Origin of the sequence: Kitasatospora sp. NPDC052868, from assembly GCF_044547105.1 — a bacterium.
Taxonomy (GTDB): domain Bacteria; phylum Actinomycetota; class Actinomycetes; order Streptomycetales; family Streptomycetaceae; genus Kitasatospora.
On sequence record NZ_JBITZW010000002.1, the window covers coordinates 249,808 to 362,439 of the forward strand.

The following is a 112,632-nucleotide window of genomic DNA, read 5'->3' on the forward strand; positions in this document are numbered from 1 at the left end:
CGGCCCCGCCGTGCCAGCGGTCGGCGGTCGAGGGGACGGACCGGACCGCCCGCAGGTGCGGGGTCGCGGCGGGGAGGGGAAGGGTGGCCGTGGAGGAGGACATGATGCCGCTCATTTCGCGCGTGACGGACGGGGTGGAGTCGTCTGCGCGTCGACCGGGCGTGCTGCCGGGGGCTGATCCGAAGTCAGCGGGCGGAGAGCCGGGACGCGCTGGGCGAACCCGGACACGTCTGGTCGAACAGGTGCGGCTGCCGGGACGGCCAGAACGGCTCGAGGTCGAAGCGACCTCGGCTGCTGTCCACGACGTTGTTCATGCGCCTATTCAACCATGTGAACGGACCGTTGCACCGCACCGGTTGTGTCGCCCCCGTCACGCAGACGGTAACGGCGGCGGCAGGGATGGAACGTACGGGGTTCACTGGTGCTCTCCGCGAAGCGGGCCTGGGATTTCCGGCCGACAAGCCGGAATACGCGTCCGGGTCGACGAGTTGGCGGAATGCCGGAGGGTTACCGACAGACCGGGAGGGGTCGCTCGGTCACCGACAGCAGGCGCTGCAGATCAACGCGTGGTCGATGTACCGGCGGATCGTCAGCGCCGGAGTGACCGGTGCGAGCGGCCGGACCGGGGCGGGCGTGACGGCGGGCGACCGACGGTCAGTGGTCGTCATGGTGCCCTCCCCCCCTTGCTGCTCCCGGTGCGCCCCGACGGTACGGCCGGGCGGCTTCGACCCAGAGCCTTCCACGCCGGGCCGGGCAAGGCAACCTCCATGTCGCCGAATGTCCGGGATGCGGACGGCCCGGTGAGACGGCGGGGGTCGGCTCAGACCCTCGCCGGGGCTCCCCGGTGCCGCGCGGCCGCGTGCTCGACCAGCGCGACCAGCAGTTCCTTGCCGTCCTCGCGGCGCCTGGCGTCACACAGCAGCACCGGGACCCCGGGGTCGAGGTCGAGCGCGTCGCGGACCTCCTCAGGGGTGAACACCTCGGTGCCCTCGAAGCAGTTCACCGCCACCACGAAGGGGATGCCGCGCTGCTCGAAGAAGTCCACCGAGGGGAAGCAGTCGGCCAGCCGCCGGGTGTCGGCGAGTACCAGCGCGCCGAGCGAGCCGCGCGCCAACTCGTCCCAGACGAACCAGAACCGGTCCTGGCCGGGGGTGCCGAACAGGTAGAGCGCGAGCCCGGGCCGCAGGTCGATCCGGCCGAAGTCCATGGCGACGGTGGTGGTGCGCTTGGCCTCGACACCCGAGGTGTCGTCCAGCGGGCGGCCGAGTTCGCTCAGCTCCTCCTCGGTGCGCAGCGGGCGGATCTCGCTGACCGAGCCGACCAGGGTGGTCTTGCCCGCGCCGAAGCCGCCGGCTACCAGGATCTTCACCGCGACGGCCGGGCCGCCGCGCCAGTGCGGGTCGTTGCCGCCGACGCGGTCGTTGCCGCCGGAGGGGTCGGCGGTGGCGGCGGTCGCGGGGGTCATGGCGGTCCCGGGGTGGTCAGAGCGCACGGAGTCCATTGATCACGTCTCGCAGCAGGCGCTCGTCCGGGAGCTCGGCGAGCGGAACGGGTCGGGTGACGCTGATCAGTTCGGCGTCGTAGAGGTCGCCGAGCAGCACCCGGACCACGCTGACCGGCAGGTCGGTGTAGGAGCCGAGTTCGGCGACGGAGAGCGGCTCCCGGCGGCACCAGGCCAGGATGGTCTGGTGCTCCGGGTCGAGCACGTGCGCGGGCACGGCCCCCGCGGCCGGCCCGGGCTCGGCCGCGGTGACCAGGGAGATCAGGTCGAACAGGCCGTCCTCGACCGGCCGGGTGCGGCCCCGGGTCATCGAGTACAGCCGCACCACCGGTCCGGCGTCGTCGTCGAACCAGCGGTCGTCGACCGGGGTGCGCGGCCGGAACAGGTCGAGGTCGGGCTCGTCCTGCTCCGGGCCGTCGTGGTCCTGGCCGTCGCGCCCTTTCGGGCCCTGGTCGCCCGCGTCCCGGCCGTCCGGCCCGTCCTGGTCCGGGCCGTCCTGCGCCGGGCCCCGGCCGGGGTCGTCCGGCCCCGGTGTCGGTTCCTGCTCCGCCATCAGGCCGCTCATCTCCCCGGCGGGGCCGTCGCCGTTCGCGGCTCGGCGGCCAGGTGCTCGCCGACCCGCTTGACCAGCAGGGCCATCTCGTAGGCGATCTGGCCGATGTCCGCCTCGGCCTCGCTCAGCACCGCCAGGCAGCTGCCGTCACCGGCGGCGGTGATGAACAGGAACGCCTCGTCCAGCTCGACCATGGTCTGCCGGACGCCGCCGACCTTGAAGTGTCCGCCGGCCCCCTTGGCCAGGCTGTGGAAGCCGGCCGCGACGGCGGCCAGGTGCTCGGCGTCCTCGCGCTCGAGGCCGCCGGAGGCGCCGGTGGCCAGCCCGTCGCTGGACAGGATCACCGCGTGCCGCAGGGCCGCGACCCGGCCCACCAGGTCGTCCAGGAGCCAGTTGAGGTCCCCGGACGGCTGCGTCGAAGTGGTCATGAATCTGTTCCTTCCGCTGGAGCGCGTGGTGCAGGTGGTGCGGGTGGAGCGAAGGGTGCGGGTCGCACCCGTGGTGTGGGTGGCGCGGCGGGGATCCTCCGGACGAGCGGCGCGGTGGCTCCGGGGGGCGGCGCGGGCAGCGCCGCGGGGGCGGGCGCCGGGGCGATCGCGCGGCGGGACGGGTCCGGGGGCTCCCAGGCGGGCACCGCGACGGGACGGGCGGGTGCCGGCGGTGCCGGGACGCTCGCGCCACGGCCCCGGGTGAAGCCGCGCTGGAAGGAGGCGAAGGTGGCCCGGGCCTCCTCCGGGGAGCGCTCGCGGGCGGGGTCGGGGGCCGCCGCCGGGGCGGCCTCCTGGACGGCGCGCTCCTTGAGCTGCGGGGCGAGGTTCGCCTGCCGGACGCGGCGCGGCAGCGCTCCCGTGGCCGCACCGGTACCGGGTCTGACGTCCTCGACGGGTCTCGCGCCCGCGGCCGTGCCATCCGCACCGGCCGTACCGTCCGCGACCGCCAGGCCGTCCACGGCCGGGGCGTCCTGTGCCGCCAGGTCCTCGCGGCGGTGCCGTCCGGTCCCCGGCGACTCGCCGTCCCCGGCGGGCGCCGAGACCAGGACCGGTCCGCCCTTGGTCCGGGCCCGGCGCGGCAGACCGCCCGGAGTCCGGGCCGGCTCGGGCGCCGACGGGCGCGGCCCGCTGCTCCCCCGGTGCCGCCCGCTCTGCGGGGTCTGCGGCGCACGGGCGTCGGCGAGCGCCGGCACCGCCACCAGGTCCCGCTGCCCGCGCCTCGCGGAACCGGCACCGGTCGGGGCGGACCGCGGGGCGGCCGCGGCGGCGGGCGGTTCGGGCAGCCCGTCCGGGGCCTCCGCCAGGAGCTCGCGCGGTATCAGCACCACGGCCGTCGTCCCGCCGTACGGCGAGGGCCGCAGGTGCACCCGGATGCCGTGCCGCCGGGCCAGCCGGCTGACCACGAAGAGGCCCAGCCGGTCGGTGTCGGCGAGGTCGAACTCCTGCTCCACTGCGAGCCGCTCGTTGATCTCGGCGAGCGCCGACTCGCTCAGCCCGAGGCCCCGGTCGTCGATCTCCAGCGCGAAGCCGTGCGCCACCACCTCGCCCTGGACGGCGACCTGGGTGTTCGGCGGGGAGAACACCGCGGCGTTCTCGACCAGTTCGGCCACCAGGTGGGTGATGTCCGCGACCGCGCTGCCGAGCAGCCCGGTACCGGGGAACGGCCGGACGCTCACCCGGGCGTAGTCCTCCACCTCGCCGACCGCCGCGCGCACCACGTCGACCATCCGCACCGGCTTGCGCCAGGCCCGCCCCGGCGAACCGCCGGCCAGGATGATCAGGCCCTCGGCGTGCCGGCGCATACGGGTGGTGAGGTGGTCGACCTTGAAGAGGTCCTCCAGCTCCGCCGGGTCCTCGGTGCGGCGCTCCATGGTGTCCAGCAGGGTCAGCTGGCGGTGCAGCAGCACCTGGCTGCGCCGGGCCAGGTTGACGAAGACCGCCGAGACCCCGCGCCGCAGTTCGGCCTGTTCGACGGCGGCCTCGACGGCGGCCCGCTGCACCGCGTTGATCGCCCGCCCGACCTGGCCCACCTCGGCCGGACCGAACTGCAGCTCCGGCGCCTCGACCGCGACGTCCACCGCCTCGCCCCGGCGCAGCCGCAGCATCACCGAGGGCAGCCGGGTGCCGGCCAGCTCGTTCGCCGCGTTGCGCAGGCCGATCAGCTCGCGGGCCAGGCCGCGGCCGATCCGGTAGGAGATCACCACCGACAGCACCACCGCGACCAGGCCGATCGCACCGGCGATACCGCCGCGCCAGAGCAGGTTGATCGCGTACGAGCGCTCGCGGTCGGCGATCGCCGCGGCCAGGCGGGTGTTGATCGCGGCGAGGTCGCCCAGCGCCCGGTCGGCGGTGTCCCGCCAGGCGTCGCCGTTGATCGCCTGGACCACCCGCTCCGGACCGCCGGCGCCCACGAAGTCCGCCTCGGCCCGGGCCAGCGCGGCCCAGGCCTCACCTCCGCGCAGCGCGATGTAGTCGGCCTGGTCCGCCGGGTCCAACTCGATGACGTAGACGGTGAACAGCGCCTGCTGGTTGTGCAGCGCGTCCAGCGCGACCTGGAACTGTTCGGCGGTCGGGCGGCTCTTGGCGCTGCGCAGGCCCTCCATCGCCGAGTCCTCCTGCGCGAGGTACTCGCGGGCGCGTGCCAGCTCGATCAGGATGGTCCCCTGGCGGGGCAGTTGGCCGCTCTGGCGGGCGACGAAGGCGGAGCGGAAGCCGAAGATCGGCTTGACCAGGTCGCTGTACTGGCCGAGGGCGAACTCCCAGTTCAGCGCGGAGCGGTTGATCTGGCCGCGCAGCGGGGTGAGTTGGTCGGCGGCGGCGAGGATCTGCAGGAAGCGGCCGCGCTGCGCGGCGTCCAGCTTGCCGCCCGCGCTGTTCTTGCGCTCGCGCAGGACGGCGAGGTCCCGGTCGGTGGCCGCCTGGGCGCGCTCGAAGGCGTCCCGCGCGGCTCCCGACGCCGGGTCGGCCAGCCGCTGGACGGCGGCCCGGCGCTCGTTCTGCAGGTCCCCGGCGTACCGGTCGAGCGGAGTCCCGAACTCCTTGTACGTACTGGTGACCTCCAGCTGGCCCCAGACGTCTCCCGTGGTGGCGAGCGTCGCGTACGCCCACAGGGCGGTGAGCGCGACGATGGGCACCAGGAGCAGCGCGATGATCTTCGCGCGGATCGAGCTGCTGCGCAGACGCATGGAGTCCTCGGTCGGGAAGTGCCAGGCGCGGACGGGGAGGGTGGGGTCGGGTGGCGGTCGGCCTTCGACGATCGTCGGTGGTCAGGGTCGGTCCTCGCCGGGAGCCTCCGGCCGCAGGTCTGCGAGAGCCTACTACGCCCCGACCACTCGTTCGAGGGTCGAATCCGTCGTCTCCGCACCCTCGCCCCGATCGTGTCCGGATCATCCCGGACCTCCCTGATTCGCCCGCCTCCACAGCCTGCCCGAAGCCTCCCCCGAACCTCCCCGACCGGCCCCCACCACGGCACTCTCCATACGGACAGGTGCCGATCTCGTCGCGTCACGGTCACAACCCTGGGCAGTGACAGAGCTATCCGATAGTTTCGCTCCACCTGCCCGACCTGTTCGGCGCGCCGCCGATCCGGACGCCCGCACGGGTCCGACCGGCAGGACGCAGACGGATACGGGGGCACAGTGCGCGAGTTCACCACCCCTGCCCTGGCCGGTCCGCCGGCCACCGGCGGACTGGCCGACTCGCTGTACGACACCGCCGAACGCACCCCCGAGCTGGTCCAGCTGGCGCGGCCCGCGCCCGGCGGCGGCGCGTGGCAGGACGTCACCGCACGCGCCTTCCGGGACGAGGTGCTGGCGCTCGCCAAGGGCCTGCTGACCCGCGGCGTGCGGTACGGCGACCGGGTCGCCCTGATGTCCCGGACCAGGTACGAGTGGACCTTGTTCGACTACGCGCTCTGGTCGATCGGCGCCATCCCGGTGCCGATCTACCCCACCTCCTCGGCCGAGCAGGTCCGCTGGATCCTCGCCGAGACCCAGGCGGTGGCCTGCGTGGTCGAGGAGGAGGACCACGCGATGACGGTCGGCGCGGTCTGCGACGCGCTGCCCGACCTCACCGGCATCTGGCAGCTGGACCGCGACTGCATCACCGCGATCATGGAGGACGGCAGCGGCGTACCGGACTCCCTGGTCCACCGGCAGCGGCTCGGGGTGGCCGCCGGGAACATCGCCACCGTGGTGTACACCTCCGGCACGACCGGCCGCCCCAAGGGCTGCCTGATCACCCACGCCAACCTGGCCGCCGAGGCCGACAGCCTGCTCGGCGGCTGGGGCGGGGTCTTCCACGACACCGGCGGCCACCAGCCGTCCACCCTGCTGTTCCTCCCGCTGGCGCACGTCTACGGCCGGGCGGTGCAGGTGGCGGCGATCCGCGGCGGCTTCCGGATCGCGCACATCCCGGAGGTCTCCACCGAGACCCTGTTACCCGCCCTGGCCGTCCTGCGGCCGACCTTCCTGCACGCCGTCCCGTACATCTTCGACAAGATCTTCCAGGCGGCCCGGCGGGGCGCCGAGGAGGCCGGACGCGGCGAGCTCTTCGAACAGGCCCGCCAGGTGGCCGTCGACTGGGCGGCCGCCCGCGAGCGGCGCGCCTTCGGCCGCGGCCCCGGCCCGAGCGCCAAGCTGCGCCTGCAGCACGCGGCGTACGACCGGGCCGCCTACCAGCGGCTGCGCGCGGCCCTGGGCGGCCGGGTGCGCGCCATCATGTGCGGCGGCTCCACGCTCGGCCGGGAGCTCGGCCTCTTCTTCACCGGCGCCGGCTTCCAGCTGTACGCGGGCTACGGACTGACCGAGACCTCCGCCGCGATCACCGCGAACCCGCCGGGGCGGCAGAAGATGGGCACGGTCGGCCGCCCGCTGCCGGGCGCCACCGTCGCCATCGCCGACGACGGCGAGGTGTGGGTGCGCGGCGACACCGTCTTCAGCGGGTACCTCAACCACCCGCAGTGCACCGCCGAGTCGCTGTACGACGGCTGGTTCGGCACCGGCGACCTGGGCAGCCTGGACGAGGACGGCTACCTCACCATCACCGGCCGCAAGAAGGACCTGATCGTCACCAGCAGCGGCAAGAACCTCGCCCCCGCGGCGCTGGAGGAGCGGGTCCAGGCCCATCCGCTGATCTCCCAGTGCATGGTGGTGGGCGACGACCGCCCCTACGTCGCCGCGCTGATCACCCTGGACCAGGCGGCCCTCGCGCACTGGCTGAAGAGCCACGGACGCGAGCAGCTGGACGAATGGGCGGTACTCGCCGACGAGGAGCTGCACACCGAGGTCCAGCGGGCGGTGGCCGCGGCCAACACCGCCGTCTCGCGCGCCGAGTCGATCCGCGCGTTCCGCCTGCTGCCCCGGGAGTTCAGCCTGGAGCAGGGGCTGCTGTCCCCCTCGCTGAAGCTGCGGCGGACGGCTATCACCGAGCGCTACGAACAGGACATCGAGGAGCTGTACGCGCCCTGACGGTCCGTCTTGTCCCTTTTGCCGGAAGGGACATGGAGGCGCTTCACCTTCCGTTCCCTTGACGGACCGACTGGTCCAGTCCATTGTTTTGCCTCGGTCTGAGTGCGGCACGCCGACGGCTCCCGCCCCTCGGGGAGCGCCCCCAACTCGATACCGCACCCTCCCCAACGGGTGCGGTCCCCCACGCAGGAGTCCTCACTTGTCCATGTCCTCGCGCCTTTCCGCGCTCGCCGCGTGCGCGGCCCTCACGGTGTTCGCGCTCGCCGCGCCCGCCTCCGCCGACGCCGCCCCCACCGCGGCCCCGGCCCCGGCGGTCGACCCGGGCCAGGTCGACCTGGCGACCAACCCCGGTTTCGAGATCCCCGCCTCCTCGCTCGCCGACTGGGGCTCCGTCCCCGGCTGGCGCTGCGCCGGCGGCCCCGCGGAGGCGGCGCTCAGCACCACCGCCCCGCACTCCGGCGGCTCGGCCCTGACCGTCACGCCGGTGAGCGGCGACTCCACCGGCGAGTGCGTCCAGACCGTCTCCGTCCAGCCCAACACCACCTACACCGCCTCGGCCTGGGTGCGCGGCTCCTACGTGTTCCTCGGCGCCACCGGCACCGGCCGGGACGTCGCCCCCGCGTGGGCGGAGACCACCGGCGGCGGCTGGAAGCAGCTGACCACCCGCTTCACCACCGGCCCCACCGCCTCCACCGTCCGGCTGTACGTGCACGGCTGGTACCAGCAGGGCCCGTTCTCCGTGGACGACGTCCACGTGTCCGGCCCCGCCCCGGCCCCGGCAACCCTGGCCGGCAGCGTCGCCACCACCGACAAGGTCGTCTTCTTCACCGTGGACGACGGCTGGCAGCGGACCCCCGAGGCCGAGCGGTTCATCGCCGACCACAAGCTGCCGATCACCGCCTTCCCGCTGCCGATGCCGGCCGGGACCGACCCGGACTTCTTCAAGCGCGTCACCGCCGTGGCCGGCTCGTCCATCCAGGACCACAGCGTCTCCCACACGGACCTCACCACGCTCTCGGCCGCCGAGCAGCAGGTCGAGATCTGCGACGCCCGGGACTCGCTGACCCGCGTCTTCGGCACCGCCCCGACGGTCTTCCGCCCGCCGTTCTTCGCCTGGAACGCCGACACCCTCCAGGCCGCCGCCAACTGCGGCATCCGGACCGTCCTCACCGCCGACGCCGACTTCAGCTGGGGCGCCTCCAACGTCTGGCACCCGGGCACCCTCCAGCCCGGCGACGTCGTCCTCCTCCACTGGACCGACACCCTCGCCACCGACCTCCAGCGCGCGCTGGCCGCCGCCGACGCCGCCGGCCTCAAGCCGGCCGGCCTGGCGTCCTACCTGCGCTAGGACTTGGCTCAACACGGTCTGACGACCCGTGCGGCGCGCAGTCGATCCCAGGAGGACCGGCAGCGCGCCGCACGCCTCGGCGCCGCGTTGGCCCGCCCTAGGCTGGGCCCATGAAGAACTCCGACCTCACCGTCGTCACCACCACCCACGAGGACGAGGCCAAGGCGCGGGCGCTGGCCGCGGCCGTGGTCCGCGAGCGACTGGCCGCCTGCGCCCAGGTCTACCCGGTCCGGTCGGTGTACTGGTGGGACGGCGAGGTGCGGGACGGCGCCGAGTGGCGCATCGACTTCAAGACCCGCGCCGGGCTGTTCGACCGGCTGGCCGCGTTCGTCGCCGCGCAGCACGAGTACGAGACGCCCGAGCTCATCGCCGTCCCGGTGACCGCCGGATCGACGGGCTACCTCGGCTGGGTGGCCGCCGAGACCGCCGGCTGAGCCCGCACACCAGGACGGAGCGCCTCCGGTGGCCTCCCCCTTTTCTCTGGAGACCCACACAAGCGCATGCCCATGTCCTCCCATCCGTGCGCAGCTGCGACACGCGCACCTGGACTACGAGGAGGAGTCCCTGCTGCCCGTCCTGGCCGCGATCCCCTTCCCGCCGACCGGCGCCGGGGGCCCGCCCGGCAACGGGACCGGGAACCGAAGCGGGGCCTGTCCGGCCGGACATGGCCGGACAGGCCCCTGGGTGCCGGGTCGGCGTCCGCCCTTCGGCTGCCACCGACCCGGCGCCGGGCGCTACGCCTGCGCCGTGAAGACCGGGAGGTAGCCGCCCGAGTGGCCGGCGGCCTTCGGGTGGTAGCTCTCGTCGACGGGCAGGGTGGTGCTGTTCAGCCAGGTGGTGCTGCTGCCGCAGATCTCGTGGTTGGTGAAGACGCTGCGGACGTCGCCGAAGGCGAAGCCCGCGTTGGCCGCACGCTTGGCGAGGACGTCGTCGAGCACGTCCGCCGCACTGTTGATGGCGGCCCGCTTGGTGTCGCCGATGCCGAAGATGCAGCTGCCTCCGACCTTGTAGAGGTGCGGGTAACCCAGCACCACCACGCGGGCGTTGGGCGCCTTGGCGTGGATGGCCGCGTACACCTGGTCGAGCTGGCCGGGCAGGGTGGTGGTGGCGTACTGCTTTCCGGCGGCGACGGCGTTGAGACAGGCGCTCTCGGAGTCCAGCACACAGGTCTGCATGGTGCTGGCGAAGCCGGCGTCGTTGCCGCCGATGCTGATGCTGACCAGGGTGGTGCCGGAGTTCAGCACCGAGAGCTGGTTGTTGAGCACATCACCGGTTCTGGCGCCCGAGCAGGCGACGAAGGAGAAGGACGACGGCGCGTGCGCGTTCTTCCAGAGGTACGGGTAGGCGTTGGTGCTCCGCTTGCAGCTGCCGCTCTCGCTGGTGTAGCTGCCGGCGCCGACGCCGGACGCGTACGAGTCGCCCAGCGCGGCGTAGTTGACGGTTGCGGCGCTGGCCGACGAGGCGGTGAAGAGGGTGGTGAGGGTAAGGAGTACCGCCAGGGCGGCCACGGACATGGCACGGGTGGGGCGTAGCATGACACCTCCAGGGAGTGACCTGAGTCACAGATGTTGATACCAGGCGGTAGCTTCCCCGGGAAGTGGTCATGCCAAGGATATTGACGGTCGGTCTGCGGACGGCGGAGTGAACTCGACCACGTGGACGGACGTTTGCGCTGCTCAGGCCCCGGCGGCGCCCCCCGCCTCGCGCACGCCTCTGCACACGATCGCCTGTTCGAATTCTTGACCGTCCATCAAGCGCCCGGCCTCACCGGTGCCGGGCACGGGACCGTCGGGACCGTCCGGCCCGCCGTCGGCGCGACGACCCGCGCCTCAGACCGCCCGTGCATGGCACGGGCGGCCTCCCCCGCTGCCGGCCCGGCTCAACCCCCGGTGGCCGGGTAGACGGAGCCCGAGTGGGCGGGGCCGGGGAAGACCACGCAGCCCTCGACCGGAAGTTCCTCGATCGCCTCGTTGGCGGTCGCGGGCACGCCCAGCCGGCGCACGGCGGCCGACACCGCCGCCCGGGCCTGGCGCAGGCCGGGCTCCCCCCAGCCGAGCAGCTCGACCGCGAGACCGGGGGCGACCAGCAGCCGCCGGTAGTGCCGCCCCGAGGCCGGGTCCGGCGCGCTGGGACCGACCGCCCGCAGCGCGGCGGCCATCCGGACCCGGGCGCACTCGTGACCGCCGTTGGCCGAACCCACCCGGTCGTAGAGGTAGCCGAGGTAGTACGGCGTACCGATCACCGCCTGGGCCTCCTCGGCCGCCTCCCGGGCCAGGGCCGAGCCCGGATCCCCGGCGTCCTCCGGCTCCAGTGAGCCGCCGGGGAGCGAGACGATGCCGTCCCTGGGGTTGACCAGGGTCAGCACCCGGCCGTCGGGGGCGAACAGCCACCCCCACGACTGCTTCACCGGCAGCCCGCCGGGCACCTGCTCGCCCGGTCGCCACGGCCAGCCCGCAGTGGGGCGCCGACGCACCCTGCCGAGCAGCTCGGCGATCTCCGCGCTGAACTCGATCCGGCCCATGCGTCCCCCCTTTCGGTGTCGGGCTCGCCGGACCGGCGGTGCGCGGGGAGGACCAGCGGTGCGCGGTTCGGGGCGGAGCGGCGGGAACGGCGGCGTGGGGTACCACCCGCTCCTGCTGTTGATCTTCCCCGAAATCTTCCCCGAACAGGCGGTCGATGAACAGTCCCCAGCGCCGCTTGGTGGACGCGGGGGGCTGGAGCCGCTGGTCAGGCCATCGGCCCACCTCCGCCGCCGGCCTCGGAGCGACCCCGCCCGCCACCGCCGGATGGCGGGAACGGGGGCAGCGCGAAGGCCGGGACCGCCGCCGACCCGGGCGGGAGCGGCAGGCCCCGGTCGGCCCCCTCGGCGAGCGCGTCGAGCACCTCCCGGACGGACATCGGCCGCAGCCGCCCCTCCGCCAGCGCCCAGCCGCACACCTGCGGGCCGTCGGGCGCCGCCGGATCCCGGTGCAGCAGCAGCGCGCCGGCGCCGCGCGCGGCCGTGCCCGCCGCCAGGGTGACGCAGAACGCCTCGGCGTCCCGACCGCCGGCGAACAGCCGGCCGCCCTCGATGCAGAGCTCCGCCGCCGTGGCGAGCTCCTCCCCGTCCTCCGGGCCGTGGCAGCTCAGCGTCAGCAGGTGGCAGCCCTCCCCCGCCCCCTCGGCCAGTGCCAGGTACACCGCGGAGACGTGGCGCATCACCGCCCCCATCAGCGACCTCCCCCGCGGGCCCTCGCCGACCGCCGCGAGCAGCACCGCGCAGCCGATGGAGATGCGCACCCTGGCCCGGTGGTCGTCGACCAGCACCGGCAGCAGCCCGGCCAGCCGCTCCCCCGCGTAGACGAAGGGCTCCCCGGCCAGCTCCGGGTCGGCCGCGTACGCGACCCGGGCCGCCGCGGCACCCGGGTCGAGGCCGAACGCCTCGCAGTAGTCCTCGTAGTCGGCCGGTTCGAGCACCCGCAGGTGCACCTCCAGCCCCTGCCCGTGCAGGGCCCTGAGCCCGGCGTCCGTCCGACTCAGGTAGGCCGGGAAGGCCGCGCCGCCGAACAGGCCGTGCCGCGCCAGCCGGGCGAAGTCGACCGCCCGGGCGGCCACGGCGAGCGCCACCGGCTGCGGCGGGGGCGCACCGCGGGCCCGGCCCCGGCTCCGGGAGCGGCCGCCGGGACCGCCTCCGCCCACCCCGGACGGCGCCCGCCCCGACGCACCCCCGCCGCCGGGCGCCCGGGCCGCGCCCCCGCCCCCACGCCCGGCGCCGGCTCCGGCCCCGGGACGCCCGGCGGGCGGGCGGCTCCCCGACCGGGCCCGCACCCGGCGCGCCACGGGCCCGGTGGCGGCGAAGAACGTGGACGGCTGGTACATGGCTCCTCCTCGGTGTCGCACCGGTCCCGGAGCCCCTGGAGGGCCCCGGCGGTGACGATCGGGAACATACACACCGTCACTGACAATCGACCGGGAGCGACCATTCGGGCCCGCGCGGAACCCCGGGCCGGGCCGGCCGGTGGGGCTGTTTCGCCCGGGTTGTCAGTGGCGGACGTTAGGGTCGGGGACCATGCGACTGCTGCATACCTCCGACTGGCATCTCGGGCGCTCCTTCCACCGGGAGAGCCTGCACGACGCCCAGCGCGCCTACCTGGACCACCTCGTCGAGGTCGTCCGGGCCAGACGCGTGGACGCCGTGCTGGTCGCCGGCGACGTGTACGACCGGGCGCTGCCGGGGCTGGAGGCGGTCGCCCTGTTCGACGACGTGCTGCACCGGCTGGCCGGGCTGGGCGTGCCCACGGTGTTCATCAGCGGCAACCACGACTCGGCCCGCCGGCTGGGCGTCGGCGCGGGCCTGATCGGCAGGGCCGGCGTCCACCTGCGGACCGACCCGGGCGAGTGCGCGGAGCCCGTGCTGCTCGCCGACGAGCACGGGCCGGTGGCCGTCTACGGGCTGCCGTACCTGGAGCCGACGCTGGTCCGCGAGCGCTTCGGGCTGGAGCGCGGCGGCCACGCCGCGGTGCTCGGCGCGGCGATGGACCTGGTCCGGGCCGACCTCGCGGCCCGCCCCGGGGGCACCCGCGCAGTGGTACTGGCGCACGCCTTCGTCACCGGCGGCGAGACCAGCGACAGCGAGCGGGACATCGCGGTCGGCGGTGTCGCCTCCGTGCCCGCCTCCGTCTTCGACGGCGTGCACTACGCCGCGCTCGGCCACCTGCACGGCTGCCAGACCCTCGCCCCGCACCTGCGCTACAGCGGCTCCCCGCTCGCCTACTCGTTCTCCGAGGTGAACCAGCGCAAGACGATGTGGCTGGTCGACCTCGCGGCGGACGGCTCGGTCGCCGCCGAGCGGGTCGACTGCCCGCAGCCGCGCCCGCTCGCCTGTCTGCGCGACACCCTCGACCGGCTGCTGGACGACGAGCGGTACGCCCCGTTCGAGCAGTCCTGGGTGCAGGCCACGCTCACCGACGCCGCCCGCCCCACCGAGCCGATGGAGCGGCTGAGGCGGCGCTTCCCGCACACCCTGCAGCTGCTCTTCGACCCGGACCAGGCCGAGGAGGGCGCCACCGGGTCCTACGCGGCCCGGGTGAGCGGGCGGGCCGACCTGGAGATCGCCGAGGGCTTCCTGCGGCACGTGCGCCCGGGCGCCGCACCGGACCGGGACGAGCTCGACTGGCTGCGCGAGGGCTTCGAGAGCGTCCGGGAGACCACCGACCGGAAGGCCGAGCAGCCCCGATGAGACTCCACCGGCTGACCGTCGCCGCCTTCGGCCCGTTCGCGGGCACCGAGGCCGTCGACTTCGACGCGCTCGCCGCCGGCGGCCTCTTCCTGCTGCGCGGCGCCACCGGCGCGGGCAAGAGCAGTGTGCTGGACGCCGTCTGCTTCGCCCTCTACGGGGACGTGCCCGGCGCCCGGCGGGCCAACCGGCTGCGCAGCGACCACGCCGACCCGCTGCGGCTGACCGAGGTCCGGCTGGAGCTGACGCTCGGCGGGCGGCGGCTGGAGATCATCCGGCTCCCCGAGCAGCAGCGGCCCAAGAAGAAGGGCACCGGCTGGACGACCGAGCGGGCCCAGACGCTGCTGCGCGAGTGGGCCGCCGACACCGGGGACGGCACTCCCGGCTGGCGGCCGGTCAGCAAGTCCCACCAGGAGGCCGGGGAGGAGATCCAGCGGCTGATCGGGATGAGCCGCGAGCAGTTCTGCCAGGTGGTGCTGCTGCCGCAGGGCGACTTCGCGCGGTTCCTGCGGGCGGACTCGGAGGAGCGCGGCAAGCTGCTGCGCCGGCTGTTCGACACCGAGCGGTTCCAGCAGGTGGAGTCCTGGCTCGCCGAGCGCCGCCGCGCCCAGGAGGCCGCCGTCCAGAGCGATCAGCGGCGGCTGCGGGCGCTGGCCGACAAGGCCGAGCAGGCCGCCGGACCAGCGGCCGAGCCCGCCGCCGACTGGGTGCCCGGTGAGGACGAGACCGCGCACCCGGCGGCCGCCGACCTCACCGGCGCGGTGCTCGGCTGGGCCGCGATCCTGCGCAGCGGCGCCGCCGAACAGCTCGCGGTCGCCGACGCCGCCCTGGCCGGCGCGGAGTCCGCCCACGAGGAGGCCGGGCGGGCCCGGGCCGCCGCCGAGGAGCTGTCCGGCCGCCAGCGGCGGCACCGCGACTCGGCGCTCCAGGCGGCCCGGCTCGCCGAGGACGAGCCCGCGATGGAGCGGGACGGCCGCCGGCTGGCGGCCGCACAGGCCGCGCTCGGGGTGGAGTCGGTGCTGCGGCTGCGCGAGTCCGCCGACGGCGCCCACCGGGCCGCCCGCGAGGAGGAGCACCGCCACCGCGACGCGCTCACCCGGGCGGGGCACCCGGACGGCCCCGGGCTGGCCCGGGCCGAGGAGCCGGAGCTGGCGCGGGCCGAGCGCGGGCTGCGGGCCGAGGTGGTCCGGCTGGAGGCGGCCCAGGAGGACGAGCGGCGCTGCACCGCGCTCGCCCGCGAGCAGCGGACGGCGGACGCCGAGCGCCGCAGGGCCGAGGAGCTCGCCGAGGAGGCCCGCGACTGGCTGGACGACTTCGAGGAGCGGCTGGCCGCGCTGCAGGAGGAACAGGCGGACACCCGGGCGGCCGGCGCCCGGGTCGAGCAGTTGGACGCCCGGCGCGCAGAGGTGACGCAGCGGCTGGCCGCCGCCCGCCGCCGGGACGCCCTGCGTGCGGAGATCGCGGACGCCGGACCGCGGGTGCTCGGGCTGCGCGCCGAGGCACTGGACGCCCGTGAGCACAGCCAGGACCTGCGCGAGCGCCGGCTCGCCGGCATGGCCGCCGAGCTGGCGGAACGGCTGCGCGAGGGCGAGCCCTGCCGGGTCTGCGGATCGCCGGAGCACCCGGCACCGGCCAGGCCCACCGGCGGCCAGGTCGGCGCGGCGGACGAGGACCGCGCCCGGGAGGCGCAGACGGCGGCCGAGCAGGCGGCGGACAACGCCGAGCGGGCGCTGGCGGACCTCCGGGTCCACGAGGCGGCCGCCGCCGGTGCGGCCGGGCCCGACGGCACCGAGGCGCTCGCGGAGGCGCTCGCCGTACTGGAGCGCGAGCACCGCGAGGCCTCGCGGGTGGCCGAGCGCCTCGGCCCGCTGACCCAGCGGATCGAGCGCCTCACCCAGGAGCAGACCGCCCGGCTCGCCGCACTCCGGGACGCGGGCGAGCACAGCGCGGCGCTCACCGCCCGGATCCAGACCCTGCACGGGGAGCAGGAGGAGCTGGCCGCGAGGGTCGCGGCGGCCCGGGGCGACGCTCCGTCGGTGGCCGACCGCTCGGCGGCGCTGTCCCGGCTCGCCGACCAGGTCACGGCCCTGGCGGGTGCCGCGCGGGCCCGCACGGAGGCGGCGGCCCGGCTGAAGGACGCGGACGGCGAGCTGGCCGCGGCCGCGGTGTCGGCCGGGTTCGGGAGCGCCGAGGAGGCCCGGGCGGTCCTCCTTCCGGCCTCCGAGCGGGAGCGGCTGGAGGCCCGGCTGGAGCGGCACCGCTCGGCGCGGGCCGCGGTGGAGCGGCTGCTCGCCGAGCCCGAGCTGGTGGCGGCCGCGGCCTGCCCGGCGGCGGACCTTCCGGGCACCCAGGCCCGGCTCCAGGGCGCCACCGACCGGCTGCGCCGGGCGCACGCGGCGCAGGACGCGGCCCGCCGGCGGTGCGAGGAGCTGGCCGGGATCGGACGGCAGCTGGCCGCACTGGCCGCCTCGCTGGCCCCGGCGCTGGTCCGGTTCGCCCGGATCAACCGGCTCGCCTCGCTCGCGGCGGGCACCTCCACGGAGAACCGGCTGCGGATGCGCCTGGAGTCGTATGTGCTGGCGGCCCGGCTGGAGCAGGTGGCCGCCGCGGCGAGCGACCGGCTGGTACGGATGTCCGGCGGCCGCTACACGCTCGTCCACAGCGACGACCGGGGCACCGGCAACCGGCGCTCCGGCCTGGCCCTACGGGTGGTGGACGCCTGGACGGGCACCGAGCGGGACACCGCGACGCTCTCCGGCGGCGAGAGCTTCTTCGCCTCGCTCGCCCTGGCCCTCGGCCTGGCCGACGTGGTCACGGACGAGGCGGGCGGGATGCCGCTGGACACCCTGTTCATCGACGAGGGCTTCGGCACCCTGGACGAACAGGCGCTGGAGGAGGTGATGGACGTCCTGGACGGTCTGCGGGAGCGGGACCGCGCGGTGGGCATCGTCAGCCACGTCGCGGACCTGCGCACCCGGATCCCGGCCCAGCTGCTGGTCCGCAAGGGGCGCAGCGGCTCCACCCTCGCGCTGGCCCGCCGCGAGGACGTCTGACGGCGGAGTGCCGGGGCGCCCGGCCGTTCGCCCGGCCGTTCGCCCGGCCGCGTCAGCCGGAGCAGGCGATCCGCTGTGCCTGCTGCCAGGTGCAGACGGGGCAGAGCGTCGTCCCCGGGTGGTCCGCGGGCAGTTCGGTCGGCTCGCCGCACATCACGCAGTCGGCGCGCGGCCCGGTCAGCCCCGGGTCGTGCGTCAGCGCCGCCACCGTGTCGGCCGGGGCCACGGCACAGACCGGGCCCGCGTCGTCCGCGACACCGCCGTCCACGGCGCTGCTGTCCACCGCGCTGCTGTCCACCGCGCTGACGCCGTTCGCTGCTTCACTCATGTCGCCTTCCTACTCCGCCGCCCCACCGGGTCGCAAGGCCGGTCCACGTACAGCAGGCCGGATACCGCAGGCCGGTCCGGATACCGCAGGCCGGGCACGGACCGACCGGGCGGGGCACCGGGCGACCACCCGCGCCCGCCACCCGGCCCGCCGCCGGTCCGGGCGGCACGCCCCAGTACGGTGGCGCCATGCCCACCACCCTCGACCAGCGCCTGCTCGCCGCCCGGGCCGCCTCGCCCAGCTACCCGGAGGTCGGCGCCACCCGGGACGCCCGGCTCCCGGCCGGCTACGCGCACCTTCGGCGGCGGATCCACCTCGGGCACGGGCCGGAGGTACTGGAACGGGCCGGGCGCCACGTCCTCGGGTGGGGCAGCCAGCTCGGCACCGGCTTCGCGGTCCATCCGCACGCCCCGGCCGAGCCCGGCGCGACGGTGCTGATCCGGCTGAGCCTGCCCGGCATGCGCCGCCCGAGGCTGGTGATCCCCTGCCGGGTGGTGTGGACGGTGGACGAGCCGGACCGGATCGGTTTCGCCTACGGGACCCTGCCGGGGCACCCGGAGTGCGGCGAGGAGGCGTTCCTGGTGAGCATGGACGGCGACGGCGAGGTCTGGTTCGAGGTCACCGCGTTCTCCCGGCTCGCCGCCTGGTACGCCCGGCTCGGCCGCCCGGTGGCGGTGCTCTGCCAGTACCTGGCGATCGAGCGCTACCTCACCGCGGTGGCGGCCGCGGTCCGGTAGCAGCGGCGCCGGTAGCAGCGGGCCGGTAGCAGCGGGGCCGGGGCGGCCCGCCGGGCGCCCGGAGCGCCCCGCCGAAGTCGCCTCCCCCGGAGCGCCTCAGCCCAGGAAGGACAGCCGGACCGTCCGCCGCGGGTTGTCCCCGTTGGTGTCGACCAGGACCACGGACTGCCAGATGCCGAGCGCCAGTTGGCCGCCGATCACCGGGAGCGTGGCATGCGGCGCGACCAGGCCCGGCAGCACGTGGTCGCGGCCGTGGCCGGGGCTGCCGTGCCGGTGCCGCCAGCGGTCGTCGGCCGGGAGCAGCTCACGCAGCGTGGCCAGGAGGTCGTCGTCGCTGCCCGAGCCGGTCTCCAACACCGCGATGCCGGCCGTGGCATGGGGAACGAAGACGTTGAGCAGGCCGTCGCGCCCGGCGGCGCGCTCGTCGAGGAACGCGGCGCAGCGGCCGGTGATGTCGAGCGCGACCTCGCGGCTGCCGGTGGTGATCTCGAAGGTGGTGGTCTGGAAGGAGGAGGCCGGAGAGGAGGGGGCCCGGGAGGAAGTGGTCTGGGAGCTGCTGGAACTGGAGTGGTTGCTGTCCGCCATGGCGCCATCCTCACCCACGTCAGGGGGTGCGCCGGACCGCCTCGCCGCCTCACCGTCTCCCCGTACCGCCGGACCGCACCGGCCCGGCGGCGCAGGCCGGGAGCCCCGCCCCCGCGCGAGGAATGCCCCGGGTACGCCAAAGACCCGATGGGCCCTTGGGTCCATCGGGTCGGTGCCGGTGTGCGCGGGGAACCTGGACGGCCTGGAGGGACCGCGAGGGCCCCGGGGCCGGACAGGGCCCAGAGCGACGCCCTGGAGCAACCGCCCTAGCCGCGACTGCCGAAGAGGCTTCGCTTCAGCCGTCGCAGCGGCGCCAGCAGCGACACCCGCACGTGGCGACGCGGCGCGGTGGGGGCGCTGACACCACGCGGCGTCAGCTCCCTTATCAACCCGAGCGCCTCGGCGGTGTCCACCGCCGGGAGCGCGGGCGCGCCGAGCACAGCCAGGTGCCGTTCGATCCTGCGGCCGGTCGTACCGACACCGCACTGGATAGCCGGCACGCGGGCCCGAGTCCGCGCTTGCATGTGTTCCATCAGTTTTCCCACCCCTACGAGGCGCCAGGGCCGTGAGGCGAAGACTATCCGTGACAGACGGCCTTCGCGCAACCGTCCTGGTGTTCTGCCACCGTACCGTGCGACGTCAACTGACGGTGCACCAGGGGCAGAGCGACCGGTCACGACTAGGCATCAATGATGGTGCACGACCGGCCGGAGGTCAGCGGGGGCCGGAGGCACGGACCCGGCGCTCGCCCAGGAGGTACACGCCGGGCGCACAGGGTCGCCACAGGGAGCCGCCGGCGTACACAGGCGGGTGCGAACGTCCACAGGACGGCGAACTGCGGGGGCTGCCGACCGGCACCGACCGCAGCGGACCTTATAGGGGACAGTCCCCTCAGCTGCGACGCTCCTCACCGTGACAATCCGTTCAGGAAGTGAACACATTCGAGGGATTGACTCAAGGGAAACCTCCAAGCAATATCTCTTTCGGCGACATCAGTGCGAGTCACGCTCAGGAGTGTGTTCGACTGATGAAGAGCGATGTAAGGATTCCGGCTCACCCGAGCCACTGCCCGGCCGCCTCGACGCTGCGGCGGCCAGGCTCGGGGGGTGCCCGGACCGGCGGCCGGCCGTAGAGGGTCGGCCGGGCCGCCACCCGGCTGCCGGTGCCGCCCTCCACAGGGCGCGGCACCGGCGGTTCCGGATCACCGCGCGCTCGGTAGACTCGGCCAGCGTGCCAGTCCTCCTCAGCATCGTGCTCCCCGTCCACGGCGTAGAGCGCTTCCTGCCCCGCTGCCTCGACTCGATCCTCGAATCCGGTCCGGCCGGTGGGCCCCGCGAAGCCTCCGCCGCCGAGGAGCCGCGCTTCGAGGTGATCGCGGTCGACGACCTCTCCCCCGACCGCTGCGGCGAGATCCTCGACGAGTACGCGGCCCGCGACCCCCGGCTGCGGGTGCTGCACCTCGGCGAGAACCAGGGCCTGGGCGGCGCCCGCACCGCAGCGCTGCCCGAGGTGCGCGGCGAGTACATCTGGTTCGTGGACAGCGACGACTGGCTGCCGGAGGGCACCGTCGCGGCCGTCCTCGACGAACTGGAGCGGGAGCGGGCCCGGGAGAAGGAGGGGGACGCCCCCGCCGACGTCCTGCTGACCGGCTTCACCCACGTCTATCCGGACGGCGGGACCGAGCCCAACCCGTGGCGCCGGGTACTGGCCGGCTCCCCCCTGGAGCAGGGCTGCACCCTCGCCGAGCACCCCGCGCTGTTCCGGACCGTGATGTCGGTCTGGAACAAGGTGTTCCGCCGCGAGTTCCTGCTCGGCCTCGGCGTCTCCTTCGGCCGCGGCTTCTACGAGGACATCTCCGTCACCTACCCGGCCCTGCTGGCCGCCGGGCGGCTGCGCTACCTGGACCGCCCCTGCTACTTCTACCGGCGCGGCCGGGCCGGCGCGATCACCAGCACCGCCTCCCCCAAGCACGCCGACGCCTTCGCCCAGTACGACGCGATCTTCGCCTTCCTGGACCGCACCGAGCACCCCGTCCCCGACGCCCTGCGCACCCTCGTCTTCGAGCGCACCGTGCAGCAGGCCCTGGGCGTCCACGACACCCCGGGGCTGGTCCCCCCCGAACTGCGCAAGGACTTCTTCCGCCGGATCGCCGAGCACTTCGCCCGCCACCGCCCGGCCGGCTACCGGTTCCCCGGCGGTCTGCGCGGCGTGCAGTACCGGCTGGCCGCGCGCGGTTCGCGGATCGCCTACGCGGAGCTGCGCCGCACCGGGCGGCTCCCGCGCGAGCTGAAGCGCGGGGCGCGGGCGGTCGCACCGGCGGTGAAGCGCGGGGTGCGCAGCAGCGCCCGCTTCACCGCGTACAACGCCTTCCGCCGACTGCCGCTGGACGAGCACCTGGCGGTCTACGCGGCGTACTGGCACCGGGGTTACGCCTGCAGCCCGGCCGCGATCTACGAGAAGGCCCGGGAGCTGGCACCCGCCGTCCGGGGCGTCTGGGTGGTGGAGAACCGCACCCAGGCGGCCACGCTGCCGGCCGGGGTGCCGTACGTGATCGTCAACACGCCCGCGTACCTGAAGGCGATGGCGACCGCCAAGTACTTCGTCAACAACGTCAACTTCCCGCGGACCATGGTGAAGCGGCCCGGCACGGTGCACGTCCAGACCCAGCACGGCACGCCGTTGAAGGCGATGGGCATGGACCTCAGGGACCACCCGGTCGCGGCCGACGGGATGGACTTCGCGCGCCTCCAGGAGGCCGTCGACCGCTGGGACTTCCTGGTCTCCTCCAACCCGCACACCAGCGAGCACTTCGCCCGGGCCTTCCCCGGCCGGTACGAGATGCTGGACACCGGCTACCCGCGCAACGACCGGCTGGCGAACACCACGCCCGCCGAGGTGGCCGCGATGCGCGAGCGGTTCGGGCTGGCGCCGGGCCGCACGGCGGTGCTGTACGCGCCGACGCACCGCGAGGGCCAGGGCGGGTACGTGCCGCTGGTGGACGTCCGCGAGCTGGCGCGGCGGCTCGGGCCGGGGTTCACCCTCCTGGTGCGCACGCACTACTTCCACACCGGCGGCCCGGGCGACCTGGTGGCGGGCGAGGGGGCCGCGGAGATCGTGGACGTCTCGGCGCACCCGACCGTGGAGGACCTCTACCTGGCGGCGGACGTGCTGGTCACGGACTACTCGTCGATGATGTTCGACTACGCGGTGCTGGACCGGCCGGTGGTGGTCTTCGCGCCGGACTGGGAGGAATACCAGCGGGTGCGCGGGGTCTACTTCGACCTGTTCGCGCAGCCTCCGGGTGCGGTCACGGTGGACGCCGACGGGCTGGCGGCGGCGCTGCTGGCCGGGGATCCGGAGCCGGCCGCGCGGGCGGCCTTCCGGGAGCGGTTCTGCCCGTGGGACGACGGCGGGGCGGCGGAGCGGGTGGTCCGCCGGGTGTTCCCGGTGCCCCCGGCCACGGCCTGAGCGGGCTGCCGCGACCGCGCGGGCTCCGGGGCGGCGATGCCGAAACGGCCGGGAACGCCGCTGCGGGGCCCCCGCCGTCGGCAGGGGCCCCGCAGCGGTGGACCGGGTCAGCTCTGGCGCGCGGCCAGGAACTCGTCGAAGGTCAGCTCGCCGTCGTGGTTGGTGTCCATCTGGTTGATGATGGCCTCGGCCACGGCGATCGACGTGGTCAGGTCGCCGAGCTCACGCGCGACCTTGGCGTACTCGGCGGCGGTGATCCGGCCGTTGCCGTTCACGTCGTACTTGTCGAAGGCCGCGCGGATCGTGTCGACGTCTGCCATGGGTTGCCCCTCCTGAGGAACTGAAGACCTGCTGATGTGCGTTTCCGACGGCCGTACCCTACCCGGCCGTGGCGAGCACCACGGCTGGCGGGAGTGGACGGCCTCCCGGGTGGGTGTCGTAGTCTGCGGGTCTGACCTCGGCCCGGCCGGGAACCGACCACCGATTGTCGTATGTTCAGGCCCGGGCGCCTCCCGGGCGCGCTCGTCCAGGGAGGGACCGTGCTCGACCTTTTCACCAAGCTGGTGCTGAAACCCGTCTCGCGGGGCATCTGGCGGCCGGACATCCAGGGCCTGGAGAACGTGCCGCGCAAGGGCGGGGTGATCCTGGCCAGCAACCACCTCTCCTTCATCGACAGCGTGGTGATCCCGCTGACGGCGCCGCGCCGGGTGCACTTCCTGGCCAAGGCCGAGTACTTCACCGGCACCGGGCTCAAGGGCGCGCTCTCCAAGGGCTTCTTCGAGTCGATCGGCGCGGTGCCGGTCGAGCGCGGCACCTACCGTTCCGCTCAGGCCTCGCTGGAGTCGGCGCTGGAGATCCTGGAGGACGGGAAGGCCTTCGGCATCTACCCGGAGGGCACCCGCTCGCTCGACGGGCGGCTCTACCGCGGCAAGACCGGCGTGGCCTGGCTGGCGCTGACCGCCGGCGTCCCGGTGGTCCCGGTGGCGCTGGAGGGGCCCGAGCAGATCCTGCCGATCGGCAAGCGCGTGCCGCGGATCCGCAAGGTGACGGTCCGCTTCGGCGAGCCGCTGCACTTCGACGAGCTGCACGGACAGGCCCGCTCGCTCAAGGCCCGGCGGCAGGTCACCGACGAGGTGATGCGGGCGATTCAGCAGCTCTCCGGCCAGGAGTTCGTGGAGAGCTACAACGAGCTCCCCAAGGCCGCCTGATCCGCGCCTGCTGATCGCGCACCGTCCGATCGCGCACCGTCCGATCCCGCGCCGCGTCCCCGGCTGCCGCGCCCTACGCGGGCGCGGCGGCGACCGGCGCCTCCCGGCGCAGCAGCGCCGCGTAGCGGCCGTCCGCCTCGACCAGCCCGTCGTGGGTGCCCAGCTCGGCCACCTCGCCGCGGTCCAGGACCACGATCTGGTCGGCGGAGCGGATGGTCGACAGCCGGTGGGCGATGGTGATGGTGGTCCGGCCGGCCGCCAGGGTGTCGATCGCCTGCTGGACGGCGAGCTCGGTGCGGTTGTCCAGCGCGCTGGTGGCCTCGTCCAGGATCAGCACCGGCGGGTTGCGCAGGATGGTCCGGGCGAGTGCGAGCCGTTGCTTCTCCCCTCCCGAGAAGCGGTAGCCGCGCTCGCCGACCAGGGTGTCGTAGCCGTCGGGCAGTCCGGCGATGGTCTCGTGGATCTGCGCGGCCTCGGCGGCGGCGACCAGTTCCGCGTCGGTGGCGTCCGGCTTGGCGAAGCGCAGGTTGTCGGCCACCGAGGCGTGGAAGAGGTAGGTCTCCTGGGAGACCACGCCGACCGCCCGGGCGAGCGTGTCGAAGGAGAGCTCCCGGACGTCGACGCCGTCGATGGTGACCCGGCCCCCGGTCACGTCGTACAGGCGGGGGACGAGGTAGCTGAGGGTGGTCTTGCCGGATCCGGTCTCGCCGACCACGGCGAGCGAGCCGCCGGCCGGGACCTTCAGCTCCACCCCGGACAGGGTGGGCCGCTCCTGCTCCGGGTCGTAGCGGAAGTCGACGCCCTCGAAGCGGACCTCGCCCCGGATCGTGTCCAGGGTGACCGGCCGCTCGGGCTCGGCGATCTCCACCGGCAGGTCGAGGTACTCGAAGATGCGCTGGAAGAGCGCCAGCGAGGTCTGCACCTGGACGCCGGTGGAGAGCAGGCTGATGGTCGGGCGGAACAGTCCCTGCTGGAGCGAGACGAAGGCGACCAGAGTGCCGATCGAGACGATCGGCGAGCCGCCGGCCGCCGCGAGGCCGGCCGCCCAGTAGATCACCGCGGGCATCGCGGCCATCACGATCTGGATGGTGTTCATCCGCCAGCGCCCCGCCATGCTGGCGCGCACCTCCAGCTCGGCGAGCTGGTCGGACTGCTCGGTGAAGTCCTTGGAGAGCGATCCGGAGCGGCCCATCGTGCGGCCGAGCAGGATGCCGCTGACCGAGAGCGACTCCTGGACGGCCGAGCTCATCGCGGCCAGCTGCTTCTGTCGCTCGGTGGTGATCTTCTTGCGCTCGCTGCCGACCCGGCGGCTGATCCAGACGAACAGCGGCAGGAGGAGCAGCGAGACCACGGTGAGGCGCCAGTCCAGCGCGACCATGGCGACCACCGAGGCGACCACGCTGGTGAAGTTGGAGACCAGCGAGGTGGCGGTGGAGGTCACGGTGGACTGCATGCCGCCGATGTCGTTGGCGATCCGGGACTGCACCTCGCCGGTGCGGGTGCGGGTGAAGAACGCCAGGGACATCCGCTGGAGGTGGGTGTAGACGGCCGTGCGCAGGTCGTGCATGACGCGCTGGCCGACGGTGGTGGATATCAGGGTCTGCACCACGCTGAAGACGCTGTTGACCACGGCGGTGGCGATCATGCCGAGCACGAGGAGGGTCAGCAGCCCGGTCCGGCCCTGCGGGATGGCGGTGTCCAGGACGGCCCGCAGCAGGAACGGCGACACCACCGAGACCACGGCGGAGGCCGCCACCAGCAGCCCGACGGTGGTGAGGCGGCCCGTGTAGGGGCGGAACAGCGCGAGGATGCGCCGCCACTGGGCGGGCGGGCGGGGCTCGCCCTCGGCGCGGGCGGGCGGGGTCCATCGGATGCCGTCGGGCCTCAAGGGCGGGCCTCCCTCGGTCGGGCGCGCGGTGGCGCGGCGGGTGCGTCTGCTGCGGTGGGCGTAACAGGTGCGGCGGGCATGGCAGGTGCGGCGGGCATGGCAGGTGCGGCGGGCATGGCAGGTGCGGCGCGCACTGGGCCTGGGGCAGGCACGCCGGGCACCGCGGTCGGGCCGCCGCCAGCATAGCGAGAATAGCTCATAGTTAGCGAAGCTAATAGTGAGGCTCACTCTATTCCCGCGCCGCCGGACCCCCGGCGAGAGTGCGGCACGCACAGGGCGCCGCGTCGCACCCCCCGGCGAGAGTGCGGCACGCACAGGGCGCCGCGTCGCACCCCCCGGCGGGAGTGCGACGCGGCGCCCTGGGTGTGGGTGCGGTCAGTTCGTCCGGTAGGTGCGCGCCGCCTTGGCGGAGACCCCGCCGAGCTTGCCCGAGGGGAGCAGCCGGGCGATCGCGACGGCGATCTTGTAGCGCCGGCCCGGGACGGACACCGAGCGGCCGCGGGCCAGGTCCCGCATCGCCTCGCCGACCACCCGCTCCGCGGACAGCCAGCCCCAGGACGGGATGTTGCCGGTGCCCATGCCCGCCCGCGCATGGAACTCGGTACGGGTGAACCCCGGGCAGAGCGCCATCAGCCGCACCCCGCCGCCGCCGAGGTCCCGCTGCACGCCCTGGGTGAAGCTCACCACCCAGGCCTTGCTGGCGCCGTACGTACCGCGCGGCAGGAAGGCCGCCACCGAGGCCACGTTGACGATCGCGCCCCGCTCGCGCTCGCGCATCCCCGGCAGGGCGGCCGTGGTCAGCCGCAGGATCGCCTCCACGTGCACCTTGAGCATGTCCAGCTCGTCCTGGAGCGGGACGGTCAGGAAGGCGCCCTTGTTGCCGAAGCCGGCGTTGTTCACCAGCAGGTCCACCGGGCGGGCGCCGTCGGCCAGCCGGGCCTCGACGGCGGCGATGCCGTCCTCCGTGGCGAGGTCGGCGGTCAACACCTCGGTGTCGACGCCGAACTCGGCCTGCAGGTCGGCGGCCGAACGCTCCAGCCGCTCGGTGTCCCGGGCCACCAGGACGAGCCGGTAGCCGCTCCGGGCGAGCCGCCTGGCGAAGGCGGCTCCGATGCCGGCGGTCGCGCCGGTGATCAAGGCAGTGGTCATGCCCCTGACCGTACCGACTCATCGCCCCCCTACCCAACGCGTCGGTAACTTCGCAGATCAGAGCCTTGCGGATGCAATCGATGGTTCGTGCTCGTATGGTCGATCGGGGGCATCGCCTGACCAGGCGATGAAGATTCTATTGAGGAGGCACATCTGATGCTTGCTCAGCACCTGACCGGAAGGGCCCCGGCGCCGCTCGCGACCCGGGCCGAACTCGATGCGCTCGGCGCGCTGATGGTGGAGGACGAGGCCGCCGTGAGCGACGCGCCCACGTACCGCCCCGAAGCCGCCGCGCTGCTGCTGGTGGGGCTCGCCCTGCTGCTGTCCCCGAAGCAGCCCAAGGAGAAGACCCGGTAGCCGGTGACGGCGCCAGGCCCGCACGAAGCCTCCGCCGCGGGGCCCCGGTCTCCGAGGCCTCCCCGTGAGACGCCGTGAAGCCTTCCTCAAGGAGGACCACACAACCATGCCATTCGCCGATACCTCGCTCCGCGACGAATACGCCGCAGCGGTCGAGCGGGTGGCGGGCCGGACCCTCGACGCCCTCCGGGGCGCCGGGGGTGCGGTCACGCTCGCCGAACCCGGCTCCGACCCGGCCACCGCCCACCCGCTCCGACCGCTGCTGGCCGCCGTCCGAGTGCTCGGACCCGACATGTTCGCACCGCAGCTGTTCGGCGGGGCCGCGCCGGACGAGCAGACGGCCTGGCTGGTGGCCGAGGCGCACGAGGTGTTCCCCTCACCCGCTCCCCCGCCCCCGCCGTGGTCCTCCGGCGTCGGCGATCCGGACGGAGACCCGGACAGAGACCCGGACGGGCCCGCGCTGATCGCCGCCTGGCGGGACTGGGCCACCGGAATCCTGCTGACCCGGTCCGTACACTCCGTCACCGCGGGCGGCCTGCCCGCTCCCGGCGTCACCGCCCCACAGCCCGACCACGCTCCGCAACCTCAGCCCCACGCCTGGCAGGCCTGGTCCGTCCGGATGGCCCAGCTCTCCGCGCTGGCCCTGCCGGGCCTCCACGGCCCGGTCCAGGAGACCGCCCTCGCGCACCCGACGGAGCTCGCCAGGGGCGTCGTCCGCTCGATGCTGCGCCGCGACCACCGGGTGGCCGCCCGGCTCGCCCGCTGGCTCGCCTGGGCCCAGGCCCAGGGACAGACACTGCCACTGGAGATCGAACCGGTGTTGGAACGGATCCACGTCGTCGGCGATGGAAGCGCCCGCACCGCACTCGAACTCGCCATCGCCGAGGCCCTGCTGGGGACCGCCGTGGACGGAGGACAGTCATGACGGACAACCGGATGCTCGCCACCGCCCAGGAACTGGGCTCGCGTGCGATGGCCTGGCTGCACGGCTCGCACGAGCTCGGCTTCGGCCGGCTCTCCGACAACATCACCATCGACCTCGCCGACCCCAACAACGCCTACAAACCCCTCGGCGAGTGCGCGCTGGCGGCCTCGCTGGTCCTGCGCGACGGAGTCACCGGCCCCCACGACGCCCGCATCGCCCGCGAGCTGCTGGACTTCGGATGGACCCAGCTCCGGGACGGAAACCTGCTGTATGAACGGCAGTTGCGCCACCTGGTGATGACCGACCCACTGGAGACGTACGTCCACTTCGCACGGGCCGGCTACCGGCACCCCGCGATGGAGGAGCTGCTGGAGTCGCTCGGCAGACTGCGCGCCGTCCAGGCCGCGGAGATCCTGCCCAGCCGACGCCTCGCCGTCGCCAACGCCCGCCGGGTGGTGGGCCTGCGCAACCAGCCGGACGACTGGACCGCACTCGCCGCCGGCACCTGGCTCGGCGCCACTCCGGAACCGTGGGCGGTGGACTGGATGACCGGCTACGACATCACCCACGCCGTCTTCCACCTCACCGACTGGGGCGCCCGGCCCGAGGGCCTGCCCGAGCCGATGCGCGACTACGTCCGGACCTGGCTGCCGGCCTGGATCGACATCTGGCTGGAGGTCGGCCAGTGGGACCTGGTCGGCGAGCTGCTGGTGGTGGACTCCTGCATCGGCGAGCCGGTGGGCGGCATGCAGGGCTGGGAGGCGCTGGCCGCCGTCCAGCGCGAGGACGGGCTGATCCCGCGCGACAACTCCGAACCCGTGGCGGAGGATCCGGCCCAGGCGTTCCAGGACCACGAACACACCGCCGTGGTCGCCGTGGTGGCCGGCACCGTCACCCTGTCGCGGGCGCTCGGCGGCGCGGCCGTGGCGGCGTGAGAACCTCCGAGGAAGCGGAGCCTTCGGCGTGAACGACTACGGCGAACGGGAGTTGGCGGAGCTCGTCCGGGCCGCCGAACCGCACGCCACCGCCGTCACCCTGGCGGTGGCGCGCGGCGACCGGCAGGCCGTGCGCTGCCACGGCCGGCTGACCCACGGGGGCGATCCGTGCACCCCCGACACCGTCTTCGAACTCGGCTCGGTCACCAAGACGTTCACCGCCCTGCTGCTCGCCGCGCTGGTCGCCCGCGGCGAACTCGCCCTGGACGACCCGGTGGAACGCCACCTCCCCGACAGCTGGCACCCCGCCACCGTCCGGCACGGCGGCCCGATCCGGCTGCTGCACCTGGCCACCCACACCTCCGGGCTCCCCCGGCTGCCGCCCGGGCTGCTCGCCGGCGCCGTGCCGACCTGGTTCAGCAACCCGTACGCCGCCTACCGGGACGAGCAGTTGCGGGACGGCCTGGCGCGAACCACCGTACGGAGGAGGCCAGGCAGCCTGGTCCGGTACTCCAACTACGGGGTCGCGCTGCTCGGCCGGCTGCTCGCGGAGGCGGGCGGGGCGCCGTACCCCGAGCTGCTCGCCGAACGGATCTGCCGCCCGCTCGGACTCCGATCGACCAGCTGCCACCCCGATGCGGCCGACCGCGCCGTCGGGCACCGGCTCGGCCGGCCGCTGCCGCCCTGGCACATCCCCGGCCTGCCGGGCGCCGGCGCCGTCCGGGCCGGCGGCGCCGATCTGCTGCGCTACCTGATGGCCCACCTCTCCACCGAAGAGGGTGAGTTGGGCCGGGCGACGGCAGACGTCCAGCGACCCCGGCTGCGGCTGCCGCACTCGACCGACCAGCTCTGCCTGGTCTGGAACCACCGCCGACTGGCCGACCGGGACATCTTCTTCCACTCCGGTGCGACCCGAGGCTTCACCTCGTTCGTCGGCTTCTGCCCGCAGACCGCCACCGCCGTGGCCGCCCTGGCCAACTGCGGCCCCGCGCTGGACGGACGCTTCGTCCAGCGCGGGTACGAGGTGCTGAAGCGGACGGCCGCCTGAGCTGCGGGGCCGCTACACCGTCGGCTCCTGTTCGGTGCGGGCCGCGGTGTCGGCAGCGCCGCCGGCGCCCACCGGTCGCAGCCGGGTCGCGGCGGTGGCCCTGATCTCGGGGGCCAGCCTGGCGACGTCACGGGCACCGGCCTTGGCGATCAGGGTCGGCAGCAGCCAGCGCATCGGCTGCATGCCGCGCAGCCAGGCCTGGGCGTAGACGTGCGCCGAGCGGCGTGCGATGCCCGCGACCAGGCGGTCCACCGCCGGCTCCAGCGGGTACGTCTTGCTGGCCGGCCAGGGCAGCCGCGCCCGCATCTGCTTGAGGACGGCATCCTGGTCGGCGCCGCGCACCATGTCGGTGTCGGTCCAACTCAGGTATCCGACACCGACCTTGACCCCCTGGTAGGCGACCTCGGCGCGCAGCGAGTGGGCGAAGGCCTCGACGCCCGACTTGCTGGCGCAGTACGCGCTCATCAGTGGCGCGGGCGTCATCGCGGCCAGCGAGGCGATCTGGAGCAGATAGCCGCCGCTCTCGGTGAGGGCCGGGAGGAAGGCCCGGGCGGTGGCGACGCTGCCGAGCAGGTTCACCTCGATCACCCGGGTGAACGCGCGGTGGTCGCTCTCCAGCAGCGGGCCGCCGAGCGCGATGCCCGCGTTGGCGATCACGGTGTCGATCCGGCCGTAGTGCTCCTGGATCTGCCGGGCGGCCTCGCCGAGTGCGTCGATGTCGGTGACATCGACCTCCCAGGCGGTGGCGGCCGGCCCGCAGAGTGCGGCCACGACCTTGAGCTCGGCCGGTTCCAGGCCGACCAGGGCGACCTTGGCGCCGCGCAGGGTGAGCTTGCGGGCCAGCGCGGCACCGACGCCGCGGGCGGCACCGGTGATGACGACGACCTGCTCGGACAGCGGCGGGGTGGCGTTCATGCGGTGACACTCCTCTGGCTGTGGCTGTGGCTGTGGCTCTGGCCGGTGCGAAGGTGGACCTCAGGCACGTGGGCGACCGCGAGGCGGTGGATCTCGGCGGCGACCTCGGCGGGCCGCTCGAGCGGCGCCATGTGGCCGACCCCGGGCAGCAGGAGCAGCCCCTGCGGGTCGGGCAGCGCCGCGACGATCCGGTGGGCGTGCACCGGCGGCGTCAGCCGGTCATCGGTACCGACGATCACGGCGGTCGGCGCGGCCAGCCGCCGGAGCCCCGCAGTGACGTCCAGGGTGTCCAGTACACCGGCCCACTCGGCCCGGACCGCGGTCGGGCAGGCGTGCACGACCCTGGCCGCCGCCTGGACCAGGCCCGCCGGTGAACCGGCGCCCATGGTGGCGTACTTGAGCGCGGCCCGGCTGCCCGGCCCGACCGGTCCGAGCGGCAGCCGGGAGCGCAGCACCCGCCGGTGCAGCAGGCGGCGCAACCCCGGGTGGCGCAACACGTCCGGGAGGACCCGCAGTTCGGCGAGCAGGCGGTCCGGTCCGGTGGAGACCAGCAGAGCGGCGGCGGTGCGGTCGGCGACGGCGGGGCGGTCTGCGCCGGCCATGATGGTCATGCCGCCCATGCTGTGGCCTGCGAGGACGGCCCGCTCTCCCGCCGGGACGGTCCGGACGACCACGGCCTCGAGGTCCTCGGCGAGCGCCCGGGTGGAGTAGCGCGCCCGGCTCGGCGGCACCTCGCTGCGGCCGTGGCCGCGCTGGTCGTATGCCACCACCCGGTAGCGGTCGGCGAGTTGGCGGATCACCGGGGCCCAGAAGGCGGTCGAGCAGGTCCAGCCGTGGGCGAGGACGACGGTCGGGGCGTCCGACTGCCCGTGTATCTCGACGTGCAGCCGCAAGCCGTCGGCCGAGCGGATCCACGACTCCTCGGCCGGGGCGGGCGGTACGCAGTCGGCGGGGACGACGGGGCTCACGCCAGGGCCTCCTCGGGCGTACCGGGGTGGGCGGGCGTGCCGTGTGCGGGCTGGGGACGCATGATCAGCTCGTACTCGGCGAGGTCCACCCGGCGGGTGGCGCGGCGGAACGCGGTGGTGGAGGCAGGCCAGAGCACGGTGTTCTTGCCGTTGCCGTCCAGGTACCAGCTGCGGCAGCCACCGGTGGTCCAGACCGTGCGGTCCATCCGGTGCTGGAGTTCGAGGTTCCAGCGCCGCTGCGCCCGGGCGGTGGGCTGCATCGCCGTCGCGCCCACGGAGCCGAGCGTGGTGAGCGCGTCGACCAGGTAGTTCAGCTGGGACTCGATCATCAGGATCATCGAGCTGTTGCCGAGGCCGGTGTTGGGCCCGATGACGAAGAAGAGGTTGGGGAAGCCGTGCACGGTGGAGCCGCGCAGCGCCTCCATGCCGTCCTTCCACTCCTCGGCGAGGCTTCGGCCGTCGACGCCGAACACCCGCGACCCGATGGGCATGTCGGTGACGTGGAAGCCCGTCCCGAAGACGATCGCGTCCACCTCGTGCTCACTGCCGTCGGCCGCGACCAGGGTGGAGCCGCGTACCTCGGAGAGGCCGGCGGCGACCACCTCGGTGTTGGCGGCGGCGAGCGCCGGGTAGTAGGTGTTGCTGAGCAGGATGCGCTTGCAGCCGATCCGGTAGTCGGGGGTGAGCCTGGCCCGCAGCGCCGGGTCGGCGACGGCCTGTGCGATGTGCCGCTCGGCGAGCTGCTGGACCAGCCGCAGCGCACCGGGCCGACGGACGAAGGCGTCCACCTGGAGCTCGCGCAGCGCGAAGAGCGCCCCGCGGCGGATCTTGGTGGTGACGGGCAGCCGCCCGTGCAGCCACTTCTCGGCGGCGGTGATCTCCCGGTCGCGGCGCGGCAGGACCCAGGCCGGGGTGCGCTGGAAGACGGTCAGCCTACCCACCCGGGGCTGGATGGACGGGATGATCTGGGCGGCCGAGGCGCCGGTGCCGACCATCGCCACCCGCTTGCCCGCGAGGTCGAACTCGTGGTCCCAGCGGGAGGAGTGGAACACCTTGCCGGGGAAGGCGTCCAGGCCGGGCAGGTCGGGGACCTGCGGGTCCGCGAGCGGCCCGGCGGCGGAGACGATCGCGTCGGCGGTCCACTGGCCGGCCGTGGTGGTGATCCGCCAGCGGGTCTGCTCGGCCTCCCAGCGGGCCTCGGTGACCTCGGTGTTGAAGCGCAGGTGGGGGCGGAGGCCGAAGACGTCGGCGACCTTCTCCAGGTAGGCGCGGATGTCGGGCTGGCCGGAGAAGCTGCGCGGCCAGTCGGGGTTGGGCGCGAAGGAGAAGGAGTAGAGGTGCGAGGGCACGTCGCAGGCGCAGCCGGGGTAGCTGTTGTCACGCCAGGTGCCGCCGACCGAGTCGGCGCGCTCCAGGACGACGAAGTCGGTGATCCCGGCGCGGCGCAGCCGGACGCCGGCGCCGAGGCCGCCGAAGCCGGAGCCGATGACCGCCACCCGGACGTGCGGGACGTCGGCCGGCGAACCCTCGCCGGGGGCGGCGGGCCGTGGGCGCTTGGTGCTGGATGCCATGCGGCGTCCTCCTGGGGGTGGGGGCGTGAGGTACGCACTGCGGTGTTTGGTGTGCCGTGCGCGGTGTGCCGTGCGCGGTGTGCTGTCGCGGTGTGCAGTCGCGGCAGGCGGTCCGCGTGTGCACCCCGGGCGTCCTGTTCGGGGAACTACCCCGCCAATCGCGCCAGCAATCACTGGCACGATTGGCAGGGTAGTCCTTGCTGACAGCCGATGGAAGAAGCAAGGGCGCTTCGTTTCGGTGACGCCCGTGCTGCCGTGGCCGCCCCGTTGCCGTGGTGGCCGCGCTTCGACGGCCGCCTCGTTTCTGCGGTGGCCGCGCACCGGTGGCCACCGCGTTGCCGTGATCGCAGCACCTCGACGACCGCCAGTCCTATGCTGAGCGCCGTGGACAAGGTCAGAGCAGCTGCGGGCGACAGACAACGCGAGTACCGGGTGGAGGAACTGGCCAAAGCGGCCGGTATCACCACCCGTACGCTGCGGTTCTACCGCGAGCGCAAGCTGCTCCAGCCGCCGCGCAGGGACGGCCGGATCGCCTGGTACGGCGAGGCGCACCTGGCCCGGCTGCGGGTCATCGCCGAACTCCTGGAACGCGGCCACACCCTCGGCGGCATCGCCGAACTCATCGGCGCCGGGGAGAGCGGCCGGGACGTCGCCGAGCTGATCGGGCTGGAGGCCGCGATCATCGCCCCCTGGTCGGACGAGTCGCCGGTGCACCTGGACTGGGACGAGCTGAAGGACGCCTTCGGCGACCAGCTCACCGAGGAGAACACCGCCGAGTCCATCGCCCAGGGCTACGTCACCGTCCAGGACGACGGCATCACCCACATCAGTCGGCGACTGATGGACGCCACCAGGGCCCTGGTGGCCGAGGGCGTACCGCTGTCGCTCGTCCTGGATGCGAGCCGCCGCACCCAGGAGCACGCGGACGCGATCGCCGAGATCTTCACCGTGCTGGTCCGCGAGCAGATCCTCGGCGCGCTCGTCGGCGACGCCCCGCTGCCCCCCGGCGAGGCCGCCCGGCTGACCGAGCAGATCCAGCGCGTGCGCCCGCTCGCCCGGACGGTGGCGGACGCCCAGTTCGCGCTCGCCCTGGACCGGCGGGTGCACACCGAGTACGGCGAACTGCTGCGCCAGCGAAGGCCGGAGACCGGCGCGGGCGACCAGGCGTAGCCGCTGCGGCAGCCGGGCAGGAATGCGGTCGGCCCTGTCGCCGGACCTTCTGGAGCCGCCCGATGCCCTATCTGTTCACCCGCCGCGCCGCGCTCTCCGCCCTTGCCGCCGCGGGGTCGGGGCTCGTCCTCGCGGCCTGCGGTTCGAGTGGTTCCGACGCGCCCCGGGCCGACGCGCCCCGTGCCGATTCGAGCGGGGCCGGTTCGGGTGGGGCCTCGTCCGGTGGCACCCGTACCGTCCGGCACGCGCGCGGCGAGAGCACCGTCCCGCAGCGCCCGGCCCGGGTGGTCGTCCTCGACACCGACTCGCTGGACTCGGCCGTGGCGCTGGGCGTCACCCCGGTCGGCGCGACCACCGTGAGCGACGGCGCGCCGTTCTCCGCCTATCTGCCGGCCGCGCGGTTCACCGGGACCAAGCCCGTCGGCGTCATCGGCCAGCCGGGTCTGGAGTCGATCGCCGCCCTGCGGCCCGACCTGATCCTCAGCAACCAGGTCCGCGACGACAAACGCTACGACGAGCTGTCGAAGATCGCGCCGACCGTCCTGACCAAGACCACCGGCCCCGCCTGGAAGGAGAACTTCCGGCTGCACGCCGAGGCGCTGGGCCGCCAGACCGAGGCCGCGGCGGTGGAGGCGGACTACCAGGAGAAGGTGCGGGCGCTGGTCACCGCACTCGGCGGGCCCGAGAAGACGGCCGCCACCAGGGTCGGGATGGCCCGCTTCCTGGCCGGCGCGCCGACCAGGCTCTACCTCAACGACACCTTCATCGGCTCGGTCTTCAAGGACCTCGGCGTCGGCCGACCCGCCAACCAGGACAAGCCCGGCTTCTCGCTGGAGATCAGCCCCGAGCAGGTGGACCAGGCGGCCGCCGACGTCATCTTCTACTCGGTGTACGGCGACGCGGCCAAGTCCGACCAGGGCCGGATCACCGGGGGCGCGCTCTGGCGGAACCTCGACGCGGTGCGAAACGGGCGGGTCTACCAGGTGGACGACAACCTGTGGATGCTCGGCATCGGCTACACCGGCGCCGGGCTGATCCTGGACCAGATCCGCAAGGACCTGGTGGGCTGAGCCCGGCCCGCCCTCCCCGCAGCGCGCCGGGGCTGCCGGGGCGGCCGGGGCTCGAACGTGGGCGGAGGGCTGCCGCGGCTCGAACGTGGGCGGAGGGCGGCCGGGGCTCGAACGTGGGCGGACCCCGAGCCAACCCCGAGCCGGCCGGCCCCGGCTTGGGTGGTCCTCCAACCCCGTCCGCGACGAACGGTCGACTCCACTGGGTGATCGCACGGTTACCCGCGGGTTCGTCCGAACCATACGGTCGAGGCTCACCCGCAGGTCCCCTTTCACCTGGTCGGGCCGGCGTGGGAGGCGGGCGCCCGCGCCGGCTCCGTGTGGGGGCGTCATGGTGTCCGTGGTCGGAGGGTTCCGCGCGGTGGCGCGGGTGACGGGCGGCCGGGTGCTGCTCTGGTCGCTGCTTGGGCGGCTGCCGAACGCGATGTGCCCGATCGGCACGCTACTCCTGGTCACCCGCAACACCGACAGCGTCTGGCTCGGTTCACTGGTGGCCGGGGCGCTGGCCGTCGGCCAGGCGGTCGGCGGACCGCTGATCGGCCGGCTCGCCGACCGGCGCGGGCAGCGCACGGTCGGCCTGGTCGCGGCGGCCGTCAACGCGTTGGCGATCCTCGCGCTGGTCGGCGCCTCGGAGCGCGACCTCCCGCTGGGCTGGCAGATCGCAGCGGCCGCGCTGATCGGGCTCTCCGTCCCGCTGGTCGGACCGCTGTCGCGCAGCCGCTGGGTCCGGTTGGCGCGCGGGGACGGCAAGTTGACGTCCTCGATGCTCTCGCTGGACGGCATCGTGGACGAGGTCAGCTTCACCACCGGCCCCGCGCTGGTCGGCGTGCTCGCCACGCTGGCCTCGCCGGCGGCCGGACTCCTCACGGCGGCGGCGCTGGTCGGCGTCTGCGCGACGCTCTTCGCCCTGCACCCGACGGCCGCTCCGGGCGCGGGTGCCCCCGGGGCGGGTGCTCCGGGGGCGGGCGTGCCGGGGGCAACCGCTCCCGGCACCGGCGCCCCCGCGACGGGCGGGCGCCGGATCCGGTCGGCCGACCGGCTGTTGACCACGCCGTACGTGTTGCTGCTGGCGGGGATGGCGCTGCTGGGCGCCTGCTTCGGCTCCGTACAGGTCGGGGTGACGGCCACCACGGACGCGCTCGGGCAGCCCGGCGCCACCGGACTGCTCTACGGCTTCATGGGTTTCACCAGTGCGTTCGCCGGGATCGCCACGGCCGCCCTGCCCGCGCGTTGGGAGCTGCCGCTGCGGCTGCGGGTCGGGACGGTGCTGCTCTTCAGCACGTCCGTGCTGCTGCTGTTCTCGGGTGGCGGCATCGGCCTCCTGGCCACCGCCATCGGCTGCCTGGGGGTGGCCGTGGCGCCGCAGATGATCACCATGTTCGGCCTGGTGGAGCGGACCGTCCCGCCGACCCGGCTCGGCGAGGCCATGGCCGCGCTGGTCAGCGCCATCATCCTGGCGCAGTCCGCCGGCACCTTCCTCGGCGGCTGGTCCGCGGACCACTTCGCGCCGACCGCCCCGTTCCGGATCACCGTCGCCGCCGCGGCCGCGGCCCTGCTGCTCGCGGGGTGCACCGCCACCGACCGCCGCTACCGCCGCCGGGAGGTGGAGCCTCCTCAGGCTCCGGCGCCCGAGAAGAACTATGTAGACCGGTCGGTAGATTCTGCCAGCAGGTAGACCGGTCTACAGAATCCCGAGGCGAGCGGACGGGCGGGCGGGCGGGCGGGCGGGCGGGCGGGCGGGCGGGCGGGCGGGCGGGCGGGCGGCCAAATATGTAGACCGGTCGGTTGATTGGCAGGTTTCATGTAGACCGGTCTACATATTCTCACCGAGTGCACACACGCAGGTAGACCGGTCTACCTATTTCCGAGAGGGTCCGAGCGGGAGCACAGGTAGACCGGTCTACATATGCGCCAACGCCGGACGCAGGGAGGTCGACCCCGCCACCACCAGCTCCCGACCGTTCGTCACCGGCCCTTCACCAGCGGCCGATGGCGGCCCGGTCCGACCCGCACCCGCCACCGCTGACCGGCCAGCCTCGCCGTCCGGGGTGTCCCCGGCAGGCGTTAGGCTCTTGCCTCCGGTGTCCACGCCTCCAGTTGCGCGGGCACCGGAGTCATTGCGGACAGGACGTACCTGACACAACGGGGGAACCATGAGCGGCGGAGCAGCGCCGGGCGGCAGCGGCGGATCGGACGGATACCGCGTCAACGTGGCGGGCCTGAACGGCGTGACCGAGCAGTTGAACAAGACGGCGACGGACATCGCGGCGGCCAAGACGGCGTTCGCCGGCTCGGTCTGCTACGCGTCGACGGCGTTCGGCGAGTTCGGCATGGACAAGGCCTGGTCGAGCTTCGACGTCGCCTGGTCCAAGGAGATATCGGTCACCCAGCGGGCCCTTGACGAGCTGTCGCAGAAGATGGCGACCACCACGACCAACTACCGCAACGCCGAAAAGGCCGTGACCGCGTCCCTGGTGACGGCGGGTGGCGGCCGGTGAGCAAGGTCAAGGATCTGGAGCACGCTCAGCACAACATCGAGCAGCCGCAGTTCATGCTCCCCAACCTGCACCTGCTGCAGGGGATCAACGAGGCATTGGCGGTGCCCCCGCCGGTCGGTGATCCGGGCGCCGTGCGGGCCCGGGCGAAGGACTACGCGCAGGCGTCCGCCTCCTTCGCGAGCGCCGCACAGGACCTCTCCGGTATCGCCACCAACCAGCTGCCCGCGGTCTGGACCGGTTCGGTGGCCGAGCACGCCACCCAGGCGGTGCACGCGATGTCGGCGGAGACCACCACCTCCAAGGAGACCCTCGCCTCGGCCGCCACGCTGCTGGAGGCCTGGGCCAACGACCTGGAGTGGGCCCAGAAGACCGACTCGGACGGCTGCCGGCAGCTGAAGGCCGCCGGGGACAAGATCAAGGACGACCTGGGCGGCTTCGACCAGGGCGCGATGCAGTCCGCGATGGCCGGCGTCGGCGCCCGGCTGTCCGCGGCCCGACGGGCCGAGAGCTGCGGCACCAGCACCGCCAGCCGGCTGAACCAGCTCGCCTCGATGGCCCGCGCCGAGCGCGCCGGCCAGGGGTCGATCGACCCGCTGGCGGCCGTGGTCCTGGCCACCGAGAAGAACCCGGGCGCGGGCGAGGACGGCGGCTACATCCTCACGCCCAACCAGCTCGACCGGGCCACCCAGACCCTCGGCGTGATGACCGGTGCCGACCAGATGGCGTTCCGCGCCCTGCTGTCCGGCGCCAAGTCGCCCGAGGAGGCCGCGTACCTCTGGAAGGCGCTGGCGGCCGGCCACTCGGTGGCGGACATCCAGAAGTTCGACGCCGCGATCCACCCGCACGGCGACGACCCGGCCTGGCTCGCCCAGCACCTGGTTCCCGCGACCACCACCGGGGACACCGGGCGGGAGTCCTCGGACAACATCGACGTCACGTACCAGGGCCAGCAGGTCAACATCGACGGGTACGGCGTCTACTCCCAGCGCGACGTCAGCGACTGCGTGGCCGCGTCCACCGTGATCGCCCAGGCCAAGCTGGACCCGCTGCTGATGTTCCAGCTCACCACCGGCGGGACGCCGGACGTGCCCGGCTCGGACTCCCCGCAGAACTTCGAGCAGCGGCTGCAGAAGACCTACATCGACGAGTACATCCAGGGGCAGAAGGCCGACGGGAGGAAGACCTACCCGCAGGAGGACAAGGGCCTCGGCAGCACCGCCCAGACCTACCTGGCCGACAAGGACCTCGGCAAGGCCACCGGCGCCGACTACGAGCACGTCGAGCTGAAGAACGACGACGACCGCCGGGCCGCGCTGGCCCGGATCGAGAAGTCGGTCGACGAGGGCCTTCCGGTCCCGATCACCGTGCGCAACAACGACTCCGGGCACCAGATGATGATCATCGGACGCGACGGTGACAAGCTGCAGGTCTACAACCCCTGGGGCTTCACCTCCTGGGTGACCGAGGAGCAGTTCGTCAACAGCCAGCTCGGCGGACTGACCCCCGGTGAACACCCCCTGAACAAGTCGACCGCCCTGGAGCTGCCGAAATGACCACCGTCCGGCCGGACGCCGAACTGGCGGACCTCGATGTCCCCGCGGCCATCACCCGGGGCCTGCTGCTCGCCGGCGGCCCGCGCCAGGCCCTGTTCACCGAGGCCGCGATCGCCGCGACCCACCACGCCGAAGCCGCGGGCGTGGGCCCGTACCCGCTCGGCTTCCTCGCCCAGCACGTCAGGGCCGGCGGGTTCGCCGCCGCCCTCGACCTGCCCGAGCCGGTGATCGGCCAGAGCGGCCGCGCGCTGGTCCGCAGCTGGCTGCAGGCCGCCGCGGCGAGCGGCGCCGACCTCGGGCGCGAGCACCTGTTCGCGCGCTGGCTGGCGGAGGTCTCGGCGATGCTCGCACTGCGGCGCGACATCCGGGAGCTGGGCGTATGACGGGTCGTCCGGCCGTCCGGCGTGCGGTCGCCGGTGCGCTGCTCGCCGTCCTGGTACCGCTGGCGGGTTGCTCGTCCTCGCCGTCCGACCCGGCGGGCAAGGACCCGGACGCCGTCGTCACGCTCCCCGCCGACGGCGACGCGGAGGCGGTCGGCGGCGGCCGGCTGCCCCCCTTCGACCCGTCCGACGTCCAGCTGGTCGTCGGGGGCTCGGTGGGTGTCGGCCTGCGCTCCGCGCCGCTCCCGCACGGCTGGGAGCTGGCGGGTTCGGGCGACACCGCCGTCGTCCGGCGCGGTGCGGACGTCGCGCTGACCACCTGCCCGCCCGACTCCGCCGGGTGCGGCCACACCGTTCGCCAGGTCTGGACCGCCGTGGCGGCCGGATCCACCACGCTCACCTGGAACTACGTCGACCGGGCCACCTGCCGCCAGACGGGCGGCGCGTCGTCCTGCAAGGTGCTGGCGGCGAAGGAGGTCCGGGTCCGGGTGGGCTGACGGACCGGCGACCGACCGCACCGCGCCGCGTCACCGCAGCAGGTGAAGGCGGGCCCTGCCGACGGGCGGCGCTCCTGGGCGCAGCCGCCAACCGTCGGCAGGGTCGTGCCGTTCATGCCCGTTCCACGCCCGGAGGCGGCCGCCCTCAGCGGGCTACGCGGCCGGCGACGCGGCGGCCGACCGGAGCAGGATCCGGGCCAGCTCCTGCGGCTCGGAGAACATCGGCCAGTGACCGGTGCCCAGTTCGGCCAGCTCCCAGTGCTCGCTCTCCAGCAGCTCGGCGACCGCCGCCATCGGCTCCGGGCCGTCGAGCACGCACTTGAGGTACGTCGCCGGGAGCTCGCCGAGCGGGCGGCGCAGGACGGACGGCTCGGTCAGCGTGGCGCCCGGGTGGGGCGTCGAGCCGGCCGTGATCCGGTCGATCTGCTCGTCGGTGAGGCCCTGCCCGGCGAAGTCGGCGGCGCTCAGGGGCGCCCAGAAGCCGCCGTTCGCGGCGATCGAACCCTCCACCATCGACCGGCCCTCCGGCCAGGCCGAGACGAAGGACTCGCCGTCGGCCGGGACGTTGGAGTCCACGAACACCACGCGGCGCAGTCGGTCGCCGATCCGCTCGGCGGCCTGCCCCACCGGGATGCCCGAGTAGCTGTGCCCGACCAGCACGACGTCGCGCAGGTCGAGGCGCGCTATCTCGTCGACGATGTCCTGGACATGGGTCTGCTGGCCGGCCGGCTGGCCCTGCCGCTCCGCGAGGCCCGAGAGCGTCAGCGCATGGGCGCCGTGGCCGGCCGCCCGCAGCTCGGGCACGACCTCGTCCCACGCCCAGGATCCCAGCCACGCACCTGCTACGAGTACGAATTCCGTCATGGCGGCACGGTAGCGGGGAGGTGTGACAACCGGCACCGCATTTCCTCGCCGCAGCCGGTCCGACGGCCCCGCAGGAGTGCGGCACGGCCGCGCCGCTACCGCCCCGACCCGCCGATGAGCGCGGGCAGTTCGCGCATGTCGTGGAAGACCACGGTGGCGGGCCCTTCGAGCCGCTCGGCCGGGGTCAGCCCCCCGGCATAGCCGAAGGCCCGCATCCCGGCGGCCCGGGCGGCCTGCACACCCGGGCGGCTGTCCTCCACCACCGCGCACGCGGCCGGGTCGACGCCCATCCGCTCGGCGGCGTACAGGAACAGGTCGGGCGCCGGCTTGCCCCGGTCGACCTCCGTCGCGCTGTAGATGCGGCCCTCGAAGTGACCGAACAGCCCGGTGCGCCCGAGCGTGTGCCGCATCTTCTCGTGGGATCCGCTGGACGCCACGCAGGTCGGCAGGGCGATCCCGGCGAGCGCCTCCGGCAGGCCCGCCACGGGTCGCAACCCCTCGTCCACCGCTTCACGGTGGAGCTGCTCGAACCGCCTCCCCCAGAGCACCGCCGTCTCGGCCCCCAGCCGGGCGGCGACCTGTTCGGCGATGGAGGCGGTGGACCGCCCGATGAACCGCTCGACCACCTCGCCCTCGGTCAGCGGCCAGCCCAACTCCGCGCCCAGCGCGACCTGGACGCGTGCCGCGATGCGTTCGCTGTCGACCAGCACCCCGTCGCAGTCGAATATCACCAGTTCAATCGGCTTGATCATCACGGCAGCATAGGAGTCCCGCCGTACCACCGGTACCCGCCCCCGCGATCCGCGCCGGCCAACGCGCGGCCAACGCCCGGCCAACGCCCGGCTAGAGCGCGCGCTTCAGCAGCGCCATCAGCGCCTCCCAGTGCCGGTCGGTCGCCGCCTCGTCGTACGGGGCGGTGTCGGTCTGGGTGAAGCCGTGGCGGGCGCCCCCGTAGACCTCGCAGGTGTGGCGCACGCCCGCCTCGGTGAGCGCCTTGTCCAGGCGGTCGATCTGCTCCGGGGGCATCGACCGGTCCTGGTCGGCGTGGCCGAAGTACAGCTCGGCGGTGATCCGGTCCGCGAGCAGGTGCGGGCTGTCCGCCTCCTCGCTCGCCAGGTGGCTGCCGTGGAAGCCGGCCGCGGCGGCGACGCGGTCCGGGTAGGTGCCCGCCGTCCGCAGGGCCAGCCCGGCGCCGAGGCAGTAGCCGGTGATGCCCACCGGGCCCTCGGTGGTCAGCGGCGAGTCGGCCAGCCAGCGGAGGTACGCGCCGGCGTCGCGCATCGCGAGCCCGGGGGTGAGCGCGTCCATCATCGGGCCGAGGCGCTCGAAGATCGTCGGGTCGGCGGCGGGGTTGATGAGCTCGGGCAGCTCGATCAACGGCGCGCGCCCGTGGCGGTACAGCACGTTGGGTGCCAGCACGGTGTACCCGGCCGCCGCGATCCGCCGTGCCGCCGCCTCCAGGGAGGGGCGCAGCCCGAACGCGTTCATGTACAGCAGGATGCCGGGGTACCGGCCGCCGTCGTCCGGGTGGGCCAGGTAGGCGTCGGCGGTGCCGTCCGGCGTGGGGAGGTCCACGGATGTTCCGCGCACGGTGGTCATGGCCGTCTCTCTTCCGCTGTGGTGGTGGCCCGCTCGGAGCAGCCGGGCGCGCACGCCGTCGGCGCGGTGCGCGCGGGCTCAGGGGTTCACGGTGCGGAGGCCACTCCTCGGGGGGCCTGACGCACCGGCAGTGAGTGACAGTACGTCAGGGATGCGCCCATGAGAAGGCCCGTCCGGCCCGTCACACCGGTGAACCGCCTTCTCAGGCGCCCCAGGTGCGGCTGCACAGCACCAGGAGGTACCCGTCCGGGTCGGCGACGGTGACGCCGTGTTCGTCCCAGTACGGGTTGTGCGCCGCCACCCGGGTGCCGCCGGCCGCCACCAGCCGGTCGACCAGGGCGTCGTCGACGGGGGCGCCCAGGTAGACGACGAAGAGGTCGTCGACGGTCGGGGTGGGCTCCAGCGGCTGCTCCGGGTCGTGGGTGAGCTCGAAGTGCCAGGCGCCGCCGGGCGGTCCGACCATGAGCAGGTCGTGCTCACCGGAGACGCGCTCGGTGGTGCGCCAGAGGATGTCCAGCCCGAGTCCCTTGACGTAGAACCGCTCAGCGGCGGCGAGGTCCCGGGAGGGGCGCGCGATCCGCACCCGCATCGTCGAATTGATCATGCCGGGGAGCGTAGCCCGACCGGACCGGCGAGACCAGGCCCGGCTTCAGGGGGCGGGCACGCGGGAGAATACAACCGCCGTCACACCGCGGGCTGTTCCAGGCGGAGCAGCCGCTCCTCGTCGGAGGTCCGCGGGCAGGTGAGGCAGGCGGAGTCCGGGCGGATGGCGTAGTACAGGCAGCAGCCGAGGCGGGTGCGGGTGTGGTGGGCCGTGCCGTCGGAGCCGGTGAGCCGCCGGAAGTCGGCGGAGCCGGGGAGCGGGAGGGTACCGCCGGGGAGGACGGCCTCGGCGGCGGCCACGGAGGCGTCCTCCTCGCCGAGCATCCGGCCGAGGTACCAGATGGCGGAGGCCAGATCGTCCGTCACCATGCCCCACAGCGCCCGTGTGCCGCGCCGGGTGGCGGCGGCGAAGGCGGTGAGCAGCGGTTCGGCGTGGCCGACGACGGCGGCGCGCAGTTCGGCCCGGAGCTCGTCCTCGCCGGACAGCGGGATGTCGCCGGGCAGCGAGACGTGGCCGCGCGGGCGCAGGGCGAAGTCGCCCGTGGGGGCGTGCAGCCAGATGCCCGCGGGGTCGATCACCGGGACCCGGCCGGCCAGGAACCAGGGGCCGGCGAGCAGGGCGCAGGCGGTCCAGAGGTAGTGGTGCAGCAGCCGGGAGGCGGTGACGTGCGGTCGCGGCTCCCTGCCGTGTTCGGCGGCGATCCGGGCGGCCTCGCCGGCGAGGGCGGCCTCCAGCGCCTCCGGAAGACTGCTCAATTCGACGGCCGAGTACCAGCCTTGACGGCTTGACGGGTCGAGGTCGTGATCGCCGAGGAGTCGCACCCGGAGCGCGGGGCAGCGGTCGAGCAGCTGCTCGTAGTCGGCGCGGCCGGACTCCGCGGGGCACGGCGGCGCCGGCGCGGGCAGCACGGGCGGCGCGGGAAGGGGCACTCCCGAGATCATCGGCACTCCCGAGATCGAATAAGGTGAGGCTCACCTTATAGGCCGTCAGTGGGTGGTCCGGACCAGGGACACCCGGACTTGACTAAGTAAGGGTTGCCTAACCTAATATCTCACCCCGTGCTGAGAATCGAACCGCCGGCCTCCACGGCCCCGGCGGCGCTCCTACCCCCGGCGGTACGGCGGCCCGCGCTGCTGGCCGCCGGAGTCTGCGCCCTGGTGCTGTGCGCCGCACTGAGCCTTGCGCTCGGCTCCCGACCCATCCCGCTGTCCACGGTGGTCCACGCCCTGGCCGGGACCGAACACCACGGCGACGCCGACGTGGTGACGGGCCTTAGGGTCCCGCGGACGATCATCGGCCTCGCGGTCGGGGCGGCGCTCGGCGTCGCCGGGGCGGTCGCCCAGGGCGTCACCCGCAACCCGCTGGCCTCGCCGATCACCCTCGGCATCAACGCGGGTGCGAGCTTCGCGGTGGTCGCGGCGATCTACGCCTTCGGGCTCACCCGTCCGGTCGAGTACATCTGGTTCGCCGTGACCGGGGCGGCCGTCACGGCCGTCGCGGCGTACGCCGTGTCCCGGCACGGCGGCGACCTCGACCCCGTCCGGCTCGCGCTCGGCGGCACCGTCCTCACGGTGGTGCTCACCTCCTGGACGTCCGCGCTGATGCTGGCCGGCCACCGCACGCTGGACGAGGCCCGGTTCTGGCTGGCCGGGTCGATCGCCGGGCGCCATCTGGACACCCTCACACCCGTCCTGCCGTTCCTGGTGATCGGGTTGATCGCCGCCTTCGCCGTCTCGCCCTCGCTCAACGCGCTCGCACTGGGCGACGAGGCCGCCCAGTCGCTCGGCGTGCCGGTGGCCCGGATCCGGGTGATCGGCGGCCTGGCCGTCGTGCTGCTGGCGGGCGGCGCCGTCGCGGTCGCCGGACCGGTCGCCTTCATCGGTCTGGCCGCCCCCCACCTGGTCCGTCCGCTGCTCGGCAACGACCACCGCTGGCTGCTGCCGGGCTGTCTGGTCGCCGGTCCGCTGCTGCTGCTCGCCGCCGACGTCCTCGGCCGTGTGGTGGCCCGGCCCTCCGAGGTCGAGGTCGGCATCGTGACGGCCTTCCTCGGCGCGCCGCTGCTCGCGCTGCTGGCCCGGAAGGTGGCCCGATGAGCTCCGCCGGCGCCACCGGCCCGTCCACCGCGGTGAACCCCGTCGGCCCGGGCAGCCCCGGCACCGCCCCGGCCACCGGCACCGCCCGGGCCCGCCGACCGGCCCGCCACCGGGCCCGGACCAGGACCGCGCTCTGGTCGGCGGCCGCCGCCGCCGTGCTCGTGCTGCTGACCGGAGTCGCGCTCGGCACCGGCCAGGTCGAGATGTCCGCCTGGGACGCACTGCGCGCCCTGGCCGGCCTCGGCGACGCCGGGAACGTCCTGGTCGTCCAGGAGTTCCGGGCGCCCCGGGTGGTCTCGGCACTGATCGCGGGCGCGGGCCTGGCGGTGGCCGGCTCGATGCTCCAGCGGCTCTTCCGCAACCCGCTGGCCTCCCCCGACACCGTCGGCGTCACCGGCGGCGCGTCCTTCGGCGCGGTGCTGACGCTCGCCACCGGAGCCTCCCAACAGCTCATCCCGCTCGCCGCACTCGGCGGCGGCCTGCTGGCCGCCCTGCTGCTCGGCGCCTTCGCCTGGCGCTCCCGGATGGCCGTCACCCGCCTGGTGCTGGTCGGCCTGGCGGTGCAGCAGGGCCTGGCGGCCGCCGTGAACCTGATGATCGTCCGGTTCCCGGCCGAGCTGGCCTCCTCCGCGATGCAGTGGACCACCGGCTCGCTGTACGGGCGGAACTGGACCGAGGTCTGGATCGGCGGCACCGCCATCGGGCTCGGCATGCTGGCCGTCCTGCTCTGCCGGCACCGGATCTCCGTGCTCGACCTCGGCGACGACTCGGCCGGCGGGCTCGGGCTGAACCCCGGCCGCGAGCGGCTCCGGCTGCTGCTGCTCACCATCACCCTGGCCTCCCTGGCCGCCGCGCTCACCGGGCCGGTCGCCTTCGTGGCCCTCGCCGTACCGCACCTGGTCCGGCTGCTGGCCGGTCCGCCCACGCTCGGCACGCTCGGCCTCACCGCGCTCACCGGAGCCGTCCTGCTGCTCTCCTCCGACCTGCTCGTCCTCCATGTGATCCCCGTCCACGGGCTGCCGGTCGGTGCCGTCACCGCCACCCTCGGCGCGCCCTGGCTCCTGGTGCTGATGATCCGCCAGAGCCGGCTGCCCCAGAGGAGCAACCGATGACCTCCCCTTCCGCCGCACCGGCGGGCAACCGCCTCGCCGCCCACGGCCTGGACCTGCGCTACGGCAACCGGGTGATCGTGGACGGCCTCGACCTGGAGCTGCCCGGCGGCGCCGTCACCGCGATCGTCGGCCCGAACGCCTGCGGCAAGTCCACCCTGCTGCGCGGCCTGGTCCGGCTGCTCGGCCCGGCCGCCGGCACCGTCACCCTGGACGGCTCCGACATCCACCGGATGCCCGCCCGGGCCCTCGCCAAGCGGATGGGCCTGCTGCCCCAGCAGCCCGTCACGCCCGAGGCGATCACCGTCGAGTCGCTGGTCCGGCTGGGCCGCTTCCCCCACCAGCGGATGCTCAGCCCGTGGTCGAAGGCCGACCAGGCCGCCGTCGAGGACGCGCTGGCCCGCACCGGCACCGCCGAGCTGCGCGACCAGCAGGTGGACCGGCTCTCCGGCGGCCAGCGCCAGCGCGCCTGGATCGCGCTGGCACTCGCCCAGGACACCGAACTGCTGCTGCTCGACGAGCCGACCACCTTCCTCGACCTGCGCCACCAGCTGGACGTCCTGGACCTGGTCGCCGACCTGCACGCCGAGGCCGGGCGCACCGTCGTGATGGTGCTGCACGACCTCGGCCAGGCCGCCCGCTACGCCGACCACCTGGTCGTCCTCCAGGGCGGCCGGCCGGCCGCCGCCGGACCGCCCGCCGAGGTGCTGACGGCCGACCTGGTGGAGGCCGTCTTCCAGGTGCCCTGCCTGGTCGTGCCCGACCCGGAGACCGGTACGCCGCTGGTCGTCCCGAGAGCCCGGGCACGGCGGCACGCCACCGCCTGACCCCGGCGGCCCCGGCCCCTCAGCACGCCTGCCTCACTCACCCCGAGTCCCGCTCACCCGGTAACGGCTCCCCCACCCGAGACAAGGAACCCGTCATGACCCGCTCCGCCCGCACCCGCAGGATCCCCGTCGCCCTGCTCGCCGTCACCCTCTGCGGCACGCTGCTGGCCGCCTGCGGCAGCAGCGGCGGCACCGGGGACGCCGCCAAGCCCGGCGACTCCGCCGCCTCCGCCGGATCCGCCGCCGGGTTCCCGCGCAGCGTCGCCCACGCCGCGGGCACCGCCGAGATCAAGGCCCAGCCCAAGCGCGTCGTCGTCCTGGACAGCGGCGAGCTGGACGATGTCACCCTGCTGGGCATCACCCCCCTCGGCGCGGTGTCCCCGCATATGAAGACCGAGGGCGGGTTCCCGAACTACCTCAAGGACAAGATCAAGGACACCAAGGACGTCGGCCCGATGAACGAGCCGAACCTGGAGCTGATCGCCTCCCTCAAGCCCGATCTGATCCTGTCCTCCAAGGTCCGGCACGCCAAGGTCTACGACAAGCTCAACGCCATCGCGCCGACCGTGCTCGCCGAGACCACCGGGTTCCCGTGGAAGGAGAACCTCGCGCTCTACGCCAAGGCCCTGGGCAAGGAGGCCGAGGCCGGGAAGGCGCTGGCCGACTACGAGGCCCGCGCGGCCAGGCTCGGCGAGGCGATCAGGGCGAAGAGCGGCGGCACCGCGCCGACCGCCTCGGTGGTCCGCTTCGTGGCCGGCCCGACCCGGCTGTACCAGAAGCAGTCGTTCAGCGGTGTCGTGCTGAAGGACGCCGGCCTCGGCCGCCCGGCCTCGCAGGACGTCGACCAGTCGATGCTGGAGGTCGGCGCCGAGCAGATCAACCAGGCGGACGCGGACCTGGTGTTCGTCACCGTCGCCGACGACCCGACCAAGACCAAGCAGAGCGAGGTCCAGGGCACCTCGGTCTGGAAGGGCCTGAACGCCGTCAGGAACAACAAGGTCTTCACCGTGCCGGACGAGACCTGGATGTCCGGCATCGGCGTGCAGGCCGCCGACGCGATGCTCGTCGACATCGCCAAGGCCGCGGGCGTCGACGCGCCCAAGTAGTAGTCGCTGGAGGGGGGTGGGCATCGCGGCGCCGGCCCGCCCCCCCTATCCGGGCCCGCCCCTGTCCCACCTCGCAGAGGACACCACCATGCGGCTGTACCTGCTCGCCCTGAACCCCACCGACTCGGTCACCGACGGCTTCCTGCCCGCGGCCGCCCGGCTCGGCCTCGACGTCACCGTGCTCACCGACTGTCCGGACCTCCACCGACGCGCCTACGCGGGGCGGGAGTTCGCACCCGAGGTGCTGGAGTGCGAGGTGCGGGACTTCCGCGAGGTGGTCAGCCTGGTCTCCCGCCACCACACCCCCGACGCGGTGTTCAGCAACAGCGACCACCTCCAGACCCAGACCGCCCTGGCCGCCGAGTACTTCGGGCTGCCGGCCAAGGACTGGAAGGCCGCACTGCGGGCCAAGGACAAGGGCCAGCTCCGCCGCCACCTCGCCGCGGCCGGGGCGGACGCCGTCTGGTCCGCCGAACTGGCCCCCGGGCAGGACCCGGCCGAACTGGACCCGCCGTTCCCCTGCGTCGTCAAGCCGCGCGAGGGCGTCGCCAGCGAGGACGTCACACTGGTCGCCGACGCCGCGGAACTGGCGCTCCGCTCCCGGGAGATCCAGCACCGCCGGACCGGCGCGTCCCTGGTCGTCGAGGAGTTCCTGGACGGGCGGCTGTACACCCTGGAGACGCTCGGCGACGGCCGCCGCCGCCATGTCCTCGGCGGCTTCCGGACCACGCTCTCCCCACCCCCGCACTTCATCGAGGAGGCCCTGGAGTTCGTCCCCGGCCACCCGCAGGCCGTCCTCGACCAGGTCCTCGGCCAGCTCGACGCGCTCGGCGTCGGACTCGGGGCCTGCCACACCGAGTTCGTGCTCCAGCCGGACGGCCGGGCCCGGCTCATCGAGGTCAACTACCGCGCCATCGGCGACCAGTGCGACCTGATGCTGGCCGAACTCCTCGACATCCCGCTGTTCGAGCACATCCTCGCCGTCCACCTCGGCCGCCCGCTGCCCGAGGACCTCACCGAACGCTGCGCCGCCGCCGGCCGCCGGGCCCGCAACCAGGCCGTCTGCGCCGACCGCGCGGGCACCCTCACCGCCGCCCCCGGCCCGTACGACGAGCAGCGCGACGGTGTCAGACTCGCCTACCGCCCGCTGCGCACGGTCGGCGAACGCCACGAGCACTACCGCACCAACCGGGACTACCTCGGTGTGATCTGGGCCGTCGGCACCGACCAGGCCGCCGTGGACGCCTCCGTCGCCCGCTTCACCGCCGCCAACACCTGGGAGATCACCCCGTGAGCACCGCCGAGCAGTTGACGCTCAGGGTCCTCTCCGCGCTACTGCGCGAGGACGTGCTCGGACTGCGCACCCGCGGCCGCCTCCAGGAGTGCGCGGACGGCCGCTGGATCGTCCTCGACCCGGCCGGCGCCGCCCTCGCGCTGCCCGTCCTGGAGGAGGGCTTCCAGAGCGAGTACGCCGCCCGGCTGCCGCTGGTGGAGCTGTCCGGCCGCCCGGTCACCGGTCTCGACGGCATCCTGGCGGCCCTCGCCGGCCTTGCCGACCCCGAGGACCGGCCCGGCTGGGACGCCTTCACCGAGGAGTGCCGGCAGACCCTCGCCACCATGGAACTGCACGACCGCGTCCGGGGCGAGGTGCACACCGCGCTCACCGACCTGTACGGCGCGGACCCGGCGTACTGGACCGGACCGGCGGCCGCCCTCGGCCACGACACCCTCGCCGCCTACCTGGACCACCCGGTCTATCCCACCGCACGCGGCCGCTCCGGCCTCACCGAGTCGCAACTACGAAGCCACGCACCCGAGTTCCACCCGGCCTTCGAACTGCGCTGGCTCGCCGTCCCGGCCGGCAGCGTCACCCGGCACGGCGAGCCGCCGCCGCCCAGCTGGTGGCCCACCCCGAGCCGGCTCGGCCTCCACCTGGAGGGCGGCGACGCCGCCTGGGCCACCCTGCCGGTCCACCCGCTCACCGTGGCGGCGCCCCCGGGCGAGGCCCCCCGGACCGACTCCCCGCCGACCGGTCGGCCGCCGGCCGGATCACCCCTGACCGAGGCCCTGCGCGCCACCGGGCTGGAGGGGCGCGCCGTCCTCGCCGACCGCCCGTACCTGACCGTCGTCCCCACCCTCTCGATGCGCACCGTCGCGGTCGCCGACGACCCCACCTGCCACCTCAAACTCCCGCTCGCCACCGCCACCCTGGGCCGGCTCAACCGCCGGACCATCAAGCCCGGGACGCTGCGCGACGGCGCGGCCGGACAGCGGCTGGTCGAGGCCGTCCTGGCCCGCGAGCCGCGCTTCGCCGACCGGATCCTGCACGCCGACGAACAGACCTGGGCGCACGCCGGCCACGAGCTGCTCGCCGTCCTGCTCCGCCGCCACCCCACCGGCCTGGACCGGGCGGTGACCGTCCCACTGGCCGCCCTGCTGGCCCCCGCGCCCGGCGGCCGACTCGTCCTCGACCACCTCGCCGACCGGTTCCACGGCGGGGACCCGGTCGCCCTGTACGACGCCCTGCTGGAGCTGCTGCTCGACTGGCAGACCACGCTGTTCGGGTACGGCATCGCCCTGGAGTCCCACCAGCAGAACACCTCGCTCGTCCTGGACGAGGACGGCGGCCTACGGCTGCTCTACAAGGACGACGACGGCCCGCGGGTGCACACCGCCCGGCTCGCCGCCGCCCTGGGTGAACTCGCCCCCGGGCCGGACGCGTTCGACGACGCGCGGATCCTCGGCGAGGACGACCGCCCGCTGACCGACCTCTTCACCACCATCACCGGCCATCTCTGCACCGGCGCCCTGGCGTTCGGCCTCGCCGAGCACGGGCGGGCCGAACTCGCCGACACCCTCGCCCTGTTGCGCAGGCGGCTGACCGAGGCCGTCGAGCGGATCGGCCCGACCGGCGAGCCGCTGCGCACCGGACTGCTGGACGCCGAGCGGCTCCCGGTCAAGGCGATGGTCACCGCCGGCACCCTGCTCAGCAAGCAGCGCTCGGGCGCGGCCGACATCAACAAGCACTACACCAACGGGCCCAACTACCTGCTGGCGGAGGGCCCGGCGGGGCTCGCGCGGTGACGGTGAACGCCCTGGCGCAGCCCTCCGGCCGCGACACCGCCCGCTCCGGCGGGCTCGGCCGCCGCCAGGTGCACGCCGTCGCCGCCTGCTACTTCGTCGCCTCCTTCGCCGCGCTCGGCCTCCCGCCCTACCTGACCGCCGTCCTGCCCGCGCTCGGCGATCCACAGGGCCGCTGGGCGGGCGTGCTCTACATCGTGCCGACGGTGTTCAGCGCCCTCGGCGCCCCGCTCTGGGGTCGCCTCGCCGACCGGTTCGGCCGCAAGCGGCTGCTGCTGCGCGCCCAACTCGGGCTCACCGTCTCCTTCCTGCTGGCCGGCGCCGCCGACAGCCTGTCCGCCTTCACCCTCGCGCTGGTCCTCCAGGGGTTCCTCGGCGGCACCTTCGCCGCCACCAACGGCTATCTCGCGGCCGCGCTCGACGGCTCCCGGCTGTCCCGCGCGCTCACCCTGATGCAGGGCAGCGCCCGGGCCGCGCTGGTGGCGGCGCCGATCCTGGTCGGCGTGCTGTCGCCGTGGATCGACCCGCACCGGCAGTACCTGGTGATGGCCGCGCTGCCGCTGGCCGCCGCCGCCCTGCTGGTACTGCTGCCGGAACCGGGCCGGCCGGCCGCCCCCGGCCCGTCGACGGCCGGGCACACCGAAGCCGGGCACGCCGGTGCCGAACACCCCGAAGCCGGGCGCCCCGAAGCCGTCGAGGCGGTGCCCCTGCGGGCGCTCCTCAGCTACGAGTTCGCCTTCGTCTTCGCCACCGTCATCTCCTTCCCCTATCTGATAGCGCTGGCCGGCCAGCGCCTCCCCGGGGTCTCCGGCACCACCGCGGGCGTGCTGTTCGCCCTGCCGCACCTGTGCTACCTGGCGTTCGCCGCCCGCACCCACTCCGCCCTCCTCGACCGCCCGCACACCGGGATCGCGCTCGGCTTCGGCTTCGTCGCGCTCGGCCTGGCCGGGCACGCCGTCGCGTACTCCCTGCCGGTGTTCGTCCTGGCCCGGCTGCTGCTCGGCGCCGGACTCACCCTCGGACTGGTCGCCCTCTCCGTCCTGGCCGCCAAGGCCGCGCGCGGCCGGGCGCCGGGGCGGATGTTCGGCACCCTCGAATTCACCTCCAAGGGCGGCGCCGTGGCCGCCGGCGCCGTCGCGGCGCTGGCCAACGACCGCTTCGGCGCCGCCGCCCCCGTGCTGGTCGGCACCGCCGCCGCACTCCTGGCCGCACTCGCGGCCACCGCACCAGCCTTCCCGTTCCGCGTCCCGCCAGCGTTGGAGTCGCCGATGACCCGCCAGCCGACCGCCCACGAGCCGACGACCATCGACCCGCCCACCGAAGCGGCCCGCGCCGAGGCGGCACCGGCCGAACCGTCGCCCCCGATGCCGACGGCCGGCCGGGACGCCGAGGGCCCGGACGCCGACGGCCTGCCCTCCGCCGACCGGGCGGTGGCGCACACCCTGCTCAACTGCCTGCTGCGCGAGGTCTCCGGTCCCGAGCACCAGACCGCCGCCACCGACGGCCGGCTGCTGGTCCGACTGCCCCGGCGCGGCGCCCTGCTGCGGGTCGCACTGCGCCGCATCTCGCTGCTGGGCGCCCACCGGTTCACCGGCCCGGTCGAGGAGGAACGCGCCGACGGCTGGGCGGAGTTGACCTGGCGCGAGCTCGCCGGGTACGTCCAGGACGAGCTGGAGCTGCGCACCGGCACGGCGAACGAGGAGTTCCTCGACCAGCTGGCGTCGAGCCATGCGGGAGTGCTGGCCGGGCTGACCTCCCGCCCGGCCCCCGGACCGGACCGCTACCTGGAGTCCGAGCAGGCCCTGCTGTTCGGCCACCGCTTCCACCCCGCACCCAAGTCGCGCTCCGCCGAGCGCGGCGACTGGCGGTCCTACGCACCGGAGTCCAGGGCCGCGTTCCGGCTGCGCCATCTCGCGGTACGCGAGGAGCTGATCGCCGAGGAGTCCCTGGACGCCTCCGCCACCGCGCTGCTGGACGGCCTGGGCGAGGTGCCCGCCGGCTACCGGCTGCTGCCCGCCCACCCCTGGCAGTACCAACTCCTCGACGACCACCCGCGGTTGCGCGACGCACTGGCCGACGGCGACATCCTGGACCTCGGCCCGGGCGGCGAGCCGTTCACCGCCACCGCCTCGGTGCGCACCCTGCACGGCGCCGGCGCCTTCCTGAAGTTCAGCCTCAACGTCCGGATCACCAACTGCCTGCGCAAGAACGCCGCCTACGAGCTGACCGGCGCGGTCGCGCTCACCCGGCTGCTGGCCCCGGCGCTCGCCGACCTGGCCGCCCGCTTCCCCGACGCCGCGATGCTGCGCGAACCGGCCTTCCGCACCCTCGCCCTGCCCGGCGCCGACGGCCGCCCGGACGCCGCGCTGTACGAGGGCTTCGGCCTGATCGTCCGCGAGGGCTTCGCGGGCGTGCTGCGGCCCGGCACCACCCCGCTGCTGGCCGCCGCAGTCGCCGACGAGCACCCGACCAGCTCCGCGCAGATCGGACTACTGCTCGGGCCGGACGCGGACGCCCGGCAGGCCCTCGACTGGTGGACCGCCTATCTGCGGCTGCTCGTCCCGCCCGTACTCGCCGCCTACTTCGACCACGGCGTGGTCCTGGAGCCGCACCTGCAGAACGTGCTGATCGGCGTGGACGCGGCCGGGTGGCCGGCCCAGGTGCTCTTCCGCGACCTGGAGGGCACCAAGCTCGTCCCCGGACAGAACGCCGCCGTGCTGGCCGCGCTGCCGCCCGAGGTGGCCGGCCCGATGGCGTACGACGCGGAGCGCGGCTGGGACCGGGTGGTGTACTGCCTGCTGGTCAACCACGTCGCCGAGCTGCTCGCCGCCCTCGCCGACCACCACCCCGCCGCCGAATGCGCGCTCTGGGCGGCCGTCCGGCACACCCTGGAGGCGTACGCGGACGCCCACGGCCGCCCGCCCCGGCTGCGCGCGCTGCTCGCCGGGGTGCCGCTGCCGGCCAAGGCCAATCTGCTCACCCGCTGGGAGCGCAAGGCCGACCGGGCGGCCGGGTACGTCCGGCTGCCGTCCCCGCTGGCCGGAGCCGTGCTCGCGGAGGCCGCCCGGCTGCCGGCCGGCCCGGCCCGCCCGCTCACCCCGGCCGGGGGCCCGCGATGACCGCCACCGGACCCGTCCGCCGGCACGTGGCCGGCCTCGCCTCGCAGGCGCTGCCCGCGTACGTCTACGACCTCGCCGCCCTGCGCGCGCACGCCGCCGAGGTCCGGGCGGCACTGCCCCGGCAGGTCGAGCTGTACTACGCCGCCAAGGCCAACCCGGAGGCGCCCGTGCTGGCCGCGCTGCGCGGGTCGGTGGACGGGTACGAGGTGTCGAGCGGCGGCGAGTTGGCCCATGTGCGGCACGCCGTGCCGGACGCCCCGCTGGCCTTCGGCGGGCCGGGCAAGACGCCCGCCGAGATCGCGGCCGCGGTCGGCGCCGGAGTGCACCGCTGGCACGTCGAGAGCGAGCAGGAGCTGCACCGGCTGGCCGCCGTGCTGGCCGACCGGCCACCGGCCGTGGTGGACGTGCTGCTGCGGGTGAACCTCCCGGTGGCGGCGGGTGCGCTGGGCTCGGTCGCCCTCGCCATGGGCGGGCGCCCGACGCCGTTCGGACTGGACCCGGACCGCGCCGAGGAGTGCGTCCGGCTGCTGTCCGGGCCGCTCGGGCGCCGGCTGCGGCTGCGCGGGGTGCACGCCCACCTGGCCAGCGGGCTGGCGGCGGCGGAGCAGCTGGCCGTCGCCGGGCAGATCGTCGACTGGTCGGCCGGGCTGGCCGACCGGCACGGCTTCGCGCTGGAGGAGGTCAACGTGGGCGGCGGCATGGCCGTCGACTACGCCGATCCGGCCGCCCGCTTCGACTGGCCGGCCTTCGGCAGGGGGCTGGCCGGGCTGTTGGACCGCCACCCCGGCCTGACCCTGCGGATCGAGCCGGGCCGGGCGCTGACCGCCTACTGCGGCTGGTACGCGACGGAGGTGCTGGACGTGAAGCACAGCCACGGCGAGGACTTCGCCGTGGTCCTCGGCGGCACCCACCACCTGCGCACCCCGGCCACCCGGGGGCACGACCAGCCGTTCTCGGTGCTGGCGGTCGAGGAGTGGCCGCACCCGTGGCCGCGGCCCGCGGTACGCACCGGCCGGGCGAGCCTGGCCGGCCAGCTCTGCACCCCGAAGGACGTCCTGGCGCACGCCGCGCCGGCGGCCGCGGGTCTGCGGACGGCGGACCGGGTGCTGTTCTCGATGGCGGGCGCCTATGCGTGGAACATCTCGCACCACGAGTTCCTGATGCATCCTCGCCCGGGCTTCCACCACCTCGGCGCCGAGGAGCCGCCCGGGGAGGCCTCCCCGGGCCACTGACCTGCGCCGGTGCCCCGGGCGGGGACACCGCCCGGGGCACCGGTCCGGACCGCGGGCGAGCCGGTGCCCCCGCCGGGGTGAACGGCAGCGGGGCTGCGGGCCGAACCCCCACCCCGTGCCAGGTGAACGGCACCGCCTCCGCGCCCCCGGCGAGGGGCTGCCGCAGGTCACCACCGCACAGACGTGCGAGAGTGGTAGCCAGCGAAGGGAGCGGGCACGTGCTGATGGACAAGGTGGCGGAGATCCTCGCCGAGGCGTCGGCCGAGGTGGTCGAGCCGCGGTTCCGGGCGCTGGCCGCGGGCGAGGTGATGGAGAAGGCCCCCGGCGAGGTGGTGACCGTGGCCGACCGCGAGGCCGAGGTGATCATCGAGCGGCGGCTGCGCGAGCTGCTGCCCGTCCCGGTAGTCGGCGAGGAGGCCGTGGCCGCCGACCCGGCGCTCGCCCGGGCGCTGCACTCCGAGCCCGCCGTCTGGCTGGTCGACCCGGTCGACGGCACCTCGAACTTCATCGCCGGCCGCCCCGAGTTCGCCGTGATGGCCTCGCTGGTCCGCGCCGGGCAGACCGTCGCCGCCTGGATCTGGCAGCCGGTCACCGCCACCTGCTACACCGCCGAGTTGGGCGCCGGCGCCTGGCGCGACGGCCGCCGGCTGACCCGCCCGCCGGCCCCCGCCGTACCGGCCAAGTGGCGCGGTTCGATGAAGAGCCGCTTCCTCGCCCCGGCCGACCGCGAGCGGATGCAGCGCAACGCCCACGCGGCGTTCGGCGAGGTCACCCCGGGCCGGCACGCCGCCGGGATCGAGTACCCGGACATCGCCGACGGCGAGCTGGACTTCATCCTCTACTGGCGCACCCTGCCCTGGGACCACGCGCCCGGCTCCCTGCTGGTCACCGAGGCGGGCGGCGTCTCGGCGCGGCTCGACGGCAGCGCCTACCGCCCGGAGGCGCCGGGCGGCGTGGACGGCCTGCTGGTCGCCGCCGACCGGGAGACCTGGGAGCACGTCCGCACCGTCCTGTTCGCCGAATAGCTCCCTGACCCGCCCCGGTACCGGCCCCGCGGGCTACCAGACCACCGGCAGCCGCTCCGGCAGCCGCTTGATGAACCCGGGCCGCCAGGCCAGCTGCTCGGCCGGCAGGGCCAGCCGCAGGCCCGGCAGCCGCTCGACCAGGGCGGTGACGGCGATCTCGGCATGGGTGCGGCCGAGCGCCGAGGCCGGGCAGAAGTGGCGTCCGGCACCGAAGGCGAGGTGCGGGTTGCCGCTCCGGTCGAAGTCGATCCGCTCCGGGTCCGGGAAGACGGCCGGATCGTAGTTGGCTCCCTCGACCAGGACCAGCACCAGCTCGCCCTTGCGCACCGGCACCTCGCCGACCTGCACGTCCGCCAGCGCGATCCGGGGCAGGGCGTCCCCGATCGACAGGTTGACCCGCAGCAGCTCGTCGACCGCGCGGCCGATCAGCGCGGGCTCCCGGCGCAGCCGCTCGGCCAGTTCGGGCTGCCGGGCCAGGTGGATGACGGCGTGCAGCAGGAAGGACGAGGTGGAGACGGCGCCCGCGCCGAACAGCGACAGGGCGACGGTGGCCAGCAGTTCGTCACTGACCCGGTCGGAGACGTCCGGCGAGCGGCGCAGCTCGACGAACCGGCCGAGCAGGCCGTCCTTGGGCTCCGGGTCGGCGTTGAGCCGCTCCACCATGTAGCCGAGGTCCTTGTACCAGTTGGGCGTGGATCCCTCGAACGGCTGGGGGCTGGTGAGGAAGGCGACGTCGATGCCGGCCATCAGCCGTCGCCAGTCGTCGACGGGTATGCCGAGCAGCCGGCAGTGCAGGGCCGCGGAGTAGGGCTCGGTGAACCCGTCCCGGAGTTCGCCCGGGGCGCCCTGCTCGACCAGGGTGTCGATCAGCCGGTGGGCCTCGGCCTGCAGCCAGCCGTCCAACTCCTTGTCGGCACGCGGGGTGAGGGTCTTCATCACGGCGTTGCGCAGACCGGCGCTGTTGATGTTGCCCATGTTGTCGACCACCTCCGGCGGGATGGTCAGCGCGTACTGGCGGGGCACGCCGGGGTTGGCGGTGTCCTTGAGGCTGAACCGCTCGTCCTCCAGGACCTGCTTGGCGAGTGCGTGGCTGCTGACCAGCCAGGCGGGGTCGCCGGTCATGGTGCGGACCGGGGCGACGGGCCGCTCCGCGCACAGCCGCCGCGCCTCCTCGGGCAGGACGTCGCCCCGGCGGGACAGCGGGAAGGTGGGTTCGGTCATGAGGGTGCTCCTGAAGCGTGGGTGAGTGAGCCGGTGGCGGTGGTTCAGGCGGCGTGCGCGGACGCCGCCGGGCGCAGGGGTGCGGCCGGGCGGACCACGGCGTAGGCCTGTCCGGGCTCCGCCCGCAGGCCCTGATCGCGGCCGAACAGGACGGGCGTGAGCGGGAGTTCGAAGTGGTAGCAGCTGACCGAGCTGGGTACGCCGAGCAGCGCCGGGGTGTCCAGGAAGAACGGCAGCTCGGCGGCTATGTACTGCAGCCCGGCGGCCAGTTGGCGTTCGTCCGGGGCGAGCCCCTCGTCCAGCCGGGCGGCCAGGAAGCCGCGTGCCATGCCCTCGGCGGCGGCGCGGAACTCGCGGTCGGATCCCAGCGCGTCCATGACCCGGCGGTGCAGGCGGCGGTAGGCGGGGTGGCCGGTGAACGCGGAGAGCGGGTGCACCCGGACGCCCTCGCGCCGACCGGCCTCCTCAACGCCGCGCTCGATCCGGCGGGCGGTGGCCTTGACCTCCTTGGCGGCCCTGCGGTGGGCGTGTTCGGGGGTGTAGCCGAAGGTCTCGTACTGGGTCCCGACGTGCAGGTCGGCGTAGACGATGTCGATACGGGTGAAGAACTCCCGCCCCCACCCGATGAGTTCGGCGATCCGGCGGTGGCTGAAATAGCTGTTCCCCGGGCTGACGCCGATGAGCAGGTGGTCCCCGAGCCGCCAGATCTCCCGGCAGCGGGCGGAGAACGGCAGCGCCTCGAACACCGCGGGGGCGTTATCCGCCGGGGCGGTTCCGGGGCCCGGCGGGTTGGTACTCAGGGTGGTTTCGCGCATGCGTTTGCCTCCGCGTCACAGGACTGGGCTTCGGGTGGCTTTACCGGGATTCACTGAAATGCAATGCGGGTAGGCAGAGTTCACCGGTTTGTGAGGGTGGGTTCACCGCATTCCGGGTGGCGCGCGCCTGGTCGGGCGGCCTTCCAGCGGAGAGGCGTGTGCGCTTGGTGCAGCGGCGACCACATGAAGTTACCGCCGCGCTTCGGGATCTCCGCAAGCCCTGTCCTGGGGTTGGCGGAATTCGATCACCAGGCGGCCGGAATCAGCCTGTACGAGTGCCCAACGGTATGTCCACGGAGGCTTTCCGGGGGCGGGTGAATATCCCCCGGATACCCTGGCACACCAGTGTGCCTTCCTCCAACATCCCTGCCGGAAAAAGGCGTTGCTTTTGCTTTTCGGGTCACGGGTCACGGTCCGCGATCCGCGAGCCGCGAGCCGCGAGCCGCGAGCAGCAGACGAAGGACCACGGACTACGGACCGCCGACTACGAGGGCTTCGTCTCCCGCCCGGCCCGGACCACCTCGTGGAGCAGCGCGCCGACCTCCGCGGGCGTGGTGTGCGGGTTGAGCAGTGTCAGCTTCAGCCGGACCCGGCCGGGCCCCTCGCCCGGCAGTTCGGTGCGGCCGACCACGGCCCGGCCGGAGCGCAGCAGCAGCCGCCGCAGCGCGCCGTTGACCTCGTCCAGTACGGCCGGGTCGTGGCTGGACCCCGGGGGCCGGTAGCGGAACACCACGGTGGTCAGCACCGGTTCGCAGTACAGCTCCAGTTCGGGCTCGCCCCGGACGGCCTTGGCCGCGCCGAGGGCGAGTTCGTGGCAGGCGTCGACCAGCCGCCCCAGGCCGTCGCGGCCGAGGGTGCGCAGGGTGACGGCGATCTTGAAGGCGTCGGCCCGCCGGGTGGTGCGCAGCGAGCGGCCCAACAGGCTGGGGTATCCGGCGTGTTCGTCGTCGGCCGGGTTGAGGTACTCGGCGCGGCGGGCGAGCGAGACGTAGCTCTCGGCCTGGCGGACCAGGAAGACCCCGGCGGCGGCGGGCTGCCAGCCGAGCTTGTGCCAGTCCAGCGAGACGGAGTCGGCGCGTTCGATGCCGTCCAGCAGCGGGGCCAGCCGCTCGGAGAGCAGCGCCCCGCCCCCGTACGCGGCGTCCACGTGCAGCCAGGCGCCGTAGCGGGCGGCGAGGTCGGCGGCGGCGTGCAGCGGGTCGATGGCGCCGGTGTCGGTGGTGCCGGCGGTGGCGACCAGGGCGATCGGGGTCTGTCCGGCCCAGGTCACCTCGGCCAGGACGCGTTCCAGGGCGGCCGGTTCCATCCGCAGGTGGCGGTCGACCGGGACGGGGACGACGGCGCGTTCGCCGAGGCCGAGCAGGGCGGCGGCGCGCTGGACGGAGAAGTGCGCGGCGTGCGAGGCGATGATCCGCGGGGTGCCGCCGGCCGGGATGCCGTCCAGTTCGACGATGCCGTCGAGCTTCTGGTCGCGCGCCAGCATCAGGCCCATCAGGTTGGACTCGGTGCCGCCGGAGGTGAGCACGCCGGTCGCCTGGGCCGGGTCGTAGCCGACCAGGCCGGCGAGTTCGGCGAGCAGCGCGGTCTCCAGGGCGGTGGCGGCGGGGGCCTGGTCCCAGGAGTCCTGTGAGGGGTTGAGCGCGCTGACCGCGAGGTCGGCGGCGGCCGCGACGGCGAGCGGGGGGCAGTGCAGGTGGGCGGCGCAGGCCGGGTCGGCGGGGTCGGCGGCGCCGTAGGCGAGCAGTTCGGTGAGGCGGGCGAGGGCGCCCCGGCCGCGGGCGCCGCGCAGGCCCTCGGCGACCAGCCCGGCGATCTCGGCGGGGGTGCCGGCCGGGAGCGGGCCGCCGCGCAGGCCGGTACCGGCGTCGAGTGCGTCCAGCACGGTGGCCAGCAGCGGGCCGAGTGCGCCGGGGCCGTCGACGCCGCCGGCGAGGGCGTCGAGCGGGATGGGCTCGTCGGGCATGCCCAGGTCCCCACCCGAGGGGTCGGGGACGGTCACAGCGCCGCCTCCGACCGGGCCGCGCCGGACCGCGCCGCCTGGGCGGGTGCGGTGGCCTTGGACCGCGCCGCCCTGGCGGGTGCGGCGACGGAAGGTGCGGCGACGGAAGGTGTGGCGACGGAAGGTGCGGCGACGGCCGACGCCCCCGTGAGCGCCTCCGCGCCGACCGAGGCGATCGCGTCGGCCAGCCGGTCGAACACGGCCGCGGCCTGTTCGTCGGTGATGGTGAGCGGCGGCAGCAGCCGTAGGACGGCGTCGTGGCGACCGCCGAGTTCGACGATCAGGCCGCGGGCGAGGCAGGCCTCGCGGACCTTCACGGCGAGCGCGGGCGCGGCCGGCCGGGCCCCGCAGGCGTCCGGTTCGGCCCCCGGGTCGACCAGTTCGACGCCGATCATCAGCCCGCGTCCGCGGACGTCGCCGACCACCGGCAGCTCGCCGCGCAGCGCCCGCAGCCGCTCGGTCATCCGGGCCCCGACCAGGGCGGCCCGCTCGGCCAGGCCGTGGGCGGCGACGTACCGCAGGGTGGCCGCGCCGGCCGCCATGGCGAGGGTGTTGCCGCGGAAGGTGCCGGTGTGCGCGCCGGGCCGCCAGCCGTCGTAGTCCTCGCGGTAGACGACGACGGCCAGCGGCAGGCTGCCTCCGATCGCCTTGGAGAGCACCATGGCGTCCGGGACGATCCCGCTGTGCTCGACCGCCCACATCGCGCCGGTGCGGCCGACGCCGGTCTGCACCTCGTCCACGATCAGCGGGATGCCGCGCTCGGCGGTGATCCGGCGCATCTCGCGCAGCCAGCCGTCGGGGGCGGGGACGACGCCGCCCTCGCCCTGGACGGCCTCCAGGATCATCGCGGCCGGTTTGACCACCCCGCCCGAGGGGTCGTCCAGCAGCCGCTCGACGTAGGTGGCGGCGAGGTCGGACCCGGCCTCGCCGCCGATGCCGAACGGGCAGCGGTAGCCGTACGGGTAGGGCAGCCGGACGACCTCGCCGCCGCCGGGCAGCGGCTCCTTGACGGCGACGCTGCCGGTCAGCGCGAGGGCGCCGGCCGTCATGCCGTGGTAGGCGCCGGTGAAGGCGAGCGCGCCGCTGCGGCCGGTGGCGGTCTGCATCAGCTTGAGGGCGGCCTCGACGGCGTCCGTCCCGGCGGGGCCGCAGAAGTGCACCCGGGCGCGTTCGCCGAACTCCCTGGGCAGGCTCTCGAACAGGGCGGTGGTGAAGTCGTCCTTCTCGGCGGTGGCGAGGTCGAGCAGGTGCAGCGGCGCCCCGCTGTCCAGGGTGCGGCGGATCGCCTCCAGCACCACCGGGTGGTTGTGGCCGAGCGCGAGGGTGCCGGCGCCGGAGAGGCAGTCCAGGTAGCGGCGGCCGTCCGCGCCCTCGACGGTCATGCCGTTGGCGCGGACCGGGACGATCGGGAAGGAGCGGGCGTAGGTGCGGGCGGCGGACTCGCGGACGCGCTGGCGGCGCAGGATGGCATCCCCCGGGGCCTGGGCGGGGACGGCGGGCCCGGTGGCGGACTCAGCGGCGAGCGTCAAGGCGAACTCCCAGTAAAGTTAGGTAAGCCTAACTTTACTGGGCTGACCTGCTCGGTCGGCCCCGTGACCGCGAGAACCACCCGAGCGGGTGACGGGGCACCCTCCCGTCCAACGAGCGCCCGGCCGGGAGGTCACGGGCGGGCCCGGCCGCTGATCGCCGCTCACCGCTCACCACTCACCGCTCCCGCCAGCGGTAGCAGAGCTCCGGGCGGCCCACCTGGCCGTACTGCGGCTCGCGCACGGCGCGCCCGGTGTCCACCAGGTGCTCCAGATAGCGGCGGGCGGTGATCCGGGAGACCCCGGCCGCGGCGCCCGCGGCCGCGGCGGAGAGTCCGGCGGCGGACTCCCGCAGCACGGTGGCGACGGTGTCCAGGGTCGGGGCGCTGAGCCCCTTCGGGAGCACGCTGCGCTCGGGCGTGCGGAGCAGGGCGAGGGCCTGGTCGACCTCGTCCTGGCCGGTGGCCTCCCCGGTGCGGCCCAGGGTGTCGCGGTAGCGGGCGTAGCGCTCCAGCCGGTCGTGCAGGGCCGCGCCGCTGAACGGCTTCAGCAGGTACTGCACGACGCCCGCCGAGACGGCCTGGCGGACCATGGCGAGGTCGCGGGCGGAGGTGACGGCGATGACGTCGGTGCCGTGGCCGGCCGCGCGCAGGGTGCGGCAGAGCTGGAGTCCGTGGCCGTCGGGCAGGTAGAGGTCCAGCAGGGTGAGGTCGACGGGGGTGCCGGCCGCGCGGGCGCGCTCCAGGAAGCGCAGGGCGTCGGCGCAGCTGTGCACGGTGCCGACGGCCCGGAAGCCCGGTTCGCGCTCGACGTAGAGGGTGTGGGCGGCGGCGGCCACCGGGTCGTCCTCGACCACCAGGACGGAGATCACCGCGCGACCGCCTCCCGCTGCAGCGGCAGCCGGACGGTGAGCGCCGCGCCGCGCTCGCGCCCGACCTCCACCGTGCCGCCGTTGCGCCGGGCGGCCTGGGCGACCAGGGCGAGCCCGAGGCCGTGCCCGCGGCCGTCCTGCTTGGTGCTCCAGCCGCGCCGGAACACGTCCTCCACCGCGCCCGGTTCGATCCCGGCACCGGTGTCGGCGACCCGCAGCAGGAGGTCCCCGTCGTCGATCCGGGCGGTGACGGTGACCTCGGGCTGGCCGGGCCAGTCGGCGGCGCCGGCGATGGCCGCGTCCACCGCGTTGTCCACCAGGTTGCCGAGCACGGTGATCAGGTCGCGGGCGGGCAGGCCGGGCGGCAGGACGCCGTCGTCGATCCGGCTGTCCTCGGTGAGCGTCAACTCCACGCCCCGCTCGGCCGCCTGGGCGGCCTTGCCGAGCATGAGCGCGGCGAGCACCGGCTCGCCGACCGCGGCGACCACCCGGTCGGTGAGCTGCTGGGCGAGCGCGAGTTCGGCGGTGGCGAACTCCACGGCCTGTTCGTGGCGGCCGAGTTCGATCAGCGACACCACGGCGTGCAGCCGGTTGGCGGCCTCGTGCGCCTGTGCGCCCAGCGCCTCGGTGAAGGACTTCACCGAGTCCAATTCTCCGCTCAGCGCCTGGAGTTCGGTGTGGTCCCGGAGGGTGACGGCGCGACCGAGACCGGTGCCGATGGTCGAGGTGTTGAGCACCACCACCCGCTCGGCGGTGAGGTGGACCTCGTCCCGGACCGGCACCTCGCCGAGCACGGCCGCCACCAGCGCCTCCGGCAGTCCCAGCCCGTCCACCGGTCGGCCCTCCAACTCTCCCTTCAGGCCGAGCAGTTCCCGGGCGGCGTCGTTACAGAGCACCACCCGGTGGGTGCGGTCGAGCAGCACCAGCCCCTCCCGCACCGAGTGCAGCGTGGCCTGGTGGTACTCGTAGAGGTGGCTGAGCTCGGCCGGCCCCATGCCGTGGGTGTGCCGCCGCAGCCGGGAGTTGGCGAGGTAGGTGCCGAGCCCGCCGACCGCCAGTGCGGCGGCCGCGACACCGGCCAGCGCGAGCAGCGGCCCGCGCAGCTGGTCCGTGATGGACCGCACCGTGATGCCCGCGCTGACCAGGGCGACCACCTGCCGCCGCTCGTCCAGCACCGGGGTGACCACCCGCACGGACGGGCCGAGCGTGCCGGTGTACGTCTCGCTGCGGGTCTGCCCGGCGAGCGCCCAGTCGATGTGCCCGAGGAAGGTCTTGCCGATCTGCTCCGGCAGCGGATGGGTCCAGCGCACCCCGGCCGTGTCCATCACGGTGATGAAGGAGACCCCGGTGTCCACCCGGACCTGCTCGGCGTAGGGCTGGAGCACCGCCGACGGGTCGGGCCCGGCGACGGCGGCCCGGACGGACGGCGAGCCGGCGACGGCGCGGGCCACGGCGGTGACCTGGCTGCGGGCCGCGTCCTCGGTGCGGTCGGCGGTGAACAGGTAGGCCAGCACGGCGCCGCCCGCCACCACGGCGGCGACGATCACCACCTGGACGACGAAGAGCTGTCCGGCCAGGCTGCGCACCAGCCGGCGCGGCGGGGGGAGGGTGCGCACGGACATGCCTGACAGTGTGCACCACGCCCGGGCCGGACCCGCCGGAGCCGGCGGGACAGCTCACGCGACACCGCCGGCGGGACCGGTCGTGAACTCTATGAACGCAAACGTGACCTCCGTCACGGCGCGGCCCATAGTCGGAGCGGCCCACCACCCGGGGCCGCCAGGAGTGCAGGGCGAAGGAGCCGCAGATGTCGATCACCGGAGCAGGACCGCAGGCGGGGGCCAGACGCAGGGACCGCACCCACTACCTCTACCTGGCGGTGATCGCCGCGGTCGTCGCCGGGATCGTGGTCGGGCTGGCCGCGCCCGGCTTCGCCGTGGAGCTGAAGCCGATCGGGACGGGCTTCGTCAACCTCATCAAGATGATGATCAGCCCGGTGATCTTCTGCACCATCGTGCTGGGCATCGGCTCGGTGGCCAAGGCCGCGAAGGTCGGCAAGGTCGGCGGACTCGCGCTCGGCTACTTCCTCACCATGTCGACGGTGGCGCTCGGCATCGGCCTGGCCGTCGGCAACCTGCTGGAGCCCGGCTCCGGCCTGCACCTCACCCAGGCCCTGGCCAAGGCCGGGCACGCCCAGGCCACCGCCGGGGCCGCGCAGTCCACCACCGACTTCCTGCTCGGGATGATCCCGACCACCATGCTCTCGGCCCTCACCGAGGGCAAGGTGCTGCAGACCCTGCTGGTCGCGCTGCTGACCGGCTTCGCGCTCCAGGCGATGGGACCGGCGGGCGCACCCGTGCTGCGCGGGATCGGGCACGTGCAGCGGCTGGTGTTCCGGGTGATGTCGATGATCATGTGGCTGGCGCCGGTCGGCGCCTTCGGGGCGATGGCGGCGGTGGTCGGGGCGACCGGCACCTCCGCCCTGAAGAGCCTCGCCGTGATCATGATCGGCTTCTACGTCACCTGCGCGCTGTTCGTGGTCGTGGTGCTCGGCCTGCTGCTGCGACTGGTCGCCGGGGTCAACGTGTTCTCGCTGCTGCGCTACCTCGGTCGCGAGTTCCTGCTGATCCTCTCCACCTCCTCCTCGGAGAGCGCGCTGCCCCGGCTGATCGCCAAGATGGAGCACCTGGGCGTCAGCCGCCCGGTGGTCGGCATCACCGTGCCGACCGGCTACAGCTTCAACCTGGACGGCACCGCGATCTACCTGACCATGGCCTCGATCTTCATCTCCGAGGCGATGGACAAGCCGATGTCGCTCGGCGAGCAGCTGTCGCTGCTGGTCTTCATGGTGATCGCCAGCAAGGGCGCGGCCGGGGTCACCGGCGCCGGGCTGGCCACCCTGGCGGGCGGGCTGCAGTCGCACAAGCCGGCCCTGGTGGACGGGGTCGGCCTGATCGTCGGCATCGACCGCTTCATGTCGGAGGCCCGGGCGCTGACCAACTTCGCGGGCAACGCCGTCGCGACCGTGCTGATCGGCCACTGGACGGGCGAGCTGGACCGCGAGCGGGCCCGGCGGGTGCTGGCCGGCGAGGTGCCCTTCGACGAGCGGACGCTGGTCGACGACCACGCCCAGGCGCCCGAGGCCGCACCCTCGGCGGGCTCCCCCGTGGACGGCGTCCCCGCCCAGAGCGGCGCGCCGAGTGCGGAGTCCGCCGCCGCCTGAGCCGCACCGCAACCCCCTGACTCCCCCGGTCCGGCGCCTCGCCCAACCCCCCGAGCGGCGCCGGGCCGGGGGTCCCGCGTGTTCGGACCCGGACCGGCGCCGGTTGGGCAGCCCGGGGCAGGTCCGCCCGGCCCGGGCCGCTCAGGCCTCCTCGGACCCGCTGATCGCCCAGCTCAGGCCGGTCGCCGGATCCTCCAGGGCGAGGTGCAGATGGCGCAGCTCGTCCGCCGGGTCGCACCAGGTGAAGCAGCGCATCCGGGCCACCAGCGCGTTCACCTCGGCCCGGTCGGGCCGGTCGGCGCCGGACATCGCGGCGAGCGCCCGCCAGAGCGCCAGCCGCCCGAGCGCCGAACCGTGCGCCCGGTCCCCCGCCCCGGCCTGAACCAGCGCCGGATAGGCGGCGGCGAGGGGCAGGTATCCGCCGGTGACCCGCAGGTCGGGTGCCAGCCGCGCGGCCGCCTGCGGCGCCGGGCCGCGGACGCAGGCCACCTCGACCCAGCCCGCCAGGGCGGCCAGCGCCCGGGTGGCCCGCTGGCCGGTCAGCCGCGCCACCGGCTCCGGCAGCAGCACCGGGCCCAGGCCCTCCCGGCTGGCGGGCAGCCCCAGCAGCGCGCTGCGCGAGCCGCCGCCCGGCAGGTACTCCCGCACCCGGGGGCCGTCGCCCCAGCCCGCCGACTCCCAGGGCTCCAGCAGCAGCGGCACGCCCTCCGGATCGGGCTCGGCCCCGTAGGCGAGGTCCTCGCCCATCAGCACCCGGGTGTGCGCGACCAGCCGGCGGACCAGCGCAGGCCCGAGCAGCGGGGCCAGCCGCAGCCAGGAGTGCCGGGTGGCGAGGACCTCCCAGAGCGGACCGGTGTCATGGTCGGCGATCCCGGCGGCGGCGCCCGGACCGCCGTCCGGGTCGAACAGCCGGACGGCCAGCTCGGGCGGCGCGCCGTACGCGATCAGATGGCCGAGCGGCGCCGTCTCGGCCGCCGCCGATCGCTCGCCGCCGCGCGCCGCGGCGGCGGCCCGGGCCTGCCGGTAGGCGCCCAGCAGCTCGGGCCAGCGGCCGTCCTCGGCCAGGGTGCGCAGCCTGCGGTCCTCGTACGTGATCACGATTTTCAGCGTACGGGCCGGGGCGCCGCATCAGCTGACATGGCGTCAGTTCGGTGCGTCGGGGTGGTTCCGATCCGGGCCGTCGGCCTGCTCCGTCCCGCCGGTCCGCTCCGGCCCGCCGCCCCGCTCGTCGGTGCCGTGCCGCTCGCGCCGCCGTTCACATGCGTGCTCGCGTTCGCGCTCGCGTTCGGATGCGCGTTCGCCTTCGAGGATGACCCGCAGTCGGCCGAGCGCGCGGCGGCGCGTGACCGCCAGGGTGCTGCGGTGCACCCCCAGCAGTGCGGCCGCCTCGTCGAGGCTGTACCCGTCGAGGTCGACCAGCAGCACCACCCGGGCCTGCTTGGCGGTCAGGCGGCGCAGCAGCCGGACCACCTCCCAGCAGGACTGCACCTCGCCGATCCGGTCCGCGCCGGCGGGTTCCTCGGCCGCGTCCGGGAGCAGGGCCCGCCGCCGCTCGCGGCGCCACTGGTCGCGCACCAGGTTGACCATCGTCGTGAACGCGTAGGCGTAGGGCTGCGGATGGCGCAGAAACCGCTCCGGGCTCCGCGCGATTCTCAGGTACGCGTCGTGCACGACGTCCTCGGCGCGGCTCGGGCAACCGGTGAGCGAAACCGCGGCGCGCTGGAGCCTGGGCAGGATCTCGGTGAACGCCCGATTGAATTCCCCCGCGCACTCATTCGAACACGGACCGGTGATTCCCATGCCGCCCACCTCGGAACTCGGCACCCGACAATCGCAGTTGTGACCCACGTCACACTCTAGGGCGTCGTTTCACCGGGCGCAGTCGTTCGTGTGCATTACGTCATCGGATGGAGCGGTCCGCGCGAAATCACCGGCCCACCCGTCCGGGCACGGAGCAAGGAGGCATCACCATGTCAGGCTGTATCGCCAGGAACGTCGCCAAGTTCGGGATGGTGGCCGTGGCCGCCCTCGGCGCACTCGGCGCGACCACCCTGCCGGCCGCCGGCGCACCGGCCGCCGACCAGACCATCACCGCCGGCTCGGGCATCGCCTCGCCCGCGGCCGTCACCGCCTCGTACAACTGTGTCATCACCGCCGACTACGGCTGGCGCTGGGAGGGCAACTGCCGGGTCTACTCGGGCGAGTTGCGCACCATCACCTACTGCGCCAACGGCACCTCCACCACCGGCCTGTGGATCGGCCCCCGCTCCCAGCCGTGGGCGGTCTGGGGCAACTGCCCGGGCTCCAGCTGGACCCGCATCGTGTTCCAGACCCGCGGCTGACACCCGTACCCGCACGGCACTACACCGAAGGGGCGTCGCCGATCGGCGGCACCCCTTCGTCCATGCGCCCGCGCCCGCCGGGGCGTTGAGGGCGTCCGGTGCACCGGGGTGTCCGGTGCACCCGTGTTCAGCCCGCCGGGGCCGCGTCGGCCAGCAGGCGGGCGGCGTGGACCCGGCCGGCGTGCTCGACCAGGTTGATCAGCACCTGCTTGCCCGAGGCCCGGCGGCGGGCGTCGCACACCACGACCGGGGTCCCGGCCTCCAGGTCCAGTGCGCGGGCCACCTCCTCCGGCCGGAAGTCCCGGGTACCGGCGAAGTGGTTGACGGCCACCACGAACGGGATGCCCCGGTGCTCGAAGAAGTCGACGGCCGGGAAGCAGTCGGTCAGCCGGCGGGTGTCGGCGAGCACCACGGCGCCGAGCGCGCCCTGCGCCAACTCGTCCCACAGGAACCAGAACCGGTCCTGCCCCGGCGTGCCGAAGAGATAGACCGCCAGGCCCTCGCGGATGGTGATCCGCCCGAAGTCCATCGCGACCGTGGTGGTGGACTTCCGCTCCACCCCGCCGGTGTCGTCCACGCCCCGCCCGGCCTCGGTGAGCAGCTCCTCCGTGCGCAGCGGGCGGATCTCGCTGACCGAGCCGACCAGGGTGGTCTTGCCGACGCCGAAACCGCCCGCCACCAGGATCTTGAGCGCGAGGACGGCGGGGTCGGCGGCGCCGGGCGCCGCGCTGCCGGTGTGGGTTCGGGCGCGGGTGCGGTCAGAGTGCGCGGAGTCCATGGACGACCTCCTGGAGGATGCGCTCGTCGGGGAGCAGGGCGGGCGGGACGGGTCGGCTGACCCGGATGTACCCGGCCGCCAGCAGATCGCCGAGCAGTACCCGGACCACACCGAGCGGCAGGTCGAGGTCCGCGGCGAGCTCGGCCACCGAGAGGGCGCCGGCCCGGCAGCGGCCGAGGATCCGGCCCTGCTCGGGGCCGACCGGCAGGTCGGGGGCGTCGGGACCGTCCGGGACGTCGGCGACCACCAGCGCGATCAGGTCGAACTCCCGCCCGGCGGGGCGGGTCCGTCCCCTGGTCATGGCGTACGGGCGGACCAGCGGGCCGGCCTCGTCGTCGTACCAGCGCGAGCGGTGGGCGGCGGCGAGCGGATTGCGCGACTGCGGCGGGGCCTGCCGGGGAGACGGGGGCGCCGGGTCGGTGCGGCGGTGCGGGTACGGGCGCTGCTCGGGCATCGGGCTCACCCGTCCGACGGTCTGCGCGGGGCGGACCGGAGGTGCTCGCCGACCCGGCGCACCAGGCGGGCCATCTCGTAGGCGATCAGGCCGAGGTCGGCGTCGGCGGTGGAGAACACCGCCAGGCAGGTGCCCTCGCCGGCGGCGGCCACGCAGAGGAAGCCGCGCTCCAGCTCGACCATGGTCTGGCGGACCTCGCCCGCGTCGAAGTGCCGTCCGGCTCCCTTGGCCAGGCTGTGGAAGCCCGAGGCGACGGCCGCCAGGTGCTCGCCGTCCTCGCGGTCCAGGCCGGCCGACGTGCCCATCGCCAGACCGTCGGCGGAGAGCAGCACGGCGAAGCTGACCTCGACGACCCGCGAAACGAGTTCGTCGAGCAGCCAGTTGAGCTCTCCCGCGCGGTGGGTGGTGCCGATCATCGGCGCTCTCCTTCGGGGCCTTGGGGTTGGTGGTTCGACTCGGGCGCCGCCGGGCGCTTTCCGCGCGCCCAGCCCTCCTGGTAGGCGGACATCGCGGCGCGGGCCGCCTCCGGGTGGCGGCCGGGCGCCGAGGCGGTGCGGCGGGTGCCGACGGCCGGGGCGGGCGGTGCCTCGCGCAACTGCGGTACCAGGCTGGCCTGCCGGACCCGGCGGGGCAGCTCGTCCACCGCCGGGCCGTCCGTCCGGGCCCCGGAGGCCCGGAACGGGGTGGGGCGCAGCACCCCGGGGTCGCCGCCCCGGGCACCGAACGGCAGCAGCGCCCCGCCCTGCGGCGGCGGGCCGTCCACCGCGGGCGGCTCCTCGACCGGCTGCACCGGCCCCTCCGGTGCGAACCGGGGCTGCGGTGTCCGGGGCGGCGGTGTCCGGGGCGGCGGTGTCCAGGGCGGCGGTGTCCAGGGCGGGAGGTCGGCGGGCGGGAGGTCGGCGGGCGGCGGGTCGATGTCCAACTCGGGTACGGCATAAGCCGGTTCGCACCCATCGACCGGGCGGCTCCGATCCGACGACAGCCCGTCCGGGCGGTCCTCGGCCAGCAGGGCGGTGGGCAGCAGCACCACGGCGGTCGTCCCGCCGTACGCGGAGGTCTGCAGCGACACCTTGACTCCGTGCCGCCGGGCCAGTCGGCTGACCACGAAGAGGCCGAGCCGGTCGCTGTCGAGGAGGTCGGCCTGCCCGGCGGCGGCGATCCGCCGGTTGGCGTCGGCCAGCGCCTCGCCGCCCAGGCCCAGCCCGCGGTCCTCGATCTCCACCGCGTAGCCGTTGCCGACCAGTTCGCCGCGGATGTGCACCCGGGTGTGCGGCGGCGAGAATCCGGTGGCGTTCTCCACCAGCTCGGCGACCAGGTGGGTGAGGTCCGCGACGGCCTGCCCGGTGACGGCCGCGGGCGGCAACCGGTGCACCTCGACCCGGGCGTACTCCTCGACCTCGGATACGGCGGCGCGGACCACGTCCAGCAGCGGGACGGGCCTGCGCCAGGCCCGCCCGGGGGCCGCGCCGGAGAGGATGATCAGGCCCTCCGCGTGGCGGCGCATCCGGGTGGTGAGGTGGTCCAGCCGGAACAGGTCGGCCAGCTCGGACGGGTCCTCGGTGCGGCGTTCCATCGAGTCCAGCAGCGTGAGTTGGCGGTGGACCAGGACCTGGCTGCGGCGGGCCAGGTTGACGAAGACGCCGGATACCCCGGACAGCACCTCGGCGCGTTCGACGGCCGCGGTGACGGCCGCCCGCTGAACGGTGCCCAGCGCGCCGCGCACCTGACCGATCTCGTCGCTCCCGTGCGCCGGGAGCGGGGCCTCGACCTCGATGTCGACGTCCTCGCCGGATCGCAACCGCCGCATGGTGGCGGGGAGTTTGCGCCCGGCCAGCTCAAGTGCCGCATTGCGCAGGCCGATCAGCTCGGTGACCAGTCCGCGCCCGATCCGCACCGAGATCACCAGTGAGGCGAGCACGGCCACCAGGCCGAGCAGCACGGCGAACCCCGCGGGGGTGAACATGCCGAGCGCGTAAGGGTCTTCGCGCCCGGCGGCGGCGCGTCCGGCCGCGTCCTCGACCGCCCGCAGGTCACGGGCGACGTTTCCGGCGGCCACCGCCCAGCGGTCCGGTGCGACGGCGGCGACGGCCGCCCGGCCGTCGGGGGCGGTGCGGACCCGGTCCTCGTAACCGGTGAGGTCCCGGTGGTCCGGGCCGGCGGTGACGGCGAGCAGCGCGGACCGGTCCTGCGGGCGAAGGTCGGCGGCCGACCCCTGCTCGAACTGGCGACGGGCGAAGGCGGTGCCCGCGAACTCGCGCAGCTGCTCCTCGCCGAGGCCGCCGGACAGCTGGGCCGCGCGCAGCAACGCGTCCTCCCGGGCGAGCAGTTCACGCGAGCGGGCGAACTCCAGCAGCACCCGGGCGTCGGAGGCGACCCGGTGGTCCTGGAGCGGGGTCAGTGCTCCGGCCACCGCCAGCGCCCGGTCGACGGCCGTGCCGTACGCGCCGTACGCCTCGGGCCAGCCGACCGAGCGGGCCAGGATCCGGGCCCGCAGACCGGGCAGCGCGGCGACGGCGGTGCCGAGGGCGTCCAGTCGCGCGGCGGCGTCCGGGCCGAGCCCCTCGGCGTCGGCCCGGTTGTAGCCCGGCCCGCCACCCGCGCCCTGGGCGACCCTGGCCGCGCCGGGCCCCCGGTCGTCGGCGGCTCGATCGGTGGCGGCTCGATCGACCGGCTGCGGGCCGAGGAGCAGCGGGTCGAGTGCCCGGTCGGTGGCGGCGGCGGCCTCGCGCAGGGCGCTCTCCCTGCCTGCGCCCGGTGCGGCCAACAGCTGCCCGGCGGCGGTTCGTTCGGCCTGCAGCCCGGCGACGGTGTCGCCGACCGGGGTGAGCACGGTGGTGTGCGCCTCGCGCAGCCGCAGCAGGTCCCAGACGTCCTGCGCGGTGGTGACGGTGGCGAAGGCCCAGAGCGCCAGTACCGAGACGACCGGGACCATCAGCAGTGCCACGACGCGGGCGCGGACGGTGCGGGGACGCAGTCCGCGCGCGCTGCGGCGGGCGGTGTCACGAGGGGGTCTGGCAGGCGGCCCGGCGTGGGCACCCCGGCGGGGACCGGGCGCGGTACCGCGGCTTTCGCGCATGGGTGAGGAGCCTTTCCGGCGGAAGGTCGGTGCGGAAGGACGGGTGCGTGAGACGGATGCGTGAGACGAGTGCGTGCCTCGGGTGCGGAAGGTCGACGCAGCCCGGGGAAGGCGAGGTCAGGCCGCGCGGCCGTGCAGGTGCGGCTCCCGGTGCCCGGCGCCGCCCTGGTCCGCGGCCGGCGCGAGCTCCTCGATCGCCAGCTCGCCGGCCTCCTGGTAGGCGGCCCGTTCCTGGGCGGTCGGGGAGAGCGCGACGAATGCGGAGGTGAGGAAGAGGAAGGAGCCGAGCCCGACGGCGAGCGGGAAGACGAACTCCATCGGGGCCGCGCCGCCGAGCCCGGTCCTGGCGGGCTCCAACCGGACGTGGACGGCGGCCATGCCGGTGTAGTGCATACAGCTGACGGCGAGGCCCATGACCAGCGAGGCGGCCCCGGCCGCGTACACGTTGCGGATGGTGACGGCGGCCCAGAGCGCGGCGGTGGCGGCGCCGACCGCGACCAGCACGGAGAGCGCGACCGCGGCCGGGTCGTAGCGCAGTCCGCCGTGCAGCCGGACGGCGGCCATCCCGAGGTAGTGCATCGCGGCGACGCCGAGCCCGGTGGTGAGGCCGCCGGCCAGCAGGGCCGGGCCCCGGTGCCGTCCGTATCCGACGGCGAACACCCCGAGCCCGGTCACCAGGACCGCCACCACCAGGCTGAGCACGGTCAGCGGCACGTCGTAGCGCAGTTCGGTGCCGTCGACGGTGAAGCCGAACATCGCCACGAAGTGCATGGTCCAGATGCCGGAGCCGATCGCGGCGGCCGCGGTGAGCAGCCAGTTGCGGCGGGTGGCACCGGTGGCGGAGAGTCCGCGCAGGGTGCAGCGCAGGCCCAGCGCGGCTCCGACGCACGCCATCGCGTACGACAGCACCGGCGTCAGCCAGCCGAGACTGAGGTGGTTCATCGTGCCCATCGGACCTCCGGTCGACCGGTCGGGCCCGGGGCGGTTCACGATGCGCCCGGGCACCCCCGACCGGGCGGACTCCGGCGGGGCGGCGCGTGACGGGTGACCGGTCAACCTCGGTCGATCACCCGTCATATGCCTGCCGCACGTGCGCTTCCGGTCTGGGGTGCGTGGGACGCTATCGAGGGGCCGGAATCGGCCACGCGAAGATGTGAAAAGCTGCCCGCAAGGCACGGGCGCTGTGTTCGAATGGGGCCGTCGTGTGCCGCCACCGGACACCGCTCCCGGGGGCCCTGCGGGCGCGCAGCGCCCACCCGCCCGACGCCCTCCGGATCACTCGTACTCGGTGCCGCCCTTGCGGGTCAGGTAGGCGTCGCCGACCACCTTGGCGATCGCCCGGCCGCCCACCACCGGGCTGTAGCGCTCGCCCAGCGGACGGACCACCACGCCCTCCCGTACGTGCAGTTCACGCCCGGAGACGGTCTCCCGCCCCTGCGCCAGCGCCAGCACGGTGTCCGTGTCGAACGGCCCGCGCCACAGCTCGGGCACCAACGGCAGCTCGCCGTCCAGCAGTTCGGCGGCCGGCAGCCAGCGCAGCTGCCCGTCGACCACCGCCGAGACGTCGAAGACGGCGTAGCCGGGCAGTTCGCCGCGGCCGGCCTCGCCGTAGGTGAGGTCCTGCACCCCGGTGCCGAACACCTCGCCGAAGATGCCGACCCGCTCGGCGCCCAGCCGCTGCGCCAGTCGCGCGGCGACCTCAGGTACGCCGTGCGCCCGGACCGCCCGCCAGTACAGGTTGCGCGCGTCCTCGACCAGCGCCAGCCCCTGGGCTCCGATGCCCTTGGACGACACCTGCACCCCGCCGGTCGCGGCGTGATAGGTGACCAGGCAGCAGCTGCCGTGCAGCTTCTCGGTCAGCACCACCGGCTCACCCGGCTCGAAGACGTCCGGGTAGCGCTTGAGGTTCTCGATGTCCACCCAGGGCAGCAGGTCCGGCGCGCGCTCCACGTCCCCGCTCATCGAGGTCGGGATCGGCGGCTGCCACTTGGTGACGCCCAGCAGCTCGGCGAAGTCCTCGCCGCGTTCGGCCGCCGACGCCAGGTCCGCGCCGGCCAGCGCACCCGGTCGGCAGACGATGCCCTGCGACAGCTCGCCGCGCAGCCGGACCGCCCTGACCCGGTCCGACCTGCTGCCGGCGAGCCGGCCGGTCAGGCCCAGCTCCTCGATCAGCGCGGCGGGCAGCACCGCCTGCTCGGGGATGTAGACGGCGTGGTCGCCGGTCCGGTACGCGCCCTTGGCCACCACCGCCCGGTAGAGGCCGACCTGGGCGAGTTCGAGGGCGTCCGCGTTCGGGTGGGCCAGGATGGTCAGCCGCTCGGCGGTGACGCGCAGTGTGGACATGGGTGTACTCCCCCCGTGGGCGCGGCCGGGCGGCCGACGACGTGGACGAACAGCGGCCACTCTTTCGCCCCGGGCCGCCCGGGCGCGAGGGGTTTTCGGCCACCCCGGCCTGCGGGGCGGCTCGCACCGGCCCCCGCCCGCCGCGGGGAGACGCCCTGTCGGCCCCGGCCGGACCGGACCGGGTTTGAGGCTTCCCACAGCCGGGCAGACCGGGCTGGCGAGCGTCCGCTGTGCAATGCCACAGGGGATTTTTCCCTTGTATTTGCGGCACTATGATCACCAAAAGCACCGCACCTGCAAGCACACCCGTCTGCATGCACCGCCCCGCGCCCCTTCCGGCGCGCCCAGGAAGGGAAGCACCAATGACCCTCAGCACGACCGGCACCCGCAGACTCGCCGTCGCCGCCGCAGCGGCCCTCGCCCTCAGCCTCGGGGTCACCGCCTGCGGCAGCGACGGCGACGACAGGTCCTCCGCGAGCGGCTCGTCGGCGGCGTCCGCCTCCGGCAGCCCCTCCGCCGCGAGCCCGAAGGCGTCCGGCACCATCACCGTCTTCGCCGCCGCCTCGCTCAAGGAGAGCTTCACCGACCTCGGCAGGAAGTTCGAGGCCGCGAACCCCGGCACCACCGTCAAGTTCAACTTCGGCGGCAGCTCGGCGCTCGCCACCAGCATCAACTCCGGCGCCCCCGCCGACGTCTTCGCCGCCGCCAGCCCGGCCACCATGAAGACCGTCACCGACGCGGGCGGCGCGAGCGGCGAGCCGAAGACCTTCGTCAAGAACACGCTCACCATCGCGGTGCCCAAGGGCAACCCCAAGCACATCGCCTCGCTCAACGACCTCACCGCCGCCGGCGTCAAGGTCGCGCTGTGCGCCAAGGAGGTGCCGTGCGGCGCCGCCGCGCAGAGCGCGCTCAAGGCGGCCGGCGTCAACCTGACGCCCGTCACCCTGGAGCAGGACGTCAAGGGCGCGCTGACCAAGGTCGAACTGGGCGAGGTCGACGCCTCACTGGTCTACCAGACCGATGTGAAGTCGGATGCTTCGAAGATCGACGGCGTGCACTTCCCCGAGGCCGACAAGGCCGTGAACGACTACCCGATCGCCGCGCTGGCCAAGGCCCCCCACAAGGACGGCGCCGCCGCCTTCGTCGCGTACATCCAGTCGCCCGAGGCGCGGCAGGCGCTCACCGCGGCCGGCTTCCAGGCGCCGTGAGCCCTCGCACCACCCGCACCGCCGGTGCGGCAGCCCCGCAGAAGGTCCTGCCGCACCGGCGGCGCGCCCGTCGCGTCCCGGTGGCGCTGCTGCTCCCGGCGCTGCTGGGGCTCGCGTTCCTGACCCTGCCGCTGGTCGGACTGCTGATCCGGGCACCCTGGAGCACCCTGTCCGAGCAGCTCACCAGCACCGAGGTGTGGGAGGCGCTGCGGCTCTCACTGATCTGCGCAACGGCGGCCACGGGGGTGTCGCTGGTGCTCGGGGTGCCGCTGGCCTGGCTGCTCGCCCGCACCGAGCTGCCGGGGCGGCGCCTCGTCCGGGCGCTGGTCACCCTGCCGCTGGTGCTGCCGCCGGTGGTGGGCGGGGTGGCGCTGCTGCTGGTCCTCGGGCGGCGCGGCATCGTCGGGCAGTGGCTGGACTCGGCGTTCGGCATCACCCTGCCGTTCACCACCACCGGGGTGGTGATCGCCGAGGCCTTCGTGGCGATGCCGTTCCTGGTGATCAGCGTCGAGGGCGCGCTGCGTGCCGCCGACCCGCGCTACGAGGAGGCCGCCGCCACCCTGGGCGCCTCCCGGCTGACGGCGTTCCGCCGGGTGACCCTGCCACTGATCGCCCCGGGCATCGGCGCCGGCGCCGTGCTGGCCTGGGCGCGGGCGCTCGGCGAGTTCGGCGCGACGATCACCTTCGCGGGCAACTTCCCCGGGCGGACGCAGACCATGCCGCTCGCCGTCTACCTCGCCATGGAGTCGGATCCGGAGGCGGCCATCGCGCTGTCGCTGGTCCTGCTGGTGGTCTCCATCGCCGTGCTGGCCGGTCTGCGCGAGCGCTGGATGTCCACCCCGTGAGCACACCGCCGCCCGCGGGGCGCGGGGTCGGCCCGGTCGGCCCGGTCGGCCCGGTCGACCTCGTGCCCCGCCGAACTCCCCCTGGACGCCCCCGCCATGACTGATGCGACCCCTGCGCTCGACGCCCGGCTCCGCGTGGACCGGGCCGCCTTCAGCCTCGACCTGGCGCTCACCGCGGCCCCCGGCGAGGTGATCGCCCTGCTCGGCCCGAACGGCGCCGGCAAGTCGACCGCGCTGCGCGCCCTCGCCGGGCTGCTGCCGCTCACCGACGGCCATCTGCGCCTGGACGGCCGCGTCCTGGAGGACCCGGTCCAGCGCCTGCACACGCCCGCCGAAGAGCGCCCGGTCGGCGTGGTGTTCCAGGACTACCTGCTCTTCCCGCATCTCAGCGCCCTCGACAACGTCGCCTTCGGGCCGCGCTGCCAGGGCCGCCCCAAGCGCGAGGCCCGCGCCGAGGCGGCCGGCTGGCTGGAGCGGATGGGCCTCACCGAGCACGCCGGCGCCCGCCCGCGCAACCTCTCCGGCGGCCAGGCGCAGCGGGTGGCGCTGGCCCGCGCGCTCGCCGTCCGGCCCCGGCTGCTCCTGCTGGACGAGCCGCTGGCCGCCCTGGACGCCCGCACCCGGCTCGACGTCCGGTCCCAACTGCGGCGCCACCTCGCCGACTTCGAGGCGGTCGCGGTGCTGGTGACGCACGACCCGCTGGACGCCATGGTGCTGGCCGACCGGCTGGTGGTGATCGAGGGCGGCCGCGAGGTGCAGTCCGGCAGCCCGGCCGAGATCTCCCGGCACCCGCGCACCGACTACATCGCGCGGCTGGTCGGCCTCAACCTCTACCAGGGCACCGCCGACGGGCATCTGGTCACGCTGCCGGGCGACGTCACGCTGACCGCCGCCGAGCGGCTGTCCGGTCCCGCCTTCGTCGCCTTCCCGCCGTCGGCCGTCACGCTGCACCGGGAGCGGCCGGAGTCCAGCGCGCGCAACGTCTGGGAGTTGAAGGTCGCGGGCCTGGACCTGCACGGCGACCAGGTCCGCGCCGATCTGGCCGGCGTCCTGCCGATGGCCGCCGACCTGACCCCGGCCGCCGCCGCCGAGCTCGACCTGGCGCCCGGCAGCTCGGTGTGGGCCGCCGTCAAGGCCACCCAGACCCGCGTCTACCCGGCCTGAGCTACCCGGGTACGGCTGCGGGTACTGCCGCGGCTACGGCCGGTCCTGCTCCGAGGGCTCCACGAAGCCGGACTCGTAGGCGGCGATCACGGCCTGGGTGCGGTCGCGCGCCCCGAGCTTCGCCAGCACGCTGCTGACGTGCGTCTTCACGGTCTGCACGCCGAGGTGGAGCCGCTCGGCGATCTCACCGTTGGTCAGCCCGCGGGCGACCAGGCGCAGGACCTCGGACTCGCGGTCGGTGAGGGCGGCGCGGGCCATGCCCTCGCGGGCGGCCCGGTTGCCCTGGCCGGCGGCGAGGCGGCGGATCGCGGTGGGAAAGAGCAGCGACTCGCCCGCCGCCACCAGCCGGACGGCGTGCGCGATCTCGGCCGGCCGGGAGCGCTTCAACAGGAAGCCGTCGGCGCCGGCCCGCAGGGCCTGGTAGACGTAGTCGTCGTTCTCGAAGGTGGTGACGACCAGGATCTTCGGCGGCTGTTCCGCGCCCGCGCGGTCGTCCGTGCTCCCCCGGTTGTCCGTGTTCCCGCGGTCGTCCGTGCTCCCCCGGTCGTCCGCGCGCCCGAGACCGCTGCCGGACGCGCCCGCGTCCGTGTCCGGGCGCTGTGCCACGAGCGCCCGGGTCGCCGCCAGACCGTCCATCCGCGGCATCCGCACGTCCATCAGCACCACGTGCGGACGCAGCGTCCGGGCCATCGCCACCGCCTCGGCCCCGTCGGCGGCCTCGCCGACCACCCGAAGATCCCCCTGCGCCTCCAGCACGGCCCGCAGACCCGCCCTGACCAGCTCTTCGTCGTCCGCCAGCAGAATGTCGATCATCACGCGCCCAAGCGTAGGGGCATCCGCACCGCCAGGACCCACTCGCCGGACTCGGCCCCCGCCGAGGCCTCCCCGCCGAGCAGGACGGCCCGCTCCCGGATGCCGCGCAGCCCCTTGCCGCCCCGGCCCGACCCGCCCCGGCCCGACCCGTTGCGGGCCGCCGTGCCGCGGGCCGCCGTGCCGCGGGCCGCCGTGCTGCGGGCCTGTGCCGCCAGGGCGTTGGCGCAGCGCAGCTCCAACCGGCCGTCCCGCACGGCGACCTGGACGGTGATCGGCTCACCGGGCGCGTACTTGAGGGCGTTGGTGACGCCCTCCTGCACGATCCGGTAGGACTCCCGGGAGAGCACGCCGGGCAGCTTCCCCGAGGGCACGTCGATCCATGCCTCGACCGGGCTGCCGGCCGAGCGCGCGGTGTCGAAGAGGCCGGGCAGCTGCTCGATCCCGGGGTGCTCGGTGGCCACCCCGTCCGGGGTCTCGCGGAGCAGGACGAGGGTGCGCTCCAGGTCGTCCATGGCCTGGCGGCCGGTCTCCTCGATCACTTCGAGCGCCTTGGCAACGAACGCCTGGTCGCCGACCGCACGGGCAGCACCAGCCTGAAGGACCGTCACCGTCAGTGCGTGGCCGATGGAGTCGTGCAGCTCCCGGGCCAACCGGTTCCGTTCCAGCAGGCGTTCGGCCCGCAGCTCGGCGGCCGCCAGGCGCTCGGCCGGGGACGGCCCCAGCAGCCGCACCGCCATGGCGAGTTGGAGGCGACCGGCCCACACCGCCAGCCAGCCGTAGCCGAACAGCAGCACCGGCACCGCCAGCGGGTACCACAACACCTCGCCCTGGGAGGGGAGTCGGAGACCGTAGAGGCGCGGCTCCGACCTGGTCAGCAGCTCGCCGCAGGCGTTCACCGTCAGCACGGTGAGCATCCCGACCAGCGACCCGAGGGCCACCCGGCCGACCAACCAGGCAGCCGTGCGCCGCCGGTCGGCCCAGCCGCGGGCGGGTTCGACGGCGATGTCCTGCTCCTGCTCGGGCACCAGCAGCAACCGCGCCTGCACGCCCTCGGCCCGGCGCATCGCGGGTACCAGGGCGGCGAGCACGAGCAGCGCGGCGTCCAGCGGAGCGGCCCGTACCAGGACTTCGGCCAGGCTCCACCCGTATGTCCCCGGATAGATCATCAGGATCACGCCGACGAAGACGCACCCGACCCACAGGTGCAGCCACCGCGCGTACACGGCGGCACTGAGGAACGGCGCGAGAATCCTGGGCATGGCGCCATCCTGCCAGGTCACCGCCGTGCCGGGCCTCCCTCCCGGGAGGGAGGCCGGTCCACTCCCCGGCGGGATCCGCCGAGGCCCCCCGCTCCGGTCGAATGGGGGCACACCGAGAGAGGGAGCGCGGCGATGATCGAGGTTCAGGGCCTCACCAAGGAGTACGGCGGGACGAGAGTGGTCGACGGGCTCGACTTCGAGGTCCGGCCGGGCGTGGTGACGGGATTCCTCGGGCCGAACGGCGCGGGCAAGAGCACCACCATGCGGATGATCCTCGGACTGGACCGGCCGACCGCCGGGCGCGCCCTGGTCGACGGCCGCCCGTACGCCGAACTGGCCCACCCGCTGCGGGCGGTGGGCGCACTGCTCGACGCCCACGCCGTGCACGGCGGCCGCACCGCCCGTGGACACCTGCGCTGGCTGGCCGCCTCCGACGGGCTGCCGGAGCGCCGGGTGGACGAGGTGCTCGCCCAGGTCGGCCTGACCGAGGCGGCGGGCCGCCGGATCCGCGGGTTCTCCCTCGGCATGCGCCAACGCCTCGGCGTGGCCGCCGCGCTGCTCGGCGACCCGCAGACGCTGATGCTGGACGAGCCGGTCAACGGCCTCGACCCGGAGGGCATCCGCTGGATCCGCACGCTGCTGCGCGAACTGGCCGCCGAAGGCCGGTCGGTGCTGGTCTCCTCGCACCTGATGACGGAGATGGCACTCACCGCCGACCACCTGGTGGTGATCGGCCGCGGCCGGCTGCTGTCGGACGCCGCCACCTCGGACTTCATCGACCGCCACGGCCGCACCCGGATCCGGGTCCGCGCGGTGGACCCGGCGAAGCTGGCCGCCCTGCTCGGCGGCGACCTCACCGGCCTCGGCGGCCTCACAGGCCCCGGCGGCCTCGCCGACGGGACGGCGGCGGTGACGGCCGAACCGGTGGGTGGCGGCGCCTGGGAGGTGAGCGGCGCCGAACCCGAGCGGATCGCCGCGCTCGCGGCCGCGAACGGCGTGGTGCTGTACGAGATCGCCGTCCGGCAGGACTCACTGGAGGAGGCCTTCATGCGGATGACCGCCGACAGCGTCGAGTACCGGGCGGTGGGGGCATGAGCACCCGGACCGCTCCCCTCGGACAGGTCCTGCGCTCCGAGCGGATCAAGTTCACCACGCTCCGCTCGCTCTGGCTGCCCCCGCTGATCGCGGTGCTGCTCACGGTCGGTTTCGGCACGGCCGTCGGCGCGGCGGTCGGCGGCGAGGACGACAGCCTGATCCGCGACCCCGGGGTCGGGATCCACTACGGGCTCAACTTCGGCCAGGCCGCGCTGGTCTGCTTCGGCATCCTGCTGATCGGGCAGGAGTTCAACAGCCGCATGATCGGCGTCTCGCTCTCCGCCGTGCCCCTGCGCGGACGCCTCTACGCCGGCAAGCTCGCCCTCGGGGCGCTCGTCGCCCTCGCGGCCGGCCTGGCCGGGACGGCCGGCTCCTTCGCCGGGTACGCCGCCTTCGTCCCCGGCGACTGGGACGGCCCCGCCGCCGTCCGCAGCGCCACCGCCGGGGTGCTCTACCCGGTGCTGCTGGTGGTGCTCTGCTTCGGCCTGACCGCCGTGCTGCGCAACCTCACCGCGGCGATGGGCCTGCTGGTACCGACCGTCTTCCTGCTCTCCCCGCTGCTCAGCGGCGTCCCCGGGGTCCGGTACGCGGTGCAGTTCCTCCCCGACCAGGCCGGCCAGTACGCGCTGCGCTACGCCGACAACCCGGAGATCGCGTACGGGCACTGGACCGGACTGCTGATCATGGCCCTCTGGGCGGCCGCCGCCGCCTACGCCGGCCTGCGCACCCTGCGCCGCCGCGACGCCTGACGCGCGGCGGGGGGGCGGGGGCGCGGGGGCGCGGGGGCGACGCGAGGAGCGCAGGGGGGCCGATCGCCGAATGACAGTCGACTGATGACAGATTCTGAAATCTGTCATCAGTCGACTGTCGACCGCCATCCGTCATTCGCCGCCTGCCGCCCGCGCGTCACCCCCGAAGCGCGGGCCGGTCCGAAGACCCACCGCCAGGGTCAGTTCGAGGACCCGGTGCGGCGACGCGAGGTCCGGAAACAGCTCCCGCAGCTGCGACATCCGGTACCGGACCGTCTGGGGGTGGACGAACAGCGCCGCCGCCACCTCGTCCCGCCTGCCCTGGTGCAGCAGCCACGCCCGCAAGGTCTCCTCCAGCCGCCGCGCGGTCGTGACGGGCAAGGTCCGCAACGGCGCGAGGGCTCGGGCCCGCAGGTCCGCGAACGCGTCCATGTCGGCGCTCAGCACCAGCTCGGGCAGGTGGTCCTCGGTGTCGCGGATGTCAGCGGAGAGGGAGCGCGCGCGTACGGCCCGTGCGTACGAGGCGGACGCACGAGTCCACGGCCGGGTAGGGCCGACCACGGCGGTGCGGTCGGTCAGCTGCCGCAGGAGGTGTGATCGCTCGGCATCGGGGACGAGCAGCACACCGGTGGCGTCCGGCAGGTCGTCGAGGACGAGGGTGCCCGGGTCGAGCGCGCGGTAGGCGGGCCGGGCCTGGGCCGCGGGCAGCAGGACTGCGGTCAGCGAAACCGGGGGCTGCCACCCGGCCCGCTGGGCCGAGGCCAGCAACACGTCCGGGCTCGCGCCGGCGAGGAGGTCGCGGGCCAGGTGTTCCAGGTGGCGCTCGTGGGCCCTGCCCCGGGCGGCCAGTTCGTCGGCATGGCCCGCGGCGCTCGCGGCGGAGAGCTCGTCGATGTAGGCGAAGGTCAGCTCGGCGAACTTGGCGACCTCGGCGGCGGGCAGACCTGCGGGTACGGCACCCGCCGCCAGGCATCGCCAGGCCACCCGGGCACCGACGCGGTAGGCGCTGAGCAGGGCGTCCATCGAACGGCCGTCGCGCACCTCGCCGCGGCCCAGCTCGTAGGCCGCGCCACCGGCGTCGCCGCCCGTGGCGTTCCCGCTCGCGAGGTCCAGGTAGTGCCCCAGGGCGGTGCGGACGGCTCGGCGGATGGTGCCGCCCATCCGGCCCGAAAGGGCGTTGGCATAGGGCGGAACCTCGTCGATGATCGCCTCGACGACCTCGTCGGCGGTGGCCGTCAGATCGGCCCGAAGCGCGGTGACCGTCGTCTCGTCCAGGACCAGCTCGCTGGCCCTCCGGATTGCATGGCTCACGTTTTTGTTCCCTGCGAACAATTCTGCCGACCAGATTTACGTCCTACGGTCAGGACTTTACGCCCTGAGGCGCAGCAAGCTGGAGTCATGACGAGTGCAGCCCTCCGCAGCAGGGCATGGAAGCTGCTGGAGATGGTCACGACGCCGCTGCTGCCGTCGGACTACCTCGACCTGGTCAGCCCGCTGCGTGCGGGCGCCGACCTGCGTGGGCGCATCGAGGCCGTGCACCCCGAGACGGGTGACGCCGCGACCGTCGTGATCAGGCCGGGGCGGGGCTGGCGCGGCCACACGGCCGGCCAGTACGTGCGGATCGGGGTCGACGTCGACGGGAGGCGCCTGTGGCGCGCCTACTCCATCACCTCGCCGACCAGCCGCCGCGACGGCCGCATCACGATCACCGTGAAGGCGATCCCGGACGGCAAGGTCAGCAACCACCTGGTCCGCAGGGCGGCACCGGGCACGCTGATCCAGCTCGACCAGCCGACCGGTGACTTCGTGCTGCCGCAGGCCAAGCCCGCCAAGGTGCTCTACCTGACGGCCGGCAGCGGTATCACGCCCGTGATGGGCATGCTGCGCGACACCGGGTTCGACGACGCCGTCATGGTCCACTGCGCACCACAGCCGCAGGACGTGATCTTCCGCACCGAACTGCACGGCCTGGTCGCGGACCGGAAGCTGCGCCTCATCGAGGTGCACACCAGCACCAACGGCATCCTCGACGTCGCCCGTCTCGGCGAACTCGTGCCCGACTGGGCCGAGCGCGAGACCTGGGCCTGCGGGCCCGCGGGCCTGCTCGACTCCGCCGAGAAGCACTGGGCCGAGCACGGCGTCCGGGAGCGCCTGCACACCGAACGCTTCCGCCCCCGCATCGTCGTCGCCGACGGCGGCTCCGGCGGCTCCGGTGCCTCCGGCGGCGAGGTCACATTCAGCACCACCGGCACGACCGTCGACGCGGACGGCGCCACGCCGTTGCTGGACATCGGCGAGGAGGCCGGCGTACTCATGCCCTCCGGGTGCCGCATGGGCATCTGCTTCGGCTGCGTCACGCCGCTCAAGGCGGGCGCCGTCCGCGACCTGCGCACCGGCGAGATCACCGAGGCCGAGCCGGGCGTCCTCATCCAAACCTGCGTGTCCGCCGCGGCGGGCCCCTGCGACATCGAACGGTAGAGGCACCTTGACCGCCATCGACCCCACCGCCCACCTGACCGCGGAGCAGATCGAGGAGCTCGGCCGCGAGCTGGACGCGATCCGCGACGAGGTGATCGCCAGCCGTGGCGAGAAGGACGCCGCCTACATCCGCAGGGTCATCTCGGCGCAGCGCAAGCTCGAGCTGGCCAGCAGGGGCGTGCTGCTGTTCTCGATCTTCCCGCCCGCGTGGCTGCTCGGCACCGCCGGCCTGTCCGTGGCGAAGATCATGGACAACATGGAGATCGGCCACAACGTCCTGCACGGCCAGTGGGACTGGATGCGGGATCCGAAGATCCACTCCACCACCTGGGAGTGGGACCACGTCTCGCCGTCCGACCAGTGGAAGCACTCGCACAACGAGCTGCACCACACGTACACCAACGTGATCGGCAAGGACAACGACCTCGGCTACGGCATCATGCGCGTCGACGAGGACCAGAAGTGGCACCCGATCCACCTCGGCCAGCCGCTGTGGAACCTCGTCAACGCCTGCTTCTTCGAGTACGGCATCGCGGCGTACGACCTGGAGCTCGGCAAGAACCTGCACAAGCGCCGCCGCAGGGACCCGGAGTTCCGCGCGCGGGCCAGGGCCGTGGGCCGCAAGATCCGCAAGCAGGTGCTCAAGGACTACGTGATCCACCCGCTGCTGTCGGGCCCGTCGTTCCTCACCACACTCGCCGCCACGTTCACCGCGAACATGGTCCGCAACGTCTGGACCCACTCGGTGATCATGTGCGGGCACTTCCCCGAGGGCGTGCAGGTCTTCGAGCGCGGGTCGGCCGAGGGTGAGACGCGCGGCCAGTGGTACCTGCGCCAGATGATGGGCTCGGCGAACATCAGCGGCAGCAGGGCCATGCACTTCATGACCGGCAACCTGTCGCACCAGATCGAGCACCACCTGTTCCCGGACCTGCCGAGCAACCGCTACGCCGAGGTCGCGGTGAAGGTACGGGCGCTGTTCGAGAAGTACGAGCTGGAGTACGTCACCGGGCCGCTGCCCAAGCAGGTGTTCTCCGCCTGGCACAGGGTCTTCCGGCTCTCGCTGCCGAACAGGAAGCCCAAGGTCACGACCCCGGACCGCAAGCAGGAGCTCGTCGCGGCCTGACTCCCGGTAGCGGTTCTCCGGGTGACGGCATCCGCACGGGGCCCTCGCGGCCTGCCCGCCCGTGCGTCACCCCCGCAGCGCGGGGTGGTCCGCCACCACCGTGCAACTCCCCGGGGCGATCTCGGTGAGTGCAGGAGCCCGGATTAAGGCTTTCACCTGCGCTTTTGGCTGACCATCGCGGGGCATCCCGCTCACTCCTCACCACGGTGGCCTTCAGCTGCCTGCCCGTGCCGCTACGGCTGCTCCGGACTCGCCGGCCATCATCAACGATCCGGGGCCAACGCTCAGCGCAGCAGCCCTCGACGTGGCTCGGCCACGGCCTTCCGTTGTCGCGTTCTCGGCGTCACTACGGGCCCCTTTCGATGCTCTGGGGGCGAGCCCAGCCGCGACGAGAAGTAAGGCCCGGATAGGGTCTGGCCCGCACCAGCGTTGCTGGTGCGGGCCAGACCCTATCCGGCGGCGGTTGACGTCTGCGGCTGTTGGCTCCCCGATCCGCAGCTCAGCCTCCCCCATCTTCGGCTCAGGAGCCGCTGTCTCGCTCTCCCCAGCCGGAAGCCATCTTCGGCCGGGGTTCCCGTTCCGGCACACTCAACGTTCCCTCCTCCACCGCGGTGCCCGCCGTGTCGGCCGGCACCCAGGCAGGCGGGGTGGAGGCGAAGAAAGCGTCGAGCGGCCCGGTGACTCCCTTGCGCCTAGTCTCATCGGACAGGGTCGCCTCGTCCAAGGCGACAGCGAGTTTCTCCGGGGCACCGTCAGCGGTGGTGAGGATCAGCCAGCGCAGGAAGGTCTGGAACGCGATCTGCCGCAGCAACCCCAGGTCGACCTTGTCCTTATCAGCCACCTCGTCGCCGTGAACATAGCTGGAACGCGCGCCGTAGGCCCGCTTCAACGCCTCGGCGACCTGCCTGCGGGTGCTGTCGGTACGCCACAGGGTCGCCGCCCGGTACTGCACCTTGCGGCTGAGGTCCAGGATGCTGTCGTCAGCCATCAGGGACTCGATGGCGATGACGTAGTGCAGCAGGACCTCCTCGCTCTCCTCCTCGGGCACGTACTCGCCGTCGTAGGTGCGGTGGATCGCGCGGACGAGGTGCTGGGCCGAGCGGCGCAGCCGCCGGGCCCGCTTCCCGCCCTCCCCCTTCGTCGCGCTCAGCGCCCGGGCGATCCGGCTGTCCGCCCAGGCGCAGAACGCCGCGAACCGCTCCAACTCACCCTGCCCAACGCTGTAGTGGCCCTCGCAGTGGCTGTCCCACTCGATCATCACGTCGTCGTCGGTGGCACCGACGCGGGTGTCGATCTCCGGTGCGCCGTGGACGAGTCGGACCTGACGTCCGCGCTCAACCTCATAGCCGGCCTGCATCCGAACCAGTTCACTGGACCACAGCATCAGGACCAGCAGCGGCTGCCAGTGCAGCAGTTCGGGCCGAGAGCGCATCGTGACATCGACCCGGGAACCGCGCACCAGCGGGCGCTCCTCCCGGCGCAGACGGAGGAACGCCGCGCCGGCCAGCACGTCGGCGGGGAACGCGGAGCCGGGCGGCAGGTCATCCAGGACCGGCAGAGCCTGAAGGGCCCGCAGCTCCTCCTCGGCGAAGGTCTGCAGGGTGTAGTCCCCGATCGGGATCTCGGTTCCCTGGGGGAAGTGCGCCTCCAGCAGCACCCAGTCCTCCGAGACGGGGACCGGGGCGCGGCAGAACACCTCGAACTCGTCGGCGACGAGGAGTTGGGTCCCCAGGTCGTCGGCATCCACACGCCGGGCGAACGCGGCCAGCCCGGTGACTTCAAGCAGGATGCGGTCATCGAGATGATCCCGGCCCTGCCCGCGGTAGAGGTCGGGGCGTCTGGCGGCGGGTGCCGCAGCCGCCACCGCCTGGCGAACCTCCATCCATCCCTCCTGACCGGCCAGCGTGTACCACGGCCGCGCCTGCCGGGACTGTGAAGGGAGGGCGCTGACCTGCCGGAGCCAGGAGGAGACTGCGCCCTTGATGTCGCCTTGGGGTGTCATGGCGCCACGGTAGCGACGGCGCTCCGCGCCCGTGGGCGGTTTCCGAAGACGAGGACCTGAGCTTCGCGACCCCTCGCTCACCTTGCCTCCCAGGTCAGGTGGCATGCCCCCGGCAGGCCAGGGCTCCAGATCGCGACTGCCCTGACACGAGGTGCCCGGGGCCGGGGGACATCAAGCGGATGGCCGTCCGGGGCGCCGGCCGCGCATTCGGGCTGCCTTCTGCGTGACGACGCGACGTCATCCCAGAGCGACTGGCTCGCGGGGGTAGATCCCCATCGGGCACGTCTCGCGGAGGTCGGCTGGCTGGCAATCAGGATCAGCTAGGGCTTGATTGGCCATCCTGGCGAACCAGCGAAGCATGGAGGACAAGGGGTCGCGTTCCCAGGAGTTGCGCCCGTACTTGCGCTTCATGATCAATGTCAGATGGACGCCCCGTGCTGCGGCGTACAGCCAATCTGGCCCGATGATGAGCAGTTGTTCGCAGAGAGAATCAATCCGCTTCATAGCGGCGCTCCACTCCTGGGACCAGAACCCAGTGGCCGGGAGCCCTCGCATCTCCCGGTTGTATACCGAGTCAGCTTCGTTTACAGCCTGATTGATCTCGATGAGCAGTGCACGCCGTGCAGCGTGGGTCTGTAGGCGTACATGAAGGCGGAAGTCGGTAGTGGAGACGCTGACCGCGGCGACCGCTCGGTGTGCCTGCTGCTCTTGGTCGGTCTTCCACATCAGGAGTTCAACGAGAGGGTAGTCACCACGGTCTACCAGGAGATGGTGCGGCCGGCAGAGGAGCAGCAGGTTCTCGGAGCGGTTGAGGAGCGACTGCGAATACGCCGGGTCGTAGCGAGGCCCGCGCTTCTGCCCTGACCGAATGTGCGCGATCTCGGCGGTGTTCACGTGGCTGCCCCGGTCTTGAACAGTCAAGGGCTCGTGGCAGGTTGGGTAGGCGCAGTGCACAGCACTCGCGTACAGCACTTTGAGGGTTTCGGCGGTATAGCTGGGCACCGGTGCAGGCTACTCGGTTGTACTGACGGCGGGTCAGTACTGTCCGGACAATCGTTGCCACATCCGGACGAGGCGCGTCAGCCAGCGCAGCAGCAAGTCCACTGGCTAGGCTTTCGCACCAGGTAGCAGTCGGGTGGGCGAGGCCGGAGTCGAACCGGCACAGCCGACGCGGGGGTGTTACAGACCCTTGGGCTCTCGGGGGCCGGGTGGTGCATCACGAGCGCCGAAGGCGCGGGGTGGGGCAGTAGACGGTGCCGCCTTCGAGTGCAACAGTTAGCCCGGGGGCGATCTCCGTGTGCCGGGGTCCTGCACCCGAACGGCACCGGTCGCAATCTCCATGCCTGGCTGGTCGCATAAAAGATCAAGGACATCACGAGCGCCTGACCCGTTGGCAACCACCCCTGGCAGATCACCAAGCCGTGGACGCGGTGCCTGGACGACCGGTTGCGGCAGATCGAGGGAGCAGCCCGACTTCCCCATAACGTCCTACACCTCCCACGGCCCTGGCCAGCCGAATCAGGGGGTTTCACACTCACCAAAGGCCGGTGCGCGGGTCCGGGGGCCGAAGCTCAACAGCCTCCTTGAACAGCTCCAAGAGGGTCTCGGCGGTTAGCGCCTCGACGGTCTTGCTCCAGACATGCGTTGTCGGGTGGAGCATGAAGTACCGCTCCTGGGGGTCGAAGAACTTGCCGGGGCCGTGGTCTGCGGCTCCGCGCCCATACCCCTCAGCGGCAACAGCGGGTCGCCGACCACCGCGGCCCCGCCGGACACTCCCGGGCGATCCGCGCCGCCATCCGCACCAGCCCGGCCCGGCCTGTGGCCTGGACCGGGCGCTTCGGGTCGCCTGGACGATGGCGGACCTGGCCGGTCGCGACCACCCGACCAGGCTCGATGTCCGTACCGCGCTTGTGCTGCGCACCGGGGTCCAGCGCGGCCTGCCCGCCGCTGAGCGATCCGGACACCCCGAGACAGCAGCGGGCAGCGACCTCGGCGCCGAGCCCTGACCATCCGTCAGCGCCTGCCCGTCGAGTGCCATCGCCGACATCCCGGCCGGCACTCGTTCGGGCACCCCAACGAAGAGTCCCGCCCCGCAGCCACCCATGGAAGTACAGGTGAACCGCATCAGACCAACTCTCACCGAGCCCGGCCCGGCCGAAGCCACCTCGACCGGGCGGAACGAACCGGAGCGCCGGGCCAGGGCCGCACTGACCCGCCTGATCGAGCCCGGGGCGCCGTCATCGGCCGCTGGCTCGGCCAGGTTGGTGCGACCACCCTGATCGAGGCGATCCACCGCCGGGCCGCACCGGGTTACCTGGACCTGGATGCCGACCGCCTCGCCGCCTACCGGGCACGGCTCCCCCTCCTCGACGACTTGGTCGACGGCCGCCCGATCGGCCCCCAGGCCCGGGGTGCCGGATCACTGCGGATGCTCGCGCTCCACTCGGTGTCAATGGTCGGAGCCCGGGCCTGCACCTCCTACGGCGCCCACGTCGCCTTTCTTGGGGTAAGCAAATTAGCAGCCCTCGCTCTGCCGGTGTTGTTCCAGGTCAGCGGCGGTGAGTGCGAGTGGTGTTATGCGCGACAGATGTTGCATGAGGGGATATGGCCTGTCAACTGTTGCGGACGAAGTCCTGCGCGGGTCCGCAACGAGCGCGCCGCTCATGAGACGGATTTAGGAGCTGCGGGATTCAGGGCTGTCCACGGCGATCGGTGGATCTCCGGTGTCTCCGTCCACCTGCTCCTCCCAGCACTTGTGGCTGGTCCCCAGCGGCCCGCCGGCCGCGTAGTCCAAGAGCCTGAAGGGCGGCATCCAGGCGGAGGAGAAGGCGGCGTTCAAGTAGATCGCGAGTGGGAAGAGGACATCGCCTTCCGGCGGGGGATCGACGAGGTGGCAGTTCGCCCCTGGCTCGGAAGACCGCAAGGCCAGCTCCCCTGGGCGAATCCAGCCGAAGTAGCTCTTCCCGAGGATCCAGATGGCATCGGGTCGCTCATGTGGCTCGTGGTCTTCGCACCACTCGGCGAAGTGCTTGCCCAGGGTCAACGGTTCGATGCTGTCGAAGGCGAAGATCATGCCCACGGTTGGGAAAGAGTAGGGTCCGCCGATGGCAGTCCAGCTTTGACCGGTCGGGGCTGGCTGGTAGGCGGACTTGGGTAGCTTCTTGGCCCTGCAAATCTTGTCGCAGGCGTCTCGCAGCTCCTTCTTGTCGAGCTTGGACTTGACTTCGATGAGGCCGTAGACGCACTCGTTTGGCACGATTCGGTAGCCCTGCATGTCGAGCAGGGGCGGCGTGCTGCGGTCGCAGATGACGATGTCACACTGGTTCGACTTCTGCCCATCGACCGAAATGATCTCGGCGCCGTGGAAGGCCCGGACGTGGCCGGGCAGGTAGTCCTTCAGGAAGTCGTGGAAGACCCTTTCGCGGGTGGTCCCTTTCTCGCCGCTGTGTGTGAAGCCTCCGGACAGGTCGAAGTCTGTCCGCATGCGCCGGGCGACCGAGAGGATGATCTGTTCGAGCTGGTTGTCGCTCACGTCTCGATGGTAGGCATTGAAGCGTTTCGCACTGGTCTGTCATGAGTTGCGGCGCGGCTCGCCCCCTGGGGCCCGTAAGGGGCGCCGACGGCAAAGAACTTGGCCACCGGGGCGAACTTGCGGCGGGGCTGGACCGCGTGCCTGGCCCTCGTCGTGGGTGAGCTCGCCGCCCAACTCGCCGAGCGGGGCCGGGTGGTGGTCTCCGGAGCCACAGGCGTTCTGTACCAAGCGGCAGCTGTTGCCCGGTAGCGGGTGTGGGCAGCGCAACGCCCGCTCAGCATCGAGCATGCAGGTCAGACGCATATCGAGGGATTCCGCCATTTAGCCGCCTGGCGGCTTGCCAGACGCCTATGCTCGTCGCTGAGGCACAACGTGATCCCGCAGGACGCGGCACGTGCGGCCGCTCTGGCACCTGGAGGGACTGTGCAGATTTCCAGAATCCGCGTGAGAAACTTTCGCAACCTAATGGATGTGGATATCCCACTCGGTTCCGCCAATGTCGTGGTCGGTGAGAATCGAGCAGGGAAGAGCAATCTCGCTCATGCACTGCGAATCCTTTTCGATCCCTCCTTGTCCAGCAGCGACCGGCATCTCCGGCGCGAAGATTTCTCGGACGGTCTTGCTCAGGGAAGGAAGGACTGGGATCCGAAGAAGGAAGGCGCGGAGATCTCGATTTCGGTTGAGATCGTAGCTTTCGAGTCTGACGCCAGAGTTAGTGCCATCTTGGCTGACGCAATCGTCGATCGTGACCCTATTCGGGCCCGTCTAACCTACAAGTATGCACCGCGTGTCATGCCCGGGCGCGAGGACGAGCCCGTCTACGGCTGGTTTATCTTCCGCGGAGACAACGAAGAGAGCCTGATGCCGGCGGAGCATCGAGGCTATCTGCATCTCGCATTTCTTCATGCGCTGCGTGACGTGGAAACTGATGTTGCAGGATGGCGCAGGTCGCCCCTGAGGCAGCTACTTGAAGCAGCTGCTGAATCAGCCACGGCAGCCGAACTCGATATAATCGCGCAGACCGTTGAAGCGGCTAACGGTCAGGTTGCTAAACTGGAATCGGTGCGCCAGTTGAGCACGTCAATAACTGATCTTATGTCTGAGATGGTGGGGAACTCTCAGGCAATGCAGGCGGATCTCGGTGTCGCGTCAACCGACCCACTGCGACTGATTCGAACTCTGCGCGTCTTCGTAGACGGTGATTCTAGGCGCCCGCTATCCAGTGCGAGTCTTGGGACGTTGAACGTCCTATACTTCGCCCTGATGGAGCTGGGTCTCCAACAGAAGCTCTTGAAGGAAATCGCGCACTTCATCCTCGCGATTGAGGAACCGGAAGCACACCTGCACCCCCATTTGCAGCGACTGATCTTCAAGAGGCTACTGGCGTCAGCTCACGACGATCAGACGGTATTCATCACAACACAGTCCCCGCATGTAGTGAGCACTATCGGTCCTAGAAACCTGATCCTGCTTCGGGATGTCGCGGGATCAACCGTAGCGCGTGCTGCCGTGAATGCTGACCTGAGCGAAAGCGACTGGGACGATATCAGCAGGTACATTGACGCTACGCGGGCCGAAATTGTCTTCGCGAAACGCGTATTGCTCGTGGAGGGCTACGCGGAGCAAGTTATTATTCCCGCCCTCGCTGAGAACTATGGAATCGACCTAGATAAGCATGGCATCAGTGTCTGCGCTATCCATGGGACGCATTTCCTTGCGTACTTGAAATTCTGTAGAGCTCTGGGGATTCCATGCGCCGTGGTCACCGACGGGGACATCCAGAAGGATAAACTCGGCAACGATCGCTCCGCCGGCACTGCTCGTGCACAGCGGTACATGACTTCTCTCGGAGAGGCTGGAAATCCGGAGGAATCCGGGATCTTCGTGGGCGAATCAACTTTTGAGTACGACCTACTGTTGACCTCGCCAGGCAACCTGGAAGCCGGAATTTCGGCCCTCCTTGACATCGCCGTCAACCCCAAGACGCGTAAGGACATTGAGGGTTGGAACAAGAGCGATCCAGGATATGATGCTTACCTGGGAATGATCAAGAAGGTTGGAGGTAAGGGGCGATACGCCAATAGCCTGGTCTCCCGTCAACTGGACGTCCCCTCGTATGTAGTCAGCTCGATTAAGTACCTGGTGCAGCAGTGAGCAGGCTGGCAGCTTCAATCGAAGAGTTGAAGCGAAACGAACGCCAATGGAAAGCCTTCAACACTCCGGGTAACTGCGTAGTGATGGCGCCTCCAGGCAGTGGAAAAACGAAGCTGCTGTCCACTCGGATAGCGTCTGATCTTCAAACGATTGCGCCACCGCAGGGCGCTGCTGGAATCACGTTGACGAACGCTGCGGCAGCAGAGTTGCGACGACGCGTACTCGAACTGGGTGTCACTCCGAGAGCTAATCTATTCCTCGGTACGGTTCATGGCTTTGCACTGAGGCAGATCCTCTCCCCATTCGCAGGCGTGTGTGGGCGCGCCGATTTGCTTACACGTCGGGTTGCGACAAGTCGAGAAAAGACAGCTGCGTTCAAGGTCGCAATCGCGCAGGTCTACCCTCCGAATTCGGATACGAGAAATATTCGGTCCACAGTTGAGCGTCACCGGAAGATGATCGCAAGTGAAGACGAATGGAACCTTGCAGGTCCGAGGATCGTAGCTGTTTCCCAGGCGTATGAGGGGGAGCTTGCGTCGGAGGGGCTCGTGGACTTCGAGATGCTCGTTGCGGCGGCAGTCGAGTTGGTGGAGGGTTACGAGTTTATCCCGAATCTCCTTACCGCAAAGAACCCTTCAATTTACGTCGATGAGTACCAGGACCTTTCGCCCGGCCTAGACCGAATTATTAGATCGCTGTGCTTCGACGGAACGACGCGATCCGTACTCTTCGCGGTTGGCGACCACAACCAAGCAATCTATGGCTGGACTGGAACCCGCCCTGAACTGTTGGACGAGGTTAGTAGGCACCCGACGGTCTCACGCGTCGAGCTGACCAAGAACTATCGATCGGCTCGCGAGATCATCGATCGAGCCAGTCGATTGCTGGGACTGAGCGGAATCGAGGGCGTCTCGGACGGCGGTCTCGTCGATGCCCTGTATTGCCGTGCCGGCATCAAGAATCAATGCCAGGAGGCCGGGAAGCTGGCTGCCAAATTGATCTCCGAAGGGTGCCCGGCTCACGAAATTGGCGTTCTAACACCCACTAACAATCATGCGGAACTCGTCGTGGAAGAGTTTCGCAAGCTGGGTGTGCCAGTGAGCGCTAACGCAAGTCCCTATCCGTCGACCCCTGCCACCAACTTGATTGAGAAACTTGCCGTATGGACAACTCGGCAAGACCGACCGGATGGAGAGTTCCGACTCTCGGACCTGCTGTCCGAGTGGCGATCTATTCTTCGCGCCGAACTTGGTGATCTGTCTGTCGATCTCGCGCTTATCGATGCTATGAAACAGTCGGTGGATAGTGATGAACTGGCCGCACTGTTTGTTGGGCGGATTCTTCAGAGCGGTCTGGGCGCCGCCCTACGAGACCCTTTGCGGGGAGAAGACTCTGCAGCAGTTTCTGATCTGTTGGAGCTCGTTGACGGTGGGCAACTATCGGACTGGACAATTCGGACCCTAGCTGACCGAGGAAGTCGAACTGGGCGCGTGGGCGTCTACACCATGTCCTCTGCCAAAGGTCTCGAATTCGATGCGACGCTCATCCTTGGGGTTGACCAGGGGCAAATTCCACATTTTTTGTCAACCTACAACTCGAAGGACCTGGCGGAAGACCGAAGGAAGTTCTACGTCGCCGTCACGCGGTCACGGAAAAGAACTTCCATCTTCTATTCTGGTTTTGTCCAGTGGCAGTCGGGAAAAATTGGCCACAATGGGCCCAGTCAATTTCTCCGAGAGATGGGTCTGGCTGAGTAGGTCTGAGTATCGGCGCTAGGAGCTTTCGGGGCTGTCCCTGCTTTCAGCCATCACCCTACCCCCAATAAAGGCCACACCTAGTGCGAGTGTGGCAACAGCGCCAACCAGAGCCTTCTTGAGCATCCCATCCAAGAACTTCTTGTTCTCGCTGTCCTTTAGGAACTCAAGCCTTCCAGTCTCCTGGATCTGCTCGATGAGGAACTTCTTCTGTTCCCAACTCAGGTCACCCTTGTCAAGTTCACCCTTGAGGATTTCCCTGATCGCCTGGAAGGCATGATGGACGCGCTTCTGGCTTTGCTTGTTAGCCGAGAGCGTGGACTCATGCGCTTTCTCCATCGCATCCACGGCATCCTTAGCAAAATCCTTAAAAACAGGGAACTGCTCAACGATCTTTAGAGCCACCTCGGTATCCATATCAGGCATCATGGCCGCGAATCTGATCATCTTGTCTTTGGAGAGGTTCCTCCACGACTCGATCCCAAGCGCCTGCTTGATCTCAGCTTCGTTCCTGTAGCCCATGCTGTAGTTCCGCCCGCCATCCTGTCTTGTTTCCCAGATCCTAACGGCCACCTCCGGCAGCCAGCGGCTGATCTCATCGGTGCACTGCCGCGCTGATCCCTCTCGCTCCAAGGCGGCCCTGGAGCGACTGCTGCCCCACAGGCTATGCCTTGAGAAACCTCACGAGCCGGCTGAATCCCTCATCCCTTGCAGACAGCTCGGCGATATCAATGGCCGCTGCACGACGGCGAAGATCAGCTGGAGCGATCCTCTTCCCCGACCCCTTGGTGTAGCCCATCCAAATCTCGATGGCCGGTTCCACGATGATTACCTCAATGCTCTTCCCCTCGATCGCCTCGGGATGAGGGATCTCAGTTCGAAAGCCGTCAGAGTCTGCAATGGCAAGGACATCGCCGCCGCGAGCCTGGAGTGCTGTAGCCGCAATAGGAGCGAGTCCCATGGCTCCTTGTGCAACAATAACCTCTAGTTCTCGCACCTCGATGCCACTTTTCCTGAGGGTTTCAGCGACCATCCGGACTACGATCTCGTCGCTTCGCCCCTCGACAACAATAGTCGCAATTCCTCTTTCAACCGGGGAAATGTATGGGATGAAGAGATCACCCTGATCCGCTGCGGCACGCAGCTTGAACGCCAGGACCGTGGCGAACCCGTATGCGAGAGCCGCTTCGATGTCCCTCCTGTCAAAGAGGATTATGTTCAGCTCTTTGCCAACCCGAAGCGCCTCAACCGAATCCGTACTGAAGCCAGACATCGAGATGAATACTCCGATTGTGCCGACGAGCTTGCCGTCAACCTTCCCCTTAAACTGGTAGATCGTGGAAGCGGGAACCTCATCTGCTAGCCACTTGGCCTCAAGGAGATATGTCCGGTCTCGGTGAACAAATGAGCCGTCGATCTCCTCACCCTTGGGCCGATAGGCCGTCCTAGGCTCCAGGTTCCCTTCGGACAGCAGCTCCCTGAGCCACCTTTCGAACTTTCGACCTCGGGTTTGCGGCGTGATCCCGTTCTTGAGATCTGTGAGATCGTCCAGTTCTTGACGCAGGGTCACGATGTGCGGTCCTCCGGTCGGGTGGCTGTGGCTCCGACGACTTCTTAACAGCTCGGCCCGTACCGTGTCTGCCCGTTCCTGAGAACACTGGTCCGCGGTGTCCGATTTGTTAGCCCGGCCGACTTCTGCCAACTGGGGGCCAGCCGAGCAGTCACTGGGGAGAGCGTCGCTGGGCCGGATGGTGACACCGACGTGGCTCTCCCGCGCCTGCCGCAGAGCGGCTCTCTCCATGGTCAGGCGCCGGATGTGGCCCGCGTAGATGTCGAGGTGTCGGCGGAGGTCGGCTCGCTCGCGCCGTAGCAGTGTCAGCTTGGTCTCCAGCTCCGCTGCGCGGTTGTTGCGCGGGCGGCCTGTGGCCTTGTGGCCGGCCTCAGTGGCGACGTTGACGATCTCGGCCGCGACCTCGGGAACTCGGAAGTAGAAGGTCAGCCGCTTGCCGAGGTGCTCGGCCAGCTCGGCGACAGTCAGGCGTCTGCCCTCGTGCGCGGCCTTCGCGAGGAGTTCGTCCCGGGCTGCGTGGACTTCGGCGAGGGGGTGGGCTGGGCGGTCTTCACTTCGATGCCTCCGGCAGGTGCTTGTCGAGGAACCGGGCAACGGCCTCGCGCCGCTGCTGGAGCCTGTGCCTCACGTAGCGCGCCGGGGTGGCGCCGTCCGCGAGGGCGGCCTCCAGCCGGGCGAAGGACTCGCGCCAGCGTTCCGCGTTCTCCGCGTCCAGTGCGCCGTTGCGGCACTCCAGCGGCTTGCGTTCTGGCAGGTCGAGGAACTGCCATGAGGACGACAGGCACCGGAACGGCGTTGAAAACCGCGCCTGCCCCCGAGGGCACCTACCCGTCTTGCCCAGTAGAAGGAGCGCCATCCTCCCCCGCCCCCTCCGAGAGGACCCGCCGGAGGCACGCGACTGCCGAGAACGCACGCGCACCTCACCTGCTACGTTGCCATGTTGGGGTCAGAGCGGTGCGTTCACGGGCGTCGTAGGCGCGGGGTGGGGCAGTAGCGCGTGCCTCCTTCGAGTGCAACAGTTAGCCCGGGGGCGATCTCGGTGAACCCCGCGTCGTGGACCACCGGGAGGTCGCTCGCCACCAGCTCCGCCCAGGCCCCGGGCGAGGCGGTGCGGACGGCCAGCGCGAAGCCGGACTCGGCCCAGTCCTTGCGCTGGGCGTCGTCCAGCCGCCACCAGGCGAGCTGGGCGGCGTGACCGGTCTGGGCCATCGTCTTGCCGGCGCTCATCTCCAGCTCCGGGTTCAGCCAGAGCACCGGCACACCGGGCGCCGGGTCGTCGAGCGGGCCGGCCTCCTCCAGGTCCGTCCCCGACACCTGGAGCTTGGCCAGTTCCTTGGGCCAGCCGTCCAGCGGGACCGGCGGGAAGACCCGCACCTCCGCCTCCCGACCCGCCACCGTGATCCCGGGGAGCTCGCCGGCCCGCCGCCATTCGCCGCCCCGGGCGCGCCGGACCACCTTGCGGATCCGGGCGTCCTCCCAGGCCTCGACCCGCTCGGCCCACTCGCCGTCCGGCCCGGTGACCCGGGGGTCCGCCAGCAGGGTGAGCACCGCCCGCGCCGAGGTCTCCAGCGCGTCGGTGCGCCCGGGCGGGGTGGCCCGCTCCAGCCGTACGAGCAGCGGCAGTACGTACTGCGGCTGGCCGTCGCGGTCGTCGGCGGACGGGGTGGGAACGGGGGCGTCGAACGGAGAGGTCACCCGTCAAGCATGCCAGCCCCCGCCCACGTGTCGATCACCGCGGGAGGGCCGGCGCGGGGCGGCCGGCCCTGGTCGACCGGCTCCGACCGCCCCGCCGCCGTCCTCACGCCAGGTAGTCCTCCAGCCCGCCGTCCCGCCGGATGTCCAGCGTGACGCAGTGGAAGCCTCCGCCCAGCACCCGCGAGTGGCGCAGGCGCTGCGGAACGACGGTGATGCCCGCGTGCTCCAATTGCTTGATCAGGCTGTGCTGACCGGACTCCACGATCGCGGTGTCGGGGCTGACCATCAGCAGGTTCATGCTGATCCAGCTCTCGCTCAGCGCGTTCTCCGGCGAGTCGGCCGAGGGCTCGGCCGGCGGGCACCAGAGGATGTCCCAGTCGCGCAGCGGCTCGGGCACCGTCTCGGGGCTGATCCGCTCGGGGTTGAGCAGGACCAGGCCCGGCCGCAGCAGGGCGATGGTGCTGTCGATGTGGGTGTAGCCGTAGATGCCGCGCAGCGGGTGCAGCCGCAGGTCCCCGAGCAGGCCGAGGGTCGACTCCAGCCAGCGCAGGCCGAGTTCGTTGCCGCTGCGGGAGACCTGGTAGAAGACGTCCCGGCCGAGCCGCAGCACGTTGGCGGCGTCGAAGACGGGCTCCGCCTCGCCGAGCAGCGGCAGGCCGTCCGCATCGAACTCGAAGAGCTCGTCGTCCAGTCGCGGCCGGGGCGCGGACAGCCAGTTGGCCCCGCCCTTCAGGTACTCCTGGAACAGGTCGCGCAGGCCGAACACCTCGAAGTAGCGGGCCCGCATCGGACTCGCCACCTCGATCACCGTCTCGCCGACCACCAGGGTGAGGTCACGCGGGCAGTAGCTGTGGAAGCCGCCTTCGGCCCGCCAGCGCGGCGCCGCGAACTCCGCCGAGTGGTCGATCACTTCGGGCTGGCGGACGGTGACGCCCAGGCCTCGCAGGGTGGCGACCAGCGCGTCCAGGTCCTCCTCGGTCTCCTCGATCACCTGCTGCGGGTAGGCGCCGGTGGGGATCGTGGCGAGGTCGGCGGCACTGGTCTTCGGGAAGCAGGACAGCCAGGACGACGGGTCGGACTGCTCGGGCAGCCGGGCGCCCGCAGCGGTGCCGACCACGACCTCGCGCAGTGTGGTGAACTCGTCCCAGCTGTGCACCGGACGGGCCGAATTGGACATGACTCCCCCTTGACGCGGATTCGGAATATGGCGAGGACAGCGTGAACAACTAAGGACGGCGTGAACACCGGGGACAGCGGTTCAGCGGGTACGGCGGCACGGCGAGTACGGAGGGGAACGGCAGGGAACGGCTGCGAACGACGTAGCGACGTGAACAGCACGAACATCAGGGCCGGAGGACCGACGGGAGGAGTGGGAAGGGCGGCAGCGCGCGCAGCCGCGCCCAGGCGGATACCGAACGGACCGCCCCGGCGGCGGAATTGCCTCGGGGAAACCGTCCGGTCGGCACCGGCCGACCGGGACCGGCGGGAAATCCCTGGCCAGGCAGGCCAATTCGCAAGCTGCACGGGCCGGGATCGATCGCCAAGCTACCCGGCCCGCCGACGGCCGCGCAAGCAGGTGATCGACAATCCCGGCCCGGCCGGATTACCCGGCGATTAACCGCGGGATTGTTCAACTCCCGCCGCTCCGACGCTGATCAATGCCGCCAGGCCCGCCGCATCCGGCTCCCGCCGGCCAGCGTGAGCAGCGCCCCGCCGGCCGCCGCGAGCCCGGCCACCGCCAGGCTCTGCCGGCGGGACCGGCGCCGGTCCGCGGCGGCCGTCCGCACGGCCGCCGCCAGGAAGGCCCGCTCCACCCCGGCCGGGGTCAGCTGGCCCGCCGCCACCCCCCGCCGCAGCTGCTCCAACCGGGCCCCGCGGAAGAGCAGTTCCGGGTCCCGGTCGGCGGCGTCCCAGATCCGGGCGGCCTCGGTGAGCCGCCGCTGGTCGCCGAGCACCTCCCGCCCCTCGGCCAGCCAGTCCCGCAACCGCGGCCAGGCCTGCGGCAGTACGTGGTGCGCCAGCTCGACGGTGCCCCGGTCCAGTACCACCAGTCGTGCCCGGACCAGCCGTTCCAGTACCGCCGGTACCCCCGGGCCGTCGAACTCGGCCCGCCCGACCGGCTTGCGCGCACCCTCGCCGCCGCCGGGAGCCGCCTCGCCGCTGAGCCGCAGGAACACCGCCCTGGCCCGCTCGCGGTCCTCCGCGCCCAGCCCGCCGTACAGCGCCTCGGCCGTCCGGGCCAGTGCCCCCTCGAACCCGCCGGTGGCCTGGAATCCGGCCAGGGTCAGCGCGTTTCCGCTGCGCCGCCGCCAGGTCTCCAACAGGGCGGAGGACAACAGGGGTAACGCACCCGGCTGTTGTGCGGCGGCGGAGATCAGGACCGCGAGCAGCGCGCCCTCGACGGTGCAGCCCGAGCGAAGCGCGGGTTCGGTGATCGCCCGGCGCAGTTCGTCCGGCGCCGGGCGCCCGACCGCCAGCACCGCGTCCCGGCAGGCCGCGGTCAGCCCCGGGTGCTCGGCCAGCAGGGCCGCGCCCTGGTCGGAGCGCACCACCAGCACCACCCGGCAGCGGACCGGCCCCTGGGCCGCGCCGCCCGCACCCGGGTCCGCGGCGCTCGCCACCAGTGCGTCCAGGAACCGGTCCCGCTCGGCCGCGTCCCGGCACCGGGTGCGCAGCTCCTCCGCCTGGTCCACCACCAGCACCGGGTCGGCCCCGCGTCGCGCCTCCCCGGCTCGCTGCCCGAGCCGGGCCAACGCCAACGCGTAGGCCTCCATGGGCCGTTCCCCGGGGGTCAGCAGAGCGACGGGTACGGCGCCCCCGGTCGCCCGCCCGCCGCGCGACCCGCCGCCGGTGCCCCGGCCCCAGCCCACCGCCGACCCGCCGACCGGTCCGGACGATCCGACGGCCGACCCGGCGGACGGCCCCTCGCGCGGCCCGCCGGCCGCACCACCGTCCAGCCTCGCCAGCAGACCGGCTCTGACCAGCGAGGACTTCCCGACCCCGGACGGCCCGACGAGCACCACCAGCCGCCGCTCGGAGAGCAGCGCCACCAGCCGGTCCAACAGCGCCTCCCGCCCGAAGAACCGCTCCGCGTCGGCCGCCTCGAAGGCCACCGCCCCGGGGTAGGGGGCGCGTCCGGCGTCCTGGGCCCGCCGCCGGGCGGCGGTGTCGGCGGCGAGTTCGGCGGCGAGCAGCTGCCAGCGGTGCTGCCACTCCCGGACGTCGCCGCCGCAGGCCTGTACATAGGCGAGCGTGACGGCGAGGCTCGGCAGCCGCCGCCCGCCCGCGGCCACCGACAGACTGGCGGCCGAACAGTGCGCCCGTACCGCGAGTTGGCGGTACGGCGGGGTGCCCGCCCGTTCCCTGAGCGCCCGCAGATCGCCCGCGAATCGCAGCAGCGGCCCGTCCCCCTGGTCCAGTGGACTCTCTCGACGCGGCACAACAGCCCCCTTCTCCGTTGAAGTGGTGCTCGATGACACGAGTCCCGATGACATGACGTTGGTGTGAAGCCGTGTGTCCATCCCCCGAGATTCATCATGCACAGGCCAGTTGGCGTCAAACAATGGGACCTGCGGGCCGGTTGTTCCGAGTTGATGTTCAATGTCCAGCCACTCGGCGGCGAACAATGCCGGTGGGATAGAACCGGGACCCGCAGACTTCGCTGACTTCGGAGATTTCCATGAAGTTCACGCGGTACTGCCGTTCCCTGCTGTCCACACCCGCGATGGCGGTGGAGCGGTACGCCAAGAGCCACCAGTCCGGGGCCGATATCGCCATGGTCGACCTGGAGGACTCGGTCCCGCCCACCCACAAGGAGGAGGCCCGCCGACTCGCCGAGGAGTTCTTCGCCCTGCCGTCCACCAAGCTGGCCCGCAGCGCGGTGCGCATCAACACGCTGTCCGGGCCCGAGGGTCTGCGCGACCTGATCGCGCTCACCCGTTACCGGGTCAAGCCGGACGTCGTCCTGATCCCGATGGCGGAGTCCCCCCGGGACATCGAGATCGCGGCCGGCGCGCTCGGCGCGGACTGCCCGGAGACGGAGTTCCTCGCCGTCGTGGAGACCCCGCTCGGCATCGAGCACGCGCCCGCCATCGCCGCGGCCGGCCACCGCCTGCGCGGGCTGGTCTTCGGCTCGGCCGACTACGCCTTCGCGGTCGGCGCCCGGCTCTCCTGGGAGGCGCTCGCGCACGCCCGCGGCCGGGTGGTCAACAGCGCCCGCGCCGCCGGGGTGGAGGCGATGGACGCGCCGTTCTTCGAGGTGACCGACCTGGACGGGCTGCGCCGGGAGGCCGCGCTCGCCCGGGACTTCGGCTTCAGCGGCAAGATCGCCGTCCACCCCAGGCAACTCCGGCTGATCAACGAGGCGTTCAGCCCGGACGAGCAACTGCTGGAGCGGGCCCGGCGGGTGGTCGAGGCGGGCCGCGAGAACGGCCGCTCGGTCACCGTCGTGGACGGCGTGATGGTCGGCATGCCCTTCTTCGAGGCCTCCCAGCGCCTGATCGAGCAGTTCGACCTGTCCGGCCCGCCGGCCCTGCCGGGTCCGTCGGCTCCGCCCGACGGGGCCGGCGGGCCCGCAGTGCCCAACCCGCCCGCAGCCACCAGGAAAGAGACGTGACGATGACCGAAGAGTCCATCCAGGGCCCGCGCCGGTACCGCAACGCCGAGGCCATGCTCGCCACCGCCGACCCGGTGTGGCAGGCGGCCGGTGCGAACGGGCTGATCGGCATCAAGGTCGACTCGGAGTCCAACAACCGGCTGATCGTCCGGGAGACCGGCCACGAGTTCGCCAACATGGTCTCCTGCGCCTACCTCGGACTGAACAACCACCCGAAGATCGCGACCGGCGCGGTGGACGCGCTCACCGAGTCCAAGAGCACCTGGCTGGTCACCTCCACCACCCGGATCCGGCACAACCTGCTGGTGCGGCTGGAGGAGGAGCTCGGCGAGCTGTTCGGCGCCCACATCCTGCCGGGCGCCTCCTGCACCGCGCTCACCGCCGGGATCCTGCCGCTGATCGCCTCCGGCCACCTCGACGGCACCTGCGACGGCCCCGGCGGCGGCCCCCGGGTGATGGTCTTCGACCGCTTCTGCCACTTCTGCATGGCCTATGTGAAGCCGATCTGCGCGGACGAGTCGCTGGTGCTCAACTGTCCGCACAACGACCTGAACTACCTGGAGGACATCTGCCGCAAGTACCCGCGGGTCGCCTACGTGGCGGACGGCGCGTACTCGATGGGCGGGGCGGCCGCGCTCGACGGCCTGCTCGAACTCCAGGACCGCTACGGCCTGTTCCTCTACATCGACGACTCCCACTCGCTGTCCATCATGGGCGAGCGCGGCGAGGGCTTCGTCCGCTCCCGGCTGGAGATGAACCCGCTGACCGTGATCGTGGCCAGCCTCGGCAAGGGCTTCGGGACGGGTGGCGGCATCGCGATGCTCGGCAACCGCGAGCAGTTCGAGTTCCTGCACCGCCACGCCGGACCGGTCGGCTGGTCGCAGAACGTCGCCCTGCCGCTGGTCGGCGCCTCGCTGGGCAGCGCCGACGTCCACCGCTCCGGTGAACTCGGCGAACTCCAAGCCAAGTTGAACCGCAATATCGACCTCTTTGACGAGCTGCTGCCGACCACCTTCGCGGGCAACGGGCTGCCGGTGCGCCGGGTGGACGTGGGCGACGCCGAGCGCGCCGTCAAGCTCTCCGCCCAGCTCTTCGAGCGCGGCTTCTACAGCTCGGCGGTGTTCTTCCCGATCGTCCCCAAGGGCGAGGCCGGGCTGCGGCTGATGATGCGCGCCGATATGGACGAGCGGCTGATCACCGAGTTCGCCGGGCACGTCAAGGAACTCACCTCCGACCTCTGACACTTCGGGAGAAGCACGGCATGCACGGCAGTACGGACAGCAGCACCGACCACGACCCTAACCACCACGACCCGGACCACCACGACCCGGACGACCTCGGGCCCGCCGGCTACCGGCGGATTGGCGAGCGGCGCTACCGCGAGGTGGTCGGCCGGTACTACGAGGAGTTCACCGTCGGCGACGTCATCGAGCACCGCCCCGGCCGGACCGTCACCGAGCTGGACAACGTGCTGATGAGCATGCTGAGCATGAACGACGCCCCGCTGCATATCGACGCCGCGTACAGCGAGCACACCCCGTGGGGCCGGCCGATCGTCTCCAGCCTGGTGACGCTCAGCATCGTCGGTGGGATGACCGCCCGCTCCACCAGCGGGCGGACCATCGCCAACCTGGGGTGGGAGAACATCCGGATGACCCACCCGGTGTTCACCGGCGACACCCTGTACGCGCAGACCGAGACGCTCGCCAAGCGGCTCTCCAAGTCCCGCGAGGGGCAGGGCATCGTCAGCTGCCGCACCACCGGGACGAAGTCGACCGGCGAGGTGGTGGTGGTCTTCGAGCGCAGCTTCCTGGTGCCCCTGCGCGGTTACGGCCTGGACGAGGCCACCGGGTACTGAGCACAGGCCGACGGGGGGTGGGGCCGGATCGCAGGCCCCACCCCCCGTCGGCACGTCCTCCCGGCCGGTGCCCTCCTGCCCCGGGCGCTCAGCCGGCGCTGCCGTCCTCCCGGTGGACGTCCACCAGCACCTTGCCCATGGTCTCCCGCGCGGCCAGTGCCCGGTGCGCGCCGCCCACCCCGGAGAGCGGGACGACCCGGTCGACCCTGGCCACCAGCCGCTTCCCGCCCGCGAGTCGGAAGAGCCGGTCGGCGACCTCGGTGAACAGCGCCCGGTCGTCCAGGACCTGCTGCAGCCAGAAGGCCAGCACCCCGGCCGAGCGGTCCGCCAACTCGTCCACGGTGAAGGACTCCTCGGCGTCGCCGCGCGCCCCCACGCTGAGCAGCCGCCCGAACGGCGCCAGCGAGGCCAGCCCCACCCGCAGCACCTCGCCGCCGAGCGAGTCGACGAACAGGTCGATCCCGCCGAACTCCCCCAGCAGCGCGGCCAGTCGGGGATCGGCCGGATCGAGCGCGGCGTCCGCGCCGAGCGAGCGGACGAACTCCCGCTTCGCCGCCGTCGAGGCCAGCCCCACCACCCGACCCGCACCCAGCTCCCGGGCCAGCTGGACCGCCAGGTGGCCGACCCCGCCGGCCGCCGCCGTCACCGCCACCCGCTCACCGGCCCGCACCCGGCCGAGCAGGGCCAGCGCGCCGTAGGCCGTCGCACCCTGTTCCAGCAGCGCCAGCGCCTGCTCGTCACCGACCTCCGGCGGCACCTCCACGGTGTACGCGGCCTCGGCGCACGCCACTTGGGCGTAGCCGCCGCCGGAGCGCAGCAGGGCGACGACCCGCCGCCCGTCCCCGCGCCGCCGGCCGACCACGTCCGCGCCGAGCACGGCGGGCAGCGGGTACCGCTGGTACTCGCCCCGACGGCAGTGCAGGTCCGCGTAGTTGATCCCGGCCAGGGTGACGTCGATCAGGTGCTGCCCCGGCCCGGCCACCGGCTCGGGCCGGGTCTCGACCCGGAACTCCTCGGGCCCGCCGTACCGGTGGATCACCGCCGCGCGCATCCCGGGGCGCGGCCCCCCGGCCGGCCCCGTCACTCGGCGAAGAGTGCGGTCAGCCGGCGCTCCGCCGCCCGGGCGGCGTCGGCGTCCTCCGCGATCACGCAGTACATCACCGAGCCGTCGGCCGGCACGAAGTCGGCGCTGAACACCACGCCCGTCCGGGTCGCGCGGTCGAAGGCCAGCCCGGCCCGCTCGACCGCCGCGACGGCCTCCGGGAAGGACGGCACGGAGAGGCCGGCCAGCTCCAGGATCACCCGGGAGGCGCGGTGCTCGGCACCGACCAGCCTGGCGAACAGCGCGTCGTGCAGATGCGTCGAACCGGTCAGCCGGCCGTTGGTCTCGCTGAAGTACAGCTCGCCCTTGGGCGTCAGAAAGGCGTCCGCGCTGACCGTGCCGCGGTATCCGAGCACCCGCAGCGACTCGCACAACCGCGCGGCCTGGTCGACCAGTTCGGCCATCGCCCCGGCGTCCGGGGTGACCGGCGGGGTGATCTCCCCGATCACCACCGGGTCCATCACCATCTCCCCGCAGCCGGACAGCACCGCGGCGTGGTCGCCGATCGTGAACTCCGCGTAGAGCGGCGCCGCGTCCGTGAAGTACCGCTCCACCACGACCCGCTGGCCGCGGCCGCCGGTCAGCCACTCCCACCGCTCGGCGACGTAGCGGGCCACGGCCGCCCGGTCCGCCAGCAGGACCACCCGCTGCGCACCGGCCGGGGTGACCTGCTCGTCCCGGCTGAGGATCTCGTTGCCGAAGCCGCCGGCCTGGTACTCGACCTTCATCATCACGCTGTGGCCCTGCTCCAGCAGCCCGTTGACCGCCGCCTCCACCTGCTGCGGCGCGGTGGCGACCGTTCCCGGCGGGATCGGCACCCCGGCCCCGGCCGCCAGCGCCCGGAACACCGCCTTGCTGTTGACCAGCGCATTGCCGCCCTGCGCGGCGAAGGCGTGGCCCGGCACGGCGTGTTCGGCGCCGAGCGCGGCGGCCAGGTCGACCACGGCCGCGTTGGGCGAGATCGCCAGCACCCGCTCCACCGGCCGCCCGGCCAGCACCCGGCGCAGCTCCTCGCGAAAACCCGGGTCGGCCAGCCGGTCCGGGGTGAGGATGTCCTCGCCCTCCACCCCGGGCGGCGGCACCACGACGGTCAGGCTCTCGGCCCTGGTGCCGGTCAGCCCGGTGACGTACCCGAGGTACGCCGGGTCGGGCTCCCAGGGCAGCACCAGCACGTCGTCGTCCTCGGCGAACCAGAGCATCCGCTGGGCTCCGCAGCCGGCGAACCGCCGCTCCAGCTGCGTCATCCCGGTGAGGTCCCCGACCATCTCCTCGGTGCGGTTGTTTCCGATGCAGAGCGTCGTCATCTGGTGAACTCTCCCGGCGTCCGGTGAAACTGCGGATCTGCGGCACTCCTGAGGCGTGTGTCCCAGATGTAGCGCACCGGGGTTGTTCGGGTTCGGCGCTCGGTCATTGAACAAAAACGTTGAACAACAGGGCTTTTTCGGACGGCCTGCCGGACGGCGAGGCGGGCTGACGGGGCCCTAGCCGCGCAGGCGACGGCGCAGGTCGTCCACCGCGGCCCGGATGCCCTCGGCGTACGGGTCCGCGGGCAGCGCGTCCAGGCTGCGTACGGCGCGCTCCAGTTGCTCGCGGGCGCGGTCGGGCTCGCCGAGCTTGAGGTGGTCGGAGGCCAGGTTGAGGTACAGCGAGGGGTAGAAGGCCCGGACCTGGAGGGCGGACCGGTAGGTCTGGGCCTGCTCGGCGGTCAGCGAGTCGGCGGCGGCCAGGGCCCGCTCGTCCCACTCCAGCTCGGCCCGCGGGTCGTCCTGGAGGTCGGCCAGGTAGTGGGCCAGCACGCAGCGGTGGAACACGTCGCCGCGCTCGCCGAGCTCCTCCCAGAGCCGCTCGAAGCTGTGCCGGGCCTCGGCCGTCCGCCCGCGCTGCGCGGCCTGGACGCCCTCAAGACCCAGCGCCAACCGGGCCAGCACCGCGTCGTCGGCCGCCGTGCCGCCGGACCCGGAGCCGTCGAACCACGCACCGTCGGGCACCGCGCCGCCGGGCACCGCACCAGAGCCATCGGACATGTCGGACATGCCCGCAGCCTAGCCGGGTCGGCGGCGGTCAGCGCCGGTAGCCGCGCTGCGGGTCCCGCTCCTCCGCGTCCTCGTAGGACAGGAACCAGCCCTCCGGGTGGGTTGCGGACAGCAGCAGTTCGGCACGCTGCTCGGTGCTCAGCTCCGGATCGCCGTCGTCCGGCCCGTAGACCCCGAACAGCTCGTCGTGGCAGCCGTCCCAGTCGTAGTCGTAGAGGTCGGCCGGCAGGTCGCCCATCATGTCGGCGACCGACTCGGGCTGTGCGCCGAGCAGCGTGCGGGCGTCCACCAGGGCCATCCGCAGCGCGATCTCCTCGGCCAGGCAGCGCGGCAGCGGCCACTCGCCGAGTGCCAGGTCGTCGGCCAGGTCGTCGAAGGCGCGGGCCATCGCGCGCCGCCAGCCCCGGTGCAGGAGCCAGGTGCGCTGCGGAAGCCGGCCGAACACCGTCCAGTCGGCCTCCTCCCCGTCGGTCACCGGCTCGTCCTCGTGCTCCTCCAGGTCGTCGTACGCCGCGTCGGCCAGGCCGAGGAGTTGGGCGTGCAGCAGACAGGCGGTGCGCGGGGTGAGGGTCCAGTCGCCGGCTCCGCCGCCGCCGTCCGCCTCGTCGGCGTCCAGCGGGAACAGCTCGGCGAAGTCCGGGGCGAAGTCCTCGGTGACGCTGATCTCCAGCGTGCCGCCGATCGCCTCGACGCCCGGCATCGCGGCGACCAGCCGGTCCGGGTGCAGCAGTGCGCCGAGCGCCGCGTTGGCGTCCTCGGCGACCTCGCGCAGCAGTTCGCGGCGCTGACCGGCCGGATCGTTGCCGTCGAAGTCCAGTTCCTCCACGGCCGCGATCGCCGCGGCGCGCAGCGCCGGCCAGTCGGTGATCCGCAGGCCCAGCACCACCGTCGCCTCGATCTCCTGCGCACCGGAGTCCTCCGCCGCGCCCGGCCCCTGTGGATGATCGCTTCGCTCGCCCATGGGGCTACGGTACGGCCTTTCCGCCGTCCCATCACCGGTGTGTCCGGCATCTCCGTGCGTTCTCCGGTCGTTCCCGGCCCCGCCTCTGCCTCCGGACGGCCTGCGGCGCAGAGGATGGGGCCCATGGCCAACATTGACGAATACGGCGGCGGGCAGGGCCCGAACACCCAGGTACTGGTGGTGACCACCAATGACATCCCCGGCTACCGGGTCGATCACGTGATCGGCGAGGTCTTCGGCCTGACGGTGCGCAGCCGGCACATCGGCAGCCAGATCGGCGCCTCGCTGAAGTCCCTCGTCGGCGGCGAGCTGAAGGGTCTGACGAAGACCCTGGTGGAGAGCCGCAACGAGGCGATGGCGCGGCTGGTGGAGCAGGCCCAGGCGCGCGGCGGCAACGCGGTGCTGATGATGAGGTTCGATGTCACGGAGGCCGCGGACGTCGGCACGGAGATCTGTGCGTACGGGACGGCGGTGGTGATCTCCCCGGCGACCTAGGCCCTGCCCGGGACCTGTCTGCCGGCCGCGGGGAACACCGACCCGGCCGCTGATGTTTCACCGGCGTGACTGTTTACGGTGCAACCAACGGTGAGGCCGACGGCGCGACGCGCGGTGCGACGGGGGCCGCGGCCGGCGCCGGCGCGGCCCGGCAGGTCGACGTCGTGGTGGTGGGCGCCGGACAGGCGGGCCTGTCCGCCGCATACCACCTGCGCCGCCGCGGCTTCGCCCCCTACCGGGCGGACGCCGACGGCGGCTTCGTCGTGCTCGACGCCGACTCCGCGCCGGGCGGCGCCTGGGCGCACCGCGCGCCCTCGCTGCGGATGGCCACCGTGCACGGCTTCCACGACCTGCCCGACTTCGAGCTGCCCGCGCCGGACCCGGACGCCCCCGCCCACGAGGTCGTGCCGGGGTACTTCGCGGCGTACGAGGCGAAGCACGCGCTCCCGGTGGTGCGCCCCGTCCGCGTGCTGGCCGTCCGCTCGGCGGCGGAGCGGCCCGACGCCCGGCTGCTGGTCGAGACCGACTCGGGCACCTGGGCCGCCCGGGCCCTGATCAACGCCACCGGTACCTGGAGCAGGCCCTTCCTGCCGCACTACCCCGGCCGGTTCGCCGGGCGGCAGCTGCACTACGCCGAGTACCGCGGCCCGGAGGAGTTCGCGGGCAGGCGCGTCCTGGTGGTCGGCGGGGGCGCCTCCGCGATCCAGGTGCTGTCGGAGGTCGCGGCGGTCGGCGAGACGGTCTGGGTCACCAGGAGCGAGCCGGTCTACCACGAGGGCCCGTTCACCCCCGAGTACGGGCGCGCGGTCGTCGCCAAGGTCGAGGAGCGGGTGCGGCAGGGGCTGCCGGTGCGCAGCGTGGTGAGCGTGACCGGCCTCGGGCCGTCCGTCGCCTACCGGCGCGCCGAGGAGCTGGGCGCGCTGCACCGCCGCCCGATGTTCGACCGGCTGACCGAGCACGGTGTCGCCTGGGGCGGGGTCGAGCTGCCGGTCGACGCCATCGTCTGGGCCACCGGGTTCCGCCCCGAGGTCGGCCACCTCGCCCCGCTCGGCCTGCGCTCCCCCGGCGGCGGCATCGCCCTCACCGGCACCCGGGCGAGCTCCGACCCGCGCGTGCACCTGGTCGGCTACGGGCCCTCCGCCAGCACCATCGGCGCCAACCGGGCCGGGCGGGCCGCCGTCGCCGACCTCGTCGGACTGCTCGGCGAACCCGGGCCGGCCCGGGCCGCCGTTCTGCCGGCCCGGTAGCCGACCCGGGTAACCGGCCCGTGAAGCAGTAGCCGGCGCAGCGGGTCGACTCAGCGGTCGTAGTCGACGGTCACCTGGTCGGTGAGCGGACGGGCCTGGCAGGTCAGCACGTAGCCGGCCGCCAGCTCCTTCTCCTCCAGGGCGAAGTTGCGGCGCATCTCCACCTCGCCCTCGGTGACCAGGGCGCGGCAGGTGCCGCAGACCCCGCCCTTGCAGGCGAACGGCAGGTCGGGGCGGGAGCGCTGGGCGCCGTCCAGGATGGAGCGGTCGCGCGGCAGGCAGAGCGTGCTGCCGCGGCCGTCGAGGACGACGGTGACCTCGCTGCTCGGGCCGCCGTCCGCGGGCCCGGCCTCCGGCGAGCGCTCGGCGACCGGCTCGTCCTCGGCGTGGAACAGCTCCTGGTGCACCCGCTCGGCCGGGACGCCGAGCCCGGACAGCAGGTCCTTGGCGCCGGTGACCATCCCGAACGGACCGCAGAGCCACCAGTGGCCCACCTCCGCCACGTCCACCAGGGCCGTCAGCAGCGCCTCGACCCGGTCCGGGTCGAGCCGGCCGCTGAGCAGCTCGGCGTCCCGGGTCTCCCGGGAGAGCACGTGCACCAGCTGGAGGCGGTCGAGGTAGCGGTCCTTCAGGTCGGCCAGCTCGTCCGCGAACATCACGGTGTCGCTGCGCCGGTTCCCGTAGAGCAGGGTGACGGTGGAGGTGCGGTCGGCGGCCAGCACCGAGCCGGCGATGGAGAGCATCGGGGTGATGCCGGAGCCGGCCGCCAGCAGGACGTGGTCGGCGGGCTCGCCGAGCTCGGGGGTGAACAGGCCGGAGGGCGTCAGCACCTCGACCTCCTCGCCGGCCCGCGCGTCCCGCACCATCCAGCGGGAGAACAGCCCGCCCGGCACCTCGCGGACGGCGATCCGCAGCGGGCCGCCGACGGGGGCGCAGATCGAGTACGAGCGGCGCTCGTCGACACCGTCCACCACCCGGCGCAGCGTCAGCGTCTGGCCCGGCCGGAACGCGAACTCCTCGGCGAGCTCGTCCGGCACCTCGAAGGTCACCGCGACGGCGTCCTCGCAGAGCCGCTCGACCAGGGCGATCCGCAGCCCGTGGAAGGTCGGGCGGCGGAAGGCACGGGCGGCCGGGGCCGGGGGTGCGGCCGACGCCGGGTCGGTCGCGGCCGGGGCCTGGTCGGTGGCGGCCGGGG

At 73.2% G+C, this 112,632-nt stretch carries 101 protein-coding genes and 1 pseudogene (2 of these 102 cut by a window edge); 46 read left to right on the forward strand and 56 right to left on the reverse strand.

The genetic code is table 11. The features are described 5' to 3' along the window. The 7 genes from ACIGZJ_RS04745 to ACIGZJ_RS04775 form a co-directional block, all read right to left on the reverse strand. Positions 1–103 carry the 5' portion of a winged helix-turn-helix domain-containing protein gene (locus tag ACIGZJ_RS04745; RefSeq protein WP_396455931.1) on the reverse strand. Its footprint begins 581 nt before the window's first position, so the window shows 103 of its 684 coding nt (coding positions 1–103); it begins with the start codon at positions 101–103; its stop codon lies beyond the left edge, outside the window. An 82-nt stretch (positions 104–185) separates the two neighbouring features. Beyond that, entirely contained in the window at positions 186–314 is a 129-nt protein-coding gene (locus ACIGZJ_RS04750; RefSeq protein ID WP_387945856.1) for a hypothetical protein, read from the reverse strand. Between the two features lie 222 nt (positions 315–536). Next, a complete protein-coding gene (locus ACIGZJ_RS04755) occupies positions 537–668 on the reverse strand; it encodes a hypothetical protein (protein ID WP_396455932.1) in 132 nt (43 codons plus the stop codon). Between the two features lie 152 nt (positions 669–820). Then, complete coding sequence (locus ACIGZJ_RS04760) at positions 821–1,465, reverse strand: GTP-binding protein (RefSeq protein ID WP_396455933.1); 645 nt, start codon at positions 1,463–1,465, stop codon at positions 821–823. Between the two features lie 16 nt (positions 1,466–1,481). Continuing rightward, complete coding sequence (locus tag ACIGZJ_RS04765) at positions 1,482–1,811, reverse strand: DUF742 domain-containing protein (RefSeq protein ID WP_396456229.1); 330 nt, start codon at positions 1,809–1,811, stop codon at positions 1,482–1,484. A 251-nt stretch (positions 1,812–2,062) separates the two neighbouring features. Then, positions 2,063–2,482, reverse strand: a complete 420-nt coding sequence (locus tag ACIGZJ_RS04770) for a roadblock/LC7 domain-containing protein (RefSeq protein WP_387945850.1) — start codon at positions 2,480–2,482, stop codon at positions 2,063–2,065. After that, positions 2,479–5,229 (reverse strand): nitrate- and nitrite sensing domain-containing protein, encoded by a 2,751-nt coding sequence (locus tag ACIGZJ_RS04775; RefSeq protein ID WP_396455934.1) that lies wholly within the window; start codon positions 5,227–5,229, stop codon positions 2,479–2,481. The genes ACIGZJ_RS04770 and ACIGZJ_RS04775 overlap by 4 nt, the downstream gene beginning before the upstream one ends. A 453-nt stretch (positions 5,230–5,682) precedes the next feature. Here ACIGZJ_RS04775 and ACIGZJ_RS04780 point away from each other — a divergent pair, with 453 nt between their 5' ends. From ACIGZJ_RS04780 to cutA, 3 genes are all read left to right on the forward strand, one after another. Beyond that, positions 5,683–7,512, forward strand: a complete 1,830-nt coding sequence (locus tag ACIGZJ_RS04780) for an AMP-dependent synthetase/ligase (RefSeq protein WP_396455935.1) — start codon at positions 5,683–5,685, stop codon at positions 7,510–7,512. A 205-nt stretch (positions 7,513–7,717) separates the two neighbouring features. Beyond that, complete coding sequence (locus ACIGZJ_RS04785) at positions 7,718–8,860, forward strand: polysaccharide deacetylase family protein (protein ID WP_396455936.1); 1,143 nt, start codon at positions 7,718–7,720, stop codon at positions 8,858–8,860. A 110-nt stretch (positions 8,861–8,970) separates the two neighbouring features. Then, complete coding sequence (gene cutA, locus ACIGZJ_RS04790) at positions 8,971–9,294, forward strand: divalent-cation tolerance protein CutA (protein WP_396455937.1); 324 nt, start codon at positions 8,971–8,973, stop codon at positions 9,292–9,294. A 300-nt stretch (positions 9,295–9,594) separates the two neighbouring features. On the opposite strand, the gene ACIGZJ_RS04795 is transcribed toward cutA, so the two are convergent. From ACIGZJ_RS04795 to ACIGZJ_RS04805, 3 genes are all read right to left on the reverse strand, one after another. Next, positions 9,595–10,395 carry an SGNH/GDSL hydrolase family protein gene (locus ACIGZJ_RS04795; protein ID WP_396455938.1) on the reverse strand — a complete coding sequence of 267 codons (801 nt, stop codon included), beginning with the start codon at positions 10,393–10,395 and terminating at the stop codon, positions 9,595–9,597. Between the two features lie 344 nt (positions 10,396–10,739). Next, complete coding sequence (locus tag ACIGZJ_RS04800) at positions 10,740–11,381, reverse strand: hypothetical protein (protein ID WP_396455939.1); 642 nt, start codon at positions 11,379–11,381, stop codon at positions 10,740–10,742. Positions 11,382–11,587: 206 nt separating this feature from the next. After that, complete coding sequence (locus ACIGZJ_RS04805; protein WP_396455940.1) at positions 11,588–12,466, reverse strand: hypothetical protein; 879 nt, start codon at positions 12,464–12,466, stop codon at positions 11,588–11,590. A 442-nt stretch (positions 12,467–12,908) separates the two neighbouring features. Between ACIGZJ_RS04805 and ACIGZJ_RS04810 the strand changes: the two genes are divergently transcribed. Both ACIGZJ_RS04810 and ACIGZJ_RS04815 read left to right on the forward strand, forming a co-directional pair. Continuing rightward, positions 12,909–14,078 carry an exonuclease SbcCD subunit D gene (locus ACIGZJ_RS04810; protein ID WP_396455941.1) on the forward strand — a complete coding sequence of 390 codons (1,170 nt, stop codon included), beginning with the start codon at positions 12,909–12,911 and terminating at the stop codon, positions 14,076–14,078. Next, positions 14,075–17,128, forward strand: coding sequence for an AAA family ATPase (locus tag ACIGZJ_RS04815; protein ID WP_396455942.1), 3,054 nt, complete (start codon positions 14,075–14,077; stop codon positions 17,126–17,128). Before ACIGZJ_RS04810 ends, ACIGZJ_RS04815 begins: the two co-directional genes overlap by 4 nt. A 52-nt stretch (positions 17,129–17,180) precedes the next feature. On the opposite strand, the gene ACIGZJ_RS04820 is transcribed toward ACIGZJ_RS04815, so the two are convergent. Then, positions 17,181–17,456, reverse strand: coding sequence for a hypothetical protein (locus tag ACIGZJ_RS04820; RefSeq protein WP_396455943.1), 276 nt, complete (start codon positions 17,454–17,456; stop codon positions 17,181–17,183). Between the two features lie 188 nt (positions 17,457–17,644). On the opposite strand from ACIGZJ_RS04820, the gene ACIGZJ_RS04825 reads away from it, so the two are divergent. Continuing rightward, positions 17,645–18,193, forward strand: a complete 549-nt coding sequence (locus ACIGZJ_RS04825) for a DUF1990 family protein (protein WP_396455944.1) — start codon at positions 17,645–17,647, stop codon at positions 18,191–18,193. A 96-nt stretch (positions 18,194–18,289) separates the two neighbouring features. Here the strand turns inward: ACIGZJ_RS04825 and ACIGZJ_RS04830 are convergent, their stop codons facing one another. The 3 genes from ACIGZJ_RS04830 to ACIGZJ_RS04840 all read right to left on the reverse strand — a co-directional run bounded on the left by ACIGZJ_RS04830 (position 18,290) and on the right by ACIGZJ_RS04840 (position 19,966). Continuing rightward, positions 18,290–18,778, reverse strand: coding sequence for a YjbQ family protein (locus ACIGZJ_RS04830; protein WP_396455945.1), 489 nt, complete (start codon positions 18,776–18,778; stop codon positions 18,290–18,292). Between the two features lie 266 nt (positions 18,779–19,044). Continuing rightward, positions 19,045–19,311 carry a hypothetical protein gene (locus tag ACIGZJ_RS04835; RefSeq protein ID WP_396455946.1) on the reverse strand — a complete coding sequence of 89 codons (267 nt, stop codon included), beginning with the start codon at positions 19,309–19,311 and terminating at the stop codon, positions 19,045–19,047. Positions 19,312–19,831: 520 nt separating this feature from the next. Further along, positions 19,832–19,966 carry a hypothetical protein gene (locus ACIGZJ_RS04840; RefSeq protein ID WP_392931436.1) on the reverse strand — a complete coding sequence of 45 codons (135 nt, stop codon included), beginning with the start codon at positions 19,964–19,966 and terminating at the stop codon, positions 19,832–19,834. Between the two features lie 42 nt (positions 19,967–20,008). On the opposite strand from ACIGZJ_RS04840, the gene ACIGZJ_RS04845 reads away from it, so the two are divergent. Next, the gene (locus tag ACIGZJ_RS04845; RefSeq protein ID WP_396455947.1) at positions 20,009–22,246 is read left to right on the forward strand and encodes a CDP-glycerol glycerophosphotransferase family protein; all 2,238 of its coding nucleotides are present in this window, start codon (positions 20,009–20,011) and stop codon (positions 22,244–22,246) included. Positions 22,247–22,353: 107 nt separating this feature from the next. Here the strand turns inward: ACIGZJ_RS04845 and ACIGZJ_RS04850 are convergent, their stop codons facing one another. Further along, a complete protein-coding gene (locus ACIGZJ_RS04850) occupies positions 22,354–22,566 on the reverse strand; it encodes an EF-hand domain-containing protein (protein ID WP_392931440.1) in 213 nt (70 codons plus the stop codon). A 219-nt stretch (positions 22,567–22,785) separates the two neighbouring features. Here ACIGZJ_RS04850 and ACIGZJ_RS04855 point away from each other — a divergent pair, with 219 nt between their 5' ends. Next, the gene (locus ACIGZJ_RS04855) at positions 22,786–23,454 is read left to right on the forward strand and encodes a lysophospholipid acyltransferase family protein (RefSeq protein ID WP_396455948.1); all 669 of its coding nucleotides are present in this window, start codon (positions 22,786–22,788) and stop codon (positions 23,452–23,454) included. A 73-nt stretch (positions 23,455–23,527) separates the two neighbouring features. Here ACIGZJ_RS04855 and ACIGZJ_RS04860 read toward each other — a convergent pair whose 3' ends face one another. Together ACIGZJ_RS04860 and ACIGZJ_RS04865 are read right to left on the reverse strand one after the other, a co-directional pair. After that, entirely contained in the window at positions 23,528–25,342 is a 1,815-nt protein-coding gene (locus ACIGZJ_RS04860) for an ABC transporter ATP-binding protein (RefSeq protein WP_396455949.1), read from the reverse strand. Between the two features lie 375 nt (positions 25,343–25,717). Next, positions 25,718–26,491, reverse strand: a complete 774-nt coding sequence (locus ACIGZJ_RS04865; protein ID WP_396455950.1) for an SDR family NAD(P)-dependent oxidoreductase — start codon at positions 26,489–26,491, stop codon at positions 25,718–25,720. Between the two features lie 156 nt (positions 26,492–26,647). On the opposite strand from ACIGZJ_RS04865, the gene ACIGZJ_RS04870 reads away from it, so the two are divergent. The 4 genes from ACIGZJ_RS04870 (at position 26,648) to ACIGZJ_RS04885 (ending at position 29,756) form a co-directional block, all read left to right on the forward strand. Further along, positions 26,648–26,848: a hypothetical protein gene (locus ACIGZJ_RS04870; protein WP_392931447.1), complete on the forward strand. Its 201-nt coding sequence runs from the start codon at positions 26,648–26,650 to the stop codon at positions 26,846–26,848. A 106-nt stretch (positions 26,849–26,954) separates the two neighbouring features. Beyond that, positions 26,955–27,773, forward strand: a complete 819-nt coding sequence (locus ACIGZJ_RS04875) for a hypothetical protein (RefSeq protein WP_396455951.1) — start codon at positions 26,955–26,957, stop codon at positions 27,771–27,773. After that, the gene (locus ACIGZJ_RS04880; protein WP_392931451.1) at positions 27,770–28,708 is read left to right on the forward strand and encodes a DUF6895 family protein; all 939 of its coding nucleotides are present in this window, start codon (positions 27,770–27,772) and stop codon (positions 28,706–28,708) included. Before ACIGZJ_RS04875 ends, ACIGZJ_RS04880 begins: the two co-directional genes overlap by 4 nt. Before the next feature lie 28 nt (positions 28,709–28,736). Beyond that, positions 28,737–29,756, forward strand: a complete 1,020-nt coding sequence (locus ACIGZJ_RS04885; protein WP_396455952.1) for a serine hydrolase domain-containing protein — start codon at positions 28,737–28,739, stop codon at positions 29,754–29,756. Positions 29,757–29,768: 12 nt separating this feature from the next. Here the strand turns inward: ACIGZJ_RS04885 and ACIGZJ_RS04890 are convergent, their stop codons facing one another. Genes ACIGZJ_RS04890 through ACIGZJ_RS04900 form a run of 3 tightly spaced genes read right to left on the reverse strand, consistent with a single transcriptional unit; the run spans position 29,769 to position 33,210 of the window. Continuing rightward, complete coding sequence (locus ACIGZJ_RS04890; RefSeq protein WP_396455953.1) at positions 29,769–30,671, reverse strand: SDR family oxidoreductase; 903 nt, start codon at positions 30,669–30,671, stop codon at positions 29,769–29,771. Continuing rightward, entirely contained in the window at positions 30,668–31,639 is a 972-nt protein-coding gene (locus ACIGZJ_RS04895; RefSeq protein ID WP_396455954.1) for an alpha/beta fold hydrolase, read from the reverse strand. The genes ACIGZJ_RS04890 and ACIGZJ_RS04895 overlap by 4 nt, the downstream gene beginning before the upstream one ends. Next, positions 31,636–33,210 carry a flavin-containing monooxygenase gene (locus tag ACIGZJ_RS04900; RefSeq protein WP_396455955.1) on the reverse strand — a complete coding sequence of 525 codons (1,575 nt, stop codon included), beginning with the start codon at positions 33,208–33,210 and terminating at the stop codon, positions 31,636–31,638. The genes ACIGZJ_RS04895 and ACIGZJ_RS04900 overlap by 4 nt, the downstream gene beginning before the upstream one ends. A 372-nt stretch (positions 33,211–33,582) precedes the next feature. On the opposite strand from ACIGZJ_RS04900, the gene ACIGZJ_RS04905 reads away from it, so the two are divergent. From ACIGZJ_RS04905 to ACIGZJ_RS04935, 7 genes are all read left to right on the forward strand, one after another. Beyond that, a complete protein-coding gene (locus tag ACIGZJ_RS04905; RefSeq protein WP_396455956.1) occupies positions 33,583–34,380 on the forward strand; it encodes a MerR family transcriptional regulator in 798 nt (265 codons plus the stop codon). Between the two features lie 62 nt (positions 34,381–34,442). Beyond that, positions 34,443–35,450, forward strand: a complete 1,008-nt coding sequence (locus ACIGZJ_RS04910; protein ID WP_396455957.1) for an ABC transporter substrate-binding protein — start codon at positions 34,443–34,445, stop codon at positions 35,448–35,450. Between the two features lie 328 nt (positions 35,451–35,778). Then, positions 35,779–37,122, forward strand: coding sequence for an MFS transporter (locus tag ACIGZJ_RS04915; protein WP_396455958.1), 1,344 nt, complete (start codon positions 35,779–35,781; stop codon positions 37,120–37,122). A 478-nt stretch (positions 37,123–37,600) separates the two neighbouring features. Then, positions 37,601–37,945, forward strand: coding sequence for a type VII secretion target (locus tag ACIGZJ_RS04920; RefSeq protein ID WP_396455959.1), 345 nt, complete (start codon positions 37,601–37,603; stop codon positions 37,943–37,945). Continuing rightward, positions 37,942–39,498: a hypothetical protein gene (locus ACIGZJ_RS04925; RefSeq protein ID WP_396455960.1), complete on the forward strand. Its 1,557-nt coding sequence runs from the start codon at positions 37,942–37,944 to the stop codon at positions 39,496–39,498. Before ACIGZJ_RS04920 ends, ACIGZJ_RS04925 begins: the two co-directional genes overlap by 4 nt. Further along, positions 39,495–39,881, forward strand: coding sequence for a hypothetical protein (locus tag ACIGZJ_RS04930; protein WP_392931473.1), 387 nt, complete (start codon positions 39,495–39,497; stop codon positions 39,879–39,881). Before ACIGZJ_RS04925 ends, ACIGZJ_RS04930 begins: the two co-directional genes overlap by 4 nt. Further along, positions 39,878–40,375, forward strand: coding sequence for a hypothetical protein (locus tag ACIGZJ_RS04935; RefSeq protein ID WP_396455961.1), 498 nt, complete (start codon positions 39,878–39,880; stop codon positions 40,373–40,375). The genes ACIGZJ_RS04930 and ACIGZJ_RS04935 overlap by 4 nt, the downstream gene beginning before the upstream one ends. Before the next feature lie 153 nt (positions 40,376–40,528). On the opposite strand, the gene ACIGZJ_RS04940 is transcribed toward ACIGZJ_RS04935, so the two are convergent. The 5 genes from ACIGZJ_RS04940 to ACIGZJ_RS04960 all read right to left on the reverse strand — a co-directional run bounded on the left by ACIGZJ_RS04940 (position 40,529) and on the right by ACIGZJ_RS04960 (position 44,371). Continuing rightward, positions 40,529–41,239: an alpha/beta fold hydrolase gene (locus tag ACIGZJ_RS04940; RefSeq protein ID WP_396455962.1), complete on the reverse strand. Its 711-nt coding sequence runs from the start codon at positions 41,237–41,239 to the stop codon at positions 40,529–40,531. Between the two features lie 95 nt (positions 41,240–41,334). Continuing rightward, a complete protein-coding gene (locus ACIGZJ_RS04945) occupies positions 41,335–41,991 on the reverse strand; it encodes an HAD family hydrolase (RefSeq protein WP_396455963.1) in 657 nt (218 codons plus the stop codon). A 91-nt stretch (positions 41,992–42,082) separates the two neighbouring features. Continuing rightward, the gene (locus tag ACIGZJ_RS04950) at positions 42,083–42,838 is read right to left on the reverse strand and encodes a dienelactone hydrolase family protein (RefSeq protein WP_396455964.1); all 756 of its coding nucleotides are present in this window, start codon (positions 42,836–42,838) and stop codon (positions 42,083–42,085) included. Positions 42,839–43,040: 202 nt separating this feature from the next. Then, a complete protein-coding gene (locus tag ACIGZJ_RS04955; RefSeq protein WP_396455965.1) occupies positions 43,041–43,442 on the reverse strand; it encodes a VOC family protein in 402 nt (133 codons plus the stop codon). 80 nt (positions 43,443–43,522) lie between these two features. Then, positions 43,523–44,371, reverse strand: a complete 849-nt coding sequence (locus ACIGZJ_RS04960; protein WP_396455966.1) for an iron-sulfur protein — start codon at positions 44,369–44,371, stop codon at positions 43,523–43,525. A gap of 201 nt (positions 44,372–44,572) precedes the next feature. Between ACIGZJ_RS04960 and ACIGZJ_RS04965 the strand changes: the two genes are divergently transcribed. The 10 genes and pseudogenes from ACIGZJ_RS04965 to ACIGZJ_RS05010 all read left to right on the forward strand — a co-directional run bounded on the left by ACIGZJ_RS04965 (position 44,573) and on the right by ACIGZJ_RS05010 (position 57,034). Further along, a complete protein-coding gene (locus tag ACIGZJ_RS04965) occupies positions 44,573–45,535 on the forward strand; it encodes a FecCD family ABC transporter permease (RefSeq protein ID WP_396456230.1) in 963 nt (320 codons plus the stop codon). Continuing rightward, complete coding sequence (locus ACIGZJ_RS04970) at positions 45,532–46,647, forward strand: FecCD family ABC transporter permease (RefSeq protein ID WP_396455967.1); 1,116 nt, start codon at positions 45,532–45,534, stop codon at positions 46,645–46,647. The genes ACIGZJ_RS04965 and ACIGZJ_RS04970 overlap by 4 nt, the downstream gene beginning before the upstream one ends. Continuing rightward, positions 46,644–47,471: an ABC transporter ATP-binding protein gene (locus ACIGZJ_RS04975; protein ID WP_396455968.1), complete on the forward strand. Its 828-nt coding sequence runs from the start codon at positions 46,644–46,646 to the stop codon at positions 47,469–47,471. Before ACIGZJ_RS04970 ends, ACIGZJ_RS04975 begins: the two co-directional genes overlap by 4 nt. A 95-nt stretch (positions 47,472–47,566) precedes the next feature. After that, entirely contained in the window at positions 47,567–48,577 is a 1,011-nt protein-coding gene (locus ACIGZJ_RS04980) for an ABC transporter substrate-binding protein (protein WP_396455969.1), read from the forward strand. 88 nt (positions 48,578–48,665) lie between these two features. Further along, the gene (locus ACIGZJ_RS04985) at positions 48,666–49,871 is read left to right on the forward strand and encodes an acetyl-CoA carboxylase biotin carboxylase subunit family protein (protein WP_396455970.1); all 1,206 of its coding nucleotides are present in this window, start codon (positions 48,666–48,668) and stop codon (positions 49,869–49,871) included. Then, complete coding sequence (locus ACIGZJ_RS04990) at positions 49,853–51,661, forward strand: IucA/IucC family protein (RefSeq protein WP_396456231.1); 1,809 nt, start codon at positions 49,853–49,855, stop codon at positions 51,659–51,661. Before ACIGZJ_RS04985 ends, ACIGZJ_RS04990 begins: the two co-directional genes overlap by 19 nt. A 68-nt stretch (positions 51,662–51,729) precedes the next feature. Then, a pseudogene (locus tag ACIGZJ_RS04995) lies at positions 51,730–52,362 on the forward strand (MFS transporter); the annotation flags it as partial. A 660-nt stretch (positions 52,363–53,022) separates the two neighbouring features. After that, positions 53,023–54,777 (forward strand): IucA/IucC family protein, encoded by a 1,755-nt coding sequence (locus ACIGZJ_RS05000; RefSeq protein ID WP_396456232.1) that lies wholly within the window; start codon positions 53,023–53,025, stop codon positions 54,775–54,777. After that, the gene (locus ACIGZJ_RS05005; RefSeq protein ID WP_396455971.1) at positions 54,774–56,009 is read left to right on the forward strand and encodes a type III PLP-dependent enzyme; all 1,236 of its coding nucleotides are present in this window, start codon (positions 54,774–54,776) and stop codon (positions 56,007–56,009) included. The genes ACIGZJ_RS05000 and ACIGZJ_RS05005 overlap by 4 nt, the downstream gene beginning before the upstream one ends. 224 nt (positions 56,010–56,233) lie before the next feature. Beyond that, a complete protein-coding gene (locus ACIGZJ_RS05010) occupies positions 56,234–57,034 on the forward strand; it encodes an inositol monophosphatase family protein (protein WP_396456233.1) in 801 nt (266 codons plus the stop codon). Between the two features lie 33 nt (positions 57,035–57,067). On the opposite strand, the gene ACIGZJ_RS05015 is transcribed toward ACIGZJ_RS05010, so the two are convergent. The 6 genes from ACIGZJ_RS05015 to ACIGZJ_RS05040 all read right to left on the reverse strand — a co-directional run bounded on the left by ACIGZJ_RS05015 (position 57,068) and on the right by ACIGZJ_RS05040 (position 65,088). Then, on the reverse strand, positions 57,068–58,255 hold the full coding sequence (locus ACIGZJ_RS05015; protein WP_396455972.1) for a cytochrome P450: 1,188 nt from the start codon (positions 58,253–58,255) through the stop codon (positions 57,068–57,070). A 44-nt stretch (positions 58,256–58,299) separates the two neighbouring features. Continuing rightward, a complete protein-coding gene (locus ACIGZJ_RS05020) occupies positions 58,300–59,070 on the reverse strand; it encodes a tRNA-dependent cyclodipeptide synthase (protein WP_396455973.1) in 771 nt (256 codons plus the stop codon). 484 nt (positions 59,071–59,554) lie between these two features. After that, positions 59,555–61,033 carry a pyridoxal phosphate-dependent decarboxylase family protein gene (locus ACIGZJ_RS05025; protein WP_396455974.1) on the reverse strand — a complete coding sequence of 493 codons (1,479 nt, stop codon included), beginning with the start codon at positions 61,031–61,033 and terminating at the stop codon, positions 59,555–59,557. Between the two features lie 32 nt (positions 61,034–61,065). Then, a complete protein-coding gene (locus tag ACIGZJ_RS05030) occupies positions 61,066–62,598 on the reverse strand; it encodes a diaminobutyrate--2-oxoglutarate transaminase family protein (RefSeq protein WP_396455975.1) in 1,533 nt (510 codons plus the stop codon). 175 nt (positions 62,599–62,773) lie between these two features. Continuing rightward, entirely contained in the window at positions 62,774–63,466 is a 693-nt protein-coding gene (locus ACIGZJ_RS05035) for a response regulator (protein WP_392931740.1), read from the reverse strand. Continuing rightward, positions 63,463–65,088: an ATP-binding protein gene (locus ACIGZJ_RS05040; protein WP_396455976.1), complete on the reverse strand. Its 1,626-nt coding sequence runs from the start codon at positions 65,086–65,088 to the stop codon at positions 63,463–63,465. The genes ACIGZJ_RS05035 and ACIGZJ_RS05040 overlap by 4 nt, the downstream gene beginning before the upstream one ends. A gap of 185 nt (positions 65,089–65,273) precedes the next feature. Between ACIGZJ_RS05040 and ACIGZJ_RS05045 the strand changes: the two genes are divergently transcribed. After that, positions 65,274–66,689 (forward strand): cation:dicarboxylate symporter family transporter, encoded by a 1,416-nt coding sequence (locus ACIGZJ_RS05045; protein WP_396455977.1) that lies wholly within the window; start codon positions 65,274–65,276, stop codon positions 66,687–66,689. Positions 66,690–66,830: 141 nt separating this feature from the next. Here ACIGZJ_RS05045 and ACIGZJ_RS05050 read toward each other — a convergent pair whose 3' ends face one another. Further along, complete coding sequence (locus tag ACIGZJ_RS05050; RefSeq protein ID WP_396455978.1) at positions 66,831–67,787, reverse strand: hypothetical protein; 957 nt, start codon at positions 67,785–67,787, stop codon at positions 66,831–66,833. 45 nt (positions 67,788–67,832) lie between these two features. Continuing rightward, on the reverse strand, positions 67,833–68,489 hold the full coding sequence (locus ACIGZJ_RS05055; protein ID WP_396455979.1) for an RNA polymerase sigma factor: 657 nt from the start codon (positions 68,487–68,489) through the stop codon (positions 67,833–67,835). Positions 68,490–68,659: 170 nt separating this feature from the next. Here ACIGZJ_RS05055 and ACIGZJ_RS05060 point away from each other — a divergent pair, with 170 nt between their 5' ends. After that, positions 68,660–69,031 carry a hypothetical protein gene (locus tag ACIGZJ_RS05060; protein ID WP_396455980.1) on the forward strand — a complete coding sequence of 124 codons (372 nt, stop codon included), beginning with the start codon at positions 68,660–68,662 and terminating at the stop codon, positions 69,029–69,031. Between the two features lie 127 nt (positions 69,032–69,158). On the opposite strand, the gene ACIGZJ_RS05065 is transcribed toward ACIGZJ_RS05060, so the two are convergent. The 6 genes from ACIGZJ_RS05065 to ACIGZJ_RS05090 all read right to left on the reverse strand — a co-directional run bounded on the left by ACIGZJ_RS05065 (position 69,159) and on the right by ACIGZJ_RS05090 (position 75,682). Next, positions 69,159–69,809 (reverse strand): GTP-binding protein, encoded by a 651-nt coding sequence (locus tag ACIGZJ_RS05065; RefSeq protein ID WP_396455981.1) that lies wholly within the window; start codon positions 69,807–69,809, stop codon positions 69,159–69,161. After that, entirely contained in the window at positions 69,790–70,263 is a 474-nt protein-coding gene (locus ACIGZJ_RS05070; protein ID WP_396456234.1) for a DUF742 domain-containing protein, read from the reverse strand. Before ACIGZJ_RS05070 ends, ACIGZJ_RS05065 begins: the two co-directional genes overlap by 20 nt. Positions 70,264–70,268: 5 nt before the next feature. Next, a complete protein-coding gene (locus tag ACIGZJ_RS05075) occupies positions 70,269–70,679 on the reverse strand; it encodes a roadblock/LC7 domain-containing protein (protein ID WP_396455982.1) in 411 nt (136 codons plus the stop codon). Next, complete coding sequence (locus tag ACIGZJ_RS05080) at positions 70,676–73,207, reverse strand: nitrate- and nitrite sensing domain-containing protein (RefSeq protein ID WP_396455983.1); 2,532 nt, start codon at positions 73,205–73,207, stop codon at positions 70,676–70,678. The genes ACIGZJ_RS05075 and ACIGZJ_RS05080 overlap by 4 nt, the downstream gene beginning before the upstream one ends. Before the next feature lie 249 nt (positions 73,208–73,456). After that, on the reverse strand, positions 73,457–74,290 hold the full coding sequence (locus tag ACIGZJ_RS05085) for an MHYT domain-containing protein (protein ID WP_396455984.1): 834 nt from the start codon (positions 74,288–74,290) through the stop codon (positions 73,457–73,459). A gap of 324 nt (positions 74,291–74,614) precedes the next feature. Further along, positions 74,615–75,682 (reverse strand): RNA ligase (ATP), encoded by a 1,068-nt coding sequence (locus ACIGZJ_RS05090; RefSeq protein ID WP_396455985.1) that lies wholly within the window; start codon positions 75,680–75,682, stop codon positions 74,615–74,617. Between the two features lie 362 nt (positions 75,683–76,044). On the opposite strand from ACIGZJ_RS05090, the gene modA reads away from it, so the two are divergent. The 3 genes from modA (at position 76,045) to ACIGZJ_RS05105 (ending at position 78,899) form a co-directional block, all read left to right on the forward strand. Further along, entirely contained in the window at positions 76,045–76,890 is an 846-nt protein-coding gene (gene modA, locus ACIGZJ_RS05095; RefSeq protein ID WP_396455986.1) for a molybdate ABC transporter substrate-binding protein, read from the forward strand. After that, complete coding sequence (locus ACIGZJ_RS05100) at positions 76,887–77,735, forward strand: ABC transporter permease (RefSeq protein WP_396455987.1); 849 nt, start codon at positions 76,887–76,889, stop codon at positions 77,733–77,735. Before modA ends, ACIGZJ_RS05100 begins: the two co-directional genes overlap by 4 nt. A gap of 96 nt (positions 77,736–77,831) precedes the next feature. Then, positions 77,832–78,899: an ABC transporter ATP-binding protein gene (locus tag ACIGZJ_RS05105; protein ID WP_396455988.1), complete on the forward strand. Its 1,068-nt coding sequence runs from the start codon at positions 77,832–77,834 to the stop codon at positions 78,897–78,899. A 33-nt stretch (positions 78,900–78,932) separates the two neighbouring features. On the opposite strand, the gene ACIGZJ_RS05110 is transcribed toward ACIGZJ_RS05105, so the two are convergent. Beyond that, positions 78,933–79,715, reverse strand: a complete 783-nt coding sequence (locus ACIGZJ_RS05110; protein ID WP_396455989.1) for a response regulator — start codon at positions 79,713–79,715, stop codon at positions 78,933–78,935. Further along, positions 79,712–80,971: a sensor histidine kinase gene (locus ACIGZJ_RS05115; protein ID WP_396455990.1), complete on the reverse strand. Its 1,260-nt coding sequence runs from the start codon at positions 80,969–80,971 to the stop codon at positions 79,712–79,714. The genes ACIGZJ_RS05110 and ACIGZJ_RS05115 overlap by 4 nt, the downstream gene beginning before the upstream one ends. A 132-nt stretch (positions 80,972–81,103) precedes the next feature. On the opposite strand from ACIGZJ_RS05115, the gene ACIGZJ_RS05120 reads away from it, so the two are divergent. Further along, complete coding sequence (locus ACIGZJ_RS05120; RefSeq protein WP_396455991.1) at positions 81,104–82,066, forward strand: ABC transporter ATP-binding protein; 963 nt, start codon at positions 81,104–81,106, stop codon at positions 82,064–82,066. Beyond that, on the forward strand, positions 82,063–82,815 hold the full coding sequence (locus ACIGZJ_RS05125) for an ABC transporter permease (protein ID WP_396455992.1): 753 nt from the start codon (positions 82,063–82,065) through the stop codon (positions 82,813–82,815). The genes ACIGZJ_RS05120 and ACIGZJ_RS05125 overlap by 4 nt, the downstream gene beginning before the upstream one ends. 132 nt (positions 82,816–82,947) lie before the next feature. Here ACIGZJ_RS05125 and ACIGZJ_RS05130 read toward each other — a convergent pair whose 3' ends face one another. Beyond that, complete coding sequence (locus ACIGZJ_RS05130; RefSeq protein WP_396455993.1) at positions 82,948–84,126, reverse strand: PucR family transcriptional regulator; 1,179 nt, start codon at positions 84,124–84,126, stop codon at positions 82,948–82,950. Positions 84,127–84,213: 87 nt separating this feature from the next. Here ACIGZJ_RS05130 and ACIGZJ_RS05135 point away from each other — a divergent pair, with 87 nt between their 5' ends. Together ACIGZJ_RS05135 and ACIGZJ_RS05140 are read left to right on the forward strand one after the other, a co-directional pair. Next, positions 84,214–85,293 carry a ferredoxin reductase gene (locus ACIGZJ_RS05135; protein WP_396455994.1) on the forward strand — a complete coding sequence of 360 codons (1,080 nt, stop codon included), beginning with the start codon at positions 84,214–84,216 and terminating at the stop codon, positions 85,291–85,293. Between the two features lie 7 nt (positions 85,294–85,300). After that, positions 85,301–86,419: a fatty acid desaturase family protein gene (locus ACIGZJ_RS05140; protein ID WP_396455995.1), complete on the forward strand. Its 1,119-nt coding sequence runs from the start codon at positions 85,301–85,303 to the stop codon at positions 86,417–86,419. A gap of 520 nt (positions 86,420–86,939) precedes the next feature. Here ACIGZJ_RS05140 and ACIGZJ_RS05145 read toward each other — a convergent pair. Both ACIGZJ_RS05145 and ACIGZJ_RS05150 read right to left on the reverse strand, forming a co-directional pair. Next, positions 86,940–88,301: a hypothetical protein gene (locus tag ACIGZJ_RS05145; protein ID WP_396455996.1), complete on the reverse strand. Its 1,362-nt coding sequence runs from the start codon at positions 88,299–88,301 to the stop codon at positions 86,940–86,942. Between the two features lie 357 nt (positions 88,302–88,658). Beyond that, the gene (locus tag ACIGZJ_RS05150) at positions 88,659–89,423 is read right to left on the reverse strand and encodes a hypothetical protein (RefSeq protein ID WP_396455997.1); all 765 of its coding nucleotides are present in this window, start codon (positions 89,421–89,423) and stop codon (positions 88,659–88,661) included. A 656-nt stretch (positions 89,424–90,079) separates the two neighbouring features. On the opposite strand from ACIGZJ_RS05150, the gene ACIGZJ_RS05155 reads away from it, so the two are divergent. After that, positions 90,080–90,427 (forward strand): hypothetical protein, encoded by a 348-nt coding sequence (locus tag ACIGZJ_RS05155; protein ID WP_396455998.1) that lies wholly within the window; start codon positions 90,080–90,082, stop codon positions 90,425–90,427. A gap of 668 nt (positions 90,428–91,095) precedes the next feature. Here ACIGZJ_RS05155 and ACIGZJ_RS05160 read toward each other — a convergent pair. Continuing rightward, on the reverse strand, positions 91,096–91,953 hold the full coding sequence (locus tag ACIGZJ_RS05160; protein WP_396455999.1) for a DUF6602 domain-containing protein: 858 nt from the start codon (positions 91,951–91,953) through the stop codon (positions 91,096–91,098). 423 nt (positions 91,954–92,376) lie between these two features. Between ACIGZJ_RS05160 and ACIGZJ_RS05165 the strand changes: the two genes are divergently transcribed. Beyond that, positions 92,377–94,107, forward strand: a complete 1,731-nt coding sequence (locus ACIGZJ_RS05165; protein WP_396456235.1) for an ATP-dependent nuclease — start codon at positions 92,377–92,379, stop codon at positions 94,105–94,107. Beyond that, positions 94,104–95,864, forward strand: coding sequence for a UvrD-helicase domain-containing protein (locus tag ACIGZJ_RS05170; protein WP_396456000.1), 1,761 nt, complete (start codon positions 94,104–94,106; stop codon positions 95,862–95,864). Before ACIGZJ_RS05165 ends, ACIGZJ_RS05170 begins: the two co-directional genes overlap by 4 nt. Positions 95,865–95,879: 15 nt before the next feature. Here the strand turns inward: ACIGZJ_RS05170 and ACIGZJ_RS05175 are convergent, their stop codons facing one another. From ACIGZJ_RS05175 to ACIGZJ_RS05200, 6 genes are all read right to left on the reverse strand, one after another. Then, positions 95,880–96,383, reverse strand: coding sequence for a hypothetical protein (locus ACIGZJ_RS05175; protein ID WP_396456001.1), 504 nt, complete (start codon positions 96,381–96,383; stop codon positions 95,880–95,882). A 142-nt stretch (positions 96,384–96,525) separates the two neighbouring features. After that, on the reverse strand, positions 96,526–98,025 hold the full coding sequence (locus ACIGZJ_RS05180) for a restriction endonuclease (RefSeq protein WP_396456002.1): 1,500 nt from the start codon (positions 98,023–98,025) through the stop codon (positions 96,526–96,528). Then, on the reverse strand, positions 97,982–98,287 hold the full coding sequence (locus ACIGZJ_RS05185) for a hypothetical protein (protein ID WP_396456003.1): 306 nt from the start codon (positions 98,285–98,287) through the stop codon (positions 97,982–97,984). Before ACIGZJ_RS05185 ends, ACIGZJ_RS05180 begins: the two co-directional genes overlap by 44 nt. Positions 98,288–98,391: 104 nt before the next feature. Beyond that, positions 98,392–99,126, reverse strand: coding sequence for a peptidyl-tRNA hydrolase (locus tag ACIGZJ_RS05190; protein WP_396456004.1), 735 nt, complete (start codon positions 99,124–99,126; stop codon positions 98,392–98,394). A gap of 103 nt (positions 99,127–99,229) precedes the next feature. Beyond that, the gene (locus tag ACIGZJ_RS05195) at positions 99,230–100,303 is read right to left on the reverse strand and encodes an inosamine-phosphate amidinotransferase 1 (protein WP_396456005.1); all 1,074 of its coding nucleotides are present in this window, start codon (positions 100,301–100,303) and stop codon (positions 99,230–99,232) included. Positions 100,304–100,781: 478 nt separating this feature from the next. After that, positions 100,782–102,566: a hypothetical protein gene (locus ACIGZJ_RS05200; protein ID WP_396456006.1), complete on the reverse strand. Its 1,785-nt coding sequence runs from the start codon at positions 102,564–102,566 to the stop codon at positions 100,782–100,784. A gap of 239 nt (positions 102,567–102,805) precedes the next feature. Between ACIGZJ_RS05200 and ACIGZJ_RS05205 the strand changes: the two genes are divergently transcribed. From ACIGZJ_RS05205 to ACIGZJ_RS05215, 3 genes are read left to right on the forward strand one after another with little or no spacing between them, the layout of a single operon-like run. Continuing rightward, positions 102,806–103,741, forward strand: a complete 936-nt coding sequence (locus tag ACIGZJ_RS05205) for an HpcH/HpaI aldolase/citrate lyase family protein (protein WP_396456007.1) — start codon at positions 102,806–102,808, stop codon at positions 103,739–103,741. Between the two features lie 2 nt (positions 103,742–103,743). Beyond that, a complete protein-coding gene (locus ACIGZJ_RS05210) occupies positions 103,744–104,982 on the forward strand; it encodes an aminotransferase class I/II-fold pyridoxal phosphate-dependent enzyme (RefSeq protein ID WP_396456236.1) in 1,239 nt (412 codons plus the stop codon). A 20-nt stretch (positions 104,983–105,002) separates the two neighbouring features. Beyond that, positions 105,003–105,599 (forward strand): MaoC family dehydratase, encoded by a 597-nt coding sequence (locus ACIGZJ_RS05215; RefSeq protein WP_396456008.1) that lies wholly within the window; start codon positions 105,003–105,005, stop codon positions 105,597–105,599. 88 nt (positions 105,600–105,687) lie between these two features. Here the strand turns inward: ACIGZJ_RS05215 and ACIGZJ_RS05220 are convergent, their stop codons facing one another. From ACIGZJ_RS05220 to ACIGZJ_RS05235, 4 genes are all read right to left on the reverse strand, one after another. Further along, positions 105,688–106,683: a zinc-binding alcohol dehydrogenase family protein gene (locus ACIGZJ_RS05220; protein ID WP_396456009.1), complete on the reverse strand. Its 996-nt coding sequence runs from the start codon at positions 106,681–106,683 to the stop codon at positions 105,688–105,690. Next, positions 106,680–108,005 (reverse strand): peptide ligase PGM1-related protein, encoded by a 1,326-nt coding sequence (locus ACIGZJ_RS05225; RefSeq protein WP_396456010.1) that lies wholly within the window; start codon positions 108,003–108,005, stop codon positions 106,680–106,682. Before ACIGZJ_RS05225 ends, ACIGZJ_RS05220 begins: the two co-directional genes overlap by 4 nt. Before the next feature lie 177 nt (positions 108,006–108,182). Beyond that, the gene (locus ACIGZJ_RS05230) at positions 108,183–108,734 is read right to left on the reverse strand and encodes a hypothetical protein (RefSeq protein WP_396456011.1); all 552 of its coding nucleotides are present in this window, start codon (positions 108,732–108,734) and stop codon (positions 108,183–108,185) included. Between the two features lie 28 nt (positions 108,735–108,762). Next, positions 108,763–109,695 carry a hypothetical protein gene (locus ACIGZJ_RS05235; protein ID WP_396456012.1) on the reverse strand — a complete coding sequence of 311 codons (933 nt, stop codon included), beginning with the start codon at positions 109,693–109,695 and terminating at the stop codon, positions 108,763–108,765. A 123-nt stretch (positions 109,696–109,818) separates the two neighbouring features. On the opposite strand from ACIGZJ_RS05235, the gene ACIGZJ_RS05240 reads away from it, so the two are divergent. Both ACIGZJ_RS05240 and ACIGZJ_RS05245 read left to right on the forward strand, forming a co-directional pair. Further along, the gene (locus ACIGZJ_RS05240) at positions 109,819–110,190 is read left to right on the forward strand and encodes a YbjQ family protein (RefSeq protein WP_396456013.1); all 372 of its coding nucleotides are present in this window, start codon (positions 109,819–109,821) and stop codon (positions 110,188–110,190) included. A gap of 164 nt (positions 110,191–110,354) precedes the next feature. Next, entirely contained in the window at positions 110,355–111,437 is a 1,083-nt protein-coding gene (locus ACIGZJ_RS05245) for an NAD(P)-binding domain-containing protein (protein WP_396456237.1), read from the forward strand. A 50-nt stretch (positions 111,438–111,487) separates the two neighbouring features. Here ACIGZJ_RS05245 and paaE read toward each other — a convergent pair whose 3' ends face one another. Beyond that, a protein-coding gene (paaE, locus tag ACIGZJ_RS05250; protein ID WP_396456014.1) for a 1,2-phenylacetyl-CoA epoxidase subunit PaaE crosses the window boundary here: on the reverse strand, positions 111,488–112,632 show its 3' portion. Its footprint extends 16 nt past the window's final position; the window shows 1,145 of its 1,161 coding nt (coding positions 17–1,161); its start codon lies beyond the right edge, outside the window — the gene reads right to left on this strand; it ends in the stop codon at positions 111,488–111,490.

Bases quoted from the DNA above. Each gene is read 5' to 3' on its own strand.
- ACIGZJ_RS05070 (WP_396456234.1), bottom strand. From the start codon at position 70,263: ATGCCCGAGCAGCGCCCGTACCCGCACCGCCGCACCGACCCGGCGCCC.
- ACIGZJ_RS04975 (WP_396455968.1), top strand. From the start codon at position 46,644: ATGACCTCCCCTTCCGCCGCACCGGCGGGCAACCGCCTCGCCGCCCAC.
- cutA (WP_396455937.1), top strand. From the start codon at position 8,971: ATGAAGAACTCCGACCTCACCGTCGTCACCACCACCCACGAGGACGAG.
- ACIGZJ_RS04830 (WP_396455945.1), bottom strand. From the start codon at position 18,778: ATGGCGGACAGCAACCACTCCAGTTCCAGCAGCTCCCAGACCACTTCC.
- ACIGZJ_RS05155 (WP_396455998.1), top strand. From the start codon at position 90,080: ATGAAGTACCGCTCCTGGGGGTCGAAGAACTTGCCGGGGCCGTGGTCT.
- ACIGZJ_RS04835 (WP_396455946.1), bottom strand. From the start codon at position 19,311: ATGGAACACATGCAAGCGCGGACTCGGGCCCGCGTGCCGGCTATCCAG.
- ACIGZJ_RS05205 (WP_396456007.1), top strand. From the start codon at position 102,806: ATGAAGTTCACGCGGTACTGCCGTTCCCTGCTGTCCACACCCGCGATG.
- ACIGZJ_RS04985 (WP_396455970.1), top strand. From the start codon at position 48,666: ATGCGGCTGTACCTGCTCGCCCTGAACCCCACCGACTCGGTCACCGAC.
- ACIGZJ_RS04770 (WP_387945850.1), bottom strand. From the start codon at position 2,482: ATGACCACTTCGACGCAGCCGTCCGGGGACCTCAACTGGCTCCTGGAC.
- ACIGZJ_RS04820 (WP_396455943.1), bottom strand. From the start codon at position 17,456: ATGAGTGAAGCAGCGAACGGCGTCAGCGCGGTGGACAGCAGCGCGGTG.
- modA (WP_396455986.1), top strand. From the start codon at position 76,045: ATGACCCTCAGCACGACCGGCACCCGCAGACTCGCCGTCGCCGCCGCA.
- ACIGZJ_RS04810 (WP_396455941.1), top strand. From the start codon at position 12,909: ATGCGACTGCTGCATACCTCCGACTGGCATCTCGGGCGCTCCTTCCAC.
- ACIGZJ_RS05240 (WP_396456013.1), top strand. From the start codon at position 109,819: ATGGCCAACATTGACGAATACGGCGGCGGGCAGGGCCCGAACACCCAG.
- ACIGZJ_RS05065 (WP_396455981.1), bottom strand. From the start codon at position 69,809: ATGGACTCCGCGCACTCTGACCGCACCCGCGCCCGAACCCACACCGGC.
- ACIGZJ_RS05125 (WP_396455992.1), top strand. From the start codon at position 82,063: ATGAGCACCCGGACCGCTCCCCTCGGACAGGTCCTGCGCTCCGAGCGG.
- ACIGZJ_RS04935 (WP_396455961.1), top strand. From the start codon at position 39,878: ATGACGGGTCGTCCGGCCGTCCGGCGTGCGGTCGCCGGTGCGCTGCTC.
- ACIGZJ_RS05135 (WP_396455994.1), top strand. From the start codon at position 84,214: ATGACGAGTGCAGCCCTCCGCAGCAGGGCATGGAAGCTGCTGGAGATG.
- ACIGZJ_RS05055 (WP_396455979.1), bottom strand. From the start codon at position 68,489: ATGGGAATCACCGGTCCGTGTTCGAATGAGTGCGCGGGGGAATTCAAT.
- ACIGZJ_RS05225 (WP_396456010.1), bottom strand. From the start codon at position 108,005: ATGACGACGCTCTGCATCGGAAACAACCGCACCGAGGAGATGGTCGGG.
- ACIGZJ_RS04765 (WP_396456229.1), bottom strand. From the start codon at position 1,811: ATGACCCGGGGCCGCACCCGGCCGGTCGAGGACGGCCTGTTCGACCTG.
- ACIGZJ_RS04815 (WP_396455942.1), top strand. From the start codon at position 14,075: ATGAGACTCCACCGGCTGACCGTCGCCGCCTTCGGCCCGTTCGCGGGC.
- ACIGZJ_RS04755 (WP_396455932.1), bottom strand. From the start codon at position 668: ATGACGACCACTGACCGTCGGTCGCCCGCCGTCACGCCCGCCCCGGTC.
- ACIGZJ_RS04920 (WP_396455959.1), top strand. From the start codon at position 37,601: ATGAGCGGCGGAGCAGCGCCGGGCGGCAGCGGCGGATCGGACGGATAC.
- ACIGZJ_RS05115 (WP_396455990.1), bottom strand. From the start codon at position 80,971: ATGCCCAGGATTCTCGCGCCGTTCCTCAGTGCCGCCGTGTACGCGCGG.
- ACIGZJ_RS05075 (WP_396455982.1), bottom strand. From the start codon at position 70,679: ATGATCGGCACCACCCACCGCGCGGGAGAGCTCAACTGGCTGCTCGAC.
- ACIGZJ_RS05085 (WP_396455984.1), bottom strand. From the start codon at position 74,290: ATGGGCACGATGAACCACCTCAGTCTCGGCTGGCTGACGCCGGTGCTG.
- ACIGZJ_RS05010 (WP_396456233.1), top strand. From the start codon at position 56,234: ATGGACAAGGTGGCGGAGATCCTCGCCGAGGCGTCGGCCGAGGTGGTC.
- ACIGZJ_RS04980 (WP_396455969.1), top strand. From the start codon at position 47,567: ATGACCCGCTCCGCCCGCACCCGCAGGATCCCCGTCGCCCTGCTCGCC.
- ACIGZJ_RS04880 (WP_392931451.1), top strand. From the start codon at position 27,770: ATGACGGACAACCGGATGCTCGCCACCGCCCAGGAACTGGGCTCGCGT.
- ACIGZJ_RS05210 (WP_396456236.1), top strand. From the start codon at position 103,744: ATGACCGAAGAGTCCATCCAGGGCCCGCGCCGGTACCGCAACGCCGAG.
- ACIGZJ_RS04955 (WP_396455965.1), bottom strand. From the start codon at position 43,442: ATGATCAATTCGACGATGCGGGTGCGGATCGCGCGCCCCTCCCGGGAC.
- ACIGZJ_RS04775 (WP_396455934.1), bottom strand. From the start codon at position 5,229: ATGCGTCTGCGCAGCAGCTCGATCCGCGCGAAGATCATCGCGCTGCTC.
- ACIGZJ_RS05060 (WP_396455980.1), top strand. From the start codon at position 68,660: ATGTCAGGCTGTATCGCCAGGAACGTCGCCAAGTTCGGGATGGTGGCC.
- ACIGZJ_RS05105 (WP_396455988.1), top strand. From the start codon at position 77,832: ATGACTGATGCGACCCCTGCGCTCGACGCCCGGCTCCGCGTGGACCGG.
- ACIGZJ_RS05040 (WP_396455976.1), bottom strand. From the start codon at position 65,088: ATGTCCGTGCGCACCCTCCCCCCGCCGCGCCGGCTGGTGCGCAGCCTG.
- ACIGZJ_RS05025 (WP_396455974.1), bottom strand. From the start codon at position 61,033: ATGCCCGACGAGCCCATCCCGCTCGACGCCCTCGCCGGCGGCGTCGAC.
- ACIGZJ_RS05230 (WP_396456011.1), bottom strand. From the start codon at position 108,734: ATGTCCGACATGTCCGATGGCTCTGGTGCGGTGCCCGGCGGCGCGGTG.
- ACIGZJ_RS04915 (WP_396455958.1), top strand. From the start codon at position 35,779: ATGGTGTCCGTGGTCGGAGGGTTCCGCGCGGTGGCGCGGGTGACGGGC.
- ACIGZJ_RS04825 (WP_396455944.1), top strand. From the start codon at position 17,645: ATGCCCACCACCCTCGACCAGCGCCTGCTCGCCGCCCGGGCCGCCTCG.
- ACIGZJ_RS04890 (WP_396455953.1), bottom strand. From the start codon at position 30,671: ATGAACGCCACCCCGCCGCTGTCCGAGCAGGTCGTCGTCATCACCGGT.
- ACIGZJ_RS05120 (WP_396455991.1), top strand. From the start codon at position 81,104: ATGATCGAGGTTCAGGGCCTCACCAAGGAGTACGGCGGGACGAGAGTG.
- ACIGZJ_RS05020 (WP_396455973.1), bottom strand. From the start codon at position 59,070: ATGCGCGAAACCACCCTGAGTACCAACCCGCCGGGCCCCGGAACCGCC.
- ACIGZJ_RS05000 (WP_396456232.1), top strand. From the start codon at position 53,023: ATGCCGACGGCCGGCCGGGACGCCGAGGGCCCGGACGCCGACGGCCTG.
- ACIGZJ_RS04905 (WP_396455956.1), top strand. From the start codon at position 33,583: ATGCTGAGCGCCGTGGACAAGGTCAGAGCAGCTGCGGGCGACAGACAA.
- ACIGZJ_RS04900 (WP_396455955.1), bottom strand. From the start codon at position 33,210: ATGGCATCCAGCACCAAGCGCCCACGGCCCGCCGCCCCCGGCGAGGGT.
- ACIGZJ_RS04760 (WP_396455933.1), bottom strand. From the start codon at position 1,465: ATGACCCCCGCGACCGCCGCCACCGCCGACCCCTCCGGCGGCAACGAC.
- ACIGZJ_RS05145 (WP_396455996.1), bottom strand. From the start codon at position 88,301: ATGGAGGTTCGCCAGGCGGTGGCGGCTGCGGCACCCGCCGCCAGACGC.
- ACIGZJ_RS05045 (WP_396455977.1), top strand. From the start codon at position 65,274: ATGTCGATCACCGGAGCAGGACCGCAGGCGGGGGCCAGACGCAGGGAC.
- ACIGZJ_RS04950 (WP_396455964.1), bottom strand. From the start codon at position 42,838: ATGACCACCGTGCGCGGAACATCCGTGGACCTCCCCACGCCGGACGGC.
- ACIGZJ_RS04970 (WP_396455967.1), top strand. From the start codon at position 45,532: ATGAGCTCCGCCGGCGCCACCGGCCCGTCCACCGCGGTGAACCCCGTC.
- ACIGZJ_RS04875 (WP_396455951.1), top strand. From the start codon at position 26,955: ATGCCATTCGCCGATACCTCGCTCCGCGACGAATACGCCGCAGCGGTC.
- ACIGZJ_RS04795 (WP_396455938.1), bottom strand. From the start codon at position 10,395: ATGCTACGCCCCACCCGTGCCATGTCCGTGGCCGCCCTGGCGGTACTC.
- ACIGZJ_RS05015 (WP_396455972.1), bottom strand. From the start codon at position 58,255: ATGACCGAACCCACCTTCCCGCTGTCCCGCCGGGGCGACGTCCTGCCC.
- ACIGZJ_RS05215 (WP_396456008.1), top strand. From the start codon at position 105,003: ATGCACGGCAGTACGGACAGCAGCACCGACCACGACCCTAACCACCAC.
- ACIGZJ_RS05175 (WP_396456001.1), bottom strand. From the start codon at position 96,383: ATGGGCTACAGGAACGAAGCTGAGATCAAGCAGGCGCTTGGGATCGAG.
- ACIGZJ_RS04785 (WP_396455936.1), top strand. From the start codon at position 7,718: ATGTCCTCGCGCCTTTCCGCGCTCGCCGCGTGCGCGGCCCTCACGGTG.
- ACIGZJ_RS05195 (WP_396456005.1), bottom strand. From the start codon at position 100,303: ATGTCCAATTCGGCCCGTCCGGTGCACAGCTGGGACGAGTTCACCACA.
- ACIGZJ_RS04850 (WP_392931440.1), bottom strand. From the start codon at position 22,566: ATGGCAGACGTCGACACGATCCGCGCGGCCTTCGACAAGTACGACGTG.
- ACIGZJ_RS04865 (WP_396455950.1), bottom strand. From the start codon at position 26,491: ATGACCACTGCCTTGATCACCGGCGCGACCGCCGGCATCGGAGCCGCC.
- ACIGZJ_RS04800 (WP_396455939.1), bottom strand. From the start codon at position 11,381: ATGGGCCGGATCGAGTTCAGCGCGGAGATCGCCGAGCTGCTCGGCAGG.
- ACIGZJ_RS05235 (WP_396456012.1), bottom strand. From the start codon at position 109,695: ATGGGCGAGCGAAGCGATCATCCACAGGGGCCGGGCGCGGCGGAGGAC.
- ACIGZJ_RS05185 (WP_396456003.1), bottom strand. From the start codon at position 98,287: ATGGCGCTCCTTCTACTGGGCAAGACGGGTAGGTGCCCTCGGGGGCAG.
- ACIGZJ_RS05005 (WP_396455971.1), top strand. From the start codon at position 54,774: ATGACCGCCACCGGACCCGTCCGCCGGCACGTGGCCGGCCTCGCCTCG.
- ACIGZJ_RS04940 (WP_396455962.1), bottom strand. From the start codon at position 41,239: ATGACGGAATTCGTACTCGTAGCAGGTGCGTGGCTGGGATCCTGGGCG.
- ACIGZJ_RS04945 (WP_396455963.1), bottom strand. From the start codon at position 41,991: ATGATCAAGCCGATTGAACTGGTGATATTCGACTGCGACGGGGTGCTG.
- ACIGZJ_RS04930 (WP_392931473.1), top strand. From the start codon at position 39,495: ATGACCACCGTCCGGCCGGACGCCGAACTGGCGGACCTCGATGTCCCC.
- ACIGZJ_RS04750 (WP_387945856.1), bottom strand. From the start codon at position 314: ATGAACAACGTCGTGGACAGCAGCCGAGGTCGCTTCGACCTCGAGCCG.
- ACIGZJ_RS04910 (WP_396455957.1), top strand. From the start codon at position 34,443: ATGCCCTATCTGTTCACCCGCCGCGCCGCGCTCTCCGCCCTTGCCGCC.
- ACIGZJ_RS04870 (WP_392931447.1), top strand. From the start codon at position 26,648: ATGCTTGCTCAGCACCTGACCGGAAGGGCCCCGGCGCCGCTCGCGACC.
- ACIGZJ_RS05090 (WP_396455985.1), bottom strand. From the start codon at position 75,682: ATGTCCACACTGCGCGTCACCGCCGAGCGGCTGACCATCCTGGCCCAC.